Source organism: Roseibium sp. QJM3NY_11, from assembly GCF_056173175.1.
The window spans coordinates 4,652,720-4,768,062 of record NZ_CM149660.1 but is presented as its reverse complement, the minus strand read 5'-3'; the positions used below and the strand labels follow the sequence as shown (position 1 = coordinate 4,768,062).

Genomic DNA, 115,343 nt, shown 5'->3' with positions numbered 1-115,343 from the left:
AGGAAAATTCGCTACTGCGGATCGAGAGCCACTGTGCCACCGGCTTCACCGTTCTGGTCGAGCTGGATCTTCTCAACCTTGGCTTCGGCGGATTTTAGAAGCGTGTCGCAGTGTTTGCGCAGCGCGTCGCCGCGCTCATACATGTCGATGCTGCGCTCCAGCGGCACATTGCCCTGTTCCAGCTCGCGCACGATTGTTTCCAACTGCTTGAGTGCGTCCTCGAAGGAGAGGCCGGAAATATCGGTCGCGGCATCGGTCATTTGCGGGGTCCCGTCTGTCAGTTTGGCGTTCGATCCAACTACGCAAACTTGCGGGACGAAACGCGAACGTCAAGGCATCAAATGCAATTCGGACGCCTCATCCCCTTGGTTTTGGGACGTGTCGGGCGCATCGGCAGGCCTGCCCCGCCGGTGAAACGGCTGGATGCGCGGTTCCGGAGCCAGTCAGCCCGTCATCAGGGTCATGACGTGAGCGGCGACCGAACGGGCAAGTCCCTCAAGATCATAGCCGCCTTCCAGCAGGGAGATGAGATGTCCGTCGCTGTGTTTGTCGGCAACATCCATGAGCGCGCGCGTTGCCCAGGCAAAATCCGCCTCGACCAGATTGAGGCCGCCGAGGGGATCCCGGGCGTGGGCGTCGAAACCGGCAGACACGATGACCAGTTCAGGCGCGAAATCCTGCAGGCGCGGCAGGATGACGACCTCGAAGGCCTCCCTGAAGCCGGCGCCGTCCTCGCCCGGGGCAAGCGGCGCGTTCACGATCGTGTTGGCCTCGCCGGTCTCGGACGCGGCACCGGACCCGGGATAAAGCGGCATCTGGTGGGTGGAGCAATACATCACGCTCCGATCCTCCCAGAAAATGTCCTGGGTTCCATTGCCGTGGTGAACGTCGAAATCGACGATGGCCACCCGGTCCATGCCGTATTTCGCCTGGGCATAGCGTGCCGCGACGGCCGCGTTGTTGAAAAAGCAGAACCCCATGGCCCGGTCTTTTTCCGCGTGATGACCCGGCGGGCGGGAAGCGGAAAAGGCGTTGCTGACCTTTTTCGTGAGCACTTCGTCAACCGCCCTGCACGCGCCGCCGACACCGCGCAGGGCGGCTTCCCAGGTTCCCGGCGACATGGTGGTGTCCGCATCGACACGGGCGGTGCCTTCTTCGGGCGCCAGCAGGTGTATCTGGTCGACGTAGCTCATCGGGTGTGCGCGCGCGATGTCCTCGACCGCGCCCATCGGCGCCATGTCACGAACCACGGGCTGGAACTTTTCATGTTCCAGGATCCGGTCGATGGCGCGAATCCGGTCGGGACGCTCGGGGTGGCCCACGGGTGTCAGGTGGTCGAGAAAGGCGGGATGGTGCAGGATCAGCGTGGACAAGGAAGCGTTTCCGGAAGACTTGTTGTTTTCTGTATCTCTTGCCGTCATCAGACCGGTTGCCGCTGGTGCTGTCAATTGCTCCGAAAGACCGAGGGAGCCTGCGCGCGGTTTTCCTGCTTCCGGAGAGTTTTGCCCGGTGGGCTCAAATCAAAAAGCTCTTGAGAGAAAAAAAAAGGGGCCGGCTGTTCTAGCCGGCCCTTGCTGAGGTGCGAGCACCGCAATGCCCGAGGGGAGGTCCGCTGCATCTCAATTCTGATTATCAAACTACGTGATTCCAGTAGGGGAATGCGAGCATTTTACGGTAATGGTCGTGAGCCGGCTTGTTGATAAGTTGTAGAATCTTATCGAACACCCGTATTTGTTGCATGGTGCGTTTAACCGGGAACCGGTTTAGGAATATCGATTTTATTTGGCCGCATCAGCGCAGGAATTGTCTGCAATTTCGTGGAATGCGGACCGGCCACACGGCCGCCTGCGAAGCGCTTTCGGGATCTGGATCGCTGTTTTTTAAGGACTTTTTGAGTGCTGCCCAGGAAAGCGGCACCAGGAACACCTTGGCTTCAAGTGCCGTCCCGATACACGTGGCCCGTCGTTTGTCAGTCTCTTGGAGCCGCGGCGCGCCGGAGCCGGTCGTTGATCGCCTCGCCAAGTCCATAGCTGGGGATAAACTGCACCCGGATCGTGTCGGCTCCGCTGGAATCCAGGTGCCGCATGGCCTGAAACAGGTTTGCCGCCGCCTCCGTCAGGTCACCCGACGCACTGAGATTGACTTCCGCACGGGCCTGCTGCGCTCCCGGCAGGGGGGACGGGCCGAAGGAGAGCAGGCCGTCCTCGGGGTCCGCTTGCTGTGCGTTCAGAAGCAATCGGGCGTTCGGGGCGTAGTGGGACAACAGCATGCCGGGCGCGGCCGGGGCGTCCGGCTGTGCATCGGCCGCGGGAGATTTCAGGTCTGTGCCCAGAACCTTTTCGATGTCTTCCCGGGCAATGCCCCCCGGCCGCAACAGCCGGGGCGTTGCGTCGGTCAGGCCGACAATCGTGCTTTCTATGCCGACCGCGCAGGGGCCGGCATCGATGACAAAGCTGAGCGCTTCTCCCAGGTCGGAGATGACGTCTGCGGCGCGGGTCGGACTGATCCGGCCGGAGCGGTTGGCGCTCGGCGCCGCCAGCGGGCGTCCGGTCCGTGCCGACAGGAACCGCATCACGGCGCCATCGGGCACACGCAGGGCCACGGTCTCAAGGCCCGCCGTCGCAAGATCGCAGATCGCGGACGACGTGCGCTTGGGAACGACCAGTGTCAGGGGACCCGGCCAGAAGGCATCCGCCAGTGCAAGGGCCCGGTCGTCGAACCGGCCATGCTCGCGGGCAGCCTCGAGCGTCGGCACATGCGAGATCAGCGGATTGAATTGGGGCCGGCCCTTGGCCGCGAAGATCCGTGCGCAGGCCGTTGGGTTGGTCGCATCCGCGGCAAGCCCGTAGACGGTCTCGGTCGGTACCGCCACCAGCTCGCCCGTCAGAAGCGCGGCGCAGACCGCCTCCGCTTCCGGATCGCTCTGCCAGTCCGGTGAATTGATGTCGAGTGTCCAACGCTGCATGCCGCGAGCCTTATCCAGCCGGTTCCCGCGGATTGACCTAAAAGACGATGACCTGCCGCTGCGACATGGGTTGACGTTAACGTCAACTGGTCTATTGTCCGTTCAAACCGCTGCCGATAGCGCCTTTTGCGGAGAAGCCGCGCCGCCGTCAAGCTCGGAACAGTGAAAACAGTCAATTGCCGGCGTGCGCCAAGCCGGCTGGTTTGGGAGGACCTGAATGTATCGCGCCCCTGTCGATGAGATTGCCTTCACGTTGAAACACGTCTGCGGATTTGGAGATCTGCGGAAAAGTGACCGTTTTGCCGAACTCGGCGACGATCTTGTCGACGCCATCGTCACGGAGGCCGGCCGGTTCGCCGCCGACGAGATCGCACCACTCAACGCGGTGGCCGACAAACACGGCACACAGCTTGCCGATGGCAAGGTGACAACGTCTCCCGGATGGCGCGAGGCCTATCATGCCTGGATAGAGGGGGGCTGGAACGGCTTGACCGCCGATCCCGAATTCGGTGGCCAGGGTTTGCCGCAGATGCTGTCCGCCGCCGCGCTGGAAATGTGGAATTCAGGCTCCATGGCATTCGCGATCGGACCGACCCTCACGATCGGCGCCGTCGAGGCGATGGAAAAGCATGCGTCGCCGGAGCTGAAAGCCAGATATCTGGAAAAGCTGGTTTCCGGCGAGTGGATGGGCACAATGAATCTGACCGAGCCTCAGGCCGGTTCGGATCTCAATGCCCTGAAAGCAAAGGCGGAACGCCGGGACGACGGCACCTACCGTATTTTCGGGCAAAAGATTTTCATCACCTATGGCGACCACGACCTGACCGACAACATCGTTCACATGGTGCTGGCCCGTCTGCCGGATGCGCCTCCCGGAACCAGGGGCATCTCCCTGTTTCTGGTGCCCAAGTTTCTCGTCAATGACGACGGCTCTCCGGGCGCGCGCAACGATGTCCGCGTTGCCGGGGTCGAGCACAAGATGGGCATTCACGGTTCGCCGACCTGCACCATGATCTATGGCGACGAAGGCGGTGCCGTCGGTTGGCTTGTCGGCGAGGAAAACCGCGGGTTGGCCTGCATGTTCACGATGATGAACAACGCGCGCCTGGCCGTCGGCATCCAGGGGCTCGGTGTTGCCGAACGCGCCTGTCAGGATGCGCTCGCCTATGCGCTCGACCGCAAGCAGGGACGGGCTGCGGGAGACAAGGGCGAGGGCATGAGCCCGATAGCCCGCCATCCCGACATCAAGCGCATGCTGCTCGGCATGAAAACGAGAACCCAGGTCGCCCGCGCGATCTGCTACTCCTGCGCCCATGCGATCGACATGGCGCATGCGGCCGAAGACCCGGACGCGGCAAAATTCTGGTCCGAACGGGCCAGTCTGCTGACGCCGATTGCCAAGGCGCTTTCGACCGATTTCGGCGTCGAGGTCGCTTCGCTCGGCATCCAGATCCATGGCGGCATGGGCTTCATCGAGGAGACCGGCGCGGCCCAGCACCTGCGCGACGCCCGCATCGCCCCGATCTACGAGGGCACCAACGGCATCCAGTCCATCGATCTTGTCATGCGCAAGCTGCCGCTCTCCGGCGGCGAGCATGTCAGGGGCTTTATCGCGGAGCTGAAGGATATAGCCGGGGAGGTGGCCGCCTCCAACCGCCCGGAATTCGGTGCGGCGGCGGAACGTCTGTTGGCGAGCATCGGCGATCTGGAAGAAACCACGGACTTCATGCTGACCGCACAGTCGGAAGGGCGCGTCGCGGAGGCGCTGGCGGGGGCGACGCCCTATCTGCGCGTTGCCGGGCTTGCGCTTGGCGGTGCGTTGCTCGCCAGGGGGGCGTTGCGCTCCGGCGCGGAGCCGGCAGGTAAACTTGCCGAACGCACGCTGCTGGCCCGGAATTTCTGTGAAACCACGCTTGGGGAAACGGCGGGTCTCAAGTCGGACATTCTCCTGTCTGCCGCTTCCGTGCTGGCCTTCGATGCGGAAGCCTCGGCGTCCTGACGTTTTGGCATTGTGAAATTCTGGCGTCCTGATCCGCCCACAGGAGTTGACTATGATCCGAATATCCCAGGAAAACGGCGTCCGGACCCTGCGTCTGGACCGCCTGGAGAAGAAGAACGCTCTGACGGGACAGATGTATACCGATCTGGCGGAGGCGCTTGAGAGCGGCAACTCGGATGACACCGTCCGCTGCCATCTGGTCTGCGGTCAGCCGGAAGTCTTCACCGCCGGCAACGACATCGGCGATTTCCTGCAATATGCCGGCAAGTCCGGTCTGGGCGAAACGCCCGTCGTCCGTTTCCTGCGCGCGCTGGTGAGGAACGAAAAGCCGCTGGTGGCCGCACTCGACGGCATCGCCATCGGCGTCGGCACCACCTTGCTGATGCATTGCGACATGGTGTTCGCCAGTCCGCGCACGCTCATCCGCTCGCCCTTTGTCGATCTCGGTCTGGTGCCGGAGGCAGGCTCCAGCCTTCTCGGGCCGCAGCTCATGGGCCATGCGCGCGCCTTTGAACTGCTCTGCCTCGGCCGGGCGTTTTCGGCGCGAAAGGCGGAGATGGCCGGTCTGGTCAATGAAGTGGTCGAAGGCGATGTCGATGCCGCCGCCCTGGCCTGCGCCGAAGAGATCGCGGCGAAGCCGCCCGAAGCAATGGCGCTGTCGCGCAAGCTTCTGCGCGGCGATACGCAGAAGCTTTCCGAGCGGGTCGAAGAGGAAATCCGGATCTTCGCAAGCCGTCTGAGCGCGCCGGAGACAATGGCGGCGTTTCAGGCCTTCATGACGAAAAAGACCGCCTAGCATACGGACCGGGGAAACGTCATCGGTCCTGAGGGTGGCAAGCGCAGAGCCGGGAGGCGACGGCGTGAAAAAGACAATGCTTGCCGATGTCTCCGGCAGGCGGGGAATGACCGGCCGGCAAATTCGAGCGTTCCAAGGCATCACTCCAGAGGAGGAGAAAACATGTCCCTGAAGGGCAAGACCCTGTTCATCACCGGTGCCTCGCGCGGCATCGGCAAGGCAATCGCGCTGAGAGCAGCTCGCGACGGCGCCAACATCGCCGTTGCCGCCAAGACCGCCGAGCCGCATCCCAAGCTGGAAGGCACGATCTATACGGCCGCGAAGGAAATCGAGGCCGCAGGCGGCAAGGCGCTGCCGCTGGTTGTTGACGTGCGCGACGACGAAGCCGTGAAGGCGGCAATCGACAAGACCGCCGCACATTTCGGCGGCCTGGACATCCTGGTCAACAATGCCAGCGCCATCCAGTTGACGCCGCTTGCCCAGACCGACATGAAGCGCTTTGACCTGATGCACCAGATCAACACGCGCGGCACGCTGGCCTGTTCCAAACATGCGATCGAGCATCTGAAAAACGCCGGCAATCCGCACATTCTGATGCTGTCGCCGCCGCTCGACATGCAGGAGAAATGGTTCGCGCCGTTCACGCCCTATTCGATCGCCAAATACGGCATGAGCCTGACCGTGCTCGGCCTGGCCGGTGAATTGCGGTCCAGCGGCATTGCCGTCAACGCTCTGTGGCCGCGCACGACCATCGCCACGGCGGCGATCAGGAACATCATCGGCGGCGACAAGCTGATGCAGCAGAGCCGGACACCGGATATCCTCGCCGACGCCGCCCATGAAATCTTCATATCGCCGTCGAAGGAGCTAACAGGTCAGTTTCTGATCGATGATACTTTCCTGGCAAGCCGGGGCGTCACCGATTTCGACAAATACCGGGTCGATCCGCGCCAGGCACTGGCCCCGGACTTTTTCGTGCCGGAGGACAGCGAAGCGCCCTGCGATCTCGGACCGCTCAAAGGCTGAGCGCCGGCGCCAAAAAAAGCTGGACAGGCTTGCATTGACGAGCCTGTTCATGCAATTTTCCCGGTGCCGATGAGGGCGGCAACCGGATCCGCGGAAAGCGCAAGCGCCCTGACGACTGACGACATATGCCGGTTTTTCACCTGCGCCCGAAACCAGCGGATCGCCCGGGCTTTGCAACAGGAGAAAAGCCATGTCCGATGGACCTGCATTCACCCTCGATACCTGCAAGAACGCGGCCCGCCGCCTCAGAAAAGCCCATGCGGCCGGCGATCCGGAAGCCCATGCGCGCGTTGCCGCTCATGTCGCCCCCGGCAAGATGCTCAGACATGCCGACTTTCTGCATGTGATTGCCTGCGAAGAGGGCCATGACAGTTGGCCGAAACTGAAATTTGCAGTCGAAAGCGCGGCCATGAGCCGAACCGAAAAGGCCGAGCGGCTGAAAGTGGCGCTCTACCAGGGACAACACTGGAAAACCGACAGGCTTCTGGCTGAGGATCCGACCCTGAAGGACGACAATCTCGGCCTGCAGGTTGCGCTTTACGATCTGGAAGCGGTGCAGACGGCTGTCGGCAGCGATCCCGGCGCGGCTGTCCGGCCTGTCGGCTTGCGCTCGCCGATCCTGCACCTGGCGTTTTCAAGGGAAATTCACCGCAGTCCCGAAAAAGAGGCCGACATGATGGCGATTGCCGGGCTGCTGGTTGCAAACGGTGCGGACGTCAATGACGGGTATCCGTTTCAGCCAGGTGAAAAGGACCTGCTTCCCGCCCTTTATGGGGCGCTCTGTCATGCGGACAATTTCACGCTCGGCCGATGGCTTCTGGAAAAAGGCGCCGACCCCAATGACAGGGAAAGCCTCTATCATGCGGCTGAACTGGACCACCCGCAGGCGCTTGAGTTGCTTCTGAGCCACGGCGCCCGTCCTGACGGCACCAATGCGCTGCCACGGGCGCTCGATTTCGAGGACGAGGTCAAGGTGCGGATGCTCCTGGAAGCCGGGGCCGATCCCAACATCACCGTGCCGGACCAGCCGGGCGGCCTGCCGCTGAACACCATTCCCGCGCTCCATCAGGCTGTCCGGCGCGGCCGCCCGGCCGGGATCGTCGCGCTTCTTCTCAAGTTCGGCGCGGACGCGGGGGCGGCCTGGCAGGGCCACACGCCCTATGCGCTCGCGCGGATCTACGGCAACAAGGCCGCAGCGGATAGGCTGGAGGAGAAAGGGCACGCTTCGGCGCTCTCCGAAAGCGAGATGATCCTCGCGGCCTGCGCCGACGGCGCCGCCCGGCCGGGAAGCCTGGACCCTGCAAGCCTGGACCCTGCAAGCCTGGACCCTGCCGCGCTGACCTGTGAAGACCGCGGCCTTCTGAGCGAACTGGCGGCGTTGCCCGGTCGGCTCGATCATCTGAAGGCCCTCGTGGAAGCCGGTTTTGACCCCGACGCGGTCGACGGCATGGGGCTGCCGCCCTTGCATATCGCTGGATGGCATGGACTGGTGCCGGAGCTGAGCTACTTTCTGTCGCTCGATCCGGATCTTTCCAGGAAGAACCACTACGGCGGCGACGCGCTCGACACGGTGGTGCACGGTTCCGAATTCGCGCCGGCGCGTATCGACAGCGACCATGTCGCCTGCGCGCGGCTGTTGCTGGAGGCCGGCAGCGTTCTTCGGCCGCACTATGTCACCCATTGCGGCAATCCGGACATGGCGGCGTTTCTGGAGGATTGGCAGGAACAGTCCGGTCAGTCGTAAGCCGGTATGGCGGGCGGGCAGAGGGTCCGCCCCTCCGAGCCCGCCACCTTTGGCGGCGGGCTCGGCAGATCTGACAGGGGTGCGCTCCCAAACGGATCAAAAGGTTGGGGACTTGAGGCTTCATGGCGGAACAAGCGCCAAAACCTGCATATGGTCGAAACCGGATTTTGAAAGGAGAATTCACTATGGAAGGTGCATTGGACCAGGTCAGCGTGTACGCACCGCTGCTGATCAACGCGGTCAAGGCGGTCGTCGTCCTGGCAATCGGGTGGTTTCTGGCGGGTTTCCTGTCGGCGTTGGTCAAGAGGCGGATCGTGAACCATCCGCGCATCGACGATACCATCGGCGGTTTTGCCGCCTCGCTCGTGCGCTGGGTGGTTCTCCTGATCACCTTGATCGCCGTGTTGCAGTTGTTCGGCATCCAGGCAACAAGCCTCGTGGCCGTCCTCGGCGCCGGTACGCTGGCGATCGGTCTCGCCCTTCAGGGCACCCTGAGCGACATCGCCGCCGGGGTCATGCTGATCATCTTCCGGCCTTACAGGATCGGCCAGTTCGTCGACATCGGCGGCACCAGCGGAACCGTGAAAGACCTGAATATTTTCGTGACCGAACTGGTCACGCCGGACAATGTGCAGATCATCATGCCCAACGGCCAGGCCTGGGGAACGGTGTTGACCAACTACTCCGCCCATCCCACCCGCCGTCTCGATCTGACCTTCGGCATCGACTATGGCGACGACATCGACAAGGCGGTCCAGATCATTCTCGATGTCGCCAATGCCGACGCGCGTGTTCAAAAAGATCCCGAACCCTGGGTCCGGGTGACAAATCTCGGCGACAGTTCCGTCGATCTGGGTGTGCGCCTGTGGTGCAGTTCCGGCGACTACTGGGAGCTGAAATTCCATATGCTGAAGGCGGTCAAGGAAGCCTTCGATGCGGGCGGCATTTCCATTCCCTATCCGCACGCAGTGGAAATCCAGAAAGCAGGCTGAGGCCTTGCGCACACGGGACGGGCATCGGGCCCGTCCCGGGACTACGCCGTCTCCATCTTCTGCCGCGACGCCTCGCCTGCGGTCTCGCCCGGCTCCGCGTCGTCTCCGGCTTCGCAGGCAGCCTCCGGTTCCGATGCCTCCGGGGGGGCTGAGCGCTCCTCGGTGGATTCGGCCGTCTCATTGCTTCCGGTCGTCTCATCGCTTCCGGCGATTTCGGGCGTGGCGTCCGGGATCGGTTCCTCGCTCCCCTTGGCCTGCGTTTCCTCGTGCTCGCGCGGCACGATATCGGCGAAGAACGGCACAACGGGATCCTCGATCTCGGTGGTGTCGTCGTCGGTGTTCATGAACTGCCGCTTGCGCGCAAGGGCACCGACATGCTCGCGCAGGTCCTCATGCTGCTTCATCAGATCCTTGAAGTCCTGCGCCCCGAGGCTGAGCAACTGGCAATAGCCGAGCGCGACCACGTCCGCGCTGCGCCGGCCGCCCGTCATCAGCGCGATCTCGCCGAAAACGTCGCCCCGTCCCAGGCGGACGGCATGGGTCGGCGTGCGCACTTCGACCGCACCCGAGGCGATGAAATAGGCGGCATCGCCCCGGTCGCCCTTGCGGATCAGCTTTTCCCCCGGGGTTGCGAATTGCGGCCGCATCATGCGCCGGATCGCCTTCTTCTGTTTGGCCGGCAAATCGGCGAACAGCGGGTGGGCATTCACCAGTTCGCGTGTCTTCAGCCCCAGATCGAGTTTCGGGCGCGTGTTGCAGGCACGGCGGGCACGTTCAACATCGCGCAACAGGTCACGGTGCAATTCCGTCCCGATCAGCATCTGCGCCTTGGCATCGTCGTAGGCGGTTTCCTCCAGGCGGACACCGGCCCTTCTGAGGAACTGCTCTTCCAGGGCGTCGGCATAGTCGGGATATTGAAGGCGCAGGGCGTCGATGGCCTGCAGGGTCTCGTCCTGACGGATGGCGAGCGTGTCGTGGAGAATGTCGCCGACGCGATCGCCGAGCAGCGGCCGGATGTCTTCGTTGCTGAACTCGATCAGCTCGTCCGCGAGGATCCGGTAGATCAGCAGGAACTCGAAACGGTCGGCAAGACGGATCGCAAGCGGCCGCGTGATCCGCAGCCGTCTTTGCAGGGCCTGGGCCAGGCGGAACGAGAAATCGAACTTCAGCGGCTGCCGTGTGGCCTTGTTGTAGCCGGACCGGCCGTCACTGCGGGTCAGGTCGCCGGTCCGGCCCGTCAGCGTAAGGAAGCGCGACACCGATCGGCCCGAAATGGTTTTCTCGTGGAAGTGTTCCAGCACAAGCTGCTGTTCCCGGTCCGCCAGGGCAATCAGTCCGATGCGGACGCGGTCCCAGTCTTTCAGTTCCTCCAGCTTGTTGGTTTCCGCCGCCGCGGCACCAGCCCTGTCCTCATATTCGTTGAGCACCTGCGCGGTGGCATGGGGCCCGATATGATATTCTTTCGCCGCGCTCTCCAGCCCGTGGCGCACGTCCGACAGGGACAGCGCCTGGAACTGTGTCCGGAACGCCTCGTCGCGGGGGTTCAACTGATTGAGGCCCAGCAGACGGATCAGCGGCTTCAGGCTGGTGCCGTAGACAAGCAGGGTGAACAGCACGAACCCCGTCGCCAGCTTGGTGACGAAAACGGAGACTTCCTCCGACAGGGCCGCATGCTCGGACACGCTCAGCGCCAGCGTCAGTGTCACGGCCCCGCGCATGCCGCCCCAAAGGATCACGGTCTTGAACTTGTTGTTGATCGATTGCCCCATCCTGAAAATGCTCAGAACCGGCAACAGTCCGAATATCACCACGGCCCGCGCTGCCAGCGCGGCAATGATGACGACCAGCAGCAGCAGGATGTCGACCGGCGTGAAACCTTCCACGAAACGCGGGATCAGGATGGCCGAGAGCAGAAAGATCAGCGATGCCGCCCAGAAGGAGATCTGCTCCCACACGGCATGAAGAAACTGCCAGTTGGCCGGCTGGATGCGCGCCGGCCCGTAGAAATTGAACACGGTTCCCGCACAGACCACCGCCACCACGGCGGAAACATCGGCGAACTGGTCGCTGAGCACATAGGTGCCGTAGGGCAGGGCCAGGCTCAACGTCACCTGGGCCAGGGGGATGTCGCGCATGACCGGCAGGAGGCTTACGGCGATCCGCCCCAGAAGCGCCCCGACAATGAAGCCGCCGGCCAGAGACCGGAAAAAGGCAATCGCGGCCTCGTTCACCGACAGCGCTTGTTGCCCGGTGAGAATATGCACGAGGATCACGAAGATGACGATGGCCGCGGCGTCGTTCAACAGGCTTTCGCCCTCGACGATGCGTCCGAGCCGCGCCGGTGCTCCGATGTCGCGGAAAATGGCGACCACGGCGACCGGGTCGGTGGTGGCCACGATCGAGCCGAGCAGCAGGCAGGCGACGAGGGAGATGTCCGTGAGAGAAAACAGCAAGGCGAGTGGATAGAGCGCGAAGCCGATCAACACCGTCGCCACGAAAACCGCCACGATCGCCATAACCAGAATGGGGCCGGCATCCTCCATGATCCGGCGGACGTCCAGGGTCAGGGCGGTCTGGAACAGCAGGATCGGCAGAAAGATGTAAAGGATCATCTCCGAATCCAGCGGCGGATTGATGAAGACATCCGCGATGGCGTTGAAGACGTTGGTCTCGGCCGTGTAGCGCAGATAGATCGCCAGAATGCCGATCAGCGTGCCCACGGTGGCCAGCAGAACGCTGGGCGCCAGCCCGAGCCGCCGGGCGAGCGGCTGCAGCAGGGATATTGTCAGCAGGAGCAGCGCAAAAGCGCCTGTAATCAATGGCGTTTCCATTAAGACATGGTGCACCGCGATTGCGGCAATTTCAAATGCAATGACATGATTTTCAAATACTCGGTAAAGCGTTGATTGGTTGGGTGCGGGTGCGTGTCACCTGGAAGCCTTGCGCTCTGACAGCCAGATGCCCCCGAGCACGAGCCCCATCGCGATACCGTGGTGCCACTCGAAGGGCTCGCCCAGGATCGAGACGGCCAGGATGGCGGCGAAAATCGGCACAAGATTGATGAATACACCCGCCCGGGCCGGTCCGATCAGTTCCACGCCGCGCATGAAGGTAATCTGCGCCAGGCACGAGGGAAACAGCGCGATGTAAAGAACCACGAACCAGCCCTGATGACTTGGCCATCGCACGCTTTCGTTGGCGATCTCGTAAAAGAGCCCCGGCACGGAGGTCAGCGCGGAGATGCCGGACAGCACCGCGAAGAAGGCCAGCGGGGGTACACGGGGCCGGTTCCTGAGCGCCAGGGTGTAGCCCGAATAAAGCACGCATGCGAGAAGCATGACCCCGTCACCCGGATTGACGGCGAGGGCCAGAAGCACCTCAAGCTTGCCCTGGGCCGCGATCAGGATCACGCCGACCAGCGTCAGCAGTATGCCGAGCACCTGAACGAACCGAACCCGGGTCCCGAAGGAGATCATGGAGCCGACCAGCACCAGGATCGGCATCGAGCCCTGGAGAATGCCCAGATTGACTGCGGTCGTCTGGGTGGCGGCAATGTAGAACAGCGAGTTGAAACCCACGAAACCGAAGATCGCCATCAGCAGCATGCGCGGAAAATACGGCCGCATCGCCGGCCATTCGGACCGGATGCTCGCCGCCTGCAGGGGGAGCAGAATGGCGGCCACGATGACCCAGCGCAGAAAAACGACCACCATCGGCGAGACTTCGCCGACCGCAAGGCGCCCGGCCACCGTGTTGCCGCCCCAGAACAGTGTCGTCAGGACAAGCATCAGCACGGCGTTGCCATAGGTCAGGTCGCCAGAGCGTTTAATGAAAGCGAGCATGAATTCCTTGGGATATATCGGTGCAGGAGACCCCATCGGTAACGGATCATGCAGTCCGCGCAAAGGGCATTCTGCGTGTTTGCCGGTGCGCCGTCAGAAATAATGTAACTGATTTTTTCCTCCACGGAGAAAGTCATGCTTGGTCTCCGACGATTGACGCGTGCCCGTTTTGACACCAAAACACACGGCGAATAGCCTCCGGGTCAGCAAATGAATGGAGAATGGTATGACAAGCCGGATCGACGCATATGGATTGCAGGTGGACAGTGCCCTTTACGACTTCGTCAACGAGAAGGCGTTGCCGGATACCGGCGTCGATCGGGAGCGCTTCTGGAAAGGCTTTTCCAGCCTGATCCATGATCTTGCCCCGAAGAACCGGGCTCTTCTGGAGCAGCGGGACCGCCTCCAGGAGAAAATCGACGCCTGGCACAAGGCCAATCCCGGCACCCCGGACATGGCCGGCTACAAGACATTCCTTCAGGAGATCGGATACCTTGTGCCTGAAGGCGAAGACTTCGATGTCGGCACCTCGAACATTGATCCGGAAATCGGCACGGTTGCCGGTCCGCAGCTCGTCGTGCCCGTGATGAATGCCCGCTACGCGCTGAACGCGGCCAATGCCCGCTGGGGCTCGCTCTACGATGCGCTCTACGGCACGGATGCCATGGGCTCGCGGCCGCAGGGCAAGGGGTTCGATCCTGAGCGCGGTGCGCAGGTGATTGCCTATGCCCGCAAGGTCCTGGACGACGCGGCTCCGCTTGCTGTGGGCAGCTGGGCGGACGTCACCGGCTTCGCCGTGGAGAACGAGGCGCTGGTGCTCGGGAGCGACAATGGACCGCTGGCACTCTCCGATCCCGGCCAGTTCGCCGGCTATACCGGAGAACCGGCCGCCCCCTACAAGGTGCTTCTGGTCAGGAACGGCCTGCATCTGGAGATCAACGTCGACAGCCAGCATCCGATCGGCAGGACCGACAAGGCCCATGTTTCCGACATCATCCTGGAATCGGCCATGTCGACGATCATGGACTGCGAGGATTCCGTCGCCGCCGTCGATGCCGAGGACAAGCTCGTCGTCTATTCCAACTGGCTCGGCCTGATGAAGGGCGATCTGGAAGAAACTTTCGAAAAGGGCGGCGAGACCGTCGTCCGGCGCATGAATGGCGACCGGCACTACACGGCACCGGACGGCGGCGCACTGGCGCTGCACGGCCGCTCGCTGCTGCTGGTGCGCAATGTCGGCCACCTCATGACCATCGGCGCCGTTCTGGACAGGGACGGAAACGAAGTTCCCGAAGGACTGCTTGACGGCATGCTCACGGGGCTGATCGCGCTGCATGACGTTGGTCCGAGCGGGCGGAGGCTCAACAGCCGCGCCGGGTCGGTCTATATCGTCAAACCGAAGATGCACGGCCCGGAGGAGGTTGCGTTTGCCTGCGAGATTTTTGACCGTGTCGAGGACACGCTCGGCCTGGCGCGCAACACGCTCAAGATGGGCATCATGGACGAGGAACGCCGCACCACGGTGAACCTCAAGGAATGCATTCGCAAGGCAAGAGACCGGGTGTTCTTCATCAACACCGGCTTCCTGGACCGGACCGGTGACGAGATGCACACCTCGATGGAAGCCGGCCCGATGATCCGCAAGGGCGACATGAAGGCCGCGGCCTGGATCGGCGCCTATGAAAACAACAATGTCGATGTCGGGCTGGCCTGCGGCCTGCCGGGGCATGCTCAGATCGGCAAGGGCATGTGGGCGATGCCGGACCTGATGAATGCCATGCTGGAGCAGAAGATCGGCCATCCGATGTCCGGCGCCAACACCGCCTGGGTGCCGTCTCCGACCGCAGCGACGCTGCACGCGCTGCACTACCACAAGGTCAATGTGGCCGACCGGCAGGAGGAGCTGAAGACCCGCGACGCGGCGAAACTGGAGGACATCCTGTCCATACCGGTTGCGGACCGCCCGAACTGGGCGCCGAAGGACATTCAGGCGGAACTCGACAACAACGCCCAGGGGATCCTTGGATACGTCGTGCGCTGGGTGGAGCAGGGGATCGGTTGCTCCAAGGTGCCGGACATCAACGACGTCGGCCTGATGGAAGACCGGGCAACGCTGCGCATTTCCTCCCAGCACATCGCCAACTGGCTGCATCACGGTGTGGTTTCGGAGGATCAGGTTCTGGAAACCATGAAGCGCATGGCGGCCGTTGTGGACGGTCAGAACGCGGGCGATCCCGACTATCGTCCGATGGCCGCGGATTTTGACGGATCCGTTGCCTTCCAGGCCGCCTGCGAGCTCGTGTTCGAAGGTACGAAACAGCCCAACGGCTACACTGAGCCGGTGCTGCACCGCCGCCGCATCGAGTTCAAGGCCAGGGCCGTCGCCTGACGCCATACCGTGCCGGACAGGCCGGTTCTCGCGCGGATGCGCGGGAACCGGCCTGTCCGGAGGCGGCAATGCTGAGCCGCAAGCAAATCCGGCGGTCCCGGAGACCAGGCAGCGGCAAGCCTTAACCGGTAAAATTCGAGGCAAATTCTTGCGGTTGCATGGCAGCGAGGCTCTCGGAAATATGTATTTCTTTTCAGAAAGTTACGGTCTTTAACCGGTTGTTAGTCATATGTTCGCACGCCTGCGTGCTTTTACGATTTTCTTCGCAAAACGCGGTAGTTTGCATCTTCTGGAGTAGATGATGCTAACAGTGCTGTCATGCATAGTATTCGAACATGATCCCTTGTTCGTGGTGCTTGCGGTCATGATCCTGGCGATTGGGTCGGTGCTGACCGTGCGCCTCTACGCGAGGGTTCGGCGCACGCATGGCGATCTCAAGCACTTGTGGCTGCTTCTGTCCGGCCTGATCGCGGGTGGAAGCATCTGGAGCACGCATTTTGTCGCGATGATCGCCTACAGCAGCCCGCTTGTTCTGGGCTACGATCTGGGCCTGAGCGCTTTCTCGCTTCTCGTGGCCGTCGCCGGCACGACCGCCGGACTGATGATCAGCAGTCTCACGCAGCGGTCGTTTCTGATCGAGGTCGGCGGGGTCGTTTTCGGCGCGTCGATCGCGGCCATGCATTTCATTGGGATCGCGGCCATGCAGGTCTCCGGCATCCTGACACTCTCCGCGCCCTACGTCGCCGCCGCCGTCGTCCTGTCCTGTATTTTCGGTGCGATCGCGACCAACCGGCTTGCCCGTCCGGTCACCAGATACTGCAAATACGGGGCGGTGATCAGTCTGATCCTGGCCGTGGCAAGTCTTCATTTCGTCGCCATGACCGGCGTCGACATCCTGCCGCTGAGGCTTGACGGCAGCGTCAAGGACCTCGTCTCCAACCAGCTTGTCGGCATCGCCATCGTTTTCACCATGAGCGTTCTCATGCTGTCGGCGACGATCACCTATTCGATCGACAACGCGAACACCGAAGTAGCCGACACACGCCTGAACCACATCGCCAATCACGATCCCCTGACGGGACTTCCCAACCGCGCGGCACTCGACTTCCATCTTGAGGGAGCCCTGGCCCGCGTTTTCAACGACAATGCGCGCATGATCGTGCTGAGCTGCAACCTGACCCGGTTCAAGCAAGTCAACGAAGTCCTCGGACACGCGGGCGGGGACGCGCTGTTGCGCCATGTGGCGAATGGCCTGTCGCAGTACCTGGAAACAGGGGAATATGTCGCCAGGATCAGCGGCGACGAATTCGCCATCGTCGGCAAGCCGGTCTATTTTCGCGGCGACATGCTGGATCTTTGCAAGAGAGTTCAGAAAATCGTGGGCCTGCCGATGACCTGGCAGGGCGAGGAGATCCGCGCAAGCTGCTGTGTCGGCTACGCGACCTATCCCGACCATGCCACCAGCGGCGCGCACCTGATGGAGGCCGCGGAGCAGGCCATGCACCGGGCCAAGGCTGCCGGAGGCAATGCCGCGCTCTGCTATGATACCCAGAAGGACCAGCAGATCCGGGATCGCAGCGCCCTGGCCATGGATCTGGGCAACGCGCTCCGGAACGGTGAATTCGAGCTCTTCTATCAGTTGCAGAACCACGTCGTGACCCGGGATGTGACGGGCGTCGAGGTTCTGCTGCGCTGGAACCACCCCTCACGGGGTCGGGTCGCGCCCGACGAATTCGTTCCGATCGCGGAGAAAACCGGCCAGATCCGGGACATCGGCGCGTGGACCCTCCGCACCGCCTGCCGGGAGGCCGCTGGCTGGACCCTTCCGGTCAAGGTGGCGGTCAACGTCGCGCCGGTGCAACTGTCCGATCCGCAGTTTCCGGACATCGTCGCTCATGCCTTGCGGGAAACCGGACTGAAGCCGGAGCGTCTGGAGCTGGAAATCACGGAAACCGGCATCATTGCCGACACCACGCACGCCCTGCAGGTCATTCACCAGTTGAAGCGGCTCGGTGTACGGGTCGCGATGGATGATTTCGGGACGGGCTATTCCTCGCTGGCGACCCTGCAGGCCTTTCCCTTCGACAAGATCAAGATCGACCGGGAATTCATCAAGGACCTCGGCGCCAACAAGCAGTCCGAGGCCATCGTCCGGGCCACGATCATTCTCGGCGAGAGCCTCGGGATACCCGTGCTTGCCGAAGGCGTCGAAACGGAGGACCATCTCGCGTTTCTCGCCAGGCTCGGCTGCAGCGAGGTGCAGGGATACCTGTTCGGAAAGCCGATGCCGACCGCCGACCTGCGGGTCGCCCTGATGATACCCGCTCCGGTGCGTTCCGGCAGTCCCGACCAGGAAGCCGCACGGATCAGCCAGGTCGCGTGATCCCCATCTTTGCCTCCAGGAGCCGGCTTGTGCCTGCCGGCTCACAGCCCTTTCAAAGCGGCAGCGCCGGGCTCTCCTGAAGGCCCAGATGCAATTCGGTGCCCGTGTACGGGTTGGCTCTCGCGACGGCTTCGTTCAGCTCATGCCCCAGTCCCGGTTCGCCTGAAGGTATGACATAGCCGTCTTCCCAGCGGATTGGCGTGTTCAGAAGGTCCGCATAGAACCCGTCGAAGGTCCGGATCGATTCCAGCACCAGAAAATTCGGGCTGCAGGCAGCCAGTTGGATGTTGGCGAGCGCCACCAGCGGGCCGCAGTAGAGATGTGGCGCGATCTGCGCGGAATGACATTCGGCCATCCCCGCGATCTTCCTGGCTTCCAGCAGGCCGCCGACGCGGCCGAGGTTCATCTGCAGGATTGACGCGGCGCCCGTTTCCAGCACGCGCGAGAACTCGTATTTCGTGCAGAGCCGTTCGCCGGTGGCCACGGGAATGGACGTGAAGCGGGCGACCTCGGCCATGTCCTCAGGTTTTTCCGGCGGGATCGGCTCCTCGAACCACAACGGGTCGTAAGCTTCGATGCGGCGGGCCATGCGCTTGGCACCGGAGACCGTGAACTGGCCGTGGGTGCCGAACAGAAGGTCGGCCCGGGTGCCGACCGTTTCGCGGATCGCACGGCAGAAGCCTTCGGAGCGTTCCAGATCCTCAAGGCTCGGCTGGTGGCCGTCATAGATGGTATAGGCGCCCGCCGGGTCGAATTTGACCGCCGTGAAGCCCTTGCGAACCGCGGCCGCGGCTGCTTGCGCGGCCAGATCCGGATCGTTGTAGACATTGGGCCGGTCCGGATCCGGATAGACATCGCCTGCTTCCGGGTAGAGATAGGTGTAGGAGCGCAGCCGCTCGTGCACCTTGCCGCCCAAAAGCTCGTAGACCGGCTTGCCGGCGGCCTTGCCGATAATGTCCCAGCAGGACATTTCCAGCCCGGACAGGACGCCCATCACCGTGACATCGGGCCGCTGCGTGTAGCCGGCGCCATAGGTCTTGTGCCAGAGCTTCTCGATGTGATGCGGGTCAGCGCCGGCGAATTGCCGCTCGAAAACGTCCTTCGCCATTTCGGCCACAAGGTGCGGCCCGAAGGTGGCGTTGTAGATCTCGCCATAGCCGGTGACGCCGCAGGCGGTCACCAGCTTGACGAAGATGAAATAGCGGCCGCCGTGACGCGGCGGCGGGTTTCCGACGACAAAGGTTTCGATCTGGTCGAGTTTCATGAGGGCGCTTAGCTCGCGTTGCTGATGGTGACCGATTTCACCTTGGTATAGGCGTCCAGGCCTTCCCAGCCCTTTTCGCGTCCGTAACCGGATTTCTTGTTGCCGCCGAAGGGCAGTTCCAGACCGCCGGCCCAGTAGTCGTTGACGGAAACCTGGCCGCAGTCCAGAGCTCCTGCGACACGCATCGACCGGCCGACATCTCTTGTGTAGACGCTGGCGATGAGACCGAAGTCCGTTCCGTTGGCAAGCGCCACGGCCTCTTCCTCGGTGTTGAAGATCTGCACCGACAGCACCGGGCCGAAGATCTCTTCCTGGACGGCAGGGTCGCCGGGTTCGAGATCGGCGATGATGGTCGGCTGGAAGAACCAGCCCTTTCCGGTGTCCGCGTCGCTGGTCACGTCGCCGCCGGTGAGGATGTTGGCGCCACGGGATTTCGCCGCGTCGACATGGGCCTTGATGCGCGACAGATGCAGTTCGGAATTGATCGCCCCCATGTCCGGTGCGCTCAACCCGTGCCCGGTCCTGATCTGCCGGGCCTTGTCCGTCAGGAGTGCCAGAACCTCGTCGCGGATCGACCGGTGCAGGATCAGTCGGGACCCGGCGGAACAGATCTGCCCGGAATTTGAGAAGATCGCCCAGTAGGCGCCGTCGGCGACCTTTTCCGGGTCGGCGTCCTGAAAGGCGATCAGCGGCGACTTGCCGCCGAGTTCCAGCGTCAGGCGGGTCACGTTCGGCGCGGCCATGCGCGCCACGTTGACCCCGGTCCCGACGGATCCGGTAAAGGTGAGTTGCTTGATGCGCGGGTCCCGCGCCATTTTTGCACCGACATCGGCGCCCAGACCTGTCACCACATTCACCAGTCCGTCCGGCACACCGGCCTCCGTCAGCAGTTCCGCCATCACCAGAGCCGTGAACGGCGTGGTTTCGGCGGGCTTTGCCACGACGGAGCAGCCGGCGGCCAGAGCGGGGGCGACACCGCGCGCGAAGGTCGAGGTGGGATAGTTCCAGGGAATGATCTGCCCTGTAACTCCGACCGGCTCGCGCACGGTGAAGGCGGTGTGATCCGGGCCGAGATTGACCGACCGGCCATCAATCTTGTCGGCGGCGCCGGCGTAATATTCGAACAGGCGGGCTGAGGACTGGACGTCGCCCATGGCCTCCGCGAGCGTCTTGCCGCTGTCGACCACCTCGATCACCGCGAGACGGTCTGCCTGGTCCCGGAACACGCGGGCAACGTTGTTCAGGACGCGGCAGCGTTCCGCGGGCGTCACCTGGCGCCAATGCATGGCGGCCTTCTCGGCCGCATCGATGGCCCGGTCCATTTCGGCGTCGCCGCCGAGGGAAAAGTCGGCGAAGGCCTCCGCCCGCCCCGGATCGAAACTTTCCATCCTGCGGTCGGATGACGGGGTCACCTTGCCGTCGATGAAATGTCCCGTGGGAAGCGCTTCCAGCCTGCCGGTCGAAAGATAGTCTTGTGCGATGTCCTGAACTGTCATTGCTGAACCCGATGTCTGTCTTCGAGAATGAGGTCGGCCCCCTTTAGGGCCAGCATCATGGTCGGGGCATTGGTGTTGCCCGAAGTGATGTTGGGAAATGCGGACGCATCGACGACACGAAGGCCGTCGACACCGTGAACTTTCAGGCGGCTGCTGACCACCGAATTTGTCTGGTCCTCGCCCATCCGGCAGGTCGAGACCGGGTGGAAGACCGTGCTCGCGCGCGCCCGGAAATCGGCCAGGATGCCGTCATCGTCGAGATCCGGCAGATGCGGTGCCATGGAGCTTTCGACAAGCGCGCTCAGCGCCTTGCTGCCCATCAGACGCTGGCAGAGCCGCCCCCCGGCGATCACGGTTCTCCGGTCCTCGTCCGTGGCAAGCGAGTTCGGCCGGATTTCGGGCGGGACCGTGCTGTCGACGCTCCTGATATCGATCCGCCCGCGGCTGGTCGGCCGGGTCGGCTGGGCGCAGATGATGAAACCGTTGAAAGGGTCGATGGCCAGCCGGCTGTTGTCGCCCCGCGGCACCAGGCGATAGCTGATCGGATTGAAATAGAGTTGCTGGTCCGGCCGGTTCAGCCCCTGCTGCGAGCGCAGGAACCCGCCGCACTGGTTGACGGACAGCGACAGGGGCCCCTTGCGGGTCAGCGCGTATTGCAGGGCCGCCCTGGTCTGGCCAAGCAGCGGCCGCAGGACCGCGTTCAGCGTCGGTTCCCTGGCCCGGAAGGTGAAGTTCGCCGCGAGATGATCCTGCAGGTTGCCGCCGACATGGCCGTTGTTGAAAACGACCGGAATGCCGAGGTCGCTGAGCAGGCGCCCGGGACCGATACCGGAAATCTGCAGAAGCTGCGGTGAGCCGATGGCGCCCGCCGCCAGTATCACCTCACGCCCGGCGTGAAGGATCTCGCCGTTTGTCAATTCGATGCCGCGGGCCGACTTGCCGTCGAACAGGATGCGCCTCGCCTGTGCATGGGTCCGAACCACAAGGTTGGGGCGGCCGAGTGCCGGCCGCAGGAAGGCGCGGGCAGAGGAACAGCGCGTGCCGTTGCGGGTGTTGATATGATAGACGCCGCCACCTTCCGGATGATCGCCATTGAAATCATCGGACCACGGCAGGCCGACCTCGCTTATGGCGGCAAAGAAGTGCCGGTTCACCTTGTGGATCTGGTTGGCGACGTTCTGCACATGAATGAGACCCTGGCCCTGCTTTTCGCCAACTGGGGTGACCTTGGTTTCCAGGCGCTCGAACGCGGGTCTGACACTGTCCCAGTTCCAGCCCTTGGCGCCGGCGGCTTCCCAGTCGTCGAAATCCGCAGGTAGACCACGGCAATAGACCATGGCATTGATCGAACCGGAGCCGCCCAGGAGCCGGCCGCGCGGCCAGGGCACGCTGCGTCCGCCGAGCCCTTCGTCCGGTTCCGTCATGAAACGCCAGGTGCATCTGGGATCGGAGTTGAGCTTGCCGTAGCCCAGCGGCAGCGACACCCAGGGAGACGCATCCGAACCGCCTGCTTCCAGCAGCAGCACGCGCGTATCGGGATCGGCGCTGAGGCGCTCCGCGAGGATGCATCCGGCCGAGCCGGCTCCCACGATGATGTAATCGACATTGTCCATGATGTGCGTAGCGCCGTAGTGACTGTCCGGCAGAGTTTGAAAGACGGGACTGGAAATTTGAAACGAAAAAAAATTTGGTAAAGCATCGAAAAATTTTGAAGGAAATATTTGTCTTTGAACGGTTAGTTTATATTGATGACACAAATGATCTCGATATCCGAACATCAGGGAGTTCGTCGGGATGGCTTATAACCTGCCGCCGCTGTCGTGGTTGCGGTCCTTCGAGGCCTCCGCCCGGCTCGGCAATTTCACGCGGGCGGCGGAAGAGCTGCTGATCACGCCGGCCGCCGTCAGCTACCAGGTCCGGCAACTCGAACAGCAGCTCGGCTATCCGCTGTTTGAGCGGGTGCACCGGGAGCTGGTCCTGACGCGGCTTGGCCAGACCTATCTGCCGACGGTGGCGAAGGCCTTTTCGGATCTGTCGATCGCGACCGTCTCGGTCTTCGGGGAACGCCAACAGAAGCCTGTCCGTTTCCGCTGCCTCAACAGTTTCGGCCAATTGTGGATGATCCCGCGGATGAAGGCGTTTCAGGCGGCATGTCCGGGGGTCGATCTGCAGATGATCTCCGCCTCATGGGCGGAAACGCTCAGCCCGGAACTGTTCGACATCGATATCCGCTTCGGTGACGGAACGTGGTCCGATGGCGCTGTCGAGTTTCTGCGGAATGATCCGGTCATTGCGGTCTGTCACCCCGATCTTGCCCTTGACCGGGCCACGCGTGACGTCGAGGCGCTCGCGGAGGCGCCGCGCCTCGACATCATGGGTGTGATCGACACCTGGGAGAGCTTCTTCAGGGCCTTCTCTCACCCGGTCCCGGACCGCAACGGCCTGCAGGTCGACCAGACGCTGTCCGCTCTGGAGCTGGCCGCGCTCGGGCACGGTCACGCCCTCGTTCTGGAAACGCTGGCCCGGCCCTATCTCGACAGCGGCCGCCTGATCCGGTCCTGCAACAGAAGGCTGAAGAGCCGGCACAGCTATTATCTTGTCACGGATGGTCCCCGCGAGGCGCTGGGCGCCGACGCCCAGGTCTTCTGCGACTGGATGATCCGCGCATTGGGCGGTGCGTGACCCCGGTCGGTCAGTCGGGCGAGAAGGAAAAACCGAACAGGCTCTCGAGCGGATCGAGCGCCTTGGGGTCGCGGTAGCGGTTGAGATCCAGCAATCCGGCCTCCACATCGTTCTGGGCGTTCAGCGCCGCCTGGACCCGGTCATAGGTTGACCAGAACCGGACGTCCGACCGGCGGATCCCGTATTCCGCCACCAGGGAGATATAGTCTTGCCGAGATCTCATCTTTGTGACCGCGTCGGCAAAGTCCGTCACCCGTGCCTCGGCCACCTTGAACATGAAATTCGGGTAGCTGCTGAGCTGGCCGGGGACGATCGTCAGGGTGTCGTTGTCCGGCTCCCGGCGCAGGTCCTCATTGAAAATGAACGCGACATTGCTGTGTGCCTTGTCATGCACCAGCGTGAAAACCGCATCATGATCGTCCGCTTCCACCAGAAGCAACGCGATGTCGGGCATATATTTGGCAAAGGGCGCGGGCTTTGCAGTGAGGGGCGGAAGCTGTCCGGCAGCCGTATCCGGCGACGCGCAATCCGCGCCGCTGCACCGGTTGATCGGATCGGTCTGTGGCCAGAGGCGGGGAGCGATCTGCAGCAGGCGGGTCAGGAACTCCCGCTTCGGATGCGTGGTCTGAAAGGCGATGGCGGTCGGCGACCGGTTGTCCAGCGGGCTCGCCGCCCATTGGTTCACAAGACTGACCAGCGGTCCGCGGTACCAGCTGTCGTGGAGAGGCATCCGCAGGTCCGGAGGCAGGAAGGACAGAAAGATCCGTTCGCCTTCCCGGCGCAGGCTGTCCATGTAGATCCGTGTCGTCAACTGGTGCTCGATATTGCCGAAAACGTCGAAGCCGGCGACCAGATTGTAATAGATCCGCTCGAACAGCGGAAAATCGATCACCCAGGCCGTTTCCGGCACCGAGCCGATGAACCCGGAGACAACCGATGCGGAGGTGAAATTGCGGTAGACGGTGAGCCGGGCATCGGTGTTGCTGCCGTCGCCGTCCCAGATATCGGCGTAACCGGGGCCGCCCTCCGCCTCGTACTTGCGCGCATATCCGGATTGCCGGAAGTCCTGGTATTTGACCGGACCGAGCCGCAGAAAGCCTTCCAGACGTTCGCTGATCGTGCCGTCCGTCCGGGCGACCGGCAATTCCAGGATCGGGATCGCCGCCTTGAGAAACGCGGGATCGGTCACCGACAGGTCTGCCTCCGGATCGAGAAAGGAGACCCAGAACCTGTCCTCGATTACGTTCACCGCCACTTTGCCGTAGCAGACCGGCCCGCGTATGAACGAGCGAACGAAGTAGAGCCCGTCGTCCAGCAGGAACCGGTACCGGCTGCGGGCCGGGATTGCGCTGAACGTGGACAGCGGGTTGCCGCCGGCGGCGGTGGAATAGGGGGGCAGGGCGTCAAGGTCCCAGTCGGCGTCCTGGAACAGTTCGCGGTACCGGGCCAGCCGGTCCGGTCCGATCCGGTAGACGATATGTTCCTTGTGCAGGAGGACACCCTCCACCGGAACAAGACGGTAGTGAAACGCCCCGCCGGGATCGTCGAAGGGCCTGCGAGAAGCGATTTCATCCGGCGCATCCCCGGGGCCCGTTCTCGATCGGATCAGGCGAAAGAATCTGCGCGGGTCGTCGCCCTCGAGATGCAGATGCCCCAGAAACAGGTGTTCGAAGATATAGCGGGCCACCAGTCTGGACCGCAGGTCCTTCTGGTTCAGGTAGTCTTCCACGGCGATGCGCTGGCGCGCGGCATCTTCCGGCGGATCTGCGCTCGTCGGCGGGGCGGGCGCACCGTCGGCAGCCCAGTCGATAAGCTGCCTGTAGTCCTCGTCCGGCAAGGGGGCCATGGCGAAGGGCATGCCGCCTTGCGGGTGGTCCTTCAGGTAGTCCCGGGTCTCTCCGGGCATCGCGCAGGTGTTTTTCCGCAACGGCGAAATGTCGAGGCCGTCCGGGAGGGGCGCTCCAAGTTCGAAGGAGGTCTTGCGCCCGGCCCGGAGCAACTGTTCCAGAACAGACATGCCGTCGGACGTGTCGGTTACGGCGAAAAAGCCTTTCTGCCGCCAGTCACGAACGGTCCTGGCATCGATGCCGAGCCGCGTCATGGGAGCGTCATCCAGACGGGCGGAATCGTAGACCTTCTGCTTGCTGGCCCCGCGTGCCCAGCCGTCCGGCGAGGACAGCTTCAACTGACAGGGCGCATCGAAGCAGCCGTGACAGACAACGCAGCGCCTGGCGAGGACATCCTGAACGGAAGACGCCTGGCGTGCGGATGGCTGTGCCTGTTGCGCCGCTGCAGACCAGCCCGGGGCCATCAAGAGCGACATCGACAGCGCGGTCCACAAGGTCAGCGACCGGGCCAGCGACATGACCAGAGACAGGGCCGGCAACCGGGCCGGCAGCATGCGGACGTGCTTCAGTCCACACGCCGCGGGCAGGCCGGCGCAGCGCGCCAGGGCGGAACTAGCCCTGATTGTCATCCGACGGGGACCGGGTTTCGCGGCTTGGATCATCCGGTCCCTTGTAGGCGTAGAGATAGGACCAGGCCGCATAGGCGGTGATCGCGGTCATGATGTAGAACCAGGTCGTGTTTTCAAACGCAAGTTCGACACCGGTCCAGAGCGCGCAAACGGCGACGAGTACGATCCTGCGCCAGAGTGGATCGAACCAGGGGTGTTCAACGGGTCCAAACACGAAATTGCCTTCCTTGCACGTCTTCAGGGGGCGGGCAGCACGTCGAAAGCTGACGCTACGACAGTCTCAAGAGCTTGCGAATCCACGCGAAACTTGCCCGCCAAAGCCTGATTACACCTTGAATCCGGTCGCTGAACAAGGGATTGTAATGCCCTTGTTCGGACCGTGGGAATTGACAAGGAAAAAGGGGCCGGTGTTCTGACATGCTGACTGCGTTAGATCTTCTGACAGCGAATGACACACCCGGTCAGCACGCCCCGTCCTATTATGCCGCTACGGCAAACCGGACCACCGCCCATCCACCGCTCGACGGGCCGCGCAGTTGCGGCGTCTGCGTCGTCGGCGGCGGCTATACCGGACTGTCCGCCGCGCTGCATCTGGCCGAGAAAGGGCTGGATGTCGTTCTGCTGGAGGCCAACCGGATCGGCTGGGGCGCGTCCGGCCGCAACGGCGGTCAGGTCGGGTCCGGTCAGCGGATGGAGCAGACGGTCCTGGAACAGCGGCACGGCCTGTCCCATGCGAAGCTGTTGTGGGGTCTGGCCGAAGACTCCAAGGCCCTTGTCAGAAGCCTGATCGCCAAACACGGCATTGCCTGCGACTACACGCCCGGGATCCTGCATGCGGATCACCGCAAGAGTTTCGTGGAAGAGAGCAGGGACTATGTCGAGCACCTCAGGCTCGTCTACGGCTACGAGGACATCCGCTTTGTCGACGGCGACGAGATCGGTGGCCAGGTCGGCAGTCCGCGTTATCACGGCGGCTCTCTGGACATGGGAGCGGGCCATCTTCATCCGCTCAATTACGCGCTGGGTCTCGGCCGTGCGGCGGAGGCGGCCGGCGCCGGACTGTTCGAGGACACCAGGGTCACCGGCATTGAGGGCGAGGGCACGGGACGCATAACGGTGAAAACCGATCACGGCGAGGTCCGCGCCGATCATCTGATCCTGGCCTGCAACGGCTATCTCGGCAGGCTTGAGCGGCAGACGGCGGCCCATGTCATGCCGATCAACAACTTCATCGTGGCGACCGAGCCGTTCTCGGAGGACGAGGCGCGCGGCATCATCCGCAACAACGTGGCCGTCGCGGACAGCAAGTTCGTCATCAACTATTTCCGCCTGTCTGCCGACAGGCGCCTCCTGTTCGGCGGCGGCGAGACCTACGGCTACCGCTTTCCGCAGGACATCAAGGCGTTCGTGCGCGGGCCCATGCTGGAGATCTTCCCGCAGCTCGCCGATGCCGCCATCGACTACGGCTGGGGCGGCACGCTGGCGATCACGCCCAGGCGCATGCCCTACTTCGCCAGGCCGGCGGCCAACATTCTGACCGCCACCGGATATTCCGGCCATGGTGTCGCCATGGCGACACTGGGCGGGCATATCCTTGCCGAGGCGGTCGCGGGCACGGCGAGCCGCTTCGAGGTTTTCGAGAAACTGGACATACCGGCCTTTCCGGGAGGGGACCGATTGCGGTTTCCGCTGCTGGTCCTGGCCATGACGTGGTTCTCGCTTCGCGACAGGCTCGGGATCTAGAATGCTGCAGACCTCTTCGGACATGCGCCGCACGATCGGCAGCTATTGGGAGGCAGGCGCCGCACCGCCGAAACTGGACCGGCAACTGATCGGCAATGCCGTGTTCGACGTTGCCGTCATCGGAGCCGGTTTCGCGGGGTTGAGCGCGGCTCTCAAGCTGGCGCAGACGGGCGTCTCCGTCTGTGTGCTGGAGGCCGAGCACGTCGGCTATGGCGCGTCCGGGCGAAACGCCGGCTTCTGTTGTCTCGGCGGCACCAAGCTCGACGAGCGCCAGTTGATCCGGAAATTCGGTCTTGAGGAAACCCGCAGGTTCGTCGCCTACCAGGTGGCCGGCATAAACCTGGTCGCGCACCGGCTCGACAGCTGGGGCGTGCGTGCCGACCGTCATTCCGAAGGCGAGATCTACCTGGCTCACCGGCCACGGGAGGTGACGGCGCTTCAGGCGCATGCTGCCTTTCTGAAGGAAAATTTCGGGATCCGGGCCAGACTGCTGACCAAGGCGGATCTGGACACGGAAGGCTATGGCGGACCCGGGTTTCACGGCGGACTGCATATGCCCTACGGCTTCGCGCTCAACCCGATGACTTATCTGCTGGCCCTGGCGGACCAATTGCGCAAGGCGGGCGGCAAGATCTTCGGTAAATCGGCGGTGACCGGCATGACCCGGAAGGGAGAGCGCTGGCTGCTGGAAACCCGGCACGGTTTCGTCCGCAGCCGCAAGGTCGTTCTCGCGGGCAACGGTTATGCGGGAAATGTTCCAAAATGGCTGCATGGACGCACGCTGCCCGTGATGTCATCGGTCCAGGTGACACGGCCGCTGACCGATGCGGAACTGTCCGCGCAGGGCTGGACGGCAGATACGATGGCCGCGGATACGCGGAACCTGCTGCACTACTTCCGGCTGTTGCCGGACCGGCGGTTCCTGTTCGGCACGCGCGGCGGCATTTTTGAAAACGCGCCCGCGCTTGCCGCCATGCACCAACGTGCGGGGTCCGAGTTCAAGGCGATGTTCCCCGCCTGGGCCGGGATTGAACCGGATTACAGCTGGCACGGGCATGTGTGCCTGACGAGAGCGCTGACCCCGTTTGTCGGTGAGGTTCCCGGAATGGACGGCATCTACGCGGCCATGGGCTGGCACGGCAGCGGGGTCGCGCTGGCATCGATCTCCGGAGAAAAGGTCGCCGGTCTGATCACCGGCAAGGTGCAGCCGCGGGATCTGCCGGCGCCGGTGCGGTCTCCGTTCAGGAAGTTCCCGCTTGCGGCGCTGCGCAAGCTGTATCTTCAGGGCGCCTATTGGTGGTTCGGCTGGCAGGACCGCTGAATCGATCTTGCAGGAGACCGGGGGATCACTTCACTTCGATGATGTATCTGTCGACGACATTGCGGATCTTGGCCGATCCGGCGGTGTACATGTCCATCGTGAACCGGACCTTGAAATCGTCCTTTCCGCGAAAGCCCCGATTGGGCTTGTAGTAGACGGCAACACCGTTCACCCGTCGTCCCGCGCAACGCCCGGCATCCTTGCTCAGCTTGAAGGAGACCTGCTTGAAGCTGACGGTGCCGTTTTTCGGTTCTTTCGAGACCTTCATCCTGGGGATGGCCAGCGCCACACATTGCGACCGATTGTAGGTGGCATGGGAGCCGACGCCCGAGGTCTTGTTGGCGGGGACCGTCCGGCGGACGGTTTCGGCGTGGGCGAGAGAAGAAACGAACAACAAAACCAAAAAACTCAGTAAAATACGCATGGTCTGCTCCTGTAATGTCTGTCAGGGCCTTCCTAAATGACCGGCCTCGATACCTCAAGCCGTCCGTGTCCATAGGCGGGCTTTCGCGAGCGACCGAGGCGGGCAAACCGAATTGAAAAGCGAGCGAGCATGAGTGATATCGTGACGATCCGTCCGGGAGAACACAGGGATCGTGAGGCGCTCTGCCGCATCTGTCTGAAGACCGGCGATGCCGGCAGGGATGCGACGGCTCTGTATCGTGACGCAGATCTGATCGGCCAGATCTATGCGGCGCCGTATCTGTCACTCGCACCGGACCTTGCCCTGGTTGCCGAGGACCACGCCGGTGTGCTCGGCTATGCGGTTGGAGCAGCCGACACGCGCGCGTTCGAAGCCCGCCTTGAGCGCGACTGGTGGCCTGGCCTGCGCGCGCGCTATCGTGAGCCGGCAGGTGAGCGGTCCGGCTGGACGGCGGACGAACGGCGGATCTGGTCGTTCCACCATCCCACAAGGGTTCCGGACGACATTGTCGGAACCTTTCCCGCTCATATTCACATGAACCTTCTGGCGCGGGCGCAAGGCAGGGGGGCCGGTACCCGGTTGCTCGGGGCCTGGCTGGACCGGGCCCGGCGTACGGGAATGCATGCGGTTCACGCCGGTGTCGGCGCGGCCAACGAGGCGGGCCTGGCTTTCTGGAAAGCCCGTGGGTTCAAGCCTGTCAGAACGGATCTGACCAGCGGCTCCCGCGGCACGGTCTGGTGTGGCCGGGCAGTCTAGCGGGCAGTTCATTGTCCTGTGTCAAGGCAGGTGTGCCCGCTCCAGGGCATTCTGACGGAAGCTGACAGGAGGATGCGATGCCGGCAAAAACGAAGCTCGAACTGCTCCATGCAACGGTCTCGGAATACAGGAAACTTCAGGAGATTCTGGAGCGGTTCCCGGCCATGCAGCGCCTCGAAAAGGACGGAGACGGCATCTCGGCCAGGGACATCGTCGGCCACAGGGCACACTGGATCGAACTGTTCCTGGGATGGTATCGGGACGGGCAGCAAGGCCGGGACGTGTTCTTCCCGGCAGAAGGCTACAAGTGGAACCAGCTGAAGCGTTACAACTCCGATCTGAGGCGAAAACAGGCCGGATTGTCGTGGCAGGACGCCGGGTCGCTTCTGGACGGCAACCACGCGGAACTGCTGGCATTCATCGAGAGCCTTTCCGACGAACAGCTTTATGGCGCCCCGATGATGGGCGCGAACAATGACTGGACCCCGGGCCGGTGGGCTGAAGCCGCTGGCCCCAGCCACTACCGGTCGGCCGGGAAATACCTGCGCCAGCGCATCAGGGCCTACGACGCCGCGCAGCCCGAGGGGATCTCGGGCGCTTGAGGCTTGCGGCGCACGACCGCGACATTCACTTCCTGCCGGATCTCGAATCCGAGCTTGCGGTAAAGGGCGATGGCGCCGTGATTGTCCGCATAGGCATGCAGGAACGGCGTATCGCTCCGGCTGCGGATCTCACCGGCGACATGGCGGGAAAGCATGGAGGCAAGCCCACTCCCGCGAAAGTCCGGATGCGTGCAGATGCCGCTGACCTCCGTGAAACCGGTCAGATTCAGCCGGGTTCCCGCCATCGCCGCAAGCCGGCCATCGATCTTCACGCCCCAGAAGGACCCCAGTTCCGGCGTGCGGGCGGTGAATGGTCCGGGCTTGGTCAACTCGGCAAGGGCAACCATGTCAGCAATGTCGGCTTCGCCGAGCCGGACGATGTCTTCGGTCTCTTCCGGCGCTGATGCCGGGGCAACTTCGCTCATCAGCACACCGTCGGCGGTGATCTCGGCTTCAAGCGCATCGGGCAGCTCGATCGCGTCCGCCTGAAGCAGATAGACCTGATCGTCGCCGGGACGGATCAGGCCGGCCAATTCCTCAAGGGCTTCGGGGGAATTGTCTTTCGTTGCGGCGAACGGCGACACGGCGGGGTCGAACCGGCGGGCGAGCGGTCCGCCTTGCACAAACGTTTGCTGTCGGCTCGTCAGGGCGGACCACACCACCCGGTTCAAAAGCCGGTCCCTGCTTGAAACAGTCATAGGTCGACATCCTTGAATGCGTCATGAGGAGAGAGCCGGTCCGGCCGTTTCATCATGATCTTTCCTTCCTGGTCGGCGCCAGGCTGGCCCAGTCGGGCACCTCCCGCCCGGCCTGACGCACACTCAACGTCTTTTGCGTCAGCGCGTCTTCCAGCCTGTCCAGTTGGTCGAGCAGCGATCCATCAAGTCCGGCACAGGCATCGGCGACGGCGAAGCTGACCGCCGGCCAGAGCGTTGCCTTGAGATGCTCCACGAGCCGACATCCTTTCCCTGTCAGCGCGACGGTGCTGACCCGGCGGTCGGCTGCGCTGGGAAACACTTCCACCAGCCCGTCTGCCTTCATCTTGTTGATCATCCTGGTGACGCCCGGCTGGCTTTGTCCGAGCGCCCTGGCCAGATCGCCGATGCTTGAGGAGCCATGACGGTCGAGTGCCGCCAGAACCGGGTTATGCGGCGTCGGCAGATCGGTGCCGGCCAGTTCCACCGCAAGATCCTGTGTCTGCGCCTGCAGTTTTTCCCCGATCCGCTTCAGCCGGCTGCCAAGCGTTGCGAAGCCAAGCGTTCGGACGACGTCTTCAGTCATATTGAATCCTTTTTACATAACAAGTTATATAAATTGATGTGGGACTGGGCAAGAAAAACTTGTATCGATATGAGAAAAGATATAATCAAATAGTTATGGAACAGGTTGGTTATGAAAGCGCGCAGGTAAATCTCGATGGTGTCTTTTCGGCACTTTCCGATCCGACGCGCAGGGCGATCCTGTTGCGGCTCGCAGCCGGGGAGGCGTCGGTGAACGAACTCGCGGAACCTTTCGAAATCAGCCAGCCGGCGATTTCGAAGCACCTGAAAGTGCTGGAAAAGGCGGGTCTGATCACGCGTGGGTCGGACCGGCAGCGCAGACCCGCCCGGCTGAACGCCGCGCCGATGAAGGATGCCATCGCCTGGCTTGAGGAGTTCAAACGCTTCTGGTCGTCAAGCTTCGATCAACTCGACGATCTTCTGGAAGAATTGAAAAACGCAGACCTTTAGGGAGTGGAAAAGTGTCCTTGCCGGAATTCATACTTGAAAGACGTTTCAACGCACCGCGAGATCTTGTCTGGAGAAGCTGGACGGAGCCGGATCTGCTGGCACGCTGGTATGGCCCGGGTGTTGAGACAATCATTCACAAGCTGGATGTTCGGCCCGGAGGCCTTTGGCTCAACGAAATGAAAATGGGCGGCGGGTCTCACTACCAGAGGGTCGAATACACGGAAGTCCTTCCGCCGGAAAAACTGGTCTGGCTGCATTCGGTCGCGGACGCCGACTGGCACGTCACGACCAATGCGATGATGCCCGACTGGCCGCGCGTCTTGCTGACAATCGTGACATTTGTCGCGGACGGTGACCGCACGGACGTCCGGCTGGTCTGGACACCTCATGAGGCAAGTGACGCCGAAATCGCCTGTTTCACCGGGGCAATCGGCGGACTGGACAAGGGCTGGGGCAAGGGTATGGACATGCTGGAAGACCTGCTCGCGGAACTGCAGGCGTAGGTCCAGGGAAAATCGGGTTTGAGCAAAAAAGGGTCGCCCTGGGGCGGCCCTCAGCTTGCCGGGATCGAATACCTAGTCGAATTCCGGCCCGCGTGCCCGGTAGGGGGTGATTTCCTTCCAGGCCTTCATCAGCGTGTCGAGTTCGTCGTCGCCATGAGGCGGCATGACGATTTCCAGCCTGACCAGCAGATCGCCGTGGCCGCCGGTCTTGGTCGGCAGGCCCTTGCCCTTGAGGCGCATGGTCTTGCCGCTGGAGGCATTGGCGGGAATGGTCAGGTTGACCGCGCCGGACAGGGTGGGCGTGCGCACCTTGGCGCCGAGCACCGCCTCATAGAGTGTCAGCGGCAGGTTCAGGATCAGGTCCGAGCCCTTGACCTCGAACAACTTGTGCGGCTTGAAGCGGATTTCCACCAGGGCGTCGCCGGCGGCCCCGCCATTGGCACCCGGATGGCCCTGGCCCTTGAGCCGGATCTTCTCGCCTTCCACGACCCCTTTGGGCAGGGTGACATTCACGGTCTTGCCGCTCGGCAATGTGACCTGGGTCTTGCCGGAATTGACGATATCCTCCAGCGACACGCGCGCAATGATCTCCGCGTTGCTGCCCTTGCTCTTCGGCGCTGTCCTGGCGCGCGCACCGGCGCCCGCTGTGCCTGCGCCGGCAAAACCGCCACCGGCCGAACCGCGCGCCCGGCCGCCGCCGCCGCCGAAACTGCCGAAGATATCGTTCAATATGTCGTCGAAACCGCCTGCGCCGGCAGCACCGCCGCCTCCGGCCCGAAAGCCGCGTGTTTGACCCGCTGTGCCGAAATCCTCCTGGCCGGTAAAGCCTTCAAAACCGCCGGCATGAAACCGCTGCTTGCCTTCCGCGTCGATTTCGCCGCGGTCGAACTTGGCGCGTTTTTCCTTGTCGCCAACAATTTCGTAGGCCTGGTTGGCCTCGGCGAAATTCTTCTGTGCCGTCGGGTCATCCTTGTTCTGATCCGGATGGTATTTTTTGGCCAGTTTCCGAAAGGCCTTTTTTATATCGCCCTCGCTGGCGGATTTCGCCACACCGAGAACGCTGTAGGGATCACGCATTCGATTCACCAGGTTTCCAAGATTTTCCGGCAGAGCGGCCCGCGCAGATCCGTTCCCGGCGGGTTGCCCTGCGGGAATCGGGATGGAAGGGGGCCAGTCTCGACCGGACTTTCACCTTATATCGGGTTGGAGGACGGAAAATTCCAGACCTCCGGCGCCGTCACAAGGACCATCTGGTTTTAACGTGTTTTTCCGAGTGTTCAAGCGTCGGCGACGGTGAGGGTGACAACCGCGAATTTCCGGGTCACGTCCCGGCAGGCCGTACCCTGATAGAGCTTGATGCCGGCGATGGTGTTCGCCGTGGTCTTGAAACCCACGCATCCGGTGGATGTCAGCGCGGCGGTGTCAATGCTGGTCAGCGTGCCGGAATTGCCGCTGACCGCATTCAGCCAGGGCAGCGTGAGACCTTCCGGAGCGCGGCCCGCGTCAAGGTCCGGCCCGATGGCGTCGATGTTCCCGGCAATGATCTGCCGGTCCTCTTCGCTGATGTCGGAATGGGCGACGTTGGTGGAAGACGCGATGGAGCCGGTCAGCAGCGTGGGCGTATCGACGTTGTTGCTGCCCATTGGCATGGACATCTGGCCGCAACCGGCCAGCCCGGCGCCAAGCACCATGACAACGGCCACAAAATATTGGATCTTGGTGTGCCCGACAGTATATGAACGCATGCGATATACTTTGAGACAGCCCTTGGCAGCGGCTTGTTTCATGCCGTTCCGAATGGCTGCCGACTCCTTCGACAGGTTCCCGATGACAGACCTTAAAGATCCGCATGAAGAGTTAACAAAAGGTGACTTCTCCGGGGTTGAGAACCCGTTTGATCTTTTCTCTGAATGGCTTGAGGATGCCAGAGCCTCGGAGCCGAACGATCCCAACGCGCTTTCTCTGGCGACCGTGGATCCGGACGGCCTGCCCAATGTGCGCATGGTGCTGCTGAAGGGCTTCGACGAGCGCGGCTTCACCTTTTACACCAATCTTGAAAGCGCCAAGGGCCGAGAGCTGCTCTCCTCCGGCAAGGCGGCCATGTGTTTTCACTGGAAATCCCTGCGCCGGCAGGTCCGGATCCGGGGCGCAGTCCTGCAGGTATCCGGTGAGGAAGCGGACGCGTATTACCAGAGCCGGCCGCGCGGCAGCCGCATCGGGGCCTGGGCCTCGAAACAGTCCCGTCCGCTGGAAAGCCGGTTCGCGTTGGAAAAGGAAGTCGCCAGATACACCGCGAAATTCGGCATAAGCGACATTCCCCGGCCCGACCACTGGTCAGGACTGCGGTTGGAGCCGGCGTCGATCGAATTCTGGCACGACCGGCCGTTCCGTCTGCATGACCGGCTGCAGTTCAACCGGTCCTCGTCTGACCAGCCCTGGTCGAAAGAGCGGCTCTATCCGTGATCGCGGATCGGTCGGCGCTGGAGATTACAGCAGGCGTTTCCATCGGAAAAACAGGAATGTCACGACCACCGACACCAGCATGAGGCCGATGGAGAACTCGAAACCCTGCTGCCAGCGCAGTTCCGGCATGTTGTCGAAGTTCATTCCGTAGATCGATGCGATCAGTGTGGGCGGAAGGAAAACCAGGCCCAGCACGGTGAAGATCTTGGAAATCTGGTTCTGTTCGAGCGTGACCAGCCCCACCGTGGCGTCCAGCAGAAACGTCAGCTTGTTGTCGAGCGCGTCGCCGTGTTCCTTGATGGAATGGATGTCCCGGCCGAACATGGTGCAATCGGCGATCTGATCGTCGTTGAGACCGAGACGCTTGGCATGGGTGCCGATGTAGAGAAGCATGCGCGCGAGGCTCGAGCACACGTCATGCATCTTCGACACGTGCAATCCGATTTGACCGAGCCTCTTGATGGCGACCTGGTAGCTGTCCGTCTTGCGGGTGTTGAGACCGACGCCGAAAACCTCGACGGCAAGCGCGTCATACTGGGACGAGGCACTTTCCATTTCGTCGGCGCACCGGTCCACGATGATGTCAAGCAACGCGACCAGAACCGCGGGCCCGATATGGGCGATGCTGCCGTCCATCTGGATCTTCTTTGAAAGAAGGGTGATGGACCGCGGCTCTCCATAGCGCACGGTCACGAGACGCTTGGCATTCACGACGAAAGTCACGGATGACACCGCTGGGTCGATCATCTGGGTGACAATCGGCAACTGGGCGGTCATGACGACCGCGCCCGGTTCGAGATAAAGACGTTCGGACGTCTCGATCGAGGTGATTTCATCCCGCGTCGGGATCTCTGCGCCCATCAGCTTTTCGGCCGCCTTTTGTTCCTCGTGGGTCGGCGCGAAAAGGTCGACCCACACGGAAGTTGTCGGCAGGGCGGCCCCGGGCGCCAGTTCGACCCGTTCCAGGCCGTTGACTGTGGGACAATAGGCAATGATCATTTGAGCAAATCTCCGCACGCTCAATTCGTCGACACACGCTGGTGTGTCTTGGGTTGGCGGCAGTTTGCCCAAGAGGTCCGGATTCAGCAACACTCGAGCGAATGCGCCCCACACCTTGAAGCGCCGGGAAGGGCTCCCGACAGGTGCGTCGACGGGCTCGCGGTGTCGAACCGGGCGTCTATTTGCCTTTTTTCGGCAATGCCTCAGGTTTCCGGCACAAGGCCACGGCGTTGATCGCGGCGATGCCGACCGGCTTGTAGAGGTTTACCAGTTGCGCATCGGCGGCCTTGGCCTGGGACTTGGCATGAAATTGGGCCAGGAACTGCGTGTGATGGGAAGTTTGCTCAGACATTGGTCAGGTCCGTTTATTTTTCTCGGCCCATGCGCTTGTCGTCGCCCTCTGTGGAGCAGATCGCGTGCGAGCGGGCCGCGTGCATGTCATGTCCGGATGCGGCAATCGGAAGGCAACATGCCTTCGCGGCCGGTTTTGTTCCGGACAAGGGCAGCATGCGCCTGCTGATCCGTTTCGGCCAGTCAAAAACCATAACAGGATGTAACGAATCCACAGTGGAATTGAAGTAAATCGGCAAGGTTTTGTTAACACTATGACAGGCCGGACCTGAACAGCTGTCACAACACGGGCGGCAACGGGCCCCGGGTCAGACCAGGTAAGTCCTGTGATCGCGCAACGAAACGCCGCGCAGGCTGCACGTGAACCCGGTCACGCAGCGCGCGATGCACAGGAGAATGGTCGCGGCGATCAGCCCCAGGCCTGCGAGCATCAGATAGGAAGACAGCGGCGCTCCCAGCAGGATCATCAGTCCGCCGAGACTGCTGCCGATCGCCAGCAGCGCGATGGTCGTGCGAATGTAATGATAGTGCGCCTGCAGCCAGCGTCCGTCCGTTTCCGCGAAGCGAACGGCAAACACCAGGGCGGCCGGGACCAGCAGCCCGGTCAGGACCAGGACATTGCACAAGCAGATGTTGAAGTATCCCGGGCGGATCACCGCCGCCGGCAGCGGCCCCGCAGCGGTCTGCTCGCTGCGCTTCCGGTTGCCTTGCCCGTCTGCCGGATGACGGGAACCTGGTCCGGTCATTCCCCACCCCGAATTTGACTGATCCTTGCCGCCCGCCGGAACGGATCCTGGCTTCTCCAAAGAATAATTATGCTGTGTGTGGGACGGAAGTGAAGTTCAATTTTGACAATTCGTCCGGAAAGGCACAAACAATCATGACGCTACCTGTTGCTGCCGCCGCCCGTGAGCGGGCATTGCAAGATGGGATATGATGAAGCGCTACGCCGTCTATCGAACCGCATCGGCGCCGGCCAGCCGCAAGCTGGGGGCCGCCGGCCTGGCGCTGGCCCTGACCGCGTTCCTGGCGATGCGCTTCGGGGTGATCGACGCGGATGTGTTCGTTCTGTCGCTTGTCGTGTCGGCGGTCATTGCGTTTGCCGCTCTCGTGCTGGCGTTGCATGCCTGCAACCGGATCTGGATCCATGGCGGGCGGGGCGTGCCGGCCGCATTGACCGGCACGATTTTCGGCTTGCTCGCCCTCGGGCCGCCGGCGCTTGTGGTCGCAATGCTGGTCCTGCGGCCAGGCACACAGGACCTGTCGACGGATCGTCTGGAGCCCCCTGAGGTGAACGCCCAGTCCCTTGCCGCCGAACAACCCTTTCTCGGCTGGTTCGACGATGCCGTGCAGCAGCATGTCTGGCCGTCGGTGGCGCGCTGGTCCGGCAGCGCCGCGGCGCCGGACGGCGGAACGCAACAGCGGTTTCCCGACATCGTTTCGCGGCGGTACCGCATTTCGACGGCGCAGTTGCATGCGGCCGGGGCCAAGGCGCTCGACACCCTGAACTGGAAAGTGGTGGACGAACTGCCGCCCGACCTGCTTGATGCGCCCACCCGCCTTCAGGCGGAAGGCACCTCCCGGATTCTCGGTCTCAAGCATGATGTCACGCTGCGGATCCGTCCCGATCCGGTGGGCGCCCTGCTGGATGTGCGCGCCCGCTCGCGCACCCCGCTGAACGACATTTCCGGCAACCCGGACCATATCCGCAACGTCTTTGCCGAAATCGACAGGGTGCTTCTGGACACCTACGGCGATCTGGCCCGCCTGGCCGTCGACGAGACGGTGGTGGAAGAAGAACTCCAGCCGGAGCCGGACGAAGAGCTGCGCGATACGATCCCGCTGCCGGGCTTCAAGCCCTATGTCGAAGAGGACGATACGCCTGCGCCCGACGGGACGGACCTGACCGATCTGGAAGGCTAGACACGGTCCTGTGCCATCGCCCGTCCGGTCTCAATCCGGTCGGACATTCTGGTCGCTTTCAACCGACCGCTCCAGGCGGTAGGTCGCATCCAGGGCCAGTCCGGGCTGCGCGATGACACGCTTTCTTTCGGCGAGGTCTTCCAGGTGGGCGAACACCGACATTGCCGCGGCCGGGTGCAGGGCGGGGTCGATCTCCGCGTAGAGCGCGCCGACCAGCTCGGGGATGGATTTCTCCCTCTGGTCAAGCTGCGCGAGAATGGCATTCTCCCGGGCAAGCCGGTGGCGCCTGAGGTTCCGCACATAGGGCAGGGCATCGCGTATGATGCCGCCGTGCCCGGGCAGATAGGTATGCTCCGTCCGGCCCAGCAGCTTGTCGATGGACGCCATATAGTCGCGCATGCTTCCGTCGGGAGGGGCGACCACGGACGTCGACCAGCCCATGACATGGTCCGCCGACAGCAGAACGGGTGCGCCGCACACGGCAAAGCACAGGTGATTGGCCGTGTGTCCGGGGGTGGCGACCGTCTCCAGCGCCAGTTCGGGCGTCTGGAACAGCTCGCCGTCGATGAGCATTCTGTCGGGCACATGGTCCTTGTCGCCGCTGGCGTCGAGCGGATTGACTTCATTGCGGGCGAGGGCGCGTGCCGGCCTGTGCGGTCCGCATCCGACGATGGGCGCGCCGGTTTGCGCCTTCAGCAAGCGGGCGCCGGGCGAGTGATCGACATGGGTATGGCTGACCAGAATGGCTTCGATGGTCGCTCCGGCTGCCGCCCTGAGGATCGCATCGACATGAGCCGGTGAGGCCGGGCCCGGATCAACACACACCAGCCGCCGGGTGCCGAGCAGATAGGTGTTGGTGCCGTAAAAGGTGAAAGGTCCGGAATTGTCCGCGGTGAGGCGCCGGATTCCCGGTACCACTTCCGTGGCATCGCCATAGTTCGGTTCAAAATCGCGATCGTGTTTCATGCCGGCGGGTCCGTGCCCTCGTGTTCTGGCGTCCGCGTCATGTATCTGACGTTTGTGTCGGATAGGAAAGCAGAACTTTGCCAATCCGGGGCAAGTTGTGGAACAGTGTGGTGCAGTTTCAATCGGATTTCCGGGTCTCGGCCCCAAGCTTGGCGATGAGGACATGACGCAAGATACCGAATGCCGTTTCGACCTCCTGCTGGCTCTGCCGCGGGACCAGGCATTCGCGCTCGTCGTCGATCGGCCCGACCTCTGGTGGTCGACCCCGTTCAGGGACGCCGGCATTGCCGGGAGCGAAGCCGCGATTGAACCGTTTGCCGGCGGGAGGTGCTCCGAGACCGACGAAAACGGCCGTCGCGTCTGGGGAACCGTGCTTTCCATCGAACCTCCCCTTTATGTCCGGCTTGCCTGGCAGGTGACGCTGCACGGAGAGGAAATCGCAGACCCTGCCACTGCAAGCAGGGTCATGTTCAATTTCCGGGAGGCGGGACCGGTGACCCGTCTGGAAATCGTCCATACCGAGTTTCTCAGGCATGGTGAGGAAGGTGCGGATTATCTCGGCCGCATGTGCGAACCCGGCGGTTGGCCGCGGATCATGGACAATCTGGAAAAAGCGGCACAAGGCGATCGGTTGCGCTGACGCCTGATTGCGAAAGCGCGCTTGAAAAACTTCGGCCTGTCGCTTGGATGACATGCTTACCATGCTACTTCGGGTGTTCGAAAACGCTTCGGCCACCCTGTTTCGACCTTGCGTAATTGCTGAGGCGTCGAAATAGTACCGGAAGTCCACGGTGCAAACCGCCCGCAAAATTCACACAAGTATCCATGACAAAGACCCCTACGATACTCGAGGAGCCCGCCGAGCCCCGGCCGATCGCTTCCCCCCTGACAAGGCTCGGCGAAGCACGGTGGATTCTGATCACGGTCTTCTGTGCCGCGATGGTCGCAGTTGCCTTTTATGGTGTTCCGTTTTCTGCCGTGCTGGTGATGATGGCCGTTCTGGGTGTCGTCACGGGCCTCGTCCCGCGCCGGGCATCGAGCCGCAGGGTCAAGCTGAATGCGCAACGGGAAATCCGGCGGATGTGGCCGGGCACGGGCATGAAGCTGACCGTGGATGCGCTGCCGACGCCCTGTATCGTCGCGGACGGGCGGGGGATCACCCGCTATGTCAACAAGCAGGCGCATGCGGCGTATGAAGGCGTGAAGCCCGGTGATCCGCTGTCCTTTTCCCTGAGAGCTCCCTCCCTTCTGGAGGCTTTCGACCGCGTGTGCACCACCGGCGAGGCGGAACGGATCAACTGGATCGAGAAAGTTCCGACGGAAACCTGGTACGAGGCGCATATCGCGCCGATATACATGCCCGGGAGCGCCGGACAGGACCGCGGTCCGGGCCTTCCGGACTTCATTCTCGTCGTCATTCAGGATCAGACCGAAAACCGGCGGCTGGAGCGCATGCGCACGGATTTCGTGGCCAATGCCAGCCACGAACTGCGTACGCCGCTGGCGTCGCTGACCGGGTTCATCGAGACCCTTCAGGGACCCGCGCGCAACGATCCCGAGGCCCAGGACAGGTTTCTGGCGATCATGCTGGATCAGGCCGGCCGCATGCGCCGCCTGATCGACGACATCCTGTCGCTGTCGCGGATCGAACTGAAGGCGCATGTGCGTCCGGCGGGTCTGGTGGACCTATCCGAAATCATCCGTCACACCGCCGATGCCATGTCCCCTGTCGCGGCGGACCTGGGTGTCGACATCCGTGTCGAGATCCAGAACGTGCCGGCAAGGATCAAGGGGGACCGGGACGAACTCATTCAGGTGACGGAGAACCTGATCGAGAACGCGCTGAAATACGGGCACCGGGGCAAGTTTGTCGATATCGGGCTGAGCGCGCCTTCGGGCGATCCGGAAGAGCGTGCCTGGCAGCTCTCCGTGCGCGATTACGGTGAAGGCATACCGCCGGAGCATCTTCCGCGCCTGACCGAACGCTTTTACCGGGTGGACGTTGAATCCAGCCGTGCCATGAAGGGGACGGGCCTGGGCCTAGCGATCGTCAAGCACATTCTCACGCGTCACCGTGGCCGGCTTGAAGTGGAAAGCGAGCCCGGCAAGGGCGCGACATTCAAGGTAACACTGCCGGCCATCGAAAACGCGGCCGGAATTCCGGACCAGACCTCAGTCTGATCTGAGGCGCCGGTTGTCGTATTCCTGAGACCGGACGTTGATATGCGAAGCATTTCCAATTCGTCCGAACGCCTAGGAGAAGTGAAGTGCCGAAGTATCTGGCTGCCCGCGCAATTCTCGGAGGTCTTGTCTGTCTGACCTCCTGGTCGGCGGAAGCGCGCGACCGACTTCTCATTGTCGGCTCTTCCACCGTCTTTCCGTTCGCGACGGCCGTCGCGGAAAAAGTCGGCGCAGACGGCATGAAATTCCCGATTGTCGAATCGACCGGCACGGGCGGCGGTTTTGACCTGTTCTGCGAGGGGGCGGGTGTCGGTACGCCCGATATAACCAACGCCTCGAGGCGGATGAAACCGTCCGAATTCGAAAACTGCAGGGCCAACGGGGTCACGCCCGTCGAGGTCGTCATCGGATATGACGGCATCGTGCTGGCCAATTCGAGGGAAGGGCCGAAATTCGCCCTCACCCTTGAACAGATCTTTGAGGCCCTTGCCGAGAAGCTGCCGCGGGACGGCGTCATTGAAAACAATCCGAACCTGTTCTGGTCGGACATCGATGCATCGCTTCCGGCCGAGAAAATCGAGGTTCTCGGGCCGCCGCCGACCTCGGGCACGCGTGATGCTTTCGAGGAACTTGCGATGGAGGAGGGCTGCGAGATCGTCGGCGGCCTGGAAGCGGATCTGTGCACCCGCATCCGGCACGACGGCAGCTTCGTCGAGGCAGGCGAGAACGACGATCTGATCGTCGGAGCGCTGACGGCGAACCCGGTCACAGTCGGAATTTTCGGCTATTCCTTTCTGGCGAAGAATTCGGACCAGATCCAGAGCGTCGGAGTGAACGAAGTCGATCCGAGCTTCGAGAACATAGCATCCGGCAAATACCCGCTGTCCAGGCCGTTGTATTTCTACATCAAGAAAGAGCACGTCGGCCTGGTCCCCGGAATTGAGGACTATGTGGCGGCGTTCACCAGTGAAGAGGCCTGGGGCGATGACGGTTATCTCGCTGCCAGGGGGCTTATCCCGCTTGCCGTCGATGCGCGTCTGCATCAGGCTGAAGAGGCCCGTGCGCTTGCGGAGCTGCACTTGTAGGGAAAACCAGAGAGTGTTGATCATCACGCATTCGAGGGCCCCGTGTCCCTCTGCCGGAAAGGTGCGTTGCGTGCCTTGTCCGACACACCGCATCGCACTTCGACACGCGGCCGGCCAAAAGCCCTGCAAACGCGGCCAGAAGAGTCATGATCAACACTCCACGGCATAAAATGAGCCGGCAAACAAAGTGATCATGCAGGCGGCAGGACAAAGGGCTTTGAACTGGCGCATCGATGTCGGCGTGTGACGCCATATCCAGACCGCTTCGCACGCGAGGCAGTGCCGCGCCTGCTCCCGGGCCGTACCGACTCTGCTGCGGGTGTCGCATTCTGCCTCCCGTCATGACATAAAACTTTCAAGTGGGGCAAAAGCGTCAATGAAATCAGAAAGTTAAATTGTCATAAAACTGAAAAGAAACCGTCATAGAACTCTCATCGACGGAGCCTAGGTTCCCGGCATCGCTCGCGCATAATCATGGGCGTCGATCTTCTAGAAACCTTGACATTCAAAGGGAGTGGTCAAGTGAAATTTACAACCCTCGTTAGCGCAACTGCCCTGGCCGTTGCTTCCACTGCATTCGTTGGCGCCGCACAGGCTCGCGATCAGGTTCAGGTTGCCGGTTCCTCGACCGTTCTGCCGTACGCCTCGATCGTTGCAGAAGCCTTTGGTGAAAACACCGACTTCCCGACACCGGTCGTTGAATCCGGTGGATCTTCCGCTGGTCTGAAGCGCTTCTGTGAAGGCGTTGGTGAAAACACCATCGACGTTGCAAACGCTTCCCGCAAGATCCGCGAGAAAGAAATCAAGGCCTGTGCCGAAGCAGGTGTTAAGGACATCATCGAAGTCCGCATCGGTTACGATGGCATCGTTTTCGCTTCCCAGCAGAGCGGCCCTGCTTTCACCGCCTTCCAGCCGGCTGACATCTTCAACGCCCTTGGTTCCAAGGTCCTGAAGGATGGCAAAATCGTCGAGAACCCGTACAACAACTGGGCCGAGTTCAACGCCGATCTGCCGGACGTTGGTATCGCCGCGTTCATCCCGGGCACCAAGCACGGCACCCGTGAAGTGTTCGAAGAAAAAGTTCTGGCTGTTGGCTGTGAAGCAACCGGCGCCCTGCAGGCCATGCTCGACAGCGGCATGTCCGAGGACGACGCTGAAGACGCTTGCATCGACGTGCGTGCGGACGGCAAGTCCACCGACATCGACGGCGACTACACCGAGACCCTGGCGCGCATCGACTCCAACCCGAACGGCATCGGCATCTTCGGTCTCGCGTTCTACGAGAACAACACCGACAAGCTGAAGGTTGCGACCATGGGCGACGTGGCTCCGTCCACCGAAACCATCTCCACCGGTGAGTACCCGGTTTCGCGTCCGCTGTTCTTCTACGTCAAGAAGGCACACATCGGCGTCATCCCGGGCCTGAAGGAATACGCTCAGTTCTTCATCGCTGACGAAATTGCCGGCCCGAGCGGCCCGCTGGCTCAGTACGGCCTCGTTGCCGATCCGGAGCTGGCTGCTACCCAGGCTGCCATCGCTGCTGAAGAAACCATGAAGTAATCGAGCCCCGGCTCGTTATCGAGGGGCGGCACCACGCGCCGCCCCTTTTTTCATTTCCGGACATTTTCATTCTTTCGGGGGACCCAATGTCCTTGTTCTGGCTCATTGTGATCGTGCTCGCCATCGCGCTGGTTGGCTACGTAGTTGGGCGCGCGCGTGCCTTGGCCAGCGCCGGTGGCGACATGCGGCTGCTGCATTCTCTGCCTTCCTACTACGGTTCGAACGTGGCTATGAAAGCCGCCGTGCCGGCATTTCTCATTCTTATTGTCTGGCTGCTTGCCCAGCCGTTCTACGTCGACAGCAGAATTTCCGGCATGATCCCGCAATCGGCGATCAGCGAAGGATCCTCCCTCGGCCTCGTGATGGCGGAGGTCCGGCGTGCTGCGCAGGGACTGGACAATGTGGTCGCCTCCGGTCAGATGACCGAGGACTTCGCGCGCAACGCGCGGGCCGATTTCAATGACATCACGGCCCGGCTCAAGGATGCCGGCCAGATCGTCACCTCCCAGATCACCCAGCCGGTGATGCGCGCCGCGCAGGCTTACCGGGTCGTGGTCTCGACCGGCAACCTGATCATGTCGATCGTCGTCATTCTGGCTGCCATCGCCGGGGCTCTTTTGGCCCTGCGCGAGACCAACGTGGATTTCAGGGCGCGCAACACCGTCGAAAAGGGCATACGGGTCGCTCTCTTCTCCGCCGCCCTGATCGCCGTTCTCACGACGCTCGGCATCGTTCTGTCGCTGGTCTTCAACACGGTGGAGTTCTTCCGGCTGTATCCGGCAATGGACTTCTTCTTCGGCCTGACCTGGTCGCCGAGCTTCTCCGGCCGCGGTGGTTCATCCGAACTGGGCATCCTGCCGCTGCTCTGGGGCACCTTCTACATCTCCATCGTGGCGCTTGCCGTGGCCGTCCCGATCGGCCTGTTCGCGGCGGTCTACCTGTCCGAATATGCGGGCCCGAAAGTGCGCGCCGTTGCCAAGCCGCTGCTTGAAATACTCGCGGGCATCCCGACCATCGTCTACGGCCTGTTCGCCCTCCTGACTGTCGGTCCCATGCTGCTGTCGGTCTTCGGCGACGGTGGTCTTGGCATCATGAAGGCGGGAACGGCGGTCATGACGGCCGGTCTGGTGATGGGGGTCATGCTGATCCCGTTCGTGAGTTCCCTGTCCGACGACATCATCAACGCGGTGCCGCAGGCCATGCGCGACGGCTCCTACGGATTGGGGGCCACCAAGTCCGAAACCGTCAAGAAGGTCATCCTTCCCGCCGCCTTGCCCGGCATTGTCGGTGCCATTCTGCTGGCCGCGTCCCGCGCGATCGGTGAAACCATGATCGTGGTGCTCGGGGCCGGTGCGGCTGCGCGCCTGAGCCTCAATCCCTTCGAAGCCATGACCACGGTGACCGCCAAGATCGTCAGTCAGCTGACAGGCGATGCCGACTTCGCGTCACCGGTTGCGCTGGTCGCATTCGCCCTGGGCATGACACTCTTCGTAGTGACCCTGGGTCTCAACATTGTTGCGCTTTACATCGTGCGCAAGTACCGGGAGCAGTATGACTGATGACCGACACAAACCTTCCTCCCTTGACGTCCGGGGCGTCTTCCGATGCACCGGTCAAATCGAAATCGCTCTATGCGCTTGATGATCTGACGCGCCGGCGCAATGCGTCCGAGACCCGGTTCAAGGCCTACGGCATCGGCGCGATCGCAATCGGCCTGTTCTTTCTCGTCGTCCTGGCGGCGTCGATCATTTCCGAGGGCCTGCCGGCTTTCACCAAGACCGTGGTAAAGGTCAGTTTCTCCCTGTCCCAGGAACAGTTCGACGCTGCGGAGTCGCAACTCTTCAAGACCAAGGCCTACGAGCAGATCTTTGTCGGCGCGCTGCAGGGCCAGCTCGAGGAGCGCGGTGTGGATGTTCCCTTCGACGCGGCCGCCATCGAGCGGATCGTCGGCAAGCCGGGCGGAACCATTCGCGGATACTTCCAGGCCAACCCGGACAAGCTGGGCGCGCCGGTGGCATTTGAACTTGCAGCCTCGTCCAGGGTCGACGGTTACATCAACGGCCGCGTGACACGCGAGAACATGACCGACAGCCGGTTCCTGCAGGCGAGCGATCTGGATCTTGTCGACAATCTGGTTGAGGCGGGTGTCATCACCAACGTCTTCAACTGGAACTTCATCACCGGTGCGGATTCGGGCGTGGACAATCCGGGCGGCGCCGGCATCGGCGCGTCCGTTGTCGGCTCGTTCTTCATGATGCTGGTGGTCCTGTTCCTGTCCCTGCCGATCGGTGTGGCCGCGTCCATCTACCTGGAGGAATTCGCGCCGCAGAACAGGTTCACGGACATGATCGAAGTGAACATTTCCAACCTGGCGGCCGTCCCCTCGATCGTGTTCGGTATTCTGGGTCTGGCGGTTTTCATCCAGTTCATGCACCTGCCGCAGTCCGCACCGCTTGTGGGCGGGCTGGTGCTGACGCTGATGACCCTGCCGACGATCATCATCTCGACCCGGGCTTCGCTGAAAGCGGTGCCGCCGAGCATTCGGGACGCCGCGCTCGGGGTTGGGGCGTCCAAGATGCAGGCCATCTTTCATCATGTCCTGCCTCTGGCCATGCCCGGCATCCTGACCGGCACCATCATCGGTCTGGCGCAGGCACTCGGTGAAACGGCACCGCTGCTGCTGATCGGCATGGTCGGCTTCGTGGCACGCGGATACCCTGAAGGTATCGTGGCAGGCTTCACCGATCCGAACTCGGCAATGCCGGCGCAGATCTACACATGGGCCGCGCGCGCCGACTATGCATTTTACGAAAAAGCCTGGGGTGGAATCATCGTGCTTCTGGTGTTCCTCCTCACCATGAACGTTCTCGCGGTCATCCTGCGCCGCCGGTTCGAGCGCCGCTGGTAAGGGATGATCCGATGAACGAGATGCCGAATATTGAACAGGCGAAAAACATGATCGACAGCAAGATTTCCGCAAAAAAAGTGCAAGTCTATTATGGCGACACACACGCCATCAAGGACGTGGACATTGAAATTCAACCACGTTCGGTCACCGCCTTCATCGGTCCGTCCGGGTGTGGCAAGTCGACGTTCCTGCGGACCATCAACCGTATGAACGACACGATCGACATCTGCCGGGTGGAAGGGTCGATCAAGATCGACGGCGAGGATATCTACGATCCGAAGGTGGACCCGGTGCAGCTGCGCGCCAAGGTCGGCATGGTGTTCCAGAAGCCGAACCCGTTTCCGAAGTCGATCTACGACAATGTAGCCTATGGTCCGCGCATTCACGGACTTGCAAAGAACAAGACCGATCTGGACGAAATCGTTTCCTCCAGCCTTCAGAAAGCCGGTCTTTGGGAAGAAGTGAAGAACCGCCTGGACGAGCCGGGCACCGGCATGTCCGGTGGTCAGCAGCAGCGTCTGTGCATTGCCCGTGCGATCGCCGTCAGCCCGGAAGTGATCCTGATGGATGAGCCGTGTTCGGCGCTTGATCCGATCGCCACGGCCAAGGTGGAAGAACTGATCGACGAACTGCGCGAGAACTTCACGATCGTGATCGTGACGCACTCCATGCAGCAGGCCGCCCGCGTGTCTCAGCGTACCGCATTCTTCCACCTCGGCGTGCTGGTTGAGGAAGGTCTGACAGAAGACATCTTCACCAATCCGAAAGACAAACGTACACAGGACTACATCACTGGCCGCTTCGGCTAGGCGATTTCCGTAAATCTCAAGGGGACTACAGAATGGCTGAACATACAGTCTCGGCTTATGATGAAGAACTGACGGCCATGGCCGGCAAGGTCGCCGAAATGGGTGGACTGGCCGAAAAGGCGTTTGCCGACGCCATTTCCGCACTGGTTTCCCAGGATTTGGAGCTGGCGAGGTCGACGATCGACAAGGACGCCCGTCTGGACCGTCTTCAGCAGGAAGTCGAAAGCAAGCTGATCGAGTTGATCGCGCGCCGTCAACCGATGGGCCAGGACCTTCGCGAGATCACCGCGGCAACCCGCATCTCCAACGATCTGGAGCGTGTCGGTGATCTGGCGAAGAACGTCGCCAAACGGGCCATCGCGATCGACAGCGACCTGCAGTCCAAGAAGCTTGCGATCGGTGTCGAGCACATGACGGAGCTTGCCCTCGCGCAGCTCAAGCGGGTGCTGGATGCCTATGCGCGCAAGGACGCGGAGGAAGCCCGCCGCGTACAGGAAGCCGACGCGGAAATCGACGCCATCTATACGTCTTTGTTCCGCGAGCTGCTGACCTACATGATGGAAGATCCGCGGGTGATCACCCAATGCGTCCATCTGCTGTTCTGCGCAAAGAACATCGAGCGGATCGGCGATCATGCGACCAACATTGCCGAGAACGTCTATTACATGGTCACAGGCGACCGTTTGCCGGAAGACCGTGCGAAAGTCGACGAAACCGGCGCCTAGGTCACCAAAGGTTCAATCGGAAGCGAACGGACACCCGAATGTTGACCGGGTCACAAGTCGCAAAGCATTTCGTGCCCGGTCAGACGCAAGCACGATACGTAAGGTTCCGTCGAGATTGATCACGGAAAAAGAACCGGCCGGCGCCAGGTCAGGGACCTGTTGCGCCGGTTGCCGAAATTGGAGCGAGATGTATGCCGAAGGTGCTCATCGTTGAAGACGAAGAACCCCTCAGCCTTCTACTAAGATACAATCTGGAAGCAGAGGGCTACGCTGTCGAAGCGTGTGTCCGGGGTGACGAGGCCGAAATCCGGCTTCGGGAAAGCCAGCCCGACCTTCTTCTGCTCGACTGGATGCTGCCGGGGTTGTCAGGCATCGAGCTGTGCCGCAGGCTGCGCGCACGCGAGGACACGGAGCGGCTGCCCGTGATCATGCTCACGGCGCGGGGTGAAGAAGCGGAGCGAATTCGGGGCTTGTCCACCGGCGCCGACGATTATGTCGTCAAGCCGTTCTCCGTACCGGAATTGATGGCGCGCGTGCGGGCGATCCTGCGCCGGGCCAGTCCGGAAGTGGTCTCCACCATGCTGCGGTCCGGAGACATCGAGCTGGACCGGGAAACCCACCGTGTGCGTCGCAATGCCAAGGAAATCCACCTGGGTCCGACAGAATTCCGGCTGCTGGAATTCCTGATGACGTCTCCGGGCCGGGTGTTCTCCCGCGAGCAGTTGCTGGACGGTGTCTGGGGTCATGACGTCTACGTCGACGAACGCACGGTCGATGTGCATGTCGGCCGTTTGCGCAAGGCTCTCAACAAGGGCAAGGCCAAGGACCCGATCCGGACCGTCCGGGGTGCGGGCTATGCCTTCAACGATCAGTTCACCGTCTCCGCCTGAAACGCGGCAGCCTGATACGAAAAAACCCGCCATGTCGGCGGGTTTTTGCTGTATGGGAACGCGATGTCTGCGGTCAGCCCGCCTGGGCGACAACCTTGCGATCGCGGCGGCGGTCGGCCATGGGCTGGTAGGCGATCTTGCAGTGATGGGTGCAATAGGGAACGCTGGGGTCGGACTGGCGGCCGCAGAAATAGAAATCATCGGTCGCCGGATCGCCGATCGGCCATTTGCAGGTCCGCTCCGTAAGCGTCAGAATACTTGCCCGCTGCGAGATCGGCACAAGATCCGCAATCGGCTCAACGGCCGGCTTGGGTACGATGGCCGGGGCCGGAGCAAAATCTGCTTTCAGCGCCGTCGCGCCGATGGATTGCGGTTGCTGGGCGGGTCTCTTCGGCGTTGCGGCACCGGTCGAAGCGGGACGGGCCCGCCGCGGCTTCGCGCTGGAAGAGGTTGATTTGGCCCGGCCGGACAGGCCCAGACGGTGCACCTTGCCGATGACGGCGTTGCGCGTGACACCACCCAGCTCGCCTGCGATCTGGCTCGCGCTCAATCCGTCGCTCCAAAGCTTCTTGAGAAGCTCAACCCGGTCGTTTGTCCAACTCATTGCCGCACCCTTTTCTTGGGCTGCCCTGCAGCCATTAACCTCGTGTTAAGCGCACGTAGTCGCGCCTAAGGATGGCATATCTAGTGCCTCTTGATGATTTGCCGCACGAGATCTCGTGTGTGATGTCCCAGAGGTTACAATAACGTTAATTTGTCAGGCAACCGTTCACCCAAATCCAGTTGGGGATGAACCGACTTTTCCCCAATTATGGCGAGGTACTTGAGAATTTTGAGGAATTTGCCATTCGCGCGCTGTCGGAGCGCCGCGGCGCATTTCCATTGACAGTCCATGGTGGGGGCAGTGTATAAGAAAACTGCTGCGTGCCGCCTTATCGGGCGGCACGTTGCGTTTTGGCCGGGCGCACCGTTTGCAGGTGCCTTGCGGCGTCACGGTGACGCTGAAGAATCGGCCGTTTTTGAGGAGTTCAACGAGGTTATGTCCGCGACCGCATTGTTCGGGAATTACGCAAGATCGGAACTGGCATTCGATCACGGGGAAGGTGTCTGGCTGGTGACGGCAGACGGCCGACGATTCCTCGATTGCGGCTCCGGGGTTGCGGTGAACGCGCTCGGACACAGCCACCCACATCTGGTCAAGGCGCTGCAGGAGCAGGCCGGCAAGCTCTGGCACGTTTCCAACCTGCACCAGATCCCGGAAGGGGAACGCCTGGCCCGGCGGCTGTGCGAGGCGACATTTGCCGAAAAGGTGCTGTTCGTGAACTCCGGTGCGGAAGCCATGGAAGCCGCGATCAAATGCGCGCGCCGGTATCACTATGACAACGGTCAGCCCGAACGGTTCCATATCGTCACCTTCGAGGGGGCCTTCCACGGCCGGACGATTGCGACCATCGCTGCCGGCGGCCAGGCCAAGTACCTGGAAGGCTTCGGCCCGAAGGCGCCTGGTTTCGACCAGGTGCCCGTCGGCGATATCGACGCGCTGAAGGCCGCGATCGGACCGCAGACGGCGGCAATCGCGATCGAGCCCATCCAGGGCGAAGGCGGTATCCGCGAGATCCCCGCCGAATTCCTGCGAGCCGTCCGCAAGCTCTGCGACGAAAACGGCCTGTTGCTGATCTATGACGAGATCCAGACCGGTGTCGGACGGACGGGCCAGTTGTTCGCGCACCAGTGGAGCGGTGTCGAGCCGGACCTGATGGCGATTGCCAAGGGCATCGGCGGCGGCTTTCCCATGGGCGCCTGTCTGGCAACCGCCGAAACGGCCGCTGCGCTCGCGCCCGGAACCCATGGCACTACATTCGGCGGCAATCCGCTGGCCATGGCGGTCGGCAATGCGGTGCTGGACGTTGTTCTGTCGGACGGCTTTCTGGAGGACGTCCGGCGCAAGGGGCTCAGTTTCAAGCAGAAGCTGGCCGGTTTCGTGGACAGTCATCCGGCTGTTCTTGGCGAAGTGCGCGGCAATGGCCTGATGCTCGGTCTGAAATGCGTCGTTCCGGTCGGAGACTTTGTCGCGGCTGCACGGGATGCCGGTCTGCTGACGGTTCCTGCGGGCGAAAACGTCGTCCGCATCATGCCGCCGCTGACGATGAGTGAAGACGAAATTGCGATTGCCATGGAGCGCCTTGAAGTGGCCGCCCTGGCAATTGAAACGAACCTGGTGGAAGGAGCGGCCGGATGACCGCCAATGAATCCTATCGGAATTTTCTCGATCTGACCGATTTCGACGGCGATGAGCTGCGCGCCATTCTGGAGGCCGGCAAGAAGATCAAGGCCGGCCGCAATGGTGTGCGCCGCGGCAAAGGCCCGCTGGCCGGCAAGGTGCTGGCGATGATCTTCGAACAGCCGTCGACCCGCACACGCATTTCCTTCGATGTCGGCATGCGTGAACTGGGGGGGGAAACCCTCGTGCTGACCGGAGCGGAAATGCAGCTGGGCCGCGGCGAAACCATTGCCGACACCGCACAGGTGTTGTCGCGCTTCGTCGATGCGGTCATGATCCGCATCCTGGACCACGACCAGCTCAACGAGCTGGCCGAGAATGCCACGGTTCCCGTGATCAACGGTCTGACCAAGGTCTCGCATCCCTGCCAGATCATGGCCGACCTTTTGACATTCGAGGAGCATCGCGGATCGATCAGCGGCAAAAGCGTTGCCTGGACCGGCGACAGCAACAATGTGCTGGCCTCCTGGATCCACGCCGCTCCCCGCTTCGACTTCGAACTGCGCATCGCGACACCGGCGGAGCTGGCACCGCCTCGGGACCTGATTGACGCCGCGCGCGCCAGGGGTGGTTCAATTGTCGTCACCGCGGACCCATATGAGGCTGTCAAGGGAACCGACTGTGTCGTCACCGATTGCTGGGTGTCCATGGGAGACGATGACAATGAAACCCGTCACAATCTCCTCAGCGCCTATCAGGTGAACGAGCGGTTGATGGCCGAGGCAAGGCAGGACGCGCTGTTCATGCATTGCCTGCCGGCCCACCGGGGCGAGGAAGTCACTTCCGAGGTCATGGACGGTCCCAACTCCGTAGTGTTTGACGAAGCCGAAAACCGTCTCCATGCCCAAAAGGGTATCCTGGCCTGGTGTTTCGGCGCAGCTTGAGGCAGAGCCATCGTGGCATTGAATCTTGACCAACTGGGCATCGCACCGGCCGGGCTGGATGCGGTCCGGCCTTTTGCCGTGGAAGCCTTGGACGTGCGCGGCCGTGCCGTCGCTCTCGGACCGGTTTTGCAACAGATCCTGGGACGCCACGCGTATCCGGAGCCGGTATCACGCCTTCTGGCGGAAGCCATCGTGCTCACCAGTCTGCTCGGAACGTCCCTGAAGTTCGACGGCCGGTTTACCCTGCAGACCCAGACCGATGGGCCTGTGTCCATGCTTGTCGTGGACTTCGCGACACCAGACGCGATCCGGGCCTGCGCCACCTTCGACGCGGACGCGGTCGAGGCGCTCATGACGGCCGGCAAGGCAACGCCGGAAACTCTGCTTGGCCATGGGCATCTTGCCATGACCATCGACCAGGGCAAGCACATGCAGCGTTACCAGGGGCTGGTGGAACTGGACGGCGTGTCGCTTGAAGAAGTGGCCCGGCGGTATTTCGAGCGGTCCGAACAGATCCCGACCGAGGTGCGTCTCGGCGTCGGCGAGTTGTTCACCCGCAACGAGGGTGAAGCGCATTCGCGGGCCTGGACTGCCGGCGGTGTGCTGATCCAGTTTCTGCCGGAGTCGCCGGATCGCATGAAGCAGGCCGATATCGATCCGGGCGACGCGCCCGAGGGAACCGAGCCGCATCAGGTCGACGAAGACGACGCCTGGGTGGAAGCCAAGGTGCTGGTCGAGACGGTCAAGGATGTCGAATTGACCGATCCCGAAGTCAGCGTGGAAATGCTGCTGTTCCGTCTGTTCCACGAGCGCGGCGTGCGCCTGTTCGATCCGCAGCCGCTGGCCGACAAATGCAGCTGCTCGCGCCAGAAGATCCAGGGTGTTCTGGCCGGCTTCAGCGCCGACGAGATCGCTGACATGACCGAGGACGGCAAGATCGTCGTCACTTGCGAGTTCTGCAGCAGCCGCTACGAATTTGACGGCTGACTGAGGCTTCCGGCGGACGCAGCTGCGTCCGTCGGTCACATCTCGTTACAAATTTCCGCGTGCCAGAATTAACCTGAAAGGGTAATCGGGTCCTGTATATTGCAGTGCGAAACAGACCTCTCCGTCGAGCACGCAGGACGCATGCCCGTTAACTTGACCCCGAATGGCCCGTGGTACGTTGAACATGTTGCAGTCTTTGGAGCCGGATTCCGGCAAGCAGCCGGTCCCTGAAGTTCTGTCGCCCCTGCGCGGGGAACGGCAGCGCAACTGGAGCCTTGCGCTTGTCCTGAAGGCTGTGTTGCAGGTCCTTCTGGCATTCGCCATTCTGTTCGGCGCGGTCAAGGGGATGAACCTGCTGGTCGCCTCCAAACCGGAAGTCGCCAAGAGGGCCATCCAGGAAACAAGCTATGCCGCAGAAACCGTGACGCTTGTCCGGGGCGAGCATGCGCCCCTTATCAGCGTCTTCGGAGAAACCGCGGCGGGACGGGAAGTGGATCTGCGCGCCCTTGTCGCCGGGGAAGTGGTCGAGGTTCATCCCGACCTGAAGGCGGGCGGAGCCGTCTCCGAAGGCGAGCTGCTGGTGGCCATCGACCGGTTCGACTATGAGGGCGCCCTCACCGAAGCGGAAGCCAATCTTGCCGAAGCGCAGGCCGCGCTGGTCGAGAGCGAAGGCCGTGTCGAGCTTGAAAAGGGCAATGTCGTCAGGGCGGGCGAACAGCTTGAATTTGCTCAAAAGGACCTGCAACGCGCGGAAGATCTTCTCGGCAAGGGCACCGTTACGGAACGCACCCTTGACGACCGCAAGCTGATCGTGTCGCAGCGCCGGCAGACACTGGAACAGGCGCAGAATTCCCTTGCCCTGGAAGAAGCCAGGGTCGTCCAGCAGAATGCCGCGATCAAGCGCCTTGAATGGCGGCTGGAAAATGCCGGGCGCCAGCTTGAAAATACAGTCCTGAAGGCTCCCTTCGATGCCATCGTGCGGTCCCAGTCGGCGGAACTCGGGCGGCTTGTAAGCGTCAACGACGCCATCGTGTCGCTCTACAAGAGCGATACCTTCGACGTTCGGTTCACCCTGTCGGACAATCAGTACGGCCGCCTTCTCGCTGAGACGGGAACGGTCGTCGGCCGTCCGGTCCAGGTCACCTGGTATCTGGGCAACGAGCCGGTCACCTATCCGGCCAGCGTCAGCCGCATCGGCGCGGATGTCGCCAGCAGCCGTGGTGGCGTCGAACTGATTGCATTGGTCGACACTTCCAGTGCGAACGTTCCCTTGCGCCCTGGTGCCTTTGTCGAGGTTTCCCTGTCGGACCGCAGCTACCCGGACAGTTTCCGGATACCGGAAACGGCATTCTACGGCGAGGGCACGGTCTATGTGGTCGAGGAGAGCCGTCTCGTGCCGCGCGAAGTGACGGCGCTCGCGATCGATGACGGTTTCATTCTGGTGACAGGCGCGCTGGCGGACGGGGAGACCCTGTTGGTCACCCGGATTCCGGAAGTCGGCGAAGGGCTGCTGGTGAAGGACGTGTCCGAAAGCGCCGACAACGCAGGGGCGGGCAAGTGACGGAGCGCCCGATGGAGTTCGAAACGCGATCCCGCGGCCTTCTGGAACTGATCGTCCGGCACGCCAATGCGGCCAACCTGATCATGGCGGTCATGGTCCTGTTCGGGGCCTATGGCTTTGCCAAGCTCAACACCCAGTTCTTTCCGACCGTCAAGACCGACCGGATTTCGGTGACCGTGTCCTGGCCGGGGGCCAGCGCGGAGGACGTTGCCGCCAACATTCTGGAGGTGATCGAGCCCGAACTGCGCTTTACCGACGGCCTCGACGAAATCGTCTCCTATGGCCGCGAGGGCAGTGCGTCGGTGCAGATGGAGTTCGTCGAAGGCACCAACATGCAGCAGGCGCTGTCCGATGTGGAACAGGCCGTCGCCGGTGTGACCACGTTGCCGGTCGATTCCGAAACGCCCGTGATCTCGGCTTCGACCTTCACCGACGGGGTTGCCACGCTGGCGCTGCGCGGGCCGTTCTCGGAGGGAGCGCTGAAGGTCTTTGCCCGGCAGATGCGCGACGACCTGCTGGCCCGGGGGATCGACAAGGTCGAACTCTACGGCTACCGGTCGCCCGAATACCTTGTCGAAATTCCCGAGCGCGAGCTGCGCCGTCTGGATCTGACGATCGCCGACGTCGCCGGCGAGATCGCCGGCAACACGATCGACCTGCCGGCGGGCAACCTCGACGGCGCCGTTGAACGCCAGATCCGGGCCCTTTCCGAGGAACGGTCTCCGGAGGCCGTGGGCAGGATCGAAGTCAAGTCCTTTGCTTCGGGCGAGAAAACCCTTGTGAAGGACATCGGTACCGTCGTCCGGGACTTCGACACCAGCGAGAACCAGAGTTTTTCCGCGGGAATGCGGGCGGTCGAACTACAGATCCTGCGGGCGGAAAAGACCGATACGCTGAAGGCGGCCCGGATCGTCGACGACTATCTGGACGAGGTCGGACCACAACTGCCGCGCACGCTTGAAATCCTGAAATACGATGTGCGCGCGGACGCGGTGGAGGGGCGCATCACGCTGCTCGTCGAGAACGGTATCTCCGGGCTGGTGCTGGTTGTCGCCATCCTGTTCCTGTTTTTGAATGCGCGGATCGCGCTCTGGGTGGCCGCGGGCATCCCGGTGGCGATGATGGCGACGATCGGCATCATGTGGCTGATGGGCGAAAGCATCAACATGATCTCCCTGTTCGCGCTGATCATGATGCTCGGGGTGATCGTCGACGACGCCATCGTTGTCGGCGAGCACACGGCGACACGGCAGGGCCTGGGCGACAGTCCGCAGGAAGCGGCGATCAACGGCGCCACCACCATGCTGGCGCCGATCCTTGCCGCGAGCCTGACCACCATCGCCGCTTTCCTGCCGATCCTGCTTGTCGGCGATGTGCTCGGCCAGATCATGGGCACGCTACCCGTGGTCGTGGTCTCGGTCGTGATTGCCTCGCTGGTCGAATGTTTCCTGGTGCTGCCTGGCCACCTGTCCCACGCTCTCGGCAGCCGGCCGGGCTGGAACTGGTGGCGGGTTGTCCTGATCGCGGGGGCGCCGGCCTTTTTCCTGAGCGCGCTGGTTGCCCAGCCGGACATGTCCGTTCCGCCCTATCTCGATCTGATCGACGATCCCCTGCGGGCGATCCGCGAAACCGCTGGCGTCTTTGTCTTCGAACTGGTGGTCGTGACCGTCTGTTTTCTGCTGGCCGTCGCCCTGGAGACCCTGCTGATGGCCATGCGCCGGACCCGGCGGATGCGCGACGAGGAAGACCGGCCGGGCTGGTTTCGCAGGAGCTTCGATGCCGGCTTCAGCTGGGTGCGCGACAATCCATTCCGTGCCCTGGTTTCTGCGGCGGTCGCCTGGCGCTATGTCACGCTCGCCATCGCGATTGCAGCGCTGATCCTTGCTGTCGGCCTTGTCCGTGGCGGCCGAGTCGGCTTCACGTTCTTTCCCTCGCCGGAAGCGGAAAACCTGACCGCGTCGATCTTCTTCCATGCCGGCATTCCCGAGGACGTTGCGATTGACGGCATCCTGCGGATCGAGAGTGCGCTGACACAGGCGGAACAGACGCTTACCGAAGGCACGGGCCAGGATCTTGTGGTCGCGACCTATGCGACGCTCGGCAAGACGGGCAACAACCGGGGCGACAATGTCGCCAACATCACGGTTCAGCTTACCCGGTCTGAGGACCGCACGATCAGGACACCGGAGATCGTCCGGGCCTGGCGGGCCGCAGTTCCCTCTATTCCCGGAACGTCGCGGATCGCGATCGCGGAGCGCCGGGGTGGACCTCCCGGGCGGGATCTCGACATCCGCCTGACCGGAGCGCCCCTGAATGTGCTCAAGGCGGCCGCGCAGGACCTGCAGCAGGAACTCTCCGGTTTTCCCGGAACCAGCGGCGTCGAGGACGATCTGCCCTACGGCAAGCCGGAACTGGTGATCGAGCTGACACCGCGCGGCCGGGCACTCGGCTTCACCGTGGATAGCGCAGCGCGCCAGATCCGCAATGCTTTCGAGGGCACCATTGCGCGGCGGTTCGCGGAAGGCGACGAGGAAGTGGCCGTCCGTGTCAAACAGGTGTTCGATCAGGATGGCACGGCCGCTCTGCGCCGGCTGTCGCTGAAAACGCCCGCCGGCGACTTCGTTCCCCTGACCGAAGTGGTCAGTCTCACCGACGATCAGGGTTTTTCCGTCATTCTGCGGCGCGACGGACGGACCGTGGTTACGGTTGTCGCCGATGTCGACAGCACGGTGACCTCCAACAACCAGATCATCGCCGAACTCAATACGGCGTTCCTGCCGGATCTCGCCGAGCGGTACGGACTGGACTATTCCTTCGCCGGACGCGCCGAAGAGCAGTCGAACGCGTTTTCCGATCTTCTGACCGGGGTGCTGCTGGCGGTTGCCGGGATCTACATCATCCTGGCCGCGATCTTCGCGAGCTACGCGCGGCCGATCGTGGTGATGTCGATCATTCCGTTCGGCATCGTCGGCGCGATTGTCGGCCACTACCTGATGGGCTTCAACCTGACCATTCTCAGCATGATCGGCCTTCTGGGCCTTGCCGGCATCCTGGTCAACAACTCGATCATTCTGGTGGCGCGCTTCGATGAGCGCAAGGCAACGGGCGAGGAGTTGAATGCCGCGGCGGTCGGCTCCAGTTGCGACCGGCTCCGGGCGGTTCTGCTGACCTCCCTGACGACGATCGGCGGCCTGCTGCCGCTGATGTTCGAGACCAGTCTTCAGGCCCAGTTCCTGCTGCCGATGGCGATCACCATCGTGTTCGGCCTCGGCACGGCGACGGCGCTGGTTCTGGTGCTGGTGCCGGCCCTGCTCAAGATCGGTGACGATCTCGGCGGTCTTGTGCGCCTTCGGCGCCGGCGCGACCTGTCTCCCCCGCCGAAGCCCGGCAAAGCGCTCACGCCGGCGGAGTGAGTGTCAAAGCTCCGTGGCGAATGCCGCCGCAGCTTCGGCCGCCGCGGTGATATTGCCGTCGAGGGTGGCCGGGGACTTGCCGCGCGGGCCGAAGTCATGGTTGCCATCCTCCAGCCAGGCCAGCCGGACATGGTCCGCCATGGTGACCGCTTCCAGCTCCGCCCGCGACCCGAAAGGGTCCCGGTCGCCCTGCAGGATCAGCACCGGGCGTTTTGCGTCCTGCAACGGCGCCAGCCGCCACTCCGCTTCCGGCTTGCCGTCCGGATGAAACGGATAGCCGAAGCAGCAAACGCCCTTGACACGCCCGGGCAGGGAGCTGCCGCCGGCCAGCATGGCGGCGACCCGCCCGCCCATGGACTTGCCGCCGACAAGAAGCGGGCCCTCGGTCTCGCCCATCAGGGTCTGCAGGGCTTTCTGGAATTCACTGACAAGCTTGTCGGCGCGGGGAGGCGGCTTCTTCGAACCGCCGCTGCGCCGGCCCGCCATATAGGCGAATTCGAACCGGGCGACGGCGATGTTGTTTTTGCCCAGCGCGGCCGCCAGCCTGTTCATGAACGGGGCATCCATCGGCGCACCGGCCCCGTGGGCCAGCAGCAGCGTCGCCGCAGGCGCCGTCTCGGAAGTGGTTTGGGGCGCGGTATCGGGGCTCAGGTCAGGAGTGGTCCGGAGAAAGGTGCTCATGGTGGTGTGATCTGTCGCAGCGGCAGGAGGGTCGGAAAAGGCTATCATCCCGACCTATAGAGCTGTGCCTGAGCTGGCAAGCCGGTTCGGTTCGAAAGGCTGAAAAGACCAAATGTTTGAACAGATCGACATCAACCTGGTGCGCATGGCCAGTTTTGCGGGCATTTTCGGGCTCATGGCCTTGCTTGAGGCCGGCCTGCCGCGCCGCGAACTGCGCAACGGCCGCCTGAAGCGCTGGCCGACCAACTGGGGCCTGATCCTGCTGGACTCGCTGCTGGTCCGTCTGGTCTTCCCGATCGGCGGTGTCGGCCTGGCACTGCTGGCGGTGGACAACGGCTGGGGCCTGTTCGCTCTCGCCGGTTGGACGGGAGACACATCCCGGATATGGCCAGGGCTGGTTGCGGGGCTGATCACGTTCCTGCTGCTGGATCTGGCGGTCTGGTTCCAGCATCTGGCGTCCCACAAGGTGCCGTTGTTCTGGCGCGTTCACCGGGTTCATCACGCCGACAGCGAGGTCGACGCGACCACGGCCTTGCGGTTTCACCCGGTCGAGATCCTTGTGTCCTTTGTCTGGAAGGGGGCGGTGATCGTGGCCCTGGGCGGCCCGGTCGAGGCGGTGCTGATCTTCGAGATCGTGCTCAACGCGTCGGCGGTGTTCAGCCATGCCAACATCAGGTTGCCGTTACGGCTCGACCGGCTGCTTCGGTTCGCGATCGTGACACCGGACATGCACCGGATCCACCATTCCGTCATCCACCGCGAGACGGATTCCAACTACGGTTTTTACCTGTCCGTCTGGGACCGGCTGTTCGGCACCTACACCGAGGACCCGGAAAAGGGCCAGCAGGGTATGGAGATCGGCCTCGGCCCGTCGCTCACCCCCCGGGCCCATTCCTTCCCCTTCAGCCTGGCGATCCCTTTCCTGAACATCCCGGGACGCCGCAACGGCGGCAAGGATCAGTAGAAACTCAGCGGGAAGTAGCGCAGGTAGAGTTCGCGGTAGATGCCCTTCTGGTAGAGCTGGCGCAGGGCATAGGAGAGGGCGGCGGCCCGTTCCGGGTCGCTCGCGCGGGTGGCAATCGCCATGCCCTCGTCGAAATAGCCCGGTTCCAGCCAGGGCCCGCCGGCAAAGGCGCAGCAGCCGTCGGCGGCTTCGCCGGGCAGCCAGAAGGACAGGCTCAGCCCGTCGCCGAAATGTGCGTCCGCCGCGCCCGATTTGACCGCCTCACGCGCCGCGCGCGCCGTTTCGAAAGGGGTGATCTCAGCTTCCGGCCAGAACCGCCGCGCAAAGGCCTCGTAGCGCGAGCCGGTTTCCACGGCAACCGACAGGCCGGCAAGCGCCTGCTCGTCGAAGTCGGCGGCGGCCTGCGCCGGCACGATGAACCGGGCGGGCAGTTTCAGATAGTCCTCGGTGAAATTGAGCCGCCGCGTGGCGCTCCGGCTGCGGGAAAGGCCTGAAATGATGGCATCGCCTTCCTCCTCGTCGAGGGCCGGCAGCAGCACGTCGAAATCCTTGATGCGCAGCGCGCAGGAACTGCCGAGCTCCTGGCACAGGGCCCGGGCAAGATCCACGTTGAAGCCGGTCAGCCGCCCCTGCGGGTCCCGGAACACGAAGGGCGGGTAGTCGTCGGTCGCCAGAAACTGGATCTTGTCCGGAATGGCACTTGGCCGGTCATGCACGGCTTTCGGATCCCAGAAATTGGGAACACGGACATCGGGCTGCTGGGCGAGGGCGGGTGTCGCGATTGCCACAAGGCAGGTCAAAGCGGTCAGGATCCTGGCGGCTGCCGAGTGGTAGGTCTGGAAAAGAGGCTGTCCGTTGAACACGCTGCAATCCTGAAAGCAGTCCTGGAGGGCGCCCGGCCCGATGGGCCTGCGACAGTCGGGCAAAGACTATCTTACGCCAGCGCGGATTGTCACCATGCCCCGCGCGGCCTGAAAACGTTTTGAGAGGGTTATTCAACAATCTTTGGAGCGGGTGAAGGGAATCGAACCCTCGTCTTAAGCTTGGGAAGCTTCTGCTCTACCATTGAGCTACACCCGCGAAATCGCCTGCCAAGCTTTCTGCGCCCAGTCATGCGGGCTGTCAAGCGGGCATGGATCCGTGTTCCCGGCTTTTCCCACGTACCGATCTTGCACTGCGGCATCAAAATAGCCATGTTCCCGCCTGCGCCGGCAGGTGCCTTGCAACAACAATGGAACGGCAGGTGGACAGGATGCGAAACAGGATCAGGGCGCTGGTGACATCGCGCAACTGGGAAATCGCGATCATTGCCATCATCATGGTGAACGCGGTCACGCTCGGGCTGGAAACGAGCCCTGCGGTCATGAACAGCATGGGTGGGCTGCTGTTGCTGATCGACCGGACCATCCTCGGCATCTTCGTGATCGAGCTGACCCTTCGGCTGTTCGCCCATGGCCCCCGGTTCTTCAGGGACCCGTGGAGCGTGTTCGACTTTGCCATCGTCGCGATTTCGCTGATGCCGGCGACCGGCAACCTGTCCGTCCTGCGCTCCTTGCGGATCCTGCGGGTGCTGCGCCTGATTTCGGTGGTGCCGTCCCTGCGTCGGGTCATCGGCGGGCTGATCTCCGCCCTCCCGGGCATGGGCTCGATCGTCGTTCTGATGGCTCTGGTGTTTTATGTGTTCGCGGTCATGGCGACCAAGCTGTACGGCGAGACCTTCCCGGACTGGTTCGGCAACCTCGGCGCTTCGCTCTACACCCTGTTCCAGATCATGACCCTGGAAAGCTGGTCCATGGGCATCGTGCGCCCGGTCATGGAAGCCTATCCGTATTCGTGGCTGTTCTTCGTGCCTTTCATTCTGTGCACGGCGTTCACGGTGCTGAACCTCTTCATCGGGATCATCGTTTCGGCCATGCAGGAAGAACATGACGCCGAGGCCGACGCCAACCGCCAGGCGATCCATGACGACACCGGTCTGATCCTGGAAGAGGTCAGGGCGCTCAGGGACGAGGTAAAGGCGTTGCGGAGTGACGCGGGCAAAGGGCAGGTCTGATAGGGCGGAGCGTCTGGCCGATCCTTCGAGACAGCGCATGCGCGCTTCCTCAGGATGAGGTCGGGGTACTTGATGGGCTTGACATCGGCAGGTCTTCTTCTTCGTCTTGAGGAGGGCTGAAGGCCCTTTGCGAAGGCCCATCCACTGTCTCCACCTCATCCTGAGGAGGGCTGAAGGCCCGTCTCGAAGGCCCACCCAATGCCTCCACCTCATCCCGAGGAGGGCTGAAGGCCCGTCTCGCAGGCCCACCCAATGCCTCCACCTCATCCCGAGGAGGGCTGAAGGCCCGTCTCGAAGGGCCCACCCACTGTCCCCACCTCATCCCGAGGAGGGCTGCAGGCCCGTCTCGAAGGCCCATCCACTGCCTCCACCTCATCCTGAGGAGGGCTGCAGGCCCGTCTCGAAGGCCCACCCACTGCCTCCACCTCATCCTGAGGAGGGCTGCAGGCCCGTCTCGAAGGCCCACCCACTGCCTCCACCTCATCCTGAGGAGGGCTGCAGGCCCGTCTCGAAGGATCGGCCGCTTGCTCTAAAGTTGCGTCACCGCGTCCTCCGGCCCCTCGACCGTCAGTCTGACGCCGTCTTCCGTGTAGTCCCGGGAAATCACCGTCAGCCCGAGATCCTCGACCCGCCGTTCCAGCTCCGAGCCGGACGCGAATCCGGCGCTCACCTGTTTGCGCAGGATCTTCCTGAAGATCACCAGCTCCGCATGGCCGATGGCGTCCTGGGCAGCGCCTGAATAGGCGCGGGCGAGGCCGCCGCCGCCCAGTTTGGTGCCGCCGAAATAGCGCACGATCAGAACGGCGCAATTGATCAGCTCCGCGCCCTGCAGCACCCGCAGCACCGGCATGCCCGAGGTCCCTGCCGGTTCGCCGTCGTCCTTGCCGCTTTCCTCCACCCGGCCGTCGTCCAGAAGACGCCGGTGCGCCGTGACAATGTGATTGGCTTTTTTGTGCTGCTTGCGCAGTTCCTCCAGCCGCCGGTCAAACAGGTCGACCGGCACCAGATGCGCCAGGAAGCGGGACTTGCGGTCCTCCAGGAAGCCTTCGTAGTCGCGGGTGATGGTCTTGAAGGCCATGGGCTGTCAGGCAGGAGACCGGAAATGCTTGGACAGCTTCAATGCCTGGCCCTGGTAGTTGGAGCCGATGCCCTCGCCGTAGAGCCGTTCGGGCCGTTCTGCCATATGCTCATAGACAAGACGGCCGATGGTCTGGCCGTGTTCGACGATGAAGGGCACGTCGTGGGAGCGCACTTCCAGCACCGCCCGCGAGCCGACACCGCCGGCGCCAGCATGGCCGAAACCGGGATCGAAGAAACCGGCGTAATGCACCCGGAATTCACCCACCAGCGGATCGAACGGCACCATTTCTGCAGCATAGGTCGGCGGCACATGCACGGCTTCCTGGCTGACCAGAATATAGAACGCATTCGGGTCGAGGATCAGTTCCGCGCGTTCGCGCCTGTAGATGGGCTCCCAGAAATCGAGCGGATGCTGCGCCCCGACCTTGTCGACATCGATCAGGCCGGAATGGTGCTTGGCGCGGTAGCCGATCAGGCTTTCGGGGCCGGTGCCTTCCAGGTCGATGGACAATTGCACACCGCCGCCGATGCGCTCGTTGCCGCCGCTCATGAGCGTCTCGGAGGCGTGGATGGCCTCCAGGTCCGCGTCCGGGATCAGCGACTGGCCGCGTCGGAAGCGGATCTGGCTGAGACGCGACCCGTTGCGCACCAGGATCGGGAAGGTGAGGGGCGAGATTTCAGCATAGAGCGGGCCGCGATAGCCCGCCGGAATGGTGTCGAAGGCCAGGCCGTTGTCGGTGATCACCCGGGTGAACACGTCAAGCCGCCCCGTGGAGCTCTTCGGATTGGCGGTGGCCGAAATGTCGGCGGCCAGCGCCAGACCTTCCTGCAGCGGCACGATATAGACGCAGCCCGTTTCCAGGACGGCACCCTCGCTCAGATCGATCGTGTGCAGCTTGAGCTGTTCCAGCCGGTCGGCGACCCTGATGTCGGGCCCGGGCAGAAAACTGGCGCGCACCCGGAAGGCGCTGCTCCCGAGGCGCAGGTCGAGGCTGGCAGGCTGGATCTGCCCGTCGACAGGAGCCGTCCCGGACGAGATTTCACCGGCGGCGAACATGGCCCGGATGATCCGCTCCGGCAGGATGCCCTGCTCGGAAAGGGTTGTGCTGCCGCCGAGGTCCTGATCCGCTGTCACATTCATCGAGATATCCCGTAACAATTCATCCCGTCGTGCTTAGCGGATGCGGCCCGCCGCGCCAACAGGCATTGCGGCTCCTGACGTGTTTTCGGCAAAGATGATTGACCGCTGGCGTATTATCCCTTAGGAAAAACACACTTCGTGGTGATTTGGGCCGGCCGGCTTGCAGCCACGTTAAACAAGTTGCTAAATAGGCCGGAGGTGCAAACCCCGGTCTTGAGGCTGGGGTTTTTTGCGTTTGGAGCACGAGTGACATGACTGAGACCACCAAGACCGGAAACAAGAGCTGGCGTCCCGCGACCACCCTGGTGCATGGCGGCACCATGCGCTCGCCCTTTGGTGAAACCTCGGAGACCCTCTATCTGACGCAGGGCTTCACCTATGACAGCGCGGAAGCCGCGGAGGCGCGCTTCAACGGCGAGGATCCGGGATATGTCTATTCCCGCTATGCCAACCCGACCGTGACCATGTTCGAGGACCGCATCAAGGCGCTGGAAGGCGCCGAGGCCGCGCGCGGCACCGCCAGCGGCATGGCCGCGGTCAACCTGGCTTTGATGGCCTCGGTCAGGGCGGGCGACCATGTCATCGCCGCCAAGGCGCTGTTCGGCTCCTGCCGCTATATATGCGAGACGCTGCTACCGCGTTTCGGTGTCGAAAGCACTTTGGTTGACGGCACCGACATCGACCAGTGGAAAGCCGCGGTGCGCCCGAACACGAAGGCGCTGTTCCTGGAAAGCCCGACCAACCCGACGCTGGAAGTGATCGACATTGCCGCCGTGGCCGCGATCGCGAAGGAAGCCGGCGCCCGGCTGATCGTCGACAATGTCTTCGCCACGCCGCTCTACCAGTCGCCCTTGCAGCTCGGCGCCGACGTGGTGGTCTATTCCGCCACCAAGCACATCGACGGTCAGGGCCGGTGCCTGGGGGGCGTGGTTCTTTCCGACGAGGAATGGATCGTCGACGAGGTCATGCCCTTCATCAAGCACACCGGCCCGCACATGAGCCCGTTCAGCGCCTGGGTGCTGCTGAAAGGACTTGAAACCCTGCCGGTCCGCGTTGCCCGCCAGAGTGAAACAGCGGGCACGATCGCCGATTTCCTGGCTGGACAAGCGAAGGTCACGCGGCTGATCTACCCGGGCCGGGAGGACCACCCGCAGGCCGAGGTCGTCAAGCGCCAGATGCGTGCCGGTTCGACGATGATCGCCCTTGAGGTCGATGGCGGCAAGGAGGCGGCGTTCCGCTTCACCAATGCACTGGACCTGATCCGCATCTCCAACAATCTGGGCGATGCCAAGAGTCTGATCACCCATCCGGCGACCACGACCCACCAGTCCATCGGCGAGGAGGCCCGCGACGAACTCGGGATCACCGACGGCATTTTGCGCCTGTCGGTCGGCCTGGAGGACCCGCAGGATCTTCTGGAAGATGTCGAGAAGGCGCTGGCGGCGGTGTGAGGCACAGTGAATTCGGGCAGCTTCTCGGACAACGTCAACCGGGAGTGGCTGGAGCGGTTTTTCTCAGGGCGCCCCCCCACCCCTACCCCCTCCCCACAAGGGGGAGGGGGACTTGCTCCGAGCCGATCGCCTTGGCTTTTTCCAAGTTGACAGGTTGCGGTGCGGCGTAGTTGGGATCCTTGGCGCAGCGGGATTCCCCTCCTCCTTGTGGGGAGGGGTTAGGGGTGGGGGTCTTGAATAAGGAACAGCTGTGTAGTCTTGACCAAACCCCCATACCGAAAAACAACAAACCTCAATCCGGATGAAGCGCCCTGACCCCGATCAGAACCCGTGCACCGGCCGAGACCAGGCAGACCGCGGCAAAACCCCAGGCCAGCACGGGAAACCAGCCGGGCACAAGCGCCATCAGGAGGAACAGGGCGATGGTCTCCGTGCCCTCGGCGAGACCGCCCAGGTAATAGAGCGACTTCTGGCCCTGGGTGGCGGTCGCAAGGCTGTTTTTCTCCGCCATGATCGCAAAGGCGAGAAAGGCGGAGCCGTTGGCATAGAAGCTGGCCAGCAGGGCCGCGGCGGCAAGCGCATTGGCTTGCGGGTCCAGGATCGCGAAGGCCAGCGGGATGGCGCCGTAGAAGAAGAAATCCAGGGTGATGTCGAGAAAACCGCCCAGGTCGGTCTTGCGGGTGGCCCGGGCAACCGCACCGTCCAGGCCGTCGGCGAGCCGGTTGAGGGCGATCAGGAACAGGCCGGTCAGCACGTATCCGGTGGCAATCGCGAATGCCGCGCCCATGCCGAGAGCAAATCCGGTCAGGGTGACGGTGTTCGGGCCGACACCGGCGCGGGCCAGAAGGTGCCCCATCTGATTGAGCGGCGGGTCGATCAGCGGCCGCAGGCGTGCGTCGAGCATCAGTTGGCGTGTCTTTCATGTGAAGTCTGCCATCTACATGCGAAATCCGTCTGCAAATCACAAGCAAATCCGGCGCCGGATCACACAAGCCTCTTTCACGCTTGTGTCATTCGCCCTATAAGCGCCTCCTGAATGAAAGGCTCCAGGGCCCATCGGGATCCGGGACGTATCTCCCGCGGCGAAGGAGGCGGTGAATTTTCCGCCCGATATCGTCGATCCGTCCGCGCGGTGGCGGAGCCTGAACGCAAAAGGAATAATCGTGTCCGGCAGTTACAGCGCCATCACAGAAGGGATCGAGGTTTCGGTCGAGCCGTTTTACATGGACGATGAATCACGGCCGGAAGATCGCGAGTTCATCTGGGCCTATATGGTCGAAATCCACAATGGCGGCGACGAACCGGTCCAGTTGAAGACGCGCTTCTGGCAGATCACCGACGCGATGGGGCGCCAGGAGGAAGTGAGCGGCGAAGGGGTCGTCGGCGAGCAGCCGGTGATCGAGCCGGGCGAGACCTACGAATATTCCTCCCACTGCCCGCTTTCGACCGATAGCGGCATCATGGCCGGCGCCTATTCGATGGAGCGGCCCGACGGATCCCGGTTCGATGTCGTCATCCCGGCCTTCTCTCTGGACCTGCCGGACGCCATCCACAGCCTCAACTGACTGCGATTGACCGCGCGCCTGCCGCCGTCAGATGCTCCACAGGGCGCCGACAAAGCCAAGCAGCAGCCAGAGGATCCATTTGCGCCGGTTGAAGGCGGTCAGCAGGGTCACCGCGAGAATGCCGAAGGTCAGATAGATCGCGTGTCCGGCAAAACCGGTTCCCAGAACAAGGGCGAACAGATCCGGATCGCGGTCCTTGGCCAGATGGAAATGGTGTTCGGCGAACATCACCAGCGAATCCGCGGCCAGCCCGCACAGGTAGCCGGCAAAGGCGATCATCATGCGCTGGCCCCAGTTGACCGGCTTCGGCTCGGCCCGTCGGTAGACACGGCGCATGCCGCGCGCATCGAGCCGCCCGTAACCGACCCGCTGACGGTAACGCCGCAGCGGGTAGCGGACACTGGCCTCATTTTCGAACGTGCGACTGACTGACATCCGGTTCCACCCTGCTTGCGTCCTGCCGGGAGAGCGGCGGTGACGCAGCGCCAGTCTCCCTTACCCCTAGGGTATTAGGTCACGGCGTTTTAGCGAGTGGAAAACAAAATCGCTCCAATTTGAGCGATCTCCGCAATTGTGCATTCAAGAGGCACGGAACGGCCGTATGGGCGGCAAGCTGCCGGGCCGAGGGACGCCTCAGTCCGTCCGGTGCCTTGCGATGGCGCCGCGTTCGATGGCCGCCACGGTCAGCTTGTCGAGGGTGAACCGGTCGCGCAGCAATTGCAGGATGCGCAGCTCTTCCTTTTCCACATGCAGGTCGGCCGCGGCCACTTCCACCGCCAGGGCGTAAGCGGTGTCATAGAGCTTCGCCGGCAGCACGTCGCCGACCAGTTCCAGAACCAGGCGCAGGCCGTCGTCTTCCTGCAGGATATCGCCGCAGCGTTGCGCGGCCGGAATGAGCCGGCTGGCGTCATAGCCGTCGAAGATCGGCAGCATCTTGATCATGTCGCCGATGGTGGCCAGTTCCTTGTCGGTCATCTCGTTGTCCGACGCGGAAACGATGACCATCACGTAGATAAGGGCTTCCTGAACGCTGATTGGCTCGTTGCTAGACACTATTCATTCTCCAGTGGCGCCTGTTCAAAGGCGAATTGAATGCTCCGTTTATAGGGTCGGCGACAAAGCTTCAAGTCACGGACTGGCAACATGAGACCGACTGTCGGCTGGAAAACGGGGAGCGGCCGGTATTGAGGACACCGCAGATGAGATTGCACAAAATAGACGGTTGATCTAGTGTCGCGCCGCAGCATAAGGCGCGGTTACCCCAAAACCGGCCGGACCTGTCTTTCACCCACTCTTTTGCTACGAAACGACACGAGAACATGACCGAACAATCCCTGCCTCCGCTTGACCTTTCGCAAGAGTTTGTCGAGGCGGCCCGGAAATCGAAAGCCTGGCCGTTCGAAGAAGCGCGAAAACTGGTCAAACGGATCGAAAACAGGGGATCAGAAAAACCGGTCCTGTTCGAAACCGGCTACGGGCCGTCCGGCCTGCCGCATATCGGCACCTTCGGCGAGGTGTTGCGCACGACCATGGTGCGCACGGCGTTCCGCCTGCTGACCGAAGACAAGGTCCCGACCCGTCTGCTGTGCTTTTCCGACGACATGGACGGCATGCGCAAGATCCCGGAAAACGTGCCGGACCGCGCGGCGCTGGAGCCTTATCTGCAGATGCCGCTGAGCGCGGTGCCGAACCCGTTCGGCGGTGACTATGACAGCTTTGCGGCCCACAACAACGCCATGTTGCGCCGGTTCCTGGACACGTTCGGCTTCGACTACGAGTTCGCGAGCGCGACCGAGTATTACGCCTCCGGCAAGTTCGACGACGTGCTGCTCAGGGCGACCGAGAAATACCGGAAGATCATGGACGTGATGCTGCCGACGCTCGGGGCGGAACGCCAGGCGACCTATTCGCCGTTCCTGCCGCTCTCGCCGACGTCGGGCCGCGTGCTTTACGTGCCGATGAAGGACGTCAATGCCAAGGACGGCACGATCACCTTCGAGGACGAGACCGGCGAGGACATCACGGTTCCGGTCACCGGCGGCAAGGTGAAGCTGCAGTGGAAGCCGGACTTCGGCATGCGCTGGGCAGCCCTCGACGTGGATTTCGAGATGTTCGGCAAGGATCACATGACCAACGCGCCGATCTACGACAAGATCTGCAACATCCTGGGCGGCAAGGCTCCGGAACACTACGTCTATGAATTGTTCCTGGACGAAAACGGCGAGAAGATCTCCAAGTCCAAGGGCAATGGCCTGTCCATCGACGAGTGGCTGACCTATGCCTCGCCGGAAAGCCTCGCGCTCTACAACTACCAGAAGCCGAAGACGGCCAAGAAGCTCTATTTCGACGTCATTCCGAAGGCTGTCGACGAATACTATACCTTCCTCCAGAAATACCAGCAGATGCCGGTCGAACAGAAGCTGCAGAACCCGGCCTGGCATATTCATTCGGGCAATATTCCGAAGATCGACATGCCGGTGCCTTTCGCGATGCTGCTGAACCTCGTGTCCGCCTCCAACGCGGACAACAAGGATGTGCTGTGGGCCTTCATCTCGCGCTATGCGGCGGGCGTGACCGCGGCAACGCATCCGGAACTCGATGCGCTGGTCGGCTACGCGATCCGGTATTTCGACGACTTCGTCAAACCGAAGAAATCGTTCCGGGCGCCGGACGAGGTCGAGCGGACCGCGCTTCAGCAACTTGATGAGAAACTGGCTTCCTTGCCGGCCGATGCGGACGGAGCTGCCATCCAGGACGCGGTTCTGGATGTGGCCCGTGCGATCGAGCGCTATCAGGACCCTTCGAAGAAAGGTCCCGATGGCGGTCCGGGCGTGTCGGTGGCCTGGTTCTCCGCTCTCTACCAGCTCCTGCTCGGCCAGGAAAAAGGCCCCCGCTTCGGCTCCTTCGTGGCGCTGTACGGCATCGCGGAAACCCGCGAAATGATCCGCAAGGCTCTCGCAGGCGAACTGGCCGCCTGAGCCGAAACCAACAGATCAGCGGCACTGCTGCGTGCCGCTGATCCGGGCGACCTTCAAAGGCGCGGGCAACCGTGCTGGCGGCCGCCTGTCTGGAGGTCCGCCTAAGCTTCGGCGCGCCTGTCTGGTGACGTGGCTGCCTCGACGCCCTTCAGGTCATGCTCCATGGCGGCGCCCAGTTCTTCCAGGCACTTGAGAACCTGTTTACTCGCCTTGTCCAGATCGACCAGCGCTTCGAACGCGCCGGTGGAATGCCCCTGTTCCGCTGCGCTCAGAGCACGATGCCCGGCATCGTGCACGGCCCTGTGCGGTTTTTCGAGGTTCCTGAATGTGTGGTGAGATCTGATCTTCGCGTTCTTGATGCCATCATACCACTTGCCCAGACGGCAACCCAGATGATCCGGCATTTCCGAAGACGACCATTCGTCGTGACCCGTGACTGTGTCCACAACCCGTTTCTTGAAAAGCATATGGTCGATCCGGGCCATTTCCAGCACAGACCTGTCGGATTGGGCATCATGGAATGACCCGGCAACCTCACTGAGCTGGTCGTTGCTGGTCGTCAGGCTTTGCTGCATGTTCCGCAACTGATTGTCTGTGTTCTGGTTGGACGCGGCAACCTTGGACACGTTCCGGGCGATTTCGTGGCTGGCCTCCTTTTGCTGATGCAGGATGTCGGTGATCTGGGAAACCCTCTCCGAGACCGCGCCGACCATGCCGTCGATTGACCGCATGATCTCGTTGGCGGAGCCGATTGCCTCTTCGCCATTCTTGATGGCTCCCTCGGAACTCTTCATCGCGCTCTGGATGGTCTCCATGCCGGACGCCAGCGCCTCGATGCGCTGTGCGATGTCTTCGGTTGCCTTGCCGGTTTGCGAGGCAAGGGTTTTGACCTCCGAGGCCACAACGGCAAAGCCCTTGCCGGCCTCGCCTGCGCGCGCGGCCTCGATCGTGGCATTGAGTGCCAGCAGATTGGTCTGATCGGCGATCGACTGGATTACAGAAAGAAATTCGCTGATCTGGGAAGCTGCTTCGCTGAGATCCGCGAGGCTCTGGGAGGTTTCCCGGGACGTTGACGATATGTCCCCGATGGCCTGGGACACGGCGGACATTCTCGACATGCCGTCTTTGGCGGCCGTGTTGGTCTGTTGAGCCTCTTGGGCGGCACCTTCACTGTTTTCGGAAATCTGACCGATTGATGTCACCAGCTCATCGGCAGCGGCGGAAATCGACTGACCATTTTCATTGGCCTCCCGGGTGTTGCGGGAAAGCAGAGCCATGGCCAGGACTAGCTCGTTCAGCCCGCAGATCGTATCCGCAGTTGTCCGCAGGTTGCCAAGGGCAGCGGATTTGCTCTCGCCGATCTGCTCCAGGCGGCGCTGTTCGGCTTCGAAGGCCCGTTGCGCCAGGATCATGTCGAGGAAGAAACGCGTGACAACGGCTTGCAGGGCTTCGATCAATGCGCGTTGTGAAAACCTGTTTTTCCTGACCAGTTGCGGCAGTGTGTCGTTGAGCAAGCGGCCAAAGGCCGTCATCAGCCATTCTGCCTTCAATCCGATACGGACGTGTGCCTGGCCGATACGGGCAGCCTGATCCTCGAATTTCTGGTCGGGGTCATTGTTGAAGATGTAGTTCCAATGGCTGCTTTGGGCGTTCTTCAAGGAAGAAGGGTTCTTTTCGTGCTTGCCCATCTTCTGGCGAAGCTCATCTTGAGCAAGCAGGTCTTCGTAGAAGCGGTCAAGAATGCCGGGAAGGGAGGATTCCAGCATTTTCCAGGCTTTTTGCGCAGAAGCCGTGCTGCCACCGGAACCGGTCATGAACTGAAGATATTTGGATACATTGGCGGACTGGGCAGGTGTTTTCTGGGCAGGGGCGCTCATAGTGCTCGAACTCGCATGGCGGATGAAAGATCAGGAGGAAATTTCACAAATATTGTAAAAAAGGGCTAATAACCTCCTGCACAAAGCGTCCGTAGTAATACGAATGACGTTGCGTCTCGGCCCGGGCAACACCGGTTATCGGACAGGTACAGCCGTTCCGGCGCCGATCGGTTGCTGCTCGCTGAAATCCGCCGGGTCGGCTCTGAGGCTCCACTCGACGATCTCCGGTCCCAGTTCCTCAAGTCCGGGGAGAGGGCCGGGCGCGCTGTCCAACGCGGTCTCGGGCAGATCGGTCAGCCATTCCGACTGCCATTTGCCGATCTTCTTGTCCCTGGCGATAGCGGCGAGTTCCACAATGTCGGCCGGTGCGGTCTCGGCGGGATCCGCCCAGCCGTAGCGGACCAGACGCCTTCCCAGGTCGAATGTGCCCCGGCTGCACGTGGCGAGGATCTGCTGTGGACCGGTTTCCTCGATCTTGTCGCAAGTCACCTTGAACTGGCGCACCAATCCGCGCAGGAATGTTCGCGCGCGGGCGCCGCAGGGCCAGGTGCCGCCCAGGCGGGACAGGCAGGTCTCGTCCGCCTTCAGGGGCTTGATATGCGCGAGTGTGACCGTGAGACGGTCCGAGCGGATCCGGCCACCGTCCAGCACCTGTACGCGCATCAGTTCGAGCGGCCCGTCGGGAATCGGTTCGACCGGCGGATCCTTGAGTTCCTGATAGCGTTTTGACGGTTCGACGCGCTTCAGGCTGCCGTCCACAATGGGCGCCGACACGCCGTCCGGCGACACATTGCGGATATCGTCGGGCAGGGGAGCGCCGACAGGGCCCGGTGTGTCGCCCGCGCGAACGCCGCTCCCATCGGCTTGCGCCGGCAATGCGGCCAGTGTGCCGGCCGGCGCAGGCGTCTGGTCCCGAACCGGTTCGGGAGGATCGGCAAGCAACAGCCAGCCGACCAGACCGCCGCTGGCGGTCAGAACAAGGGCAGGGACCAAGAGCGGCCGAAGTTTCATTTCCGCGTCACTCGCATTTTCCGGATGTCCGGATAATAAGCGCTCCGGAGGCAAATGCCGAGTGTCCGGCGCATGCCGAATTGCGCTTGTCCCCGACTGCGCGCCCGATCCCGTTGCGGGCGGCCTGCCGGGCTCTCCCGGCAGGGAGGATTTCCGGGGCGAAAGTGCTGTCAAAGCCGGACCTGGGACAGCCGCAGGCTTGTTCCTGCGGTCCCTGATGAGTAGTGTCCGCACCGGCCGGTCGGCGCGCGGCGTCGCGGCCAGGGTCAGTATCAGGATCAGCAGGGACCGGGACGAGCAGATGACATTGATATTCAAGATTGTACCGCGGTCACTTTGGCAGACGGCTGTCGATCACGGAGTTTTCCCGGGTGCCCCGGTCGATCTTGCGGATGGGTTCATACACTTCTCCACGGCCGAACAGGCACGCGAAACCGCGTCGAAACACTTTGCCGGACAATCCGACCTGCTGCTGGCGGCATTCGACGCGGAAAGTCTCGGGGAGGCGCTGAAGTGGGAGCCCTCCCGTGGCGGTGCCCTGTTTCCGCACCTTTACGGTAAACTTGCCCCCGCAGCGGCGCTCTGGGTCCGGGAGCTGCCACTTGCGCCCGACGGCACGCACACTTTCCCGGAGCTCGATCAATGACACTGGCCTGGCTCGAAGCGACCGCTTTGAAGGGACTGCACTGTCTGGACGCGGAAACGGCGCATCGGATGACCATCCTGGCGTTGAAATCCGGGGTGCTGCCTGCCCGGCGCCCTGTTTCGGACCCTCGTCTCAACGTCAGGCTCTGGGATCTGGACTTTCCCAATCCGCTCGGCATGGCCGCCGGTTTCGACAAGGACGGCGAAGTTCCGGACGCGTTGCTGAACCTGGGGTTCGGCTTTACGGAAATCGGTTCCGTCACGCCGATGCCGCAACCCGGAAATCCGCGGCCGCGCGTCTTTCGGCTGAGCGTCCATCAGGGCGTCATCAACCGGTTCGGTTTCAACAGTGAGGGCCTCGCGGCCCTGCGCGCGCGCCTGGACCGGCGCAAGGGGGCCAAAGGCGTCGTCGGGATCAACGTGGGCGCCAACAAGGAGGCCGTCGACCGCAACGCCGATTATGTTTCCGGCATTCACGCATTTGCGGACATCGCCTCCTATTTCACCGTGAATATTTCCTCGCCCAATACGCCGGGCTTGCGTGACCTGCAGGCACGTTCAGCCCTGGCCGAACTCCTGAGCGGGGTCATCGAGGCGCGGGACGCATGCGCTAAAACCCAGGGACGGCACGTGCCGGTCCTTCTCAAGATCGCACCCGATGTGACGGATGCGGATCTCAAGGACATCGTCGAGGAAGTGCTTTTGAAAAATGTCGACGGTCTGATCGTCTCCAACACGACCATCAGCCGGGACGCGCTTGGCGCGGGCGGTGAAACATTTGAAGCCGGTGGCCTGTCAGGCCGGCCCCTGTTCCGGAAATCGACGATCGTGCTTGCCAGAGCCCGGAAACTGGCCGGGCCGGACCTGCCGATCATAGGCGTCGGGGGTATCGACAGTGCGGACACGGCCTGGACCAAGTTCACGGCGGGAGCGGATCTGGTGCAGCTTTACTCCGCTCTGGTGTTCAAGGGGCCGGCGCTCGTCAGCGAGATCCTGACCGGCCTGGGCGCGAAGCTGGATGCGCACGGCCTGACATCCCTGCGCGAGGCTCGCGACAGCACTGTAGAGGCCTGGGCATCGGAAACGGCATAGCCGGTCAAGCGAAGGTCTCGGCGGTCCGCCGCGGACAGGCGGCCAGCAGAGTGAGACCGCGTATTCCGAAAAACAACAGGAAGGCAAGCCAGAGGCCGTGGTTGCCCAGGACCGGAAAAAGGCTGTAGTAGGCCGCCAGGTATATGGCGAGTGACAGCAGCATCATGTTGCGCATGGTCGATGACCATGTGGCCCCGATGAAGATGCCGTCCATCTGGAAGGCAAGCACACCGCAAAGAGGTGCGAGCGCCGCCCAGACAAGATATGTTTCCGCTTCGTGGCGAACTTCGGGCGCGGTTGTCATGAATGCGATCACGGCCGGACCGAACATCCAGAAGGCAACAGCGAGGATGCCGGCCAATGAAAAGCTCCACAGCGCAGTCAATTTCAAGGTCCGGTCGAAGGCCGGACGATAGCGTGCACCCACGGCCCGCCCTGCGAGTTGTTCCGCTGCGGTCGCAAGGCCGTCCAGAAAGAAGGCGGCCACCATGACGAACTTCTCCAGCAGCGCGTTCGATGCCAGCATGATGTCGCTCTGGTCCGCGGATCGGGCAATGAAAAAGGCAAAGGCGTAGAGAAGGATAAAGGACCGGATCATGATATCGCGGTTGAGGACCATCAACCGCAGCAGCAGTTTTCGCTCGAGGATGACAGCCAGACCTGGCCAGGAGCCTCCCCTGGCGCAGTACAGCACGAGCATCCCGCCCAGAAGCGCGGCCGCGATCTCGCTGATCACCGTGGCCAGGGCGGCACCTTCGACGCTCCAGTCCAGAACGATCACGAACGCGATGCTGAGAACGATGTTGAGCCCGTTCAAAAAGAGCTGCAGGGCAAGACCGGTGCCCGCTCTTCCAAGACCGATGAACCAGCCCAGGATCGCATAGTTGGCCAGCAGAAACGGCGCGCTGTAAACGCGCACGTCAAAATACCGCGTCGTGGCCGACTGAACCTCCGGACCGCCGCCCAGAAACCAGAGACCGGCTTGCAGAAGGGGTACCTGGCAGGCGATCACAAGCAACCCGCCGCCAAGGGCGATGACCAATGCGTGCATCAACGCTGCCCTGATCGCCACCTCGTCGCGGCCACCAACTGCCTGCGCGGTCAGCCCTGTGGTGCCGGAGCGCAGAAAATTGAACGAGGTGAAGACGAGATCGAAGATGATCCCGCCAAGGGCGATCCCGCCGAGCAGTGCCGCATCTCCCAGCCGGCCGATCACCGCCATGTCGACGACGCCCAGCAGGGGCGTCGACAGATAGGCAAGGGTCATGGGAACGGCAATGGCCAGGACCGACCGGTGTGTGACGGCGAAGGCCAGGTTGTCAGGGGCGGTGATGGCAGGGCGCTGGGACATGACGGGGCCGTGTGGACGATTTGGTGCGGGGATCGGGCGATGAAGGCCGCGTCCTTGGGATGAGACTGGAGGCTTCCAACCGGGCCGGCTTTTGGTGAGTGACCGATCTTCTTGTCCAGCTTGGTGCTCACGTCAATCTTTTTTGCGGCATACCCCCTATACACCGGCGCCCGCGCCGGCCGAAAAGGCGATACCGGAAAAGGATGGCGCGGGGCCGCGGGTCTCCTATATTCTCGCCAATGACCCTGCCCATCGTCCATCATCCGGCCTATTGCGCCGATCTGCCCGCCAACCACCGGTTTCCGATGGACAAGTTCCGGGCGGTCGCGGACCTGATCCGCGCGGAGGGCCTGCTGAACGGCGGCAGCTTTTACCGGCCGCGGCCCGCGCCCTTCGAATGGGTCGCCCTTGCGCATGATTCTGCTTATGTGGACCAGGTGTTCAACGGAACCATCCCTGAAAAGATTGTCCGGGAAATCGGGTTTCCGATGCGCGAGGATATTGCGCTACGTGCCCGCTGCGCGACCGGCGGCACGGTTCTGACCTGCTATCTGGCTTTGGAACAGGGGATCGCATGCAACACGGCCGGCGGCAGTCATCATGCCCGAAAGGCGCATGGTGCCGGGTTCTGTGTTTTCAACGACGTTGCGGTTGCGGTCCGGGTCTTGCAGGCGGACGGGGCCATCGGCACGGCGCTGATCATCGATCTCGATGTGCATCAGGGCGACGGCACCGCCGATATTTTCCAGGGAGATCCGGACATCTTCACGTTTTCGATGCACTCGCAGAAGAATTATCCGGTCCGCAAGATCCCGTCGCATCTTGATATGGGCCTGCCTGACGCGACCGGAGACGTGGTCTATCTGCAAAAGCTCGCGGAGATCCTCCCGGCGCTGCTGAAACAACGGCCCTGGGACCTTGTCGTCTATAACGCAGGAGTTGATCCCTATGAGCGTGACCGGCTGGGTCGTCTCGCGCTGACGCGCGAAGGGCTGCGCTTGCGCGACCGCTTCGTGATCGAGACGGTTTTGGCAGCGGATGTGCCGTTGGCAGGTGTGCTGGGTGGTGGCTATTCAACGGATATCGATGAACTCGCAGATCGACACCTGACGCTGCATCGAAGTGCCAGCGCCGTCTCTGCGGAGAAGTCAAAGGGACAGGGGAGGATTTCTTTTCCGCACCCGGCGCCGGGCTGAGCGAGCCACTGGCGGGGTGAGGTCTTTCGGCAAAGGTGTGACCCGGCCATTAGACAATCACCTCCGAAAGGACGGTCGTTATGCCGCCGGTGGAGACGTTGATCCCGGGGCCGGAGTAAGCCGCCGGCGATGCCTGCTCGGACATCGGGGGGGCGGTTTCAAGGGCGCGTTCCAGTTCAGGGTCGTTCAGTGCCCTGTCACCTGCTGTCATGTTGTCACGGACATCCTTGAGTGCCTTGTGCGCGTCCTCATCATCGTCTTCGGCAAGTCTCTCCAGCTGGTCAGCCAACATCTTTATGTCCCGCGCTATTTTTCTCAACTCTTCGCGCTGGGTTTTCAAAGTCTCAACCTGCCCGGACTGATGAGCCTTGTCCGCTTCTTCCTGGCGATCCGCATAGGTTTGAATCGCGGCTGTCAGGTCCGCCTGCCAGCCGGCGTTTTCATCCTGCGCGTCTTGTTCGCCAGGTATGGTCTCACTGGAAGTTTGGGCGGCCCCGCCCTCTTCCTCTGGCGGTGTGTTTGCCGGCAGGTGTCCGGTTGTTGTGACGGGAGCCCCGGTCGAAGCGGTCGCTGCGGTCGTTTCTGAAACTGCCGTTGCTGGATTGACGACTGCGCCGGCGCTCGCTGTGGCAGTGTCGACATGTCCGGTGGCGCTTGCTGCTATTGTCGAGACGGAGCTTCCCCCAGCCAGCGCACTGCCGGCCTTCGCAAGGCCCTGGGCAGCGGATTTGAACTCCTTGGAGATCTGATTGAGTTCCTTGAGCAGCCGCTCCGCCTGCTCGGGAGATGCGAAGCGAAGCATCTCCTTGAGCTGTTCAATACGTTGCTTGATCTGGGAGATCTTCTGGCTGCGCATCGAATCCTGGTTGTTCTCGACCGACCTGGCCAGGCTGCTGGTGAGTTCGACGGATTCCTTGTAGCTGTCGAAAAGTGATTGCGCGGCTTCTTCTGTGTCAGAGCCTATGGTCGTGATGAGAGTCTCGGCTGTTGACAGCTTATTGGAAAGATTGAAGTTCTCCTGTCCGGAGCGAAAAGGGAATTTTTGGAAATTTGCCGAGTTCAGGAGAGAGGAGACGGACATTGCCAGCCCAATGCAGATGGGAACGGGGGCGTTCAGTATCTCTTTAGAATGGTTAACGGGATCTTAATTTCGCGATCTGGTTGCAGCTGCGGTCCGTCGGCAATCCAGGTCTACCGCTGACGTCCCATCGCCAGAAGACGCATGATCAGCCAGATCGGCAGCACCACGATCGCACCGATGACGAGATAATTGCCAAGCCGGCCGAGGGCATGAAAGCCCATGTTCCACAGGCGTTCGACAAAATCGACGGCCATGTGCACCAGATCGAGCGGATCCAGGTTGAGCGCCGCCAGGATGATCCCCACGACAAACGACAGGAACACGAGCCGCAGCACCACCTGGGCGGGAGAGCCTCCCAAAAATCGGCTCAGGCCGGTGTCGGACATGCGTTGCTCCTGAAAATGTGTATTGCGTCACGCTGACAATTAGGAGCGATCGGCTGCAATTGCAATGCGCAGCGGAGCCGCCGGCTTGCCGGCACAGGGTCTTCGGACACGATTGTCACTTCGTGACTTGTGCCTCGGTCTCTTTGGATGCTGCGGGTTCACCGGTTCCGCAGTCGGCGTAGGAGGACCGGTCGCGCACTTTTTTCGGCGAAACGCCAAACCATGTCTTCACGGCGCGCGAGAAGGTGCTCAATTCGGAGAACCCCAGCAAATAGGCGATTTCCTTCATCGGTATATCCGTTCCACGCAGGTATCTTTCTGCGACGGAGCGGCGAATTTCCTCGCTGAGTTTCCTGAAACTCGTGCCTTCCTTCTCCAGCAGACGCTGCACCGCGCGCTGCGACATGCCGAGCTTCGAGGCGATCTGTGGCAGTGTGCAGGCGCCGTTGGCAAGGTTCGAGGTCACTTCGTTGGCAATTCTGGAGAGGGGCTGCTCGTTCTGTCCGAACCGGTCGAGTTCCTCGTTCGCCGCTTTCAGGATGATCTCGTAAAGGTGGGCATCATTTCGATACAGGGGCCGGGACAGCAGCCCGATCGGAATCCGGATGCGGTTGTGCGGCATCCCGAACTTGAGGCGGCTCTGATACTTTCTCTGGAAGTTCGAGGTGCACGTGGGCGGCGCGGTCGCCAGTTCGATCGTGATCGGCGGCACCTTCATGGCCAGGGCATGCTCAAGCTGCTGCGACGCCCAGCCGATCCGAGCGAACATGTTCTGGCGCCATTGGCCACGGCCCTCCAGGACCGGCCATTCGACATAGCCGCCGCTGGCGTCTTCCTCGAAGATGATCTGGTAGGCGTTGGTGCGGATGGAGGAGAACCTGACCCAGGCCTGGCAGGCCTCTCTCAGGGAAGGGGCGCAGGCGAACAGGTAATCGAATATGGAAAAACAGCCGATATCGACGGTGTTGAACAGGTCGAACATGGCTGCGTCGTCGCCGAGTGCCTCGGCCACATGCTCGAAGACGGCGTGCCAGGCGGTGACGGGAACAGTTCCCTGTGGGTCGTCGAGGCTGTCGAGATCGAAATTGTACATGCGCGCCATGGCCAGCCAGTCCAAATCAGCGTTTGGACAAATGTCGCGCAACACACGGAATACATCCGATCGCGCCCACTCGCCTTCAAGCGGCATTCCTGTCTCCAGCCAGACCGTGCACAATTATTTTTTGAAACTTTGCAAGACAAGTCAGCCGGGATCAAGTTTTGTCGTAAATTGCTAACAAGAATCCCGAAAAGATAGGTAATTATACGAGTGTTGCCTCCATCAGGAGGCAACACTGTCGGCAAACTCAGGCGGCGTCCCTTGCAGCGTCATCCGCCTTTGGCGGGAATTTGCCGTAGAAAGACGCGTTTTCCTTCGCCATGTCCCGGAGCAGCTTGTTGGGCTTGAAGCGCGGGCCCCATTTACGGGTGAACTTCCGGCACAGCTCCATGAAGGCCGGCGTGCCCATCATGTCGATATAGCTGAGCGTGCCACCGGTATAGGGGGCAAAGCCGAAACCGAGGATCGACCCGACATCGGCTTCCCGGACGTTGGTCAGGCATTTTTCCTCGAAGATGCGGACGGTTTCCAGCGCCTGCATCACCAGAAGCCGCTGCTTCAGTTCCTCGATGTTGAAGCTTTCGGCCGGCTTTGGCTGTCCGGTCACATCCGGAATTCCGGGCCAAAGGCTCTTGTCCTTGCCTTTGTAGTCGTAGAACCCCTTGCCGTTCTTTCGGCCGAAGCGTTCCTGCTTGACGACCATTTCCTCAAGGATGTTGTCGAGCGGTCCTTCCACGTATTTGACGCCGAGATCCTTGCGGGTCGCCGAGACGATCTTCCACGCCAGGTCCAGGGCGACTTCGTCGCCAAGCGAGAGCGGTCCGACCGGCATTCCGGCCATCCTGCCCGCGTTCTCGATCATGGCTGCCGGCACGCCGTCCGCCAGCATCATCAGGCCCTCGCGGATATAGGTCATCACGACGCGGGACGTGTAGAAGCCGCGGCTGTCATTGACGACGATCGGGGTCTTCCTGATCGCCTTGATGTAATCGAGCGCCATGGCGAGCGCCCGGTCGGACGTGCGCTTGCCGAGGATCACCTCCACCAGCATCATCTTGTCGACCGGCGAGAAGAAGTGGATGCCGATAAAGTTTTTCGGGCGTTTGGAGGCCTGGGCGAGCGACGTGATCGGCAGTGTCGAGGTGTTGGAGGCGAAGATCGCGCGCGATTTCATCACCGCCTCGGCTTTTTCCGTCACCGTCTTCTTGATCTCGCGATCCTCGAACACGGCCTCGATCACCAGATCGCAATCGGCAAGCGCGTCATAGTCGGCGGTCGCGTTGATTTTCGAGAGCAGCTTTTCCTTCTGCTCTTCATTGGCGCGGCCACGCTTGACGGCCTTGGTGATCAGCTCTTCGGAATGGGCCTTGCCCTTGTCGGCCGCCTCCTGGTCCCGGTCGATCAGAACGACGTCGATGCCGGCCTGCGCCGTGACGAAGGCGATGCCTGCGCCCATGAAACCGGCGCCCAGAATGCCGATTTTCCTGATCTTGTTCGGCCGCTGATCCTGCGGGCGGCGGGCAAGCTTGTTCAGCTCCTGCATGGAGACGAACAGCGAGCGGATCATGTTGGCCGCTTCCGGGGTCTGCAGCACCTTGGCGAAATAGCGGCTTTCGACCTGAAGGGCCAGATCCATCGGCAGTTGCAGGCCCTCGACGACCGAATGCAGCAGGTAGCGCGCGCCGGGATAATTGTCGTGGGTCTCGCGGCGGTAGATCGCATTGGCAGCGGGCCAGAACTGGAACCCGGCCGGGGAATAGACCTTGCCGCCCGGCAGTTTGTAGCCCTTCTTGTCCCAGTCCTTGACCGGGTCGAGACCGGCTTTCAGCATCTTCTTGGCGCTTGCCACAAGTTTGCGGGACCCGGTGACCTCATCCACCAGCTTCATCTGTTTGGCTTGCGGTGCCCGCAGGGTCCGGCCCTGAAGCAGGAATTGCATGCCCTGCTGGCCATCGGTCATGCGCATGACCCGCTGGGTACCGCCGGCGCCCGGAAACAAACCCACCTTCACTTCCGGCAGGCCCATCTTGAGGCCTTCGTCGACCACACGGCCGTGGCACGCAAGTGCCAGCTCGGTGCCGCCGCCCATGCAGGTGCCGGCAACGGCGGCAACGAAGGGTTTGCCGCAGGTTTCCAGCTTGCGGTAGATCTGCGACAGCTTGCGGGACCCGTCGAACAGCGCCTTTGCGGCGGCCTCTGCATCATCGCCCCGTTTGCCATGGAAGTCCTTCAAGAGGCCTTCCAGCATGGTCAGGTCGGCCCCGCCCGAAAAGGCGGACTTGCCGGAGATGATCACGGCGCCCTTGATGGCATCGTCGCCGGCGACCCGGTCGACCAGGGCGTCGAGTTCTTCCATCACGGACAGGTCGATGACGTTCATCGACTTTTCCGGCATGTCCCAGGTGATCAGGGCGAAACCGTCCTCGTCGGTCTCGATGGTGAAATTCTTGTAGCTCATCTGAAAAATCCTCCGTCGTGTCGGGGGCGGCCGCGGAGGCGCCTGCCCGACCGGTTGCGCAATGCCGTTACACGCGCTCGATGATGGTGGCCGTGCCCATGCCGGCCCCGATGCACAAGGTGACCAGGGCGGTGCTGAGATCGCGGCGTTCCAGTTCGTCCAGAACCGTTCCCAGGATCATCGCGCCGGTTGCCCCGAGCGGATGACCGAGAGCGATCGCGCCGCCGTTGACGTTGACCGTTTCCGGATCGAGGTCGAAGGCCTGCTGGTAGCGCAGCACCACCGAGGCAAAGGCCTCGTTGATCTCGATGAGGTCGATGTCCTGCATCTCCATCTTTGCGTTCTTCAGCAGCTTTTGCGTGACATCCACGGGACCGGTCAGCATCAGCGCCGGCTCGGAGCCGATGTTGGCGAAGGCCTTGATGCGCGCACGCGCTTTCAGGCCGCTGGACCGCCCTGCGGCGCTGGAGCCGATCAGGACCGCGGCGGCCCCGTCGACTATTCCCGAGGAATTGCCGGCATGGTGGACGTGCCGGATTGCCTCGACTTCCGGATGCGCCTGGATGCCGACGGCGTCGAAGCCGCCCATGTTGCCCATCATCTCGAAGGAGGGGTTGAGCGAGGCGAGGGACTGCATGTCGGTTTCCGGACGCATGTGCTCGTCGCGGTCCAGGATGGTGATGCCGTTGATGTCCTTCACCGGCACCACGGACCCGGCGAACCGGCCTTCTTTCCAGGATTTGCCCGCACGTTTCTGGCTCTCCACCGCATAGGCATCGCAATCGTCGCGGGAGAAGCCGTATTTTGTGGCGATCAGGTCGGCGGACACGCCCTGCGGCATGAAGTAGGAGGGGATCGCGACTTGCGGCTCGATCGGCCAGGCACCGCCCGATGCCCCGAGGCCCACACGGCTCATGCTCTCCACGCCGCCGGCGACGACCAGCTTGTGCTGTCCGGCCATGACCTGCGCCGAAGCCATGTTGACCGCGTCGAGCCCGGAGGCGCAGAAGCGGTTGATCTGCATGCCCGGAACCGAGGTCGCGTAATCCGCTGCGAACACGGCCGCGCGGGCAATGTCGCCGCCGGCCTCGCCGACCGGATCGACACAGCCCAGAACGACATCGTCGATCCTGGCGGTGTCGAGGCCGTTGCGGTCGCGGATAGCTTCCAGCGTGGTGGCGGCAAGCCGGACGGCGGGCACTTCGTGCAGCGCCCCGTCCTTCTTGCCGCGTCCGCGCGGGGTGCGCACGTGATCGTAAATATAGGCTTCGGGCATCAGATCCTCCTCTAGATCAGATCAGCCTCATTTGGCGTCCGGCAACGGATGGCCGGGCATGAGGTCATAGGGGTGTTTCCATCCGGGCAGGGACTTGATCCGGTCCAGCCAGGCGGTCACGTTCGGGTAGGGGGCCATGTCGATGCCGAGCTCGCCGTCGTAGAAGAGATAGCTGCTGAGCGAGATATCGGCGATTGTCGGTTTCGGCCCGATGGCAAAATCAGTGGCGGCGAAATGCTTGTTCAGGATCGCAAGCGCAGCGTTCGAGCGGCCGTCCAGAAACTTGGTAACATCGTTCTCGCCGGTCTTGGCCAATGTTCTCATGAACCGCAGCGGACCGATCAGTCCGGAGACCTTCTGGTTGTCAAAGATGGTCCAGCGCAGGATCTCGCGGCGCTCATCGTCATTGTCCCAGCCGAACTTGCCGAATTTCCCGAACAGGTAATCCATGATGACGGCGGACTGGGTCAGGATCCGGTCGCCTTCCACCAGAACCGGCACTTCGCCCATCTCGTTCAACGTGCTGCGGAACGCTTCCGAACGGGTTTCACCGTTGAAGAAGTCGACCCATTTCGGCTCCCAGTCGGCACCGCACAGCTCCAGCATGAGCGCTGCCTTGTAGGAATGCCCCGACTGGGCCATGCAGTGAAGAACGTATTCAGCCATAATTTGATATCTCCCTGGCAAATCGAATCCGGAGCAACACTACAGTGGCCGGACCGGGGATGCGCGGGTTAGTTTTCCTCCGGAGCGGGGATCCGGCGGACGTGCATCAGAAAGCGTCCGCGCCGACCGACATCATGGTGTCCGAACCGCTGGAGATCCGGGCGAGGTGGGCCGAGGTTTCCGGCAGGGTGCGCTCCATGAAGAAGGTGCCGAAGGCCAGTTTGTTTTCGAACCAGTCGGCCTTTCCGCCTGCATCTTCCGCCAGCTTTGCCTTGATGGTGCGGGCCATTCTCGCCCACATGTAGCCGAGCGCCGTCAGGCCGAAGAGATGCATGTAGTCGGTGGACCCTGCGCCGGCGTTGTCCGGGTTTTTCATGGCGTTGTTCATGAACCACATGGTGGCTGCCTGAAGATCGTCCATGGCTTTCTTCAAGGGGCCGGTAAACGCTGCAAGCTCCTTGTCGTCCTTGTTTTCCTTCAGGAAGGTGTTGACCTCATTGAAGAAACTCATGATGGCGCGGCCGCCGTTGGCGGGCAGCTTCCGGCCGACCAGATCCAGTGCCTGAATGCCGTTGGCGCCCTCGTAGATCATGGCGATGCGGGCATCGCGCACGAACTGCTCCATGCCCCATTCGCCGATATAGCCGTGACCGCCGTACATCTGCTGGGCGTTGACCGCATTGGCAAATCCGGTGTCGGTCAGGACACCCTTCAGGACCGGTGTCATCAGGCCCATCATGTCGTCGGAAAACTGCCGGGATTTTTCATCGTCCGAGCGATGCGACACGTCGCCGTGCAGCGCTGTCCAGATGACCAGCGCACGCGCGGCCTCGTTGAACGCGCGGATGGACATCAGTGTCCGGCGCACATCGGGATGCACGATGATCGGATCGGCCAGCTTGTCGGGGCTCTTGGGGCCCGTCAGCGACCGGCCCTGCAGGCGGTCCTTCGCATAGGTGACCGCGTTCTGATAGGCGACTTCGGACTGGGACAGACCCTGGACGGCGACGCCCAGGCGCGCCTCGTTCATCATGATGAACATGGCCTTGAGGCCCTTGTTCTCCTCGCCGACAAGCCAGCCGGTGGCATCGTCGAAGTTCATCACGCAAGTGGCGTTGCCGTGAATGCCCATCTTGTGCTCGATCGAGCCGCAGGAGACGCCGTTGGCGTCACCGGCCGTTCCGTCACTGGCGACCTGATTGCGCGGAACCACGAACAGCGAAATGCCCTTTGTGCCCTCCGGAGCGCCCTCGATCCGGGCGAGCACCAGATGAATGATGTTCTCCGCAAGGTCATGTTCGCCGGCCGAGATGAAGATCTTGGTGCCGGTGATCCTGTAGGAGCCGTCGGCTTGCGGGACCGCCTTGGTGCGGATGAGGCCGAGATCCGTGCCGCAATGGGGCTCCGTCAGGTTCATGGTTCCAGTCCACGTGCCCGCGATCATGTTCGGCAGGAAAGTCTTTTTCAGATCTTCCGACGCGTGGGTCGTGAGCGCGGCAACCGCGCCCGCGGTCAGGCCGGGATACATCGCAAAGGCCATGTTGGCCGAAGACGCGAATTCGTTGACGACAGTTGCCAGCGTATGCGGCAGGCCCTGGCCACCGTAGTCGGGATGCGCCGCCAGTGTGCCCCAGCCGTTTTCGCAAAATGCCTGGTAGGCCTTCCGGAATCCATCTGGCGTCGTCACGGTGCCGTCGTCATTGCGGACACAGCCTTTCCTGTCGCCGCTCTGGTTCAACGGCTGCAGGACCTCTTCGGCGAACTTGCCGCCCTCGCGCAGGATCGCCTCGACCAGATCGAGCGGGGCATCGGAGAAGCCCGGCAGGTCGGCATAGCGGTCGTAGCCGAAGACATCTTTCAACAGAAACAGCGTGTCGTCGACGGGCGCGGAATAGCTCGGCATGGAAGTCCTCCCAGATCTGCCTGTTCATGGCGCCTTACGTTTCCGTAAACGTAAGCTTGAAGCTCCTGTATACGCGTGATGAATTTGTCCGGCAAGTGGTTTCCCAAGGGAAGGGATGCCAAAAAAATACGTCCAAAACATGCTTTTGGGAATGAATCCGTGTCACCAGTCGCATGAATCCGTGACCTGGAGACGAAAAAACCGCCACCCGGGGGTGACGGTCAAAGCTGTGCGCAACGGTCGTGAAACCGGATCAGGCCTCTTCGGCTTCTTTCTGCTTCAGCATTCCGGACACGATCTCGACGGTGCGGGACAGTTCCTCGATGGCCTGTTCGATGTCCTTGCGCTGGACTTCGAGGACGGCAATCTGTTCGTTGAACTTGGACAGCGCCACCCGCAGCTGGGTGACCTGGCCGTCGCGCAGATCGTAGAGGTCGAGCATGTCGCGGATCTCGGAGAGGGAAAAGCCGACCCGCTTGCCCATCAGCACCAGTTTCAACCGGGCGCGGTCGCGGCGATTGTAGATGCGGTTGAGGCCATCGCGCTTGGGGTTCAGCAGGCCCTTGTCCTCATAGAACCGCAGCGTGCGCAGAGTGCAGCCGAATTCCTTGGCAAGGTCGCCGATGCCGAACTGGGTCTTCTTGGTGCTGTCGTCGGACGCGGACACCACGTCCACGAGGTCGTCTTCGTTGAGAATTGAAAGCGCTTCGCTCATAGCAGTTGGTACTCGTTTTCCAGCCGTTATCCGGCTCATCATTGATATTGTCGGTGTGTCGAAACCCGCTCCCGGGAACATGCCTCCGGAGCGATCACAGCAATTGCGGTCTGGTGCAATGTGGCCCAGCCGGTTTCTTGCGCACTGTGTAGCTTACGTTTGCGTTAACGTCCAGTCACGCTGGGGCAACCCGGGAAAAAAACGTTAACAACGCCCCTGGGCGATTCGCGTCCAAGTTTGCTTGTGAACAGCGAAACCAGCCTCAAAACAACTGGTTTTTGCATTTGGCAAGGCCGATTAACGGCCTGTTTACCCTAAGTCGACAAAGTCTTTCAAAACGCTGCGCCAGTCCTTTCGAGGGCAGAATTCGGGTGCAGACTTTCCATCAGCGGTCCGAAAGACCGTCAGTCCAGGGTCATGAGATGCCGGCTTGGAAGAAACACGAGGCAGGACGCCGCGGCCGCGATGCGTTTGAAAGCGACGGGTTTTACGACGCGCCACGCCGTGAACCTGCGCACAATCGTATCGAACGGCTGACACGCACGGCGACGGCGCTCGGTGGCCACGACCGGTATCCGCAAGAGGGTGGTGACGACGATCTGGACGCAGTCGCGGACGAACTGGACCGGCTGCTGGCGGATCAGGACGGACCGGTCGCCCGGCAGTCGTCACCGCGGCGGCGCGACACGCGCCGGGAAGCGGGCGTCGATGAGGTCATGGGCGCGCTGGACCGGCTGGACGAGCAGGTACAGGGGCTCGCCGGATACGACGACCGCCGTGCGCCGCACAGGGCCGCGCCCCGTCACAGGCCTGGCCGCTATGCCGTCGATGACCTGCCTGAAGACGAGTATTATTCCGAGGACGAGGAAGACGACGGCTACGGTTATGGTTCCGGCTATGATTCTGGCAGCGAATTTGTTTCCGCGCCGCCTCCCGGCCGTCGGGGCGGGCGCGATGCCCGTGCGAACCGGGAGACCCCTGCACACCTCTACAAGGACCTCGGCCGCCGCATCGATGCTCTGAGAGCACCGCAGGAACAGGCATTCGGCCAGGTGCGCGAAGAGATCGGTTCCCTGCGCGATGCCCTTGGCGGACTGTCGCGTGGAACCAGCGAGACCGTCGGCAGGCAGAACACGGAGCTGCGCCGTCTGTCGGACATGGTCGAACGGCTGCGCAAGGACAAGAAGAACGACCTGTTGGCCAGGGACATCCGCAAGGAAGTCGCCGAGCTCAAGGACATGGTCGGCCGCACCAACGTGGAAGGGGCGCTGCAGACGCTGGAACATGGCTATTCCCATATCCTTCAGCGCCTCGACGAATTGTCGCGTGCCTCGGTGGACCCCAGGGTCCTGCGCAGTGTCACCGCGCGCCTCGGCGAGATCGAGGAAGCCTTTGCCGTCCTGCCGCGCTCCGAGCACATGGTGGTTCTGGAAGACCGCGTGGTCAGCATTGCCGAACGTATGGAAGAACTTCTGCAGCGCAAGGGGCACGCCGACATCGAGCCGCTGCGTGCCGAATTGCGCGAAGTCCGCGGCTTTGTCGAGCAGATCGACATCAAGGGTCTCGTCGAGGGCATCGACGACCGCATGAAGTTCGTGTCCAGCCGCCTCGACGATCTGGAGGTGCTGGCCCGCGAGCAACGCGGTCTCGACACGCGCCTGTCGGCGATGGAAGAGCGCATGCCGGAGCCGGAGACGATTTCCCGGCTGCAGGGCAGGCTTGAGGATATTGTCGGCATGATGGCCGACGACCGGGCCGCCCCGGTCCCCCACGACCAGATCAGTCAGGTCGACAGCCGCCTTGACGAGATTGTCGACCGCCTGGAACGCATGGAGCGGACACCGCCGCTGCCGTCGGGCGAGGCCGGTGCCTTCGAGGCGCTGGAAAAACGGCTTGAAACGATTTCGGACAAGATCGACGCGATCGAGAAGAAGTCGTCGCGGCCGGTCCCTGTCCTCGATGCGGCGGCGATGCGCGCGGGCGGCGGCCAGGACAGCGCCTTCCTCAGCCAGCTTCAGGAGCGTTTGAACGAACTGACCGCTCGTCTGGATCAGCCTCAGGACACGGTGACCACGTCGGATCTGGACAAGCTGCGCAAGGAAATCGGTTCCATGCGGGCCAGTGTGGCCGGGCCGGGCTCCACCGAAGCCCTCGAACAGCGCATCGCGGATCTGGCCCAGGTCGTGTCGAAGGGCGCCGAAGCCACCGATGACGGCCGGTTCGAGCAATTGGGCGCGAAGGTTTCCGCCCTGGCGGATCAGATCGAGAACACCTCCACGACTGTCTTCAGCGCCGATCAGCTGTCGCCTTTCTTCGAGCGGATTGAAAAAGGGCTGGAGCAGACGCGCGCCGATGTGACGGACATCGCCCGGAAGGCCGCGCAGGAAGCTGTCGCCAACGCCCCGGGCCCGAAAAGCAGCCGGTATGACAAGACCATCAACGAGCTTCAGGGTGACCTGAAGCGATTGCTGGATGCCGCGGAAGGCAGCGAGGAACGGACCCTCAATACCTTTGACGGCGTCAAGTCCGTTCTGGGCTCCCTGACCGAACGGCTGGACCATCTGGAGCGGGGCGACATGCCCGGCATGGCCGCGTCCGCGCCGATGGCTCCGGCGGCAAGTTTCTCCCCGCTCAAGGTCGAAGAGCCTGCGCCGCTGTTCGGCCGGGCGCAAAATGCCGACAAGGTCGATCGGGCAGCGGGCGAGGGAAATCTCGACGGCGCCGGGCTCTCCGAAGACAGGGCGCGCGACCGGAAGGCGGACTTCATCGCTGCGGCGCGCCGGGCAGCGCAGGCAGCCTCCGCGGAAGCGGCCCAGCTGGAAAAGCATCGCAAACCCGAAAGCGACCCCTCGGCTGCAGACGAAGAGCGCGGCAAGGAGCGTGTCGGCTGGCTGCGGAACGTCCTCAGGCGGGACAAATCCGCAGCGGTGGCGGACGACGGAGACGATGCGGCCACCGGTCCGGATCTGGAACCGGAAGACATCTCGGATCGAAATTTCGAAGCCCAGGACACCACGGTTCTGCCGGGTGACCGCCCGGCGCCCGAAGCTCCCCAGGCATCCGGTGGCCGGCGCCGCGCCATCCTTTACACCGCTGCGGCCGTCGTCCTGCTGTTGGGGACACTTCAGGTGGTCCGGCTGACGTCGACGGGTGGGGAAGAGGCAGACCAGCTTGCCTCGGTCTCTCAGGAGACACAGGACACCGGTGAGGTCTTGCCGGTGACGGACCCTGCTGAAACCACGGCTCCCGCCCAGGGCGCTCCTGCCGATCTGGCCGAGAACCGCAACGCGGCCGCATTCGTATCTGGCGCATCTGGCGCAAATGACGCAAGTGACGCTGGCGGTGCAAGCGTTGCTGGCGCAGCTCCGGTTCAGGCTCCAGCCTCGGCCATGGCCACGGGTCCGGTGCGGCCTGCCACCGCCACCGGCGTGGCCCCGATTGCGCCTGCCGCCACAACCGATCCTGCCCCCCGGACGGAGACTGTTCAAACGGCCGCCGCCTCCGGTCCGGCGACGCCGGAAACGGATCTGGCGTTTTCGCCGCCCTCACCGATCCCGGGCGGGTTTGGCGTCCCCCCGGTCGACAGCGCCGGCGGGTTCAAGGCACCGGAGACCGGTGATGCCACCTCCAGCCTGCTTGCCAGCCTGCCGCCGGAAGGTGTCGGCCCGATGGCGCTGCGCAGCGCGGCGGCCGGCGGCAATCCCGCGGCCGAGTTCCTGGTCGGTGTGAAATACACCGAGGGCAGCGGCGTGCCGGCGGATCTTTCCAAGGCGGCCGTCTGGTATCAGAAGGCGGCCGACAAGGGGCTCGCGCCGGCTCAGTACCGGCTGGCAAGCCTTTATGAGAAGGGCCGGGGTGTCGAAAAGGACCTGCCCAGGGCCAAGGCCTGGTATTCAAAGGCCGCCGAAGCGGGCAATGCAAAGGCCATGCACAATCTTGCGGTGATCTTCGCCGAGGGCGGCGGCGGGCAACCCGACTATGCTGCCGCGGCGAAGTGGTTCGAGGCGGCCGCGAATTTCGGCGTCAAGGACAGCCTGTTCAACCTCGGCATTCTCTATGCCGGCGGCATCGGCGTCGACAAGGATCTGGTCGCCAGCTACAAGTGGTTCGCGATTGCCGCCGACCAGGGCGATCCGGAAGCGGCCAAGCGGCGTGACGACGTGGCCAACATGATGGATCAGGCAACGCTGGCAAATGCCCGGCTTGCTGTCGAGCAGTTCGCGCTGAAGACACCCGATCCAGCCGCCAACAAGGTCACCATGGAACCGGGCTGGGCCGACAGCGCCTCGTTGCCGGCGGAGAAGGTGGCGATCAAGGCGGTCGACAACACCGCGATGATACGCGATGCCCAGGACAAGCTGAATTATCTCGGATTCGAGACCGGCACACCGGACGGCCAGATGGGGCCGCGGACCAGCAGTGCCATCCGCGCGTTTCAGCGCAGCCTTGGCCTTCCCGAGACCGGCCTGGTCGACAGGCAACTGCTGGACGAACTCAAGAGCCAGGCGATCTGACACATAATACCAACCTCGACAAATAAGAACCCATCTGATGGGCCTGTTCCGGCCCGCCAGACGGCGTTGCACCGCTTGAACGGCCAACCAGGCCGTCCTGCGCAGCGCGCCTGGCCGGCAAATAGCAACAGTGCCATCAGATGGGTTCTTATTTGTTGAGATTGGTATAACGGCCGTGTGGCGACCGAAATGCGCCCATCCGAACCGGACGGGTCCGCAGACAGGTTGACACACCGGTCCGCACGGGTCTTTAACCATTTCAAGTTAGGCTTTTCGCAGTCTTGTCCGCAGTCAGTTCCGGCGTGATCCTGTGCAATTATACCTGCCCATTGCCGAGTTACCGGTCAATATCTTTGTGATATTTGGCATGGGCGGCGCCGTGGGGTTCCTGTCCGGGCTCTTCGGCATCGGCGGCGGTTTTCTTCTGACCCCTCTTCTGATCTTCTCCGGAATTCCCCCGGCGGTCTCCGTGGCGACCGTCACGACCCAGGTGGTCGCCTCGTCCGCTTCGGCGGTCGTCAGCTACTGGCGGCGAAAGGCGATCGACCTGAAACTGGCGACGATCCTGCTGGCGGGCGGCGTGTTCGGCTCGCTCATCGGCGTCGTGCTGTTCGACGTGCTGCAGGCGGCGGGCCAGCTCGATCTGGTGATCTCGCTGTCCTATGTCACCTTCCTGGGCGCGATCGGCGGGCTGATGCTGTTCGAGTCCATTCGTGCCATCCGCAGGCGCAAGTCCGGTGTGCCGCCGAAGGCCCGCAAGCCCGGCCAGCACAACTGGATTCACGGACTGCCGCTGAAGGTCCGGTTCCGCCGCTCGAAACTCTATGTCAGTGTCATTCCGGTCGTCGGTCTGGGGGCCATTATTGGTTTCCTGGGAACCATCCTGGGCATCGGCGGCGGCTTCATGATGGTACCGGCGCTGATTTACCTGCTCAGGGTGCCGACCAGCATCGTCATCGGCACCTCCCTGTTCCAGATCCTGTTCACCATGGCAGCGGCCACGGTGTTCCATGCCATGGGAACGAAGACCGTCGATATCGTCCTGGCGATGACGCTTATGATCGGCGGTGTCATCGGCGCGCAATTCGGTGCCCGCATGGGCCAGAACCTGCGCGGTGACCAGTTGCGCCTGCTGTTGGCCATGCTTGTGCTGGGGGTCGGGCTGCGCTTTGCCATCGACCTGCTTCTGGTTCCCGATGACTTCTATTCCATCGCCGTGCGCAAGGGGGCCGGACTGTGATCCGCGCCGCTTTCCTCCTATGCGCCATGCTGGCCGTCACCGGAGCGTCCGCCCAGGGGCGGCAGACGCTTGACCTGGTGACCGCGCTGTCCTCCGACGTGATTTCGATCCAGTCGAATTTCACCGGCACGGAAATCGTCATCTTCGGTCAGGCAACCAACATTGAGCGTCAGCCGAACGATCCCAGCGGCTACGAACTGGCCATCGTCGTGGAGGGCCCGCCGCAGGACATCACGACCCGCCGCAAGGGGCGATTTCTCGGTGTCTGGGTGAACCGCGAGGCGGAACGCTTCCAGAATGTTCCCTCCTTCTACGCGGTCGCCAGTTCCGTCGATATCGGCCGGATGGCAAGCCGCACGGTTCTGGACGATCTCGGGATCGGCCTCAACCATATCAACCTGGCGGTCTCTGGCGTTTCCAACGTGGCGCTGGCCGACCGGGACGATTTCCGCAAGGCCTTTATCCGGTTGCGCAGGCAAACCGGGCTCTATTCGGAGCAGCAGACCTCGATCGAATTCCTGACCGACACCATGTTTCGGACCAAGATTCCACTGCCGGCGAACATTCCCGTCGGCGACTACAAGGTGAAGAGTTTCCTGTTTCATCATGGCGAGGTGCTGTCGCAGACCGAACAGACCCTGGCCGTTGCCAAGACGGGTTTCGAGCAGATCACCTTCGAACTCGCTCAGAATTATCCGCTCGTCTACGGAATTCTCGCCGTCGGCCTCGCGATTTTCACAGGCTGGCTGGCCGGGGTGATCTTCCGCAAGGATTGACCGGATGTCTTTTGCGTAACGGCATTCCAGTCTGTCCTCCTCCTCGAGGGGCGGCCGGACGAGAGGGGGTCAGGGAAAGGGCTTTCGGCTGCCGGAGCGCTCAGTCCCCGACGAGCCGGGACGCCGTGAACGGGAACAGCCGGTCGTTGCCGAGCATGAAGACGGAAAACTGCCGGCGGCGGAAGATCATGCTGTAGGCCTCGTGGGTGACATTGAGACCACCCGTCAGCGCGCCGAAAGCCGGCAGGACCAGGCGGCTGCCGTCGGTGACGAAGCAGGCCCTGCGAATGGAGCGTCCGAACCGGCGCACGCGCGCCGCCGGATGCAGATGACCGCAGATTTCACCGGCGGATTCCGAAGAGCCGACTTTCTCGACCGGTTCATGGCGAAAGGTCAGCGGACCGATCTTGATCTCGTCGACAGTGATGCCGCACAGGCGCACCGGAGCGACCGGGTCATGGTTGCCGGTGACCCAGATCCACTCGCGGCCGAGCTGCAGGGTCGTCAGCATTGCCCGGTAGGGCGCGGGTAGCCGGTCGGATCCGTCCGGATCGTGGAAGCTGTCGCCGAGGCAGATGACCGTGGCCGGATCGAAGGCGTCGATCACGCCGGCCAGTTTCTCGAGCGTGGCACCGGTGTCATAGGGGGGCAGCATGACGCCGCGGCGCGCGTAGCTGGAGCCCTTTTCCAGATGCAGATCGGCAACCACAAGGATGGACTGGTCCGGCCACCACAGCACGCCGCTGTCATGCAGGCCGATCAACTGGCCGTTGATCTGAATGTCGTGACACACCGGCGCAGCCGCGAATTTGCGCATGTGCGACATCAGGGCACTCATTCCATGGCCTCCAGTACCAGTTCTTCTGCCGCCTCTGCCAAAAGCGTATCGATTGCCTCTCCGTAGACCGGTTCTTTGCCAATTTCCAGAAGGATGGGCACGGCGAGGGGCGAGACGTGTAAAAGTTGAGTATGCGTGATTCGTCCCCGAATCCGTGCAAGAAGTTCCCCAAGCCGCGAGATATCCAGAAGTCCTTCGGCGGCGTCGTTCCAGGTGGCTTTCAAGAGAATGTGGTCTGGCTCATGGGCGCGCAGCACGTCGTAGATCAGGTCCGAGGACACGGTCACCTGCCGGCCCGTCTTCTCCAGCCCCGGATGGCGGCGCTCTATCAGTCCGGCGATCACCGCGCAATTGCGGAATGTCCGCTTCATCAGGCTGGAGTCCGCGAGCCAGGCATCCAGGTCATCCCCCAGTATGTCTTGCTCGAACAACCGGTCGAGCTGAATGCGGCCGGAGGAAAACAGCAGCGACAGGTCGCCGAGACCCCATATGGACAGCGCGTAGTCATTGGCCACGAAGCCGAGCGGGCGGGCCCCCATGCGTTCCAGGCGCCGGGTCAGCAGCATGCCGAGGGTCTGATGCGCCAGTCGGCCCTCGAACGGATAACAGACCATGTAATTCTTGTTCGCCCGCGGAAAGGTCTCCACCAGAAGGCCGTCCTTCGCCGGCAGGACCGACTTGTCTCGCTGGAGTTCCAGCCAGTCCCGGACCTGTTCCGGTAGAGCCGCCCAGGAGGATGGTGTCGCCAGCATCGTTCTGACGCCTTCGGCGAGATAGGTCGACAGCGGAAACTTGCCACCCATGTAGGACGGGATCATCGGGTTGTCGGATTTCGAGCGCGAGACATAGGCTTCGCTCTCTCGAAGTCCCTCGAAGCGCACCACTTCACCGCCGAACAGAAACGTGTCGCCCGGGGCCAGTTGCTCGATGAAATACTCCTCGATCTCGCCGAGCAAACGTCCGCCGCGGCCCACGGGTGTCCTGCGCCCGTCCGCCTTGGAGCGGACCAGCCGCACCTTCAGCATCGGCGCTTCGACGATGGTGCCGACATTGAGCCGGTATTGCTGCGCGATCTTCGGGTGGGAGATGCGCCAGAGCCCGTCCTTGCCCTTACGCAGCCTGGCGTACTGGTCGTAGCTCTTCAGCGCATAGCCGCCGGTCGCAACGAAATCGAGCACCTTCTCGAACGTCTCCCAGTCGAGATGCCGATAGGTTTCCGAGGACCGGATCTCGTCGAAGGTGGCGAGCGCATCGAGCGGATCGGCGCAGGCGAGGCCGAGCAGATGCTGGGCCAGCACGTCGAGCGCGCCCTTGCGCAGCGGCGGCGTGTCCTGCTCACCGCGTCTGGAGGCCGCGAGCGCCGCCTGGCATTCCAGCACCTCGAACCTGTTGGAAGGGATCAGGACCGCCTTGGACGGTTCGTCCATGCGGTGGTTGGCGCGGCCGATCCGCTGCGCCAGCCGGCTCGCGCCCTTCGGCGCGCCGATGTTGATCACCAGGTCGATGTCGCCCCAGTCGATGCCCATGTCGAGTGAGGACGTGGCCACGACCGCCCGCAAGGATCCCGAAGCCATCGCCGCTTCCACCCGGCGCCGCTGGCCGACATCGAGCGAGCCGTGATGGAGCGCGATCGGCAGCGTGTCCTCGTTGATCCGCCAGAGCTCCTGAAACACCATCTCCGCCTGGCTGCGCGTGTTGACGAACAGCAGCGAGACATTGTGCGCCTGGATCTGCCGGTACATGTCGCCGATGGCATAGCGCGAAGAGTGCCCGGACCAGGGCAGGCGGGCTTCGCTGTCCAGGATCGAAATGTCCGGCTGCGCCCCGCCCGCGACCTCGACGACATGGGAAAACGCGCGGGCTCCGGGATCGGGCTGGTTCACAAGATAGGCCCTGAGGTCGTCGGGTTCGGCAACGGTCGCCGACAGGCCGACGGTTCTAAGGTCCGGCGCCAGTTTGCGCAGCCGGGCCAGCCCGAGCGCCAGCAGGTCTCCGCGCTTGGAACGTCACCAGCGCATGAAGTTCGTCGAGAATGACGGTACGCAGCGAGGCGAACAGACGGGCCGAGGCCGGGTCCGACAGGAGCAGGGCGATCTGCTCGGGCGTCGTCATGAGAATGTCCGGCGGGTTCAGCTTCTGCCGCTGACGCTTGTGCGACGGCGTGTCTCCGGTGCGGGTTTCCAGCCTGACCGGAAGGTCCATTTCGGACACCGGGGCTTCCAGGTTGCGCGCGATATCGACGGCGAGAGCCTTCAGCGGGGAGATATAGAGCGTGTGAATGCCGTTGCCGGCCGCGCCGGGCTTGCGCTTGCCGCGTTTTTCCAGCTCGACAAGGCTCGGCAGGAACCCGGCCAGCGTCTTGCCTGCGCCTGTCGGAGCGATCAGGAGCGTGGAATGACCTAGAGAAAGATGATCGATCAGTTCAAGCTGATGGGCACGTGGATCCCATCCCCGCGCGGCGAACCAGGTCTGAAACTTTTCGGGAAGCAGTGCAGCGGCCATGGCACTGTTTTAGGATAACGGATACAAAAAGGCGAGGGATGCGCGAGGCGGTATGTTCACTTTGTGTTCAGGGCGGTGCCCGGCGCGTTTCACAAGGTTTTTTTAGCGCCCGGCGCTTGAACTGGTCCCACGCCGACCCATAAAGCTAGCGATGTCTGATCTCCTCACATTGACGCCCCAGGGTCTCTATTGCCCGGAGGCCGGCGCCCATATCGATCCGGTCCGGCCGGTCGACAGAGCGATCATCACCCATGGTCACGCCGATCATGCCAGGTCGGGCCACGGCGCCGTTCTGGCGACAAGGCAGACGCTGGAGATCATGGCGATCCGCTATGGTGCGGACTTCTGCGGTCAGGCGCAGGCCATCGGCTATGGCGAGGTCCTGACCGTCGGCGGCGTCGATGTGTCCCTGCATCCGGCCGGTCATGTGCTCGGCTCCGCCCAGGTCCTGCTGGCCGCCCGGGGGCAGCGCACGGTCGTATCGGGCGACTACAAGCGTCAGCCCGATCCGACCTGCGCGCCGTTTGAACCTGTCCTGTGCGACACGTTCGTCACCGAAGCCACCTTCGGCCTGCCGGTGTTCCGTCATCCGCCAGCTTCCGGGGAAATCGCGAAGCTGTTGTCGTCGCTGGAGCTGTTTCCCGACCAGACCCATCTGGTCGGTGCCTATGCGCTCGGCAAGGCGCAGCGGGTGATCGGCGAACTTCGGGCGGCGGGCTACACCAGGGTGATCTACCTCCACGGCGCACTGGAAAAGCTGACGGCCTATTACGAAAGCCAAGGCGTTGGTCTCGGGCCGGTGGAACCGGTCGGAAAGCGCGGCAAGGAACTCAAGGGGGAAATCGTTCTCTGCCCGCCCGGGCAACTCTCGGATCGCTGGGCGCGCCGCTTCGGCGACCCGGTCACGGCCATGGCCTCCGGCTGGATGCGGGTGCGGGCCCGCGCCCGCCAGCGCGGCGCGGAATTGCCGCTGATTGTGTCCGACCATGCCGACTGGGACGATCTCTGCCGTACGGTGATCGAGACCGGGGCCGAGCAGGTCTGGGTGACCCACGGCGCGGAGGAAGCGCTCGTCCACTGGTGTGAATTGAATGGACGAAACGCCCGTCCTCTCAATATGATAGGCTATGATGACGGCGAGGACGCCGACACGGTTCCGCCTGCGGACAGTGAGGCGGACCGACGCAATGCATAACAGTTCTGGGGAGGCCATCATGGCGGATGACGGTGGAAGTGCGGGCGCCGGCAATGGTGCGGATGACGGTGTGGATGACGGTGCCGGGTCCGGCGCGAACGGAGACGCGGAAGAAGCGATTGCACAGCTCTTCGACGACTACCAGGCCGGATTCAACGATTATGAAATCGAACGGATCTGCGACTGCTTCGCCCTGCCTGCCGTCATCTGGCAGCACGAAAAAGGCCATGTCTTTCACGACGAAGAGGAATTGATCGAAAACATCGAGGCGTTGTTGAAGGCCCTGGAAAAGGAGGGCGTCAGCCATTCCGACTTTCACGTCGTCTCCAGCCATGTCAGCGGCTCCTCGGCCCTGGTCACTCTGGACTGGTCGCAGGAATCCACCGATGGCGAAGCCGTCTTCGAATTCACCTGCCATTATCAGCTGATTCAGGACGGGCCGGACTGGGTGATTGCCTGCATCGTCAATGAATGAGCAGGCGCGCCGTGATTGTTTGAATACGGGATTTGTCACCATCTGCAGTGCTGACGCGCAGGCTCGGGAGGCACCGGAGCTTTGAATTCATCTCAAATCTGAACTCAATTCAGGGTCCTGACCTTCCAGGGACCGCAGACATCCCAGAATGCTGTCTGTGAGATGGGTCGCGATTTCATCGAGGCCGAACCGGGCCTGGCCGGCGTGAACGAACGCATGCACCACCGAGCGGCACATGTTCATGATGACGAATATCGCCGGCTTCAGCCGCGCGCCGTCGCTCACAAGCGTTCTTTCCTTCAGAAATTCGGTGAGCATCACCACCATGTTTTCCTCAAAATATGTCCGGTCGATCATTTTGGTGCCGACAGGGACCCATTCCTCGAAGGCGGCGTACAGTTTGGGGGACTTCGAATGGTTGACGAGGCTTGTATGGACGACAAGCCTTATGGCATCGCGAAATGGCAGATGCCGGGAGTCGGCGATGCAGGTTTCCACGACACGCAACTGTTCGTCGTGATGGGCCTTCTGGACCTCGAAGATGAGGGCATCCTTGTTTGGAAAGTACTGATACAGCGAGCCGATGCTGATCCCGGCACGTTCGGCGATCTGGTTGGTCGTGGCCAGTTCGTAGCCGGTTTCGGAAAAGACCTGCTCGGCAGCCTCGACGATGGTTTCCACCATCATGCGTGAACGAAGTTGTTTCGGCTGACGCCGCTGTCCCGGCTTGAGATGCATCTGCACGCAGACCCCCTGATTGATCGCTCCGCGTCTTTAATGATCAAAGATGGGTCGAATTGTGACTGGAACGCGAGCAAAGGCCGTTTCTGGAATTGGACCTGTGCCCCAGAATGTAAATAATATAAATAAAAACAAATATTTATAGAAATTTATCTGCAATTGAAATCGCCCATGTTGCAGGTGCGAAAAGCGAGTTTCTGGAAAATCCGCACTCAATCATAGTCCCTCTGCCGTCCGGGCTCCTCGCGGCTGGGAGCAGTTCTTCCGGTGAAGCGGCAGTTGATTGATCGGAGGTTATGAGTTTGCGCAATCACAGGGAACTGGTCCTGATCGCCGGGTTCAAGTTGGCAATGACAAGCTTTGCAGCCGGGCCCGCCCTGGCAGCGGACTTGAAGACTGCCGATGACGAGCGCTCGAAGGGAATTCACGGAATGGTTCTCCTGGGGGGTGGCATCGCGCCCGATTTCGAAGGCTCCGCGGAATATGCCGCCATTCCGTTCGCCTTCGCCACCGTGAGGGCCTATGGCGTCGAATTGCAGATCCTGGGGCCTGAAGTGGCGTTGAACCTGCGGCCTGATGCCGTCTTTCAGCTGGGTCCGATAGCTGGCTACAATCTTGGCCGCGACGATGTCTCCAACGATGTCGTTGACCGGCTCGATGCCGTCGACGGGGCATTTGAAATAGGGGGGTTCGCCAAGTTTAGGTTCAACAGCCTGCTGGCGCAATCGGACATGCTTGAACTGTCGGCGAAACTGATGGCCGATATCAGCGGCGGCACCGATGGCACAAGGGGAACGATCGGAGCGTCCTACTCGGTCGTGGTGACAGAGCGTGCCCGGATCGGGGTGAATGTCTCTACCGGTTTTGCGACCGACAGCTACATGGACGCCTATTTCGGGGTCTCAGGCGCCGGGGCGGCCCGCTCCGGTCTTTCGGCCTATAAAGCCTCCGGCGGCCTGAAGGACGTCGGGTTCGGCATGATGGCGAACTACAGGATCACCGAGCGCTGGGGCGTGATGGGCCAGCTGCGGTACTCAAGGCTTCTGGGTGATGCTGCCGACAGCCCGATCGTCAAGGAAGAAGGCTCGGCCGACCAGTTCATGGCCGGACTGGGCCTGTCTTATTCCTTCTAGGGAAGTTGGCCCTTGTGAAGAAGCAAGGCATAGCCGGCCGGTGCCGGCAGCGGTCAAGATGAAAGGCCGGTGGGATCCCCCACCGGCCTTTCATTCAGGTCTTCGCCTTGGTGGCCTTGCGCTCGGAGCGCGACGGCTTGTTCCTCTTGGCGGCTTTCTTTTTCGCGGCGGCCGGTTTGGCGGCTGCCCGGGTGCGCGGCTTGCGGCGTTCGCCCTCGCCAGCATCCGCTGATCTGGGCTTGCGGGGCGCATCGCCGTCTGTAAACGCGTCGCCCTGCGCTGCGAGAAAACCGCCAGAAACTTCCGGTCTATCATCGCAATCGCCGCGGCCTTCATCTTGATCAAATCCGTCCACACGGCCTAGCCATTCTGCTTTCGCTTCGTACGGGCGATGATACCACCCAGTTCACCTCCGTTCTGAAGCTCGGGTGCAAATCCATTGACCTGCATCACAGGTTGCCCGCTTGCGAGCAGAGCACGCACGTAGGTTTCGGCAAGTGAACCAACGTAGGATGGCCATATTCCGTCGTAGGATTGATTGTTTCGCGCTTCATCAAGCTCCCTTACGACTACCTTCGCCAGATCACGCTTCCCCGATTCGACCATTAATCGCCAGCGCGTGTCGCGCAACTGGAAACGTTCCGGTGCCACCTTGATAGCATGGTCCATATGTTTGAGAGCGGAGCCAAAATCACCGGTAAACTTAGCTTCCTCCGCATAGAGTTCGAAGGGCGCCGCTCCTGCGTCGGGGTGATCCTCCAAGTTGCTAAGCGCGCTGCGATAAAGCCCATCGATGTTTGCTGGAACCTCGTCTTCCATCTTTTTTCCTAAGTATTTCCACTCCAGATAGACCCGCGAAATAGAGGATAGACTGAATACGGTGCGTTTGAGTTTTACGTATTCTATTGCGAGTTGCTCGGCGCGTGCGTATTTCGGGAATTTGCTTCTCAGAATGCAGCGGATCAGGGGTCGATAGATAAACTCGCGGCGTCGATTTCTGTCCGAGTTTAACTTCAAGGCTTCTTCGTATGCAGGAATCGCTTCGTGGAACTCTCGCTTGTATTCATACAAGTCTGCCTTCAAGAACGCAGCAATTGGCTTACTGCGATGATCGGCGTTAAGACGCTGGATGCATTGTTCCGCTAATGGATATTTTCGCATGCGTATGGCCACCAGACAGAAGTAGCGATCGATTTCCATTCGCGATGCATCACGGAATTGACCGCGCTTCTCGTGCGCCATCTTTAGAAGGCGAAACGCTGGCTTGTACTTCCGAGCGTGATAAAGGCGTATGCCTGCCTGAAACCAGTGCGCTGCCGAAACGAAGCTGCTAATACTATCCGGAAGGTTCACGTTTTTGGACAGTAACGCGGCCTGTATCCTTGATTCCAGCCGGATATATTCGTGATTACCGTTTTCGTTTGACAGGTGTACCTCGAATGGCTTGCTGGCGAAAATCCGCCGCGCTTCTTCGACCCACTTCACTAGTTCCGGGCGGATCAAGCTTGCGTTCATTCGTCTGACAAGAAGCGGCGTCAGGCGATAAAGTTCTTCCGTTTCGCGCTCAACGAGGCCGAAGTCAATCAAGCGGCTCAGCACTCGAAGCATGGAACCCGTTGGCTGCACTGCGGCTTCCAGATCGGCTATGTGGCAGGGTGATACGTCGTTGAGGAAGATCAAGGTTTTTCGCTCTTCTGGATCCCCTCTCAACTGACCAAAGGCCCAGCTCAGATAGGTGGATATGGACTCGGCTAGCCGCTCGTCTTCTTGTGCCAGCATCGCGTCGATGTCATCGAAATTCTCAATCCGTGCGGCCGAACGCACGAGCGAGACCAGAAATCCAACGTTTCCGCCCGCTGCTCGCACGATACGCATCACGTCTTCATCTTGCCAGCGATGCGGATTCTGATCAAAATGACCAAGGAGTTGAAAGCAGAATTCAGTCAGCTCGACTTCATCAATGGTCGAAACACGGAAAGGTGCCATAAAGCCCCGGCTCTCAATCAGGCGTTGCCCCGTCAGCGGAAGCTGGGAAATGATAAACAGCTTCGTTCGTGTTTCGGGCCGCAATTTGGCGGCGATTTCGTCGATCCATTCTGGCACCTCGACGCCTTCTTGCACGAGCCACGCATTTCTCAGGATCAGGAAATTGCCGCTAGCAGCAATGCGCTCCACCGCGTCCGCAACCAGCTGAATGTCATCGCCGTTCGGGGCCTTGTTCAACTGCTCCAGTCGCGCGATGTCTGCACCGAATGCTTCGCTTTCGATCCTCAGAAGAAGCTGGCGCGGGAGCGTTGCCTCGTTCACCTCTATGACGATACCCAGACCATTAGGGAGAAGGTCTCGGTTCACGCTCCGCACGAGTGTCTCTCGACCAATACCGTTGAAACCGGAAACCCAGCACGCCGGAGTCAAGGAAAACCTGTCCTTCTCAAGCGTCTTACGCAAGGTTTGAACCATACGGTGGCGCGGCAGTCGAGGGTGATCGGATTTCAGTATCGGCTCGGCCACTTCAGAGATCAGAGCTTTCGCTTGCTGAGCGGTTACGCCCGGGTCACTAGCACGATACTCGGCAAGTGGTTTCAGAGCGTCAAAAACAAGTTTTTGCTCCTCGTCCATACCTTCCCGCCAAAACAGCGGGTGGGCGTCAAGGCGGAGTATAATTGGAATATGCGATCCGGAGCGATAAAGCCTCGCAGCCTGCTTGATCTCTCGAACGCAACCGGGACTTTCGGGAAAATTTTTCGACCAGAAAACAACCACGACTTTAGAATTTGGAAGCTCTTCGAGCGCGATTTCGTCCCACATACGAACGCCGTGGCGACCGGTCTTAGAATAGAGATAGACCCAGTCGTCGGGGAAGCCTTTCCAAGTCGCTTCCGCAAAACCAACGTCTAGACTAGATACTGAGAAAAATAAAGGATACATCACTCACCTCATGAAACCCAATTAGGGTATATCTGGACCGTAAGGTCGTCCAGTCGCAAGGCATGGCGCGAAATCGGTCTGCTCGTGATGCGCAGTGAGCATCACACTGTCGCAGACAACTCTTGCCGCATCATCGATCGCGAATGGTAGAGCTGGGGAGTTGGCTCGCTTGTCACAAACGTCCCGAAAAGAATAGCTCCCGACCTTCGCCGAGCTCAAACCGAAAGGCAATTTGGGACCAGGTTAGTTAATGTGCAAAATGATGCTTCGAGTTCAACCGGCAAGAAGCAGTATCAAAACGGCTCGCAGAGTAACATTAAATCGCAAAAAATATTTGGAAGATATTTACTACGCAGAGGCGGAAAATTTTTATTGAGAAAGTTTTCATTCAGTATTAAGTCTAATCATATTGGTGTAGTTGTAATCTTCCCATTTTGGGTGGGTTCTGAAAATGAACTTTTTGTAGCCTGACTCAGTTTCATTGATCGTGTCCCATGTCTTGCTGCAAGCGAATCAAAGGCTGGAGAAGCCCAATTTCCAACCCATTGGTTTTGGGAAGATTACCGGAGCAGCTCTTCCGGGGAGCCGGCAGCTGATTGATCGCAGATTATGAGTTTGCGCAATCACAGCGAACTTGTCCTGAGCGCCGGGTTCAAATTGGCAATGATATGCTTTAGAGCGGGCCCTACTGAAGCAGCAAGGTACATCCGGTCGATACCGGCATCAGACTAGATCAAAGGCCGGCGGGGTTTCCCGCCGGCCTTTCGTTCAAGTCTTCGCCTTGGTGGCCTTGCGCTCGGAGCGTGACGGCTTGTTCCTCTTGGCGGCTTTCTTTTTCGCGGCGGCCGGTTTGGCGGCTGCCCGGGTGCGCGGCTTGCGGCGTTCGCCCTCGCCAGCATCCGCTGATCTGGGCTTGCGGGCCGCATCGCCGTCGGTGCCGTCGAGGTCTTTGGCAAGGGCCTTCATGTCCAGCGGTTCATAGGCCGGATGATTGGGCACCGCATCCTTGTCGTCGGTCCGGCGGCGCGGCTTGCCGCGCGGGGCATCGAAGTCCCGTTTCGGGCCGCGCTTCGGCCCTTTCGGCTTCAGCGTGTCCTCCGCCCCCATGTTTTCATAGTCCGGAGCATCATTCTTGTTGAAGCGGCGTTTCGGCGGACCGGAACGGCCGCGCCGGTCATCGTCTTCCTTGGGAGGGGACGGGATCTTGCCGCCGCGCGCATCCAGAAGGGTGATGGTGGCGTTTTCTTCTCCGGAGCCGTCGCGCTTGATTACCTCGGCAAAACGCTGGCCGTGGCTGCCGGCGATCTCGAAGTAAAGCTGGTTCTGGAAGATCTTGATCGCGCCGACTTCCTTCTTGGTGACATGGCCCGCCCGGCAGATCAGCGGCAGGATCCACCGCGGTTCGGCGCGCTGACGGTGTCCGAGGGAAAGCGAGAACCACACACCGTCCTCGAATTTGCCGGTGATTTCGGCGCTGCGGCCGCCGCGCGCGCCCGCGTCCCGGCCCTTCAGAGCGGACTCGTTGAGTTCGCCGATCTCCTCGGGAGCCGGCAGGCGGGACTGGCGCAGCTTGACGAAGGCGGCGGCAAGCTGTTCCGGGCTGTGCAGAGCCAGCAGCTCCTGCGCGATGGCGCGGTCTTCTTCTTCAAGCTCCACGCTCAGGGCCGGGTCGGCAAGCAGCCGCTCCTTGTCCTTCGCACGAATGTCGTCCGCCGTCGGCGCGCCTTTCCAGGTGGCCTTGATGCCCGCGAATTGCAGCACGCGCTCGGCCTGGCGGCGGCGCGGGAAGGGGACCATGAGCACGCAGGTGCCCTTGCGCCCGGCGCGGCCTGTACGGCCGGACCGGTGCAGAAGCGCGGACTTGCCGGTCGGAAGATCCGCATGGATGACGAGGTCGAGGTTCGGCAGATCGATGCCGCGGGCCGCCACATCGGTGGCGACGCAGACCCGGGCACGGCCGTCCTTGATGGCGGCCAGCGCGCTGGAACGCTGTTCCTGGCTGAGTTCACCGGACAGGGACACGATGGAAAAGCCGCGGTTGGCGAGACGGGAGGTCAGCCGGCTGACGGCCTCTCGGGTCGAGCAGAACACGATGGCCTTGTCGGAATCGTGCAGGCGCAACACGTTGATCAGCGCATTCTCGCGCTCGTTCGGGGCAACGGGATGGGCGATGTAGTCGATATCGCCATGCTGTTCGCGCGCATTGATGGTCGACAGGCGCACAGCGTCCTTCTGGAACCGCTTGGCAAGTTCGGCGATCTGCTTGGGCACCGTTGCGGAGAACATCAGCGTGCGCCGTTCGCGGGGCGCAGCGTCGAGGATGAACTCAAGGTCTTCCCGGAAGCCCATGTCGAGCATCTCGTCGGCTTCGTCGAGGACCACTGCGCGGATTTCGGAAAGATCCAGGGCGCCGCGTTCGATGTGATCGCGCAGGCGGCCAGGCGTGCCGACCACGATGTGAACACCCCGGTCCAGCGTGCGCCGTTCCATGCGCGGATCCATGCCGCCGACACAGGACGCCGTGGTGGCGCCTGCATCCTGGTAGAGCCAGGTCAGCTCTTCCTTGACCTGCAGGGCCAATTCCCGGGTCGGCGCGATCGCGAGCGCTATCGGTGCGCCTGCCCGGCCGAGGTGGTCCTCGCCCTGAAGCAGGGTCGGGGCCAGCGCAAGGCCGAAGGCGACGGTCTTGCCCGATCCGGTCTGCGCGGAAACAAGCAGATCCGCATCTTCGGGGGCATCCGTGAGAATGCTTTGCTGTACGGGAGTGAGGCTTTCATAGCCCCGTTTCGCCAGCGCGGCCTTGAGTGCCGGGGCGAGAGACGTCATATCGGTCATCGAAATCTTTCAACTGCTCCGGATCATCTGCATGCCATTCAGCAGTCTACCGGATTGGGCCGATCTTGCATCAGCCATAGGATGGCCGCGGCTTATACAGGCAAAAGCCGGCTCCGTCCATCCCGGATGACGCATGGCAGCCTTGACGCTGGCGATTGCAGATGCATTTAGCGCTGGTGAAAACATGTTTTCCGGTCGGTATTGATGTCATGCGCGCATTCTCCCAGTTGCTGGACAGGCTCTCTCTTGAACCTCGGCGCCTTGCCAAGGAAGCGCTGCTGATGCGGTATCTGCGCGAGACCCCGGATCCGGACCGGGGCTACGCACTGGCGGCCCTGACCGGCGGTCTCGCTTTCAAGAACGCGAAACCGGCCCTGCTGCGGTCCCTGATCAGTGACCGGTCCGATCCGCATCTGTTTGCCCTGTCCTATGATTTCGTCGGCGACCTGTCCGAAACCATCGCGCTGATGTGGCCACGATCTCAGGACGCCCTGCCGGCACAATCGGCCGGTACGCCGGAGGCGCCCTCCCTGTCGCAGGTCGTCGGTCAACTGGAGGAAACGGGCAGGACACAAATGCCGGATCTCCTGACCGGCTGGCTGGACGCCCTCGACGAAACCGGCCGCTGGGCACTGTTGAAGCTGGTGACGGGCGGCCTCAGGGTCGGCGTGTCCGCCCGCCTTGCGAAATCCGCCGTAGCCAGGCTCGGCGGGCTGGACGTGGCGCAGGTCGAGGAAGTCTGGCATGGGCTGTCCGTGCCCTATCGGGATCTGTTCGCCTGGGTGGAGGGAAGCGCCGGCCCGCCGGAAAACGACGACCCCGCGCCGTTCCGGCCGGTGATGCTGGCCCATCCCCTTGATGAAGACCGGGACCTTGAGCAATTGCGGGCCAGCGATTTCGCAGTCGAATGGAAATGGGACGGCATCCGCGTCCAGGCAGCCGCGGGCCGCTCTGACAAGGCGGGCAACGTCCGCCGCCTGTTCAGCCGGACGGGAGAGGATATTTCCAAGGCGTTCCCGGACATCGTTGAACTGCTGACCTTTGATGCCTGCATCGACGGTGAGCTTCTCGTTGTGTCGGACGGCGCGGTGCGTCCGTTCTCCGATCTCCAGAAACGCCTGAACCGCAAGACAGCCGGACCGAAACTGATCCGGGACTACCCGGCCGCCATCCGGGCCTATGACATCCTCGACCTTGAGGGCGAAGACCTGCGCGCCCTGCCTTTTTCGCAGCGACGCGCCAGGCTGGAGGCTTTTGTCGCCGGTCTGGCGGACACAAAAATTGACCTGTCGCCCATGGCCGACGCCGGGACCTGGCAGGCAATCGCAGGTGCGCGGGCGCGCCCGCATGAACATCTGCCCGCGTCCGACGCAGCGGCCGTCGAAGGCGTGATGCTGAAACGTTGGGATTCGGTCTATGCCGCCGGACGCCCGAAGGGGCTGTGGTTCAAATGGAAGCAGGAGCCGCGGTTGATCGATGCCGTGCTGATGTACGCGCAACGTGGCCATGGCAAACGCTCTTCCTTTTATTCCGACTATACGTTCGGCGTCTGGCGGGACGGTGAAGACGGCCCTGAACTGGTGCCGGTGGGTAAGGCCTATTTCGGCTTCACCGACGACGAGCTCCGGCAAATCGACCGGTTCGTGCGCAACAACACCGTCAACCGGTTCGGGCCGGTCCGCGAGGTCGCGCATGGTCCGGATGCCGGACTGGTTCTGGAGGTCGCGTTCGAAGGGCTCAATCGGTCCGGACGGCACAAGTCCGGGGTCGCCATGCGGTTCCCGCGCATATCCAGGCTGAGGTGGGACAAGCCACCCGCCGAAGCCGATCGCCTCGAAACGCTTGAAGCAATGCTGCCGGAGCAGGATCCGGCCCGGACCTGACAATCGGGCACGGGATTGCCGGATTGCAGCAATTGGCCGTGCTTTGGCCATGGAATCATGGCACGCCTTGGCAAACACGAACGCTCGGCATCGTGCCGGCACTGGAGAGGCGACATGACAATCCGCATCCCGCGCAACGCTCTTTTTACCGGCGTGATGTCGGCGGCGATACTGTTCGCGGCGGCCGCGTCCGCACAGGACAGCGTGGCGCCGGCAGATGCGCAGGCCGCGACCCAGGGACAGCCGGAGCGCTATTCACTGGTTGCGATCGATGGCGACATTCTGAGAGTGGACCGGCAGAACGGCACCGTTTCGGTTTGCCGCGAGCAAAATCAGGCCTGGCGATGCCGTCCGGTTCCGCTGGCCGAAGACGCCTATCTCGCGGAAATCAGTGAACTGGCCGGCGAGGTCGACCGGCTGACCGCGCGTCTGGAGCAGCTTGAGAGCGCGGGGCCGAAAACGGACGGCAAACTTCCGCCCGGTTCCGCTCTCGACCGACCCGGCGCGGACAAGGACAGCAGCGACCACCCGTCTTTGATGGACGAGGAGGAGGAAGACCTTGAAAAGGTCCTGACCTTCACGGAAAGCGCCATGCGGCGTTTCTTCGGCATGGTCCGGGAGCTGCAAAAGGACTTTGAGGGCGACGAAAACTGAGTTTCACGCCTTCGCCTAGTCGATCAGCATCTGGTTGATGCTCTGGAAAGCTTCCTGGGGCAGTTCCACAGCGGTCCGGCTCTTCAGATCCATCGTCAGCGCAACGACATCGACGGTCGCCGCGAGCCGGTTCGTTCTGCTTTCGAACACATGATGGCGCATGGTGAAGGTCTTGGGGCCGACGCTGGTGAACCCGGACAGGACCGTCACCATGTCGCCCGTCTTCAGCGGGGTGACCCAGGTCAGTTTCATTTCCGCTGCGACCCGACCATATCCGTTGTCGGTCAGATAGGTGTGGTTCATGGGCGTGCGCTGCCAGACATGGGCGACACCATCGGTGCAGCATGACAGGACAAATCGGTCATCCGCCTTGCCGTCGATGCCGATGTCGCGCGGCAGAACCGTACCGCGATAGGCGATGCGTGCGCCCTTGCTCTCCAGCGCCGGAACCGTCGAGCGCTGATTGGCCGGACCGGCCGGAATGCCTCTCGGGGCGGCGTCGGCAATCATCGAAGCCTGGAACCCCTTGAAGCGCTGCCGCAGCGTCTTTGCCGAATTGGCGCTGGGCTCATATCCGTCGAGAGCGGTGGCCGTCAGCGTTCCCGTGGTGCCGTCGCGCATCTCGTGAATGACGGTCAGCATGTGCGGACCGTCAAAGGCGATCGTCGAATGGACGGTGATGAGGTCTCCCATGCGCATTTCCTGGTGAAACCGCACATGACGCACCCTGCGGGCACCGACCAGTGTCTCACTCAGGCCGCTGAGAAGCCGGAACTGGCGATCGGCCTCTTCGAACCGGCCAAAGTAAAATTGAACGTTCAGATGATCATTTTCGTCGCATTCCCAGCGATTAACAAATGAAAACAGCGTTGTCTGTATTGTCATAATATGGTTTCGCGCACTCAGTGATTTTGATTTTGAACTTGCTTCTATGCGGTCATTTGTTGCTGTGTTTGCCTTGATTATCAACAACAAATCGAGGATGTGGAAAAGGAACTTGTTCAGCGGCTCGTCCATGCCCGAGAATTTCCGTTCCTCCGGGCCGTGCATTTGCCAATTCCAGGTTGAAGTGTCTGCGCCAATGCAAACCCGGCCGCCGAACACGGAAATTTTGCATGACGTAGCGTCATCATGCGTCAAATCGTCGGTGTAGACAGAAAGCATGGTTTGACTTGCGCGTCTGCCGTGATGCAAACATACTTATTAAAGGCCGCAACAATGGGGCTCTGCTTTGAAAATACAGGGGCTGAATGCGTGCCGGGAGGAACAAGGCACGGCAGCCCTGCGTCAAGCAGCGACCCCGAGGCTGTCGAGGGAGGAATAACAACGTGCCGGCGACATTGTATCGATTCATTATCGCGGATGATCATCCCCTGTTTCGAGGCGCATTGCGCCAAACGCTTGAGACACAGTATCCGGATGCCGTCATTGAAGAGGCCGGGGCGCTGGAGGATGTGACCGGGCGTCTGGAACAGGATGGGGACGTTGACCTGATTCTTCTGGACCTGACGATGCCCGGCATGCGTGGTTTTTCCGGCCTGATGTATCTGCGGGCGCAATTTTCCGGTGTGCCGGTGGTCGTTGTCTCTGCCAACGAGGATCCGCAAGCCATTCGCCGCGCGGTCGAGTTCGGCGCCTCCGGCTTCATTCCCAAATCACACGGCATCGAAGTGATCCGTCAGGCGATCTCCGAAGTCATGTCGGGAAACATGTGGACCCCTCCGGACGTCGATTTGTCGGCGGACGACGGCAGCAGCGACCTGGTCCAGAGACTTGCCACGCTGACCCCGCAACAGGTCCGTGTCCTCATGATGCTGTCGGAAGGCCTCCTGAACAAGCAGATCGCCTATGAGCTTTCCGTTTCGGAAGCGACCGTCAAGGCACATGTGTCTGCCATCCTCCAGAAACTGGGGGTCGAGAGCCGGACGCAGGCGGTCATTGCCGCCTCGAAGATAGAAGCCGGACAGTGGCAACTGGGCGGCGAAGCCGCAGAGGCCGCCGGCGCGCAGTAGCGCCCTTCAGTCCGCCGGTACCCGGAGGACGCCAGGGCGTATCGGGGCGGTCGCGCGCGTCTCCCCGGTCCCCGTTTGCCTGCCGTCTCCAGACGAATTTCCCGATTGTGCGGATTTCCGGCCACCGCTTTTACCGGAATTTCAGGGAATGCATGTATCCATTGGCCTCACGGGGCTGAGCCCCGCACTGTGCGGAACGCGGATGCGGAGACAAAATGCGGCTCAGCGCCAACTGGAACCTGATCTTTCGGACGGTCTGTCTGGCTCTTGTGAAGCCGGGTCAGCCGTTCAAGTCGGAACACGGCTACAGACGTGGGGACACCGGTGGAACGCCGGGGTCGAACCCGGACCGTGCATTCCTGCTTGCGTTCGGTCATCCGGTTGTCGAACAGCATCTGGCGCGCCGTGTGCGTGCCGCGCAGATTTCCAGCATCGCGCGCCTGACGCCTTTCACCATACTGGCCAACGTGGTCAACACCTTTGTCATCGCGGTGACATTCCAGAATTTTCTCCCGTTTTCCTATCTCGCCACCTGGATTGCGGCCATTGCCGCCTTGCTCGGCTACACCCTGCTGAAATGGGTCAGGGCCAAGAGATCACCGGTCCAGCTCGCCTCCCGCCGGTCCCTGAACAAGGCCGTGCAACACGCGACGGTCTTCAGTCTGCTCTGGGCCGTGGTACCGATCACGGCTTTCGCCACCGGGGATCCCGACGGCATCTGGATCGCGGCCTGTGTCAGCACCGGCATGCTGTGCGGCGGCGGCTTCGCGCTTGCCACCGTTCCCCAGGCCGCTTTCCGCTGGGTCGTCATTCTCTACGTGTCCTCGCTTGTCTCGCTCGTCATCGGGCAAAGCCATGCCCTGTGGCCGCTATTCCTGCTCCTGACCAGCTACACGCTGGTGGTTCTCGGCAGTGTCGCGTCGAGTGGCTGGCTGTTCGCGTCCCACTTTCTGGCCGAAGCCGAACTGGAACAGCGTGGAGAGCTGATCGCGCTGCTTCTCAACGAGTTCGAGGAAAAGGCCAGCGACTGGATCTGGGAGACCGACAGCGGAGGATTTTTCCGGTCCGTATCCGACCGGTTCGTGCACGCAAGCGGTCAGAAACGCCCCGCGCTCGAGATCATGCGCATGGTGGATCTGGCGTATTCGCTGGACGAACCGGACGCCCGCTCGGCCGTGGCCGGACTTGAAGAGGTGATGTCGTCCCGGCGGGCTTTCCGCGACATCGTCATCGGTGTCGAGGTCGCCGGCGAGGAACGCTGGTGGTCGCTGGCGGCCCGTCCGGTTCACGACGATCACGGCTCGTTCACCGGTTACCGCGGCGTGGCTTCCGACATCACGGAAGCCCGCAGGGCAAGCGCATTGGTGTCCCACCTTGCGGAGCACGATTCCCTGACCGGGATCGGCAATCGAAGCTGGTTCCTGAAGCAGGCGGAAACGCTTATGGCGCAGCAGAGCCAGTTCGCGGAGAACGCGCTGACCCTGTTCCTGATCGATCTGGACAATTTCAAGGTTGTGAACGACACCAGCGGCCATCCGGCGGGCGACGAGTTGCTGCGCCAGGTCGCGGCCCGGTTCACGTCTCTCAGTGAAGGCGGCACCATCCTTGCCCGTTTCGGCGGCGACGAGTTCGCCGCGCTCGGCCAGTTCGTGAGCGACGAGGCCGCGCTCGCCTTCGCGGAGGAACTCGTCAACGTGGCGCGCAAGCCCTTCCGGATCGGCCGCAGGGACTTTGCTATCGGCGCGACCGTGGGGTTCACCTGCTTTCGCGACCGCGGGGACACGGTCGATGACCTGATGCGCAAGTCGGACATTGCGCTCTACAAGGCCAAGGAAAGCGGCCGTGGCCGCGCTCTTGCGTTTGAAAACGAGATGGAACGGGAGGTGCGCGAGCGCCGCGAGCTCGAAGCGGATCTACGTGAGGCGTTCGAATACGAAAAGCTCAACGTCGAGTTCCAGCCCATCGTGGATGCGCGCTCCGGCAAGGTCGTCTCCAGTGAAGTACTGTTGCGCTGGCTGCATCCCACACGAGGCGATGTTGCGCCGGACACCTTCATTCCGATTGCCGAACATGCCGGTCTCATTCTCCCGCTCGGCGCCTGGGTCTTGAAAAAAGCCTGCGCCGCAGCGGCCCAGTGCCCGGAACTGGAAAGCGTCGCGGTCAACCTGTCTCCGGTTCAGTTCATGGATCCGAACCTGGTCGAGCACGTGATGACCGTGCTCCGGGAAACCGGCTTTCCGCCGGAACGCCTGGTGCTGGAGATCACCGAATCCGTGTTCCTGCGCGATTTCGGGTCGGCGGCCTGCAAACTCCAGAAGCTGCGCGATCAGGGCATCCGCATCGCGCTGGACGATTTCGGCACGGGCTATTCGTCACTATCCTATCTGCGGCAGTACAAGTTCGACAAGATCAAGATCGACAAGTCGTTCGTCGACGAGATCGGCGAGCGCAGCGATGGCCTTGCGATCATTTCCGCGATCATCGCCCTGGCTCATAATCTCGGTCTGGAAGTCACGGCCGAGGGTGTGGAACGCCAGTTTCAGGTGGACGCGCTGCGCACGCTCGGCTGCGACACCCTGCAGGGCTACTATTTCGGCCGGCCGGCTTCCAACCCGGTCCAGATCGCGCAAATCCGCAAGGAAGACTGGGAGGACAGGTCCCCCAGCACGGCCCCCAAGGACCCGGGAAACATGCAGTCTGCTTCCTGATCCGTGCGCCCGGTTGCCCGCGGCAGCGGTCGGGGCTTGCGGCTATTCTGCGGCCTGGCCTGCCTGACAGCGCGCGAGATGCGCGCGCAACGCCGCCGGTTTGAGCGGCTTGTTGAAGAAAGCGATATCTTTCTCGCCCGCCTCGGTGCGCACCGCCCGGCTGCGGTCCGCGGTGATCAGGATCGCCGGGATGTCCTTGCCGAATTTCCAGCGCAATTTCACGATCGCCTCGATGCCGGTGCCGTTGTCCAGGTGATAGTCGGCGAGAATGACGTCCGGTGACAATCCCGCCCTGTTCAGTTCGATGGCGGCCTCGGCCTCGTCGGGCGCTGTCACGACCCTGCAATTCCAGTTCAACAACAGGTGGCGCATGCCGCTCAGGATGTCCGGCTCGTTGTCGATGGCGACCACACACAGACCGTCCAGTTGTCCCACTGCGGTGGCAACCTGGTGGATCGGGGCGATGACCGGAATGGACAGGGACCGCGGCAGTTCGACCGAGAAGCAAGAGCCCTTGTCGGTCTCCGAGCGCAGCGCGACGGGATGGTTGAGCACATGGCTGATGCGTTCGACGATGGACAGGCCGAGACCGAGGCCCTTGGCAACGCGCATTCCGTCGTCAAGCCGGTGGAATTCCTGAAAAATGGCCTTCTGCTTGCTTTGCGGAATTCCCATGCCCGTGTCGTGGATCTCGACGACAACACGGTTGCCGCGCCGGCGGCATCCCACAAGGACGCGGCCCTGCTGGGTGTATTTCAGGGCATTCGACACCAGGTTCTGAAGCAGGCGCCGCAACAGGCGCCGGTCCGTGCGCACGGACAGGGAGGTCGGCACGATCCTGAGTTCCAGATCCATTTCCTCCGCGACCGGCTGGAAGTCCAGCGCCAGTCCACTCAACAGTTCATCGAGACGGAAAACGGTCGGTTCCGGTTTGAGGGCCCCCGTATCCAGCCGTGAAATGTCCAGAACGGCGCCCAGGATGTCCTCCACCGATTCAAGCGCCAGCTCGACGTTTCTCACAAGCGCGCCTTCTTCCCCTTCGGAGAGCTTGTCGACAAGGACCGATGCATAGAGACGGGCGGCGTTGAGCGGCTGGAGAATGTCGTGTCCGGCCGCGGCCA

General features: G+C 62.2%; 93 protein-coding genes, 1 tRNA gene, 1 pseudogene and 1 riboswitch (1 of these 96 cut by a window edge). Of the genes and pseudogenes, 48 read left to right on the top strand and 47 right to left on the bottom strand.

Annotated features, from left to right (window positions below; all coding sequences use genetic code 11):
• Positions 1–11: 11 nt before the first annotated feature.
• The 3 genes from AC0VX3_RS21840 to AC0VX3_RS21830 form a co-directional block, all read right to left on the bottom strand.
• A complete protein-coding gene (locus tag AC0VX3_RS21840; RefSeq protein WP_342894424.1) occupies positions 12–260 on the bottom strand; it encodes an exodeoxyribonuclease VII small subunit in 249 nt (82 codons plus the stop codon).
• A 183-nt stretch (positions 261–443) separates the two neighbouring features.
• A complete protein-coding gene (locus tag AC0VX3_RS21835; RefSeq protein WP_475522283.1) occupies positions 444–1,373 on the bottom strand; it encodes a histone deacetylase family protein in 930 nt (309 codons plus the stop codon).
• A gap of 596 nt (positions 1,374–1,969) precedes the next feature.
• On the bottom strand, positions 1,970–2,965 hold the full coding sequence (locus tag AC0VX3_RS21830) for an L-threonylcarbamoyladenylate synthase (protein WP_475522282.1): 996 nt from the start codon (positions 2,963–2,965) through the stop codon (positions 1,970–1,972).
• Positions 2,966–3,182: 217 nt separating this feature from the next.
• Between AC0VX3_RS21830 and AC0VX3_RS21825 the strand changes: the two genes are divergently transcribed.
• The 5 genes from AC0VX3_RS21825 (at position 3,183) to AC0VX3_RS21805 (ending at position 9,522) form a co-directional block, all read left to right on the top strand.
• Entirely contained in the window at positions 3,183–4,964 is a 1,782-nt protein-coding gene (locus tag AC0VX3_RS21825; protein ID WP_475522281.1) for an acyl-CoA dehydrogenase, read from the top strand.
• Between the two features lie 52 nt (positions 4,965–5,016).
• On the top strand, positions 5,017–5,760 hold the full coding sequence (locus tag AC0VX3_RS21820; RefSeq protein WP_475522280.1) for a crotonase/enoyl-CoA hydratase family protein: 744 nt from the start codon (positions 5,017–5,019) through the stop codon (positions 5,758–5,760).
• A 162-nt stretch (positions 5,761–5,922) separates the two neighbouring features.
• Entirely contained in the window at positions 5,923–6,786 is an 864-nt protein-coding gene (locus AC0VX3_RS21815) for an SDR family oxidoreductase (protein ID WP_475522279.1), read from the top strand.
• 190 nt (positions 6,787–6,976) lie between these two features.
• Positions 6,977–8,530: an ankyrin repeat domain-containing protein gene (locus tag AC0VX3_RS21810; protein WP_475522278.1), complete on the top strand. Its 1,554-nt coding sequence runs from the start codon at positions 6,977–6,979 to the stop codon at positions 8,528–8,530.
• A gap of 185 nt (positions 8,531–8,715) precedes the next feature.
• Positions 8,716–9,522, top strand: a complete 807-nt coding sequence (locus AC0VX3_RS21805; RefSeq protein ID WP_475522277.1) for a mechanosensitive ion channel family protein — start codon at positions 8,716–8,718, stop codon at positions 9,520–9,522.
• A 41-nt stretch (positions 9,523–9,563) separates the two neighbouring features.
• On the opposite strand, the gene AC0VX3_RS21800 is transcribed toward AC0VX3_RS21805, so the two are convergent.
• Together AC0VX3_RS21800 and AC0VX3_RS21795 are read right to left on the bottom strand one after the other, a co-directional pair.
• Complete coding sequence (locus AC0VX3_RS21800; protein ID WP_475522276.1) at positions 9,564–12,341, bottom strand: cation:proton antiporter; 2,778 nt, start codon at positions 12,339–12,341, stop codon at positions 9,564–9,566.
• Between the two features lie 108 nt (positions 12,342–12,449).
• The gene (locus tag AC0VX3_RS21795) at positions 12,450–13,364 is read right to left on the bottom strand and encodes a DMT family transporter (protein ID WP_475522275.1); all 915 of its coding nucleotides are present in this window, start codon (positions 13,362–13,364) and stop codon (positions 12,450–12,452) included.
• Between the two features lie 226 nt (positions 13,365–13,590).
• Here AC0VX3_RS21795 and AC0VX3_RS21790 point away from each other — a divergent pair, with 226 nt between their 5' ends.
• Together AC0VX3_RS21790 and AC0VX3_RS21785 are read left to right on the top strand one after the other, a co-directional pair.
• Complete coding sequence (locus tag AC0VX3_RS21790) at positions 13,591–15,753, top strand: malate synthase G (RefSeq protein ID WP_475522274.1); 2,163 nt, start codon at positions 13,591–13,593, stop codon at positions 15,751–15,753.
• 364 nt (positions 15,754–16,117) lie between these two features.
• Entirely contained in the window at positions 16,118–18,136 is a 2,019-nt protein-coding gene (locus AC0VX3_RS21785) for a putative bifunctional diguanylate cyclase/phosphodiesterase (protein ID WP_475522273.1), read from the top strand.
• 52 nt (positions 18,137–18,188) lie between these two features.
• Here the strand turns inward: AC0VX3_RS21785 and AC0VX3_RS21780 are convergent, their stop codons facing one another.
• The 3 genes from AC0VX3_RS21780 to AC0VX3_RS21770 are packed head-to-tail and all read right to left on the bottom strand — an operon-like array spanning position 18,189 to position 22,509.
• Complete coding sequence (locus AC0VX3_RS21780; protein WP_475522272.1) at positions 18,189–19,400, bottom strand: mandelate racemase/muconate lactonizing enzyme family protein; 1,212 nt, start codon at positions 19,398–19,400, stop codon at positions 18,189–18,191.
• 8 nt (positions 19,401–19,408) lie between these two features.
• Positions 19,409–20,896, bottom strand: coding sequence for an aldehyde dehydrogenase family protein (locus tag AC0VX3_RS21775; RefSeq protein ID WP_475522271.1), 1,488 nt, complete (start codon positions 20,894–20,896; stop codon positions 19,409–19,411).
• Complete coding sequence (locus tag AC0VX3_RS21770; RefSeq protein WP_475522270.1) at positions 20,893–22,509, bottom strand: GMC family oxidoreductase; 1,617 nt, start codon at positions 22,507–22,509, stop codon at positions 20,893–20,895. The genes AC0VX3_RS21775 and AC0VX3_RS21770 overlap by 4 nt, the downstream gene beginning before the upstream one ends.
• 181 nt (positions 22,510–22,690) lie before the next feature.
• Between AC0VX3_RS21770 and AC0VX3_RS21765 the strand changes: the two genes are divergently transcribed.
• Positions 22,691–23,578, top strand: coding sequence for a LysR substrate-binding domain-containing protein (locus AC0VX3_RS21765; RefSeq protein ID WP_475522269.1), 888 nt, complete (start codon positions 22,691–22,693; stop codon positions 23,576–23,578).
• A 10-nt stretch (positions 23,579–23,588) separates the two neighbouring features.
• On the opposite strand, the gene AC0VX3_RS21760 is transcribed toward AC0VX3_RS21765, so the two are convergent.
• Both AC0VX3_RS21760 and AC0VX3_RS21755 read right to left on the bottom strand, forming a co-directional pair.
• A complete protein-coding gene (locus AC0VX3_RS21760; protein WP_475522268.1) occupies positions 23,589–26,054 on the bottom strand; it encodes a fatty acid cis/trans isomerase in 2,466 nt (821 codons plus the stop codon).
• A complete protein-coding gene (locus AC0VX3_RS21755) occupies positions 26,038–26,268 on the bottom strand; it encodes a hypothetical protein (RefSeq protein WP_475522267.1) in 231 nt (76 codons plus the stop codon). The genes AC0VX3_RS21760 and AC0VX3_RS21755 overlap by 17 nt, the downstream gene beginning before the upstream one ends.
• Positions 26,269–26,471: 203 nt before the next feature.
• On the opposite strand from AC0VX3_RS21755, the gene AC0VX3_RS21750 reads away from it, so the two are divergent.
• Together AC0VX3_RS21750 and AC0VX3_RS21745 are read left to right on the top strand one after the other, a co-directional pair.
• Entirely contained in the window at positions 26,472–27,797 is a 1,326-nt protein-coding gene (locus AC0VX3_RS21750; protein WP_475522266.1) for an NAD(P)/FAD-dependent oxidoreductase, read from the top strand.
• Between the two features lies 1 nt (position 27,798).
• A complete protein-coding gene (locus tag AC0VX3_RS21745) occupies positions 27,799–29,118 on the top strand; it encodes an NAD(P)/FAD-dependent oxidoreductase (protein ID WP_475522265.1) in 1,320 nt (439 codons plus the stop codon).
• 25 nt (positions 29,119–29,143) lie between these two features.
• Here AC0VX3_RS21745 and AC0VX3_RS21740 read toward each other — a convergent pair whose 3' ends face one another.
• Positions 29,144–29,542, bottom strand: a complete 399-nt coding sequence (locus tag AC0VX3_RS21740; RefSeq protein ID WP_475522264.1) for a hypothetical protein — start codon at positions 29,540–29,542, stop codon at positions 29,144–29,146.
• 138 nt (positions 29,543–29,680) lie between these two features.
• Between AC0VX3_RS21740 and AC0VX3_RS21735 the strand changes: the two genes are divergently transcribed.
• A complete protein-coding gene (locus tag AC0VX3_RS21735; RefSeq protein ID WP_475525229.1) occupies positions 29,681–30,298 on the top strand; it encodes an N-acetyltransferase family protein in 618 nt (205 codons plus the stop codon).
• A 77-nt stretch (positions 30,299–30,375) separates the two neighbouring features.
• A complete protein-coding gene (locus AC0VX3_RS21730) occupies positions 30,376–30,900 on the top strand; it encodes a ClbS/DfsB family four-helix bundle protein (RefSeq protein WP_475522263.1) in 525 nt (174 codons plus the stop codon).
• Here AC0VX3_RS21730 and AC0VX3_RS21725 read toward each other — a convergent pair.
• Together AC0VX3_RS21725 and AC0VX3_RS21720 are read right to left on the bottom strand one after the other, a co-directional pair.
• The gene (locus AC0VX3_RS21725) at positions 30,861–31,598 is read right to left on the bottom strand and encodes a GNAT family N-acetyltransferase (protein WP_475522262.1); all 738 of its coding nucleotides are present in this window, start codon (positions 31,596–31,598) and stop codon (positions 30,861–30,863) included. The genes AC0VX3_RS21730 and AC0VX3_RS21725 overlap by 40 nt on opposite strands.
• 52 nt (positions 31,599–31,650) lie before the next feature.
• Positions 31,651–32,181, bottom strand: a complete 531-nt coding sequence (locus AC0VX3_RS21720; RefSeq protein WP_475522261.1) for a MarR family winged helix-turn-helix transcriptional regulator — start codon at positions 32,179–32,181, stop codon at positions 31,651–31,653.
• Positions 32,182–32,276: 95 nt separating this feature from the next.
• Here AC0VX3_RS21720 and AC0VX3_RS21715 point away from each other — a divergent pair, with 95 nt between their 5' ends.
• The gene (locus AC0VX3_RS21715; protein WP_475522260.1) at positions 32,277–32,630 is read left to right on the top strand and encodes an ArsR/SmtB family transcription factor; all 354 of its coding nucleotides are present in this window, start codon (positions 32,277–32,279) and stop codon (positions 32,628–32,630) included.
• Between the two features lie 11 nt (positions 32,631–32,641).
• On the top strand, positions 32,642–33,133 hold the full coding sequence (locus AC0VX3_RS21710) for an SRPBCC family protein (RefSeq protein ID WP_475522259.1): 492 nt from the start codon (positions 32,642–32,644) through the stop codon (positions 33,131–33,133).
• Positions 33,134–33,205: 72 nt separating this feature from the next.
• On the opposite strand, the gene AC0VX3_RS21705 is transcribed toward AC0VX3_RS21710, so the two are convergent.
• Positions 33,206–34,210: a DnaJ C-terminal domain-containing protein gene (locus AC0VX3_RS21705; protein ID WP_475522258.1), complete on the bottom strand. Its 1,005-nt coding sequence runs from the start codon at positions 34,208–34,210 to the stop codon at positions 33,206–33,208.
• Positions 34,211–34,410: 200 nt separating this feature from the next.
• Positions 34,411–34,878, bottom strand: coding sequence for an RT0821/Lpp0805 family surface protein (locus tag AC0VX3_RS21700; protein ID WP_475522257.1), 468 nt, complete (start codon positions 34,876–34,878; stop codon positions 34,411–34,413).
• Positions 34,879–34,960: 82 nt separating this feature from the next.
• Here AC0VX3_RS21700 and pdxH point away from each other — a divergent pair, with 82 nt between their 5' ends.
• Complete coding sequence (gene pdxH / locus AC0VX3_RS21695; protein ID WP_475522256.1) at positions 34,961–35,596, top strand: pyridoxamine 5'-phosphate oxidase; 636 nt, start codon at positions 34,961–34,963, stop codon at positions 35,594–35,596.
• Positions 35,597–35,620: 24 nt separating this feature from the next.
• Here the strand turns inward: pdxH and AC0VX3_RS21690 are convergent, their stop codons facing one another.
• From AC0VX3_RS21690 to AC0VX3_RS21680, 3 genes are all read right to left on the bottom strand, one after another.
• A complete protein-coding gene (locus AC0VX3_RS21690; RefSeq protein ID WP_475522255.1) occupies positions 35,621–36,595 on the bottom strand; it encodes a CorA family divalent cation transporter in 975 nt (324 codons plus the stop codon).
• 178 nt (positions 36,596–36,773) lie between these two features.
• Positions 36,774–36,947: a hypothetical protein gene (locus AC0VX3_RS21685; RefSeq protein ID WP_342894455.1), complete on the bottom strand. Its 174-nt coding sequence runs from the start codon at positions 36,945–36,947 to the stop codon at positions 36,774–36,776.
• Positions 36,948–37,254: 307 nt separating this feature from the next.
• Positions 37,255–37,692 carry a hypothetical protein gene (locus AC0VX3_RS21680; RefSeq protein WP_475522254.1) on the bottom strand — a complete coding sequence of 146 codons (438 nt, stop codon included), beginning with the start codon at positions 37,690–37,692 and terminating at the stop codon, positions 37,255–37,257.
• Positions 37,693–37,879: 187 nt separating this feature from the next.
• On the opposite strand from AC0VX3_RS21680, the gene AC0VX3_RS21675 reads away from it, so the two are divergent.
• Positions 37,880–38,869, top strand: coding sequence for a DUF1499 domain-containing protein (locus AC0VX3_RS21675; RefSeq protein ID WP_475522253.1), 990 nt, complete (start codon positions 37,880–37,882; stop codon positions 38,867–38,869).
• A gap of 30 nt (positions 38,870–38,899) precedes the next feature.
• On the opposite strand, the gene AC0VX3_RS21670 is transcribed toward AC0VX3_RS21675, so the two are convergent.
• Positions 38,900–39,835: an MBL fold metallo-hydrolase gene (locus AC0VX3_RS21670; protein WP_475522252.1), complete on the bottom strand. Its 936-nt coding sequence runs from the start codon at positions 39,833–39,835 to the stop codon at positions 38,900–38,902.
• A 163-nt stretch (positions 39,836–39,998) separates the two neighbouring features.
• Here AC0VX3_RS21670 and AC0VX3_RS21665 point away from each other — a divergent pair, with 163 nt between their 5' ends.
• From AC0VX3_RS21665 to phoB, 9 genes are all read left to right on the top strand, one after another.
• Positions 39,999–40,475: an SRPBCC family protein gene (locus AC0VX3_RS21665; RefSeq protein WP_475522251.1), complete on the top strand. Its 477-nt coding sequence runs from the start codon at positions 39,999–40,001 to the stop codon at positions 40,473–40,475.
• Positions 40,476–40,660: 185 nt separating this feature from the next.
• Positions 40,661–42,016, top strand: coding sequence for an ATP-binding protein (locus tag AC0VX3_RS21660; RefSeq protein WP_475522250.1), 1,356 nt, complete (start codon positions 40,661–40,663; stop codon positions 42,014–42,016).
• An 86-nt stretch (positions 42,017–42,102) separates the two neighbouring features.
• Positions 42,103–43,101: a substrate-binding domain-containing protein gene (locus AC0VX3_RS21655; protein WP_475522249.1), complete on the top strand. Its 999-nt coding sequence runs from the start codon at positions 42,103–42,105 to the stop codon at positions 43,099–43,101.
• A gap of 474 nt (positions 43,102–43,575) precedes the next feature.
• Complete coding sequence (locus AC0VX3_RS21650) at positions 43,576–44,661, top strand: substrate-binding domain-containing protein (protein ID WP_475522248.1); 1,086 nt, start codon at positions 43,576–43,578, stop codon at positions 44,659–44,661.
• Between the two features lie 86 nt (positions 44,662–44,747).
• Positions 44,748–46,220, top strand: coding sequence for a phosphate ABC transporter permease subunit PstC (pstC, locus tag AC0VX3_RS21645; RefSeq protein ID WP_475522247.1), 1,473 nt, complete (start codon positions 44,748–44,750; stop codon positions 46,218–46,220).
• A complete protein-coding gene (gene pstA / locus AC0VX3_RS21640) occupies positions 46,220–47,569 on the top strand; it encodes a phosphate ABC transporter permease PstA (protein WP_475522246.1) in 1,350 nt (449 codons plus the stop codon). Before pstC ends, pstA begins: the two co-directional genes overlap by 1 nt.
• 11 nt (positions 47,570–47,580) lie before the next feature.
• Positions 47,581–48,378 carry a phosphate ABC transporter ATP-binding protein PstB gene (pstB, locus tag AC0VX3_RS21635; protein ID WP_475522245.1) on the top strand — a complete coding sequence of 266 codons (798 nt, stop codon included), beginning with the start codon at positions 47,581–47,583 and terminating at the stop codon, positions 48,376–48,378.
• Between the two features lie 32 nt (positions 48,379–48,410).
• The gene (phoU, locus tag AC0VX3_RS21630) at positions 48,411–49,103 is read left to right on the top strand and encodes a phosphate signaling complex protein PhoU (RefSeq protein WP_342894466.1); all 693 of its coding nucleotides are present in this window, start codon (positions 48,411–48,413) and stop codon (positions 49,101–49,103) included.
• A 191-nt stretch (positions 49,104–49,294) separates the two neighbouring features.
• Complete coding sequence (gene phoB / locus AC0VX3_RS21625; RefSeq protein WP_342894467.1) at positions 49,295–49,993, top strand: phosphate regulon transcriptional regulator PhoB; 699 nt, start codon at positions 49,295–49,297, stop codon at positions 49,991–49,993.
• Positions 49,994–50,066: 73 nt separating this feature from the next.
• On the opposite strand, the gene AC0VX3_RS21620 is transcribed toward phoB, so the two are convergent.
• Entirely contained in the window at positions 50,067–50,597 is a 531-nt protein-coding gene (locus tag AC0VX3_RS21620) for a GcrA family cell cycle regulator (protein ID WP_342894468.1), read from the bottom strand.
• Between the two features lie 435 nt (positions 50,598–51,032).
• On the opposite strand from AC0VX3_RS21620, the gene AC0VX3_RS21615 reads away from it, so the two are divergent.
• The 5 genes from AC0VX3_RS21615 to AC0VX3_RS21595 all read left to right on the top strand — a co-directional run bounded on the left by AC0VX3_RS21615 (position 51,033) and on the right by AC0VX3_RS21595 (position 59,119).
• Complete coding sequence (locus AC0VX3_RS21615) at positions 51,033–52,232, top strand: acetylornithine transaminase (protein WP_475522244.1); 1,200 nt, start codon at positions 51,033–51,035, stop codon at positions 52,230–52,232.
• Complete coding sequence (argF, locus tag AC0VX3_RS21610) at positions 52,229–53,158, top strand: ornithine carbamoyltransferase (RefSeq protein WP_475522243.1); 930 nt, start codon at positions 52,229–52,231, stop codon at positions 53,156–53,158. Before AC0VX3_RS21615 ends, argF begins: the two co-directional genes overlap by 4 nt.
• A gap of 12 nt (positions 53,159–53,170) precedes the next feature.
• Positions 53,171–54,145, top strand: coding sequence for an Hsp33 family molecular chaperone (locus AC0VX3_RS21605; RefSeq protein WP_475522242.1), 975 nt, complete (start codon positions 53,171–53,173; stop codon positions 54,143–54,145).
• Positions 54,146–54,329: 184 nt separating this feature from the next.
• On the top strand, positions 54,330–55,706 hold the full coding sequence (locus AC0VX3_RS21600) for an efflux RND transporter periplasmic adaptor subunit (protein ID WP_475522241.1): 1,377 nt from the start codon (positions 54,330–54,332) through the stop codon (positions 55,704–55,706).
• An 11-nt stretch (positions 55,707–55,717) separates the two neighbouring features.
• On the top strand, positions 55,718–59,119 hold the full coding sequence (locus AC0VX3_RS21595; protein ID WP_475522240.1) for an efflux RND transporter permease subunit: 3,402 nt from the start codon (positions 55,718–55,720) through the stop codon (positions 59,117–59,119).
• Positions 59,120–59,122: 3 nt separating this feature from the next.
• On the opposite strand, the gene AC0VX3_RS21590 is transcribed toward AC0VX3_RS21595, so the two are convergent.
• Positions 59,123–59,800 carry an alpha/beta family hydrolase gene (locus AC0VX3_RS21590; RefSeq protein ID WP_475522239.1) on the bottom strand — a complete coding sequence of 226 codons (678 nt, stop codon included), beginning with the start codon at positions 59,798–59,800 and terminating at the stop codon, positions 59,123–59,125.
• Between the two features lie 112 nt (positions 59,801–59,912).
• Here AC0VX3_RS21590 and AC0VX3_RS21585 point away from each other — a divergent pair, with 112 nt between their 5' ends.
• A complete protein-coding gene (locus AC0VX3_RS21585; RefSeq protein ID WP_475522238.1) occupies positions 59,913–60,764 on the top strand; it encodes a sterol desaturase family protein in 852 nt (283 codons plus the stop codon).
• Here the strand turns inward: AC0VX3_RS21585 and AC0VX3_RS21580 are convergent.
• A complete protein-coding gene (locus AC0VX3_RS21580; RefSeq protein ID WP_475522237.1) occupies positions 60,758–61,627 on the bottom strand; it encodes a transporter substrate-binding domain-containing protein in 870 nt (289 codons plus the stop codon). The genes AC0VX3_RS21585 and AC0VX3_RS21580 overlap by 7 nt on opposite strands.
• 143 nt (positions 61,628–61,770) lie before the next feature.
• A tRNA-Gly gene (locus tag AC0VX3_RS21575) sits at positions 61,771–61,844 on the bottom strand.
• A 172-nt stretch (positions 61,845–62,016) separates the two neighbouring features.
• On the opposite strand from AC0VX3_RS21575, the gene AC0VX3_RS21570 reads away from it, so the two are divergent.
• The gene (locus AC0VX3_RS21570; protein WP_475522236.1) at positions 62,017–62,817 is read left to right on the top strand and encodes an ion transporter; all 801 of its coding nucleotides are present in this window, start codon (positions 62,017–62,019) and stop codon (positions 62,815–62,817) included.
• A 529-nt stretch (positions 62,818–63,346) separates the two neighbouring features.
• On the opposite strand, the gene AC0VX3_RS21565 is transcribed toward AC0VX3_RS21570, so the two are convergent.
• Both AC0VX3_RS21565 and AC0VX3_RS21560 read right to left on the bottom strand, forming a co-directional pair.
• Positions 63,347–63,895 (bottom strand): IMPACT family protein, encoded by a 549-nt coding sequence (locus tag AC0VX3_RS21565; protein WP_475522235.1) that lies wholly within the window; start codon positions 63,893–63,895, stop codon positions 63,347–63,349.
• 6 nt (positions 63,896–63,901) lie between these two features.
• Positions 63,902–65,038: a 2'-deoxycytidine 5'-triphosphate deaminase gene (locus AC0VX3_RS21560; protein ID WP_475522234.1), complete on the bottom strand. Its 1,137-nt coding sequence runs from the start codon at positions 65,036–65,038 to the stop codon at positions 63,902–63,904.
• A 128-nt stretch (positions 65,039–65,166) separates the two neighbouring features.
• A riboswitch (SAM riboswitch) is annotated at positions 65,167–65,246 on the top strand.
• Between the two features lie 43 nt (positions 65,247–65,289).
• Between AC0VX3_RS21560 and AC0VX3_RS21555 the strand changes: the two genes are divergently transcribed.
• Entirely contained in the window at positions 65,290–66,489 is a 1,200-nt protein-coding gene (locus tag AC0VX3_RS21555; protein WP_475522233.1) for an O-succinylhomoserine sulfhydrylase, read from the top strand.
• A gap of 292 nt (positions 66,490–66,781) precedes the next feature.
• Here AC0VX3_RS21555 and AC0VX3_RS21550 read toward each other — a convergent pair whose 3' ends face one another.
• Positions 66,782–67,393, bottom strand: coding sequence for a CDP-alcohol phosphatidyltransferase family protein (locus tag AC0VX3_RS21550; protein WP_475522232.1), 612 nt, complete (start codon positions 67,391–67,393; stop codon positions 66,782–66,784).
• Positions 67,394–67,712: 319 nt separating this feature from the next.
• On the opposite strand from AC0VX3_RS21550, the gene apaG reads away from it, so the two are divergent.
• Entirely contained in the window at positions 67,713–68,054 is a 342-nt protein-coding gene (gene apaG / locus AC0VX3_RS21545) for a Co2+/Mg2+ efflux protein ApaG (protein ID WP_475525228.1), read from the top strand.
• A 27-nt stretch (positions 68,055–68,081) separates the two neighbouring features.
• Here apaG and AC0VX3_RS21540 read toward each other — a convergent pair whose 3' ends face one another.
• Entirely contained in the window at positions 68,082–68,489 is a 408-nt protein-coding gene (locus AC0VX3_RS21540) for a hypothetical protein (protein ID WP_342894484.1), read from the bottom strand.
• Positions 68,490–68,687: 198 nt separating this feature from the next.
• Positions 68,688–69,059, bottom strand: a complete 372-nt coding sequence (locus tag AC0VX3_RS21535; protein WP_475525227.1) for a tellurite resistance TerB family protein — start codon at positions 69,057–69,059, stop codon at positions 68,688–68,690.
• A gap of 314 nt (positions 69,060–69,373) precedes the next feature.
• Here AC0VX3_RS21535 and AC0VX3_RS21530 point away from each other — a divergent pair, with 314 nt between their 5' ends.
• Positions 69,374–71,032 (top strand): lysine--tRNA ligase, encoded by a 1,659-nt coding sequence (locus AC0VX3_RS21530; RefSeq protein ID WP_475522231.1) that lies wholly within the window; start codon positions 69,374–69,376, stop codon positions 71,030–71,032.
• 101 nt (positions 71,033–71,133) lie between these two features.
• Here AC0VX3_RS21530 and AC0VX3_RS21525 read toward each other — a convergent pair whose 3' ends face one another.
• Both AC0VX3_RS21525 and AC0VX3_RS21520 read right to left on the bottom strand, forming a co-directional pair.
• Complete coding sequence (locus tag AC0VX3_RS21525; RefSeq protein ID WP_475522230.1) at positions 71,134–72,909, bottom strand: methyl-accepting chemotaxis protein; 1,776 nt, start codon at positions 72,907–72,909, stop codon at positions 71,134–71,136.
• A gap of 135 nt (positions 72,910–73,044) precedes the next feature.
• Positions 73,045–73,920, bottom strand: a complete 876-nt coding sequence (locus AC0VX3_RS21520; RefSeq protein ID WP_475522229.1) for a thermonuclease family protein — start codon at positions 73,918–73,920, stop codon at positions 73,045–73,047.
• 301 nt (positions 73,921–74,221) lie between these two features.
• On the opposite strand from AC0VX3_RS21520, the gene AC0VX3_RS21515 reads away from it, so the two are divergent.
• Positions 74,222–74,566 carry a DUF952 domain-containing protein gene (locus AC0VX3_RS21515; RefSeq protein WP_475525226.1) on the top strand — a complete coding sequence of 115 codons (345 nt, stop codon included), beginning with the start codon at positions 74,222–74,224 and terminating at the stop codon, positions 74,564–74,566.
• The gene (locus AC0VX3_RS21510; protein ID WP_475522228.1) at positions 74,563–75,657 is read left to right on the top strand and encodes a quinone-dependent dihydroorotate dehydrogenase; all 1,095 of its coding nucleotides are present in this window, start codon (positions 74,563–74,565) and stop codon (positions 75,655–75,657) included. Before AC0VX3_RS21515 ends, AC0VX3_RS21510 begins: the two co-directional genes overlap by 4 nt.
• Before the next feature lie 4 nt (positions 75,658–75,661).
• Here the strand turns inward: AC0VX3_RS21510 and AC0VX3_RS21505 are convergent, their stop codons facing one another.
• Positions 75,662–77,008 carry an MATE family efflux transporter gene (locus tag AC0VX3_RS21505; protein WP_475522227.1) on the bottom strand — a complete coding sequence of 449 codons (1,347 nt, stop codon included), beginning with the start codon at positions 77,006–77,008 and terminating at the stop codon, positions 75,662–75,664.
• Positions 77,009–77,247: 239 nt separating this feature from the next.
• Between AC0VX3_RS21505 and AC0VX3_RS21500 the strand changes: the two genes are divergently transcribed.
• Entirely contained in the window at positions 77,248–78,204 is a 957-nt protein-coding gene (locus tag AC0VX3_RS21500; RefSeq protein ID WP_475522226.1) for a histone deacetylase family protein, read from the top strand.
• Positions 78,205–78,253: 49 nt separating this feature from the next.
• Here AC0VX3_RS21500 and AC0VX3_RS21495 read toward each other — a convergent pair whose 3' ends face one another.
• The 8 genes from AC0VX3_RS21495 to AC0VX3_RS21460 form a co-directional block, all read right to left on the bottom strand.
• A complete protein-coding gene (locus AC0VX3_RS21495) occupies positions 78,254–79,285 on the bottom strand; it encodes a hypothetical protein (RefSeq protein ID WP_475522225.1) in 1,032 nt (343 codons plus the stop codon).
• Between the two features lie 110 nt (positions 79,286–79,395).
• Positions 79,396–79,671, bottom strand: a complete 276-nt coding sequence (locus tag AC0VX3_RS21490; RefSeq protein WP_342894492.1) for a DUF6460 domain-containing protein — start codon at positions 79,669–79,671, stop codon at positions 79,396–79,398.
• Between the two features lie 115 nt (positions 79,672–79,786).
• Positions 79,787–80,773 (bottom strand): AraC family transcriptional regulator, encoded by a 987-nt coding sequence (locus AC0VX3_RS21485; protein WP_475522224.1) that lies wholly within the window; start codon positions 80,771–80,773, stop codon positions 79,787–79,789.
• A 244-nt stretch (positions 80,774–81,017) separates the two neighbouring features.
• Positions 81,018–83,228: a 3-hydroxyacyl-CoA dehydrogenase NAD-binding domain-containing protein gene (locus AC0VX3_RS21480; RefSeq protein ID WP_475522223.1), complete on the bottom strand. Its 2,211-nt coding sequence runs from the start codon at positions 83,226–83,228 to the stop codon at positions 81,018–81,020.
• Positions 83,229–83,295: 67 nt separating this feature from the next.
• Positions 83,296–84,504, bottom strand: coding sequence for an acetyl-CoA C-acetyltransferase (locus AC0VX3_RS21475; RefSeq protein ID WP_475522222.1), 1,209 nt, complete (start codon positions 84,502–84,504; stop codon positions 83,296–83,298).
• Between the two features lie 27 nt (positions 84,505–84,531).
• On the bottom strand, positions 84,532–85,170 hold the full coding sequence (locus AC0VX3_RS21470; protein WP_342894496.1) for a glutathione S-transferase family protein: 639 nt from the start codon (positions 85,168–85,170) through the stop codon (positions 84,532–84,534).
• A 106-nt stretch (positions 85,171–85,276) separates the two neighbouring features.
• Entirely contained in the window at positions 85,277–87,073 is a 1,797-nt protein-coding gene (locus AC0VX3_RS21465) for an acyl-CoA dehydrogenase C-terminal domain-containing protein (RefSeq protein WP_475522221.1), read from the bottom strand.
• A 253-nt stretch (positions 87,074–87,326) separates the two neighbouring features.
• The gene (locus AC0VX3_RS21460; protein WP_342894498.1) at positions 87,327–87,788 is read right to left on the bottom strand and encodes a MerR family transcriptional regulator; all 462 of its coding nucleotides are present in this window, start codon (positions 87,786–87,788) and stop codon (positions 87,327–87,329) included.
• A 422-nt stretch (positions 87,789–88,210) separates the two neighbouring features.
• Here AC0VX3_RS21460 and AC0VX3_RS21455 point away from each other — a divergent pair, with 422 nt between their 5' ends.
• The 3 genes from AC0VX3_RS21455 to AC0VX3_RS21445 all read left to right on the top strand — a co-directional run bounded on the left by AC0VX3_RS21455 (position 88,211) and on the right by AC0VX3_RS21445 (position 94,318).
• Positions 88,211–92,302 carry a peptidoglycan-binding protein gene (locus AC0VX3_RS21455; protein ID WP_475522220.1) on the top strand — a complete coding sequence of 1,364 codons (4,092 nt, stop codon included), beginning with the start codon at positions 88,211–88,213 and terminating at the stop codon, positions 92,300–92,302.
• Between the two features lie 310 nt (positions 92,303–92,612).
• Complete coding sequence (locus AC0VX3_RS21450; RefSeq protein WP_342894500.1) at positions 92,613–93,542, top strand: sulfite exporter TauE/SafE family protein; 930 nt, start codon at positions 92,613–92,615, stop codon at positions 93,540–93,542.
• Positions 93,539–94,318 carry a TIGR02186 family protein gene (locus AC0VX3_RS21445; protein ID WP_475522219.1) on the top strand — a complete coding sequence of 260 codons (780 nt, stop codon included), beginning with the start codon at positions 93,539–93,541 and terminating at the stop codon, positions 94,316–94,318. The genes AC0VX3_RS21450 and AC0VX3_RS21445 overlap by 4 nt, the downstream gene beginning before the upstream one ends.
• 100 nt (positions 94,319–94,418) lie before the next feature.
• On the opposite strand, the gene pdeM is transcribed toward AC0VX3_RS21445, so the two are convergent.
• Entirely contained in the window at positions 94,419–95,156 is a 738-nt protein-coding gene (pdeM, locus tag AC0VX3_RS21440) for a ligase-associated DNA damage response endonuclease PdeM (protein ID WP_475522218.1), read from the bottom strand.
• Positions 95,153–97,658, bottom strand: a pseudogene (locus AC0VX3_RS21435) (ligase-associated DNA damage response DEXH box helicase). The gene pdeM and the pseudogene AC0VX3_RS21435 overlap by 4 nt, the downstream one beginning before the upstream one ends.
• 151 nt (positions 97,659–97,809) lie before the next feature.
• On the opposite strand from AC0VX3_RS21435, the gene AC0VX3_RS21430 reads away from it, so the two are divergent.
• Positions 97,810–98,853, top strand: coding sequence for a ligase-associated DNA damage response exonuclease (locus AC0VX3_RS21430; RefSeq protein WP_475522217.1), 1,044 nt, complete (start codon positions 97,810–97,812; stop codon positions 98,851–98,853).
• On the top strand, positions 98,846–99,328 hold the full coding sequence (locus AC0VX3_RS21425) for a DUF4440 domain-containing protein (RefSeq protein ID WP_475522216.1): 483 nt from the start codon (positions 98,846–98,848) through the stop codon (positions 99,326–99,328). Before AC0VX3_RS21430 ends, AC0VX3_RS21425 begins: the two co-directional genes overlap by 8 nt.
• 87 nt (positions 99,329–99,415) lie before the next feature.
• On the opposite strand, the gene AC0VX3_RS21420 is transcribed toward AC0VX3_RS21425, so the two are convergent.
• The gene (locus tag AC0VX3_RS21420; RefSeq protein WP_475525225.1) at positions 99,416–100,066 is read right to left on the bottom strand and encodes a TetR/AcrR family transcriptional regulator; all 651 of its coding nucleotides are present in this window, start codon (positions 100,064–100,066) and stop codon (positions 99,416–99,418) included.
• A gap of 299 nt (positions 100,067–100,365) precedes the next feature.
• On the opposite strand from AC0VX3_RS21420, the gene AC0VX3_RS21415 reads away from it, so the two are divergent.
• On the top strand, positions 100,366–101,202 hold the full coding sequence (locus AC0VX3_RS21415; RefSeq protein WP_475522215.1) for a MipA/OmpV family protein: 837 nt from the start codon (positions 100,366–100,368) through the stop codon (positions 101,200–101,202).
• A 94-nt stretch (positions 101,203–101,296) separates the two neighbouring features.
• Here the strand turns inward: AC0VX3_RS21415 and AC0VX3_RS21410 are convergent, their stop codons facing one another.
• From AC0VX3_RS21410 to AC0VX3_RS21400, 3 genes are all read right to left on the bottom strand, one after another.
• The gene (locus AC0VX3_RS21410; RefSeq protein WP_475522214.1) at positions 101,297–101,557 is read right to left on the bottom strand and encodes a hypothetical protein; all 261 of its coding nucleotides are present in this window, start codon (positions 101,555–101,557) and stop codon (positions 101,297–101,299) included.
• 5 nt (positions 101,558–101,562) lie between these two features.
• Positions 101,563–104,130: a tetratricopeptide repeat protein gene (locus AC0VX3_RS21405; protein WP_475522213.1), complete on the bottom strand. Its 2,568-nt coding sequence runs from the start codon at positions 104,128–104,130 to the stop codon at positions 101,563–101,565.
• 768 nt (positions 104,131–104,898) lie between these two features.
• On the bottom strand, positions 104,899–106,965 hold the full coding sequence (locus AC0VX3_RS21400) for a DEAD/DEAH box helicase (protein ID WP_475522212.1): 2,067 nt from the start codon (positions 106,963–106,965) through the stop codon (positions 104,899–104,901).
• Between the two features lie 209 nt (positions 106,966–107,174).
• On the opposite strand from AC0VX3_RS21400, the gene AC0VX3_RS21395 reads away from it, so the two are divergent.
• Complete coding sequence (locus AC0VX3_RS21395) at positions 107,175–108,848, top strand: cisplatin damage response ATP-dependent DNA ligase (protein ID WP_475522211.1); 1,674 nt, start codon at positions 107,175–107,177, stop codon at positions 108,846–108,848.
• Positions 108,849–108,962: 114 nt separating this feature from the next.
• Complete coding sequence (locus AC0VX3_RS21390; RefSeq protein ID WP_342894509.1) at positions 108,963–109,502, top strand: hypothetical protein; 540 nt, start codon at positions 108,963–108,965, stop codon at positions 109,500–109,502.
• 15 nt (positions 109,503–109,517) lie between these two features.
• Here AC0VX3_RS21390 and AC0VX3_RS21385 read toward each other — a convergent pair whose 3' ends face one another.
• Complete coding sequence (locus AC0VX3_RS21385; RefSeq protein ID WP_342894510.1) at positions 109,518–110,387, bottom strand: thioesterase family protein; 870 nt, start codon at positions 110,385–110,387, stop codon at positions 109,518–109,520.
• Between the two features lie 443 nt (positions 110,388–110,830).
• Between AC0VX3_RS21385 and AC0VX3_RS21380 the strand changes: the two genes are divergently transcribed.
• Positions 110,831–111,514 carry a response regulator gene (locus tag AC0VX3_RS21380; RefSeq protein WP_475522210.1) on the top strand — a complete coding sequence of 228 codons (684 nt, stop codon included), beginning with the start codon at positions 110,831–110,833 and terminating at the stop codon, positions 111,512–111,514.
• 215 nt (positions 111,515–111,729) lie between these two features.
• Complete coding sequence (locus AC0VX3_RS21375; RefSeq protein ID WP_475522209.1) at positions 111,730–114,222, top strand: putative bifunctional diguanylate cyclase/phosphodiesterase; 2,493 nt, start codon at positions 111,730–111,732, stop codon at positions 114,220–114,222.
• A gap of 42 nt (positions 114,223–114,264) precedes the next feature.
• On the opposite strand, the gene AC0VX3_RS21370 is transcribed toward AC0VX3_RS21375, so the two are convergent.
• Positions 114,265–115,343: the 3' end of a PAS domain-containing hybrid sensor histidine kinase/response regulator gene (locus AC0VX3_RS21370; protein ID WP_475522208.1), read on the bottom strand. 2,443 nt of this gene lie beyond the right edge of the window; the window shows 1,079 of its 3,522 coding nt (coding positions 2,444–3,522); the start codon falls outside the window, past its right edge; its stop codon occupies positions 114,265–114,267.

Excerpts from the sequence above, each read along its gene's own strand:
- AC0VX3_RS21615 (WP_475522244.1), top strand. The coding sequence starts at position 51,033 with ATGTCCGCGACCGCATTGTTCGGGAATTACGCAAGATCGGAACTGGCA.
- AC0VX3_RS21620 (WP_342894468.1), bottom strand. The coding sequence starts at position 50,597 with ATGAGTTGGACAAACGACCGGGTTGAGCTTCTCAAGAAGCTTTGGAGC.
- AC0VX3_RS21430 (WP_475522217.1), top strand. The coding sequence starts at position 97,810 with ATGTCTGATCTCCTCACATTGACGCCCCAGGGTCTCTATTGCCCGGAG.
- AC0VX3_RS21740 (WP_475522264.1), bottom strand. The coding sequence starts at position 29,542 with ATGCGTATTTTACTGAGTTTTTTGGTTTTGTTGTTCGTTTCTTCTCTC.
- AC0VX3_RS21815 (WP_475522279.1), top strand. The coding sequence starts at position 5,923 with ATGTCCCTGAAGGGCAAGACCCTGTTCATCACCGGTGCCTCGCGCGGC.
- AC0VX3_RS21750 (WP_475522266.1), top strand. The coding sequence starts at position 26,472 with ATGCTGACTGCGTTAGATCTTCTGACAGCGAATGACACACCCGGTCAG.
- pstB (WP_475522245.1), top strand. The coding sequence starts at position 47,581 with ATGAACGAGATGCCGAATATTGAACAGGCGAAAAACATGATCGACAGC.
- AC0VX3_RS21475 (WP_475522222.1), bottom strand. The coding sequence starts at position 84,504 with ATGCCCGAAGCCTATATTTACGATCACGTGCGCACCCCGCGCGGACGC.
- AC0VX3_RS21480 (WP_475522223.1), bottom strand. The coding sequence starts at position 83,228 with ATGAGCTACAAGAATTTCACCATCGAGACCGACGAGGACGGTTTCGCC.
- AC0VX3_RS21730 (WP_475522263.1), top strand. The coding sequence starts at position 30,376 with ATGCCGGCAAAAACGAAGCTCGAACTGCTCCATGCAACGGTCTCGGAA.
- AC0VX3_RS21395 (WP_475522211.1), top strand. The coding sequence starts at position 107,175 with ATGCGCGCATTCTCCCAGTTGCTGGACAGGCTCTCTCTTGAACCTCGG.
- AC0VX3_RS21770 (WP_475522270.1), bottom strand. The coding sequence starts at position 22,509 with ATGGACAATGTCGATTACATCATCGTGGGAGCCGGCTCGGCCGGATGC.
- AC0VX3_RS21795 (WP_475522275.1), bottom strand. The coding sequence starts at position 13,364 with ATGCTCGCTTTCATTAAACGCTCTGGCGACCTGACCTATGGCAACGCC.
- AC0VX3_RS21455 (WP_475522220.1), top strand. The coding sequence starts at position 88,211 with ATGCCGGCTTGGAAGAAACACGAGGCAGGACGCCGCGGCCGCGATGCG.
- pdxH (WP_475522256.1), top strand. The coding sequence starts at position 34,961 with ATGACAGACCTTAAAGATCCGCATGAAGAGTTAACAAAAGGTGACTTC.
- AC0VX3_RS21530 (WP_475522231.1), top strand. The coding sequence starts at position 69,374 with ATGACCGAACAATCCCTGCCTCCGCTTGACCTTTCGCAAGAGTTTGTC.
- AC0VX3_RS21565 (WP_475522235.1), bottom strand. The coding sequence starts at position 63,895 with ATGGCCTTCAAGACCATCACCCGCGACTACGAAGGCTTCCTGGAGGAC.
- AC0VX3_RS21680 (WP_475522254.1), bottom strand. The coding sequence starts at position 37,692 with ATGACCGGACCAGGTTCCCGTCATCCGGCAGACGGGCAAGGCAACCGG.
- AC0VX3_RS21400 (WP_475522212.1), bottom strand. The coding sequence starts at position 106,965 with ATGACCGATATGACGTCTCTCGCCCCGGCACTCAAGGCCGCGCTGGCG.
- AC0VX3_RS21715 (WP_475522260.1), top strand. The coding sequence starts at position 32,277 with ATGGAACAGGTTGGTTATGAAAGCGCGCAGGTAAATCTCGATGGTGTC.
- AC0VX3_RS21560 (WP_475522234.1), bottom strand. The coding sequence starts at position 65,038 with ATGAATGTGACAGCGGATCAGGACCTCGGCGGCAGCACAACCCTTTCC.
- AC0VX3_RS21830 (WP_475522282.1), bottom strand. The coding sequence starts at position 2,965 with ATGCAGCGTTGGACACTCGACATCAATTCACCGGACTGGCAGAGCGAT.
- argF (WP_475522243.1), top strand. The coding sequence starts at position 52,229 with ATGACCGCCAATGAATCCTATCGGAATTTTCTCGATCTGACCGATTTC.
- AC0VX3_RS21505 (WP_475522227.1), bottom strand. The coding sequence starts at position 77,008 with ATGTCCCAGCGCCCTGCCATCACCGCCCCTGACAACCTGGCCTTCGCC.
- AC0VX3_RS21675 (WP_475522253.1), top strand. The coding sequence starts at position 37,880 with ATGATGAAGCGCTACGCCGTCTATCGAACCGCATCGGCGCCGGCCAGC.
- AC0VX3_RS21595 (WP_475522240.1), top strand. The coding sequence starts at position 55,718 with ATGGAGTTCGAAACGCGATCCCGCGGCCTTCTGGAACTGATCGTCCGG.
- AC0VX3_RS21465 (WP_475522221.1), bottom strand. The coding sequence starts at position 87,073 with ATGCCGAGCTATTCCGCGCCCGTCGACGACACGCTGTTTCTGTTGAAA.
- AC0VX3_RS21420 (WP_475525225.1), bottom strand. The coding sequence starts at position 100,066 with ATGCATCTCAAGCCGGGACAGCGGCGTCAGCCGAAACAACTTCGTTCA.
- AC0VX3_RS21550 (WP_475522232.1), bottom strand. The coding sequence starts at position 67,393 with ATGCTCGACGCACGCCTGCGGCCGCTGATCGACCCGCCGCTCAATCAG.
- AC0VX3_RS21485 (WP_475522224.1), bottom strand. The coding sequence starts at position 80,773 with ATGGCGCGCATGTACAATTTCGATCTCGACAGCCTCGACGACCCACAG.
- AC0VX3_RS21415 (WP_475522215.1), top strand. The coding sequence starts at position 100,366 with ATGAGTTTGCGCAATCACAGGGAACTGGTCCTGATCGCCGGGTTCAAG.
- AC0VX3_RS21745 (WP_475522265.1), top strand. The coding sequence starts at position 27,799 with ATGCTGCAGACCTCTTCGGACATGCGCCGCACGATCGGCAGCTATTGG.
- AC0VX3_RS21765 (WP_475522269.1), top strand. The coding sequence starts at position 22,691 with ATGGCTTATAACCTGCCGCCGCTGTCGTGGTTGCGGTCCTTCGAGGCC.
- AC0VX3_RS21685 (WP_342894455.1), bottom strand. The coding sequence starts at position 36,947 with ATGTCTGAGCAAACTTCCCATCACACGCAGTTCCTGGCCCAATTTCAT.
- AC0VX3_RS21600 (WP_475522241.1), top strand. The coding sequence starts at position 54,330 with ATGTTGCAGTCTTTGGAGCCGGATTCCGGCAAGCAGCCGGTCCCTGAA.
- AC0VX3_RS21700 (WP_475522257.1), bottom strand. The coding sequence starts at position 34,878 with ATGCGTTCATATACTGTCGGGCACACCAAGATCCAATATTTTGTGGCC.
- AC0VX3_RS21520 (WP_475522229.1), bottom strand. The coding sequence starts at position 73,920 with ATGAAACTTCGGCCGCTCTTGGTCCCTGCCCTTGTTCTGACCGCCAGC.
- AC0VX3_RS21535 (WP_475525227.1), bottom strand. The coding sequence starts at position 69,059 with ATGGTCATCGTTTCCGCGTCGGACAACGAGATGACCGACAAGGAACTG.
- AC0VX3_RS21385 (WP_342894510.1), bottom strand. The coding sequence starts at position 110,387 with ATGACAATACAGACAACGCTGTTTTCATTTGTTAATCGCTGGGAATGC.
- AC0VX3_RS21805 (WP_475522277.1), top strand. The coding sequence starts at position 8,716 with ATGGAAGGTGCATTGGACCAGGTCAGCGTGTACGCACCGCTGCTGATC.
- phoB (WP_342894467.1), top strand. The coding sequence starts at position 49,295 with ATGCCGAAGGTGCTCATCGTTGAAGACGAAGAACCCCTCAGCCTTCTA.
- apaG (WP_475525228.1), top strand. The coding sequence starts at position 67,713 with ATGGACGATGAATCACGGCCGGAAGATCGCGAGTTCATCTGGGCCTAT.
- AC0VX3_RS21525 (WP_475522230.1), bottom strand. The coding sequence starts at position 72,909 with ATGAGCGCCCCTGCCCAGAAAACACCTGCCCAGTCCGCCAATGTATCC.
- pstA (WP_475522246.1), top strand. The coding sequence starts at position 46,220 with ATGACCGACACAAACCTTCCTCCCTTGACGTCCGGGGCGTCTTCCGAT.
- AC0VX3_RS21660 (WP_475522250.1), top strand. The coding sequence starts at position 40,661 with ATGACAAAGACCCCTACGATACTCGAGGAGCCCGCCGAGCCCCGGCCG.
- AC0VX3_RS21495 (WP_475522225.1), bottom strand. The coding sequence starts at position 79,285 with ATGTCCGTCTCCTCTCTCCTGAACTCGGCAAATTTCCAAAAATTCCCT.
- AC0VX3_RS21570 (WP_475522236.1), top strand. The coding sequence starts at position 62,017 with ATGCGAAACAGGATCAGGGCGCTGGTGACATCGCGCAACTGGGAAATC.
- AC0VX3_RS21840 (WP_342894424.1), bottom strand. The coding sequence starts at position 260 with ATGACCGATGCCGCGACCGATATTTCCGGCCTCTCCTTCGAGGACGCA.
- AC0VX3_RS21810 (WP_475522278.1), top strand. The coding sequence starts at position 6,977 with ATGTCCGATGGACCTGCATTCACCCTCGATACCTGCAAGAACGCGGCC.
- AC0VX3_RS21820 (WP_475522280.1), top strand. The coding sequence starts at position 5,017 with ATGATCCGAATATCCCAGGAAAACGGCGTCCGGACCCTGCGTCTGGAC.
- AC0VX3_RS21665 (WP_475522251.1), top strand. The coding sequence starts at position 39,999 with ATGACGCAAGATACCGAATGCCGTTTCGACCTCCTGCTGGCTCTGCCG.
- AC0VX3_RS21425 (WP_475522216.1), top strand. The coding sequence starts at position 98,846 with ATGCATAACAGTTCTGGGGAGGCCATCATGGCGGATGACGGTGGAAGT.
- AC0VX3_RS21650 (WP_475522248.1), top strand. The coding sequence starts at position 43,576 with ATGGGCGTCGATCTTCTAGAAACCTTGACATTCAAAGGGAGTGGTCAA.
- AC0VX3_RS21720 (WP_475522261.1), bottom strand. The coding sequence starts at position 32,181 with ATGACTGAAGACGTCGTCCGAACGCTTGGCTTCGCAACGCTTGGCAGC.
- AC0VX3_RS21590 (WP_475522239.1), bottom strand. The coding sequence starts at position 59,800 with ATGAGCACCTTTCTCCGGACCACTCCTGACCTGAGCCCCGATACCGCG.
- pdeM (WP_475522218.1), bottom strand. The coding sequence starts at position 95,156 with ATGAGTGCCCTGATGTCGCACATGCGCAAATTCGCGGCTGCGCCGGTG.
- phoU (WP_342894466.1), top strand. The coding sequence starts at position 48,411 with ATGGCTGAACATACAGTCTCGGCTTATGATGAAGAACTGACGGCCATG.
- AC0VX3_RS21780 (WP_475522272.1), bottom strand. The coding sequence starts at position 19,400 with ATGAAACTCGACCAGATCGAAACCTTTGTCGTCGGAAACCCGCCGCCG.
- AC0VX3_RS21460 (WP_342894498.1), bottom strand. The coding sequence starts at position 87,788 with ATGAGCGAAGCGCTTTCAATTCTCAACGAAGACGACCTCGTGGACGTG.
- AC0VX3_RS21515 (WP_475525226.1), top strand. The coding sequence starts at position 74,222 with ATGACATTGATATTCAAGATTGTACCGCGGTCACTTTGGCAGACGGCT.
- AC0VX3_RS21775 (WP_475522271.1), bottom strand. The coding sequence starts at position 20,896 with ATGACAGTTCAGGACATCGCACAAGACTATCTTTCGACCGGCAGGCTG.
- AC0VX3_RS21470 (WP_342894496.1), bottom strand. The coding sequence starts at position 85,170 with ATGGCTGAATACGTTCTTCACTGCATGGCCCAGTCGGGGCATTCCTAC.
- AC0VX3_RS21690 (WP_475522255.1), bottom strand. The coding sequence starts at position 36,595 with ATGATCATTGCCTATTGTCCCACAGTCAACGGCCTGGAACGGGTCGAA.
- AC0VX3_RS21790 (WP_475522274.1), top strand. The coding sequence starts at position 13,591 with ATGACAAGCCGGATCGACGCATATGGATTGCAGGTGGACAGTGCCCTT.
- AC0VX3_RS21375 (WP_475522209.1), top strand. The coding sequence starts at position 111,730 with ATGCGGCTCAGCGCCAACTGGAACCTGATCTTTCGGACGGTCTGTCTG.
- AC0VX3_RS21785 (WP_475522273.1), top strand. The coding sequence starts at position 16,118 with ATGATCCTGGCGATTGGGTCGGTGCTGACCGTGCGCCTCTACGCGAGG.
- AC0VX3_RS21500 (WP_475522226.1), top strand. The coding sequence starts at position 77,248 with ATGACCCTGCCCATCGTCCATCATCCGGCCTATTGCGCCGATCTGCCC.
- AC0VX3_RS21825 (WP_475522281.1), top strand. The coding sequence starts at position 3,183 with ATGTATCGCGCCCCTGTCGATGAGATTGCCTTCACGTTGAAACACGTC.
- AC0VX3_RS21705 (WP_475522258.1), bottom strand. The coding sequence starts at position 34,210 with ATGCGTGATCCCTACAGCGTTCTCGGTGTGGCGAAATCCGCCAGCGAG.
- AC0VX3_RS21725 (WP_475522262.1), bottom strand. The coding sequence starts at position 31,598 with ATGACTGTTTCAAGCAGGGACCGGCTTTTGAACCGGGTGGTGTGGTCC.
- AC0VX3_RS21390 (WP_342894509.1), top strand. The coding sequence starts at position 108,963 with ATGACAATCCGCATCCCGCGCAACGCTCTTTTTACCGGCGTGATGTCG.
- AC0VX3_RS21540 (WP_342894484.1), bottom strand. The coding sequence starts at position 68,489 with ATGTCAGTCAGTCGCACGTTCGAAAATGAGGCCAGTGTCCGCTACCCG.
- AC0VX3_RS21670 (WP_475522252.1), bottom strand. The coding sequence starts at position 39,835 with ATGAAACACGATCGCGATTTTGAACCGAACTATGGCGATGCCACGGAA.
- AC0VX3_RS21490 (WP_342894492.1), bottom strand. The coding sequence starts at position 79,671 with ATGTCCGACACCGGCCTGAGCCGATTTTTGGGAGGCTCTCCCGCCCAG.
- AC0VX3_RS21405 (WP_475522213.1), bottom strand. The coding sequence starts at position 104,130 with ATGTATCCTTTATTTTTCTCAGTATCTAGTCTAGACGTTGGTTTTGCG.
- AC0VX3_RS21760 (WP_475522268.1), bottom strand. The coding sequence starts at position 26,054 with ATGACAATCAGGGCTAGTTCCGCCCTGGCGCGCTGCGCCGGCCTGCCC.
- AC0VX3_RS21555 (WP_475522233.1), top strand. The coding sequence starts at position 65,290 with ATGACTGAGACCACCAAGACCGGAAACAAGAGCTGGCGTCCCGCGACC.
- pstC (WP_475522247.1), top strand. The coding sequence starts at position 44,748 with ATGTCCTTGTTCTGGCTCATTGTGATCGTGCTCGCCATCGCGCTGGTT.
- AC0VX3_RS21585 (WP_475522238.1), top strand. The coding sequence starts at position 59,913 with ATGTTTGAACAGATCGACATCAACCTGGTGCGCATGGCCAGTTTTGCG.
- AC0VX3_RS21510 (WP_475522228.1), top strand. The coding sequence starts at position 74,563 with ATGACACTGGCCTGGCTCGAAGCGACCGCTTTGAAGGGACTGCACTGT.